We start from the raw sequence: 111314 nt of genomic DNA, 5'->3' as shown, positions 1-111314 counted from the left end.
AGCCCGGGGGGCCGGCCGGCCCGCTACGCCGGCGGGCGGGCGGCGCGGAGGCCGGGCAGGGAGAGGAATGCGGCGGCCGCGGGGGACGGCGTGGTACGGCGCCGGACGAGGTGTTCCACCCGTACCGGCCCGTCGGTGATGGCCACGCGGTGCAGCCCGTGCAGTTGGGTCGTGAACGCCGCGGGCAGCAGGGCGATGCCCAGCCCGTGGCGGACCATCCGGATCATCAGCTCGACGCCGGACACCTCGTAGGTGACCTCACGGCGCAGACCTGCCGCAGCGAAGGCCTGGTCCGACTGGGCACGGGCGGCGCTGCCCTCGGCGAAGTCCACGAACTCCTCGTCGGCGAGGTGGCGGAGGTCCACCTCGTCCTTCGCCGCCAGCGGGTGGTCCGGTGCCACCACGGCGACGTGCCGGCCGTGGGCGAGTTCCTCGTCGTGGACGCCCTCCAGCCGGAACCCCGGCTGCACACCGAGGAAGGCCGCGTCGAGTGTGCCCTCGCGGACCTGCTCGACGAGGCGCTCGCTGGAGCCCGCGCGGAGGGTGATCCTCACCTGGGGGTAGCGCCGGCGGTAGTCGTGGAGCAGTGCCGGGAGATCGACGGCGGCGACCGTGGGGATCGAGCCGACGGTGAGTCTGCCCCGTATCTCGCCGGTGGCCGCCGCCACCTCCGCCCTGGCCCGCTCCGCCGCCTCCAGGGCCTCGCGGGCGGCCGGCAGGAACGCCTCTCCCGCGGCGGTCAGCCGCACCCGGCGGCTGGTCCGCTCGAACAGCCGGGCGCCCAGTTCCTTCTCCAGCCGGGCGATCTGGTGGCTGAGCGCGGACTGGACGATGTGACACCGTTCGGCGGCACGGGTGAAGCCGGCGGTCTCCGCGACCGCGAGGACGTAGCGCATCTGCTGGAGATCCATGCGTGGATCGTGAAGCACGATGGATCGGATGACAAACATGCGTTGGACCGCTGGATCGGTGCTCGGCCATGCTGGAACCCGGCCGGGAGCGACCCCGGATCGCCCCCCTCGGCGCCCCCGGGCGCCTTCACCTGCGGAGACACCCATGCGCGTGATCGCCTTCGACCACCTCGTCCTGAACGTCGCCGACGTCGAGCGTTCGCTCGCCTTCTACACCGGCCCGCTGGGGCTCGAGCCCGTACGGGTCGAGGAGTGGCGGGCCGGCCGGGCACCCTTCCCTTCGGTGCGGGTGAGCCCCGGCACCATCATCGACCTCGTCGAGGCGCAGGGCCCCGCCGAGGGCCCGCAGGGCTCGAACGTCGACCACATCTGCCTGGTGGTCGAGCCCCTCGACTGGCGGCAGGTCGTCGATTCCGGCGTGTTCACCGTCCTGGACGGCCCCGGCGAGCGCTTCGGTGCCCGGGGCACAGCCGTCTCGCTGTACGTGGCGGACCCCGACGGCAACACCGTGGAACTGCGCTGGTATCCGCAGGACGCCTGAGGACCCGGCCGCGCGGAAATAGGGAATGACAGCCCGTCACCGGGGTGGTTACGATGCCCGCGATGATGAACTTCTTCTCGTACGGATGGGGGGAATCGTTCGCCTCGGGTGAGTGCTGATGGCACATCACCTCGCGAACGGCCTTCCGGACCACCTGCCGATGTGGCAGCGCGTGCGCGCGTACGCCGTGCCACCGTCCATGATCGAGACCGCGACCGCACGGCGTGCGGTCGGTGACTGGGCGGGGGCCTGTGCCGCCGCCCGCATCGACGCCGACCTCGATCTGCGCGCCGTGCGCGACCGCCACGGCACCGACCTCGCCCAGCGCCTCCGGGCGGACCTGCGCCGGCTGGCGCCGGATCTGCTGCGCTGGCACATGCCCCGGATCGCCCCCGACGGGCGGCTGCGACCCGGCCTCACGCTCACTCTCGCCCGCTACCGCGCCGCCGGTCCCACGACGCTCCACCTGGTGGTACGGACACCGCCCGCCCGGGCGGACGCCGGACAGCGCATGTCCCTGACCCTGTGGGACGGCTCCGGCGGTGACACCCGCGGACGTCACCCGCATCCGCATCCCGACCGGCGTTTCCGGCTCGACCTGCACCGGCACCTCTGGGACGCCGGGCGGAGCGGCGAGCTGGCCCGGCGGTGCGGCGCGGCCCGGGAGCCGTCGGGTGGTGGCGGGGACACCTCCGTCCTCGACCTGCCCGACGGATCGTGGGCCGTGGGGCGTTGGGCCGACGAGGCGGAGCGTCTGCTGCGGGCCGAGGGGCGCTCGCGGGGCGCCTTCGCCGTACGGCTCGCGCGCCGGAATCGCGCCGTGTTCCGGCTCGTCGCTCCCGACGACAGTCACGCCCCGACGCTCCGGCCCCTGTCCGGGACGCTGCCGCCGCAGGAGGCCGCGGCGTTCCCGGTGCTGCCGGAGGCCGCGGCACGGGTCCTGCCGGACCTGGAGCTGCTGCGGGCGGGTCTCGTCGCGGCCGGACAGCTGCACCCGCTCGTCGCCGCGGCGCTGACGGGGGTGGGATCACCGTCCACGGCTTCCGTCACGCGGGCCGGCCTCGTCCGCGAGTCCGGTGATCCGCACCGGGTGGAATGCCGGGGCGAGGTCCACCGGATCGGCCTGCGGGACGGGGTGCTGACGGCGATCGACCACGACGCGGAACAGGTGCGGCGGGAGGAGCTGCTGGTGGCGCTCGGCGGGCCGCCGCTGCCCTGTCTGCGCGCCATCGACGCGGTGCACCGCAGCCCCGAGGCGCTGCCCGCGGTCCGGGAACGTCTCACCCACGGTGACGCCGTCGGGGCGCTGGCCGTGGTCGAGGCGCTGCTCGGCCCGGAAGCGGTCCTGCGCGACGGGCCGCTCCGTGACGTACTGGAGTCGGCCGCGGACCGTCGTGTCGATCACGGCCTCTTCCGCTCGGGACTGGTCGCCGTGCACCCGGCCGCCGGGAAGGCGCACCCGGGGCGCCGTCCCCGGGTGGACCGGCGCATGCCGCTCGCGATGCGCCGCAAGCGCGACAGCCGGGTCCGGCCCCGGACCGGCCTCTTCTCCTGACCGGCCCTCCCCTCGCCCTCTTCCCTTCGGCTCCGGCCCCCGTGCCGCGCCCTCTCGCACACCCAGGTGATGCCCATGACGCCCCGTACCTCCCTGCCCGGTCCCGCCGCGACCACCGACTGCGAACTCGTCGTGGCCGACGCCCTGTTGTCCCTTCTGCGGACGACGACCACGGAGCCGCGTCCCGACGACGGCCTCGAGGCCCTCACCCTGGCCGTCGCCGCCGACCTGCCCGTCCTGCTCTGGGGCGAGCCGGGCATCGGCAAGACCGCCGCCCTGACCCAGCTCGCCGGCTCCCTCGGCCTGCCGCTGACCACCGTGATCGCCAGCGTCCACGAGCCGTCCGACTTCTCCGGGCTGCCCATCGTGGGTGACGACCCCGCCGTGCAGGGCGTGCCGATGGCGCCACCGCAGTGGGCCGTGGAACTGGTGCGGGCCGGGCGCGGCCTGCTCTTCCTGGACGAGCTCTCCACCGCCACGCCGGCCGTCCAGGCCGCGCTGCTCCGGGTCGTCCTGGAACGGAGGGTCGGTGCGCTGCAGCTGCCGCCGGGCGTACGGATCGTGGCCGCCGCCAATCCACGGGCCTCGGCGGCGGACGGGTGGGAGCTGAGCCCTCCGCTGGCCAACCGGTTCGTCCACCTGTACTGGGCGCACGACCCGGAGGTGGTGGTGCGCGGACTGGGCGGGGTCTGGCCACGGGCGGAGCTGCCCCGGCCGGCGGCGGAGCGGCTCCCGGAGGCGGTGGCCTTCGCCCGGCGCGCGGTCTGCGGGTTCCTGAAGGCCCGGCCGACGCTGATCCACCGGCTGCCCCGCAGCGACGCACGGCGCGGCGGTGCCTGGCCCTCGCCGCGCAGCTGGGACGCCACCTTGACGCTGCTGGCCTTCGCGACGGCCGCCTCCGTCTCCCGGGACGTGCTGGCGCTGCTGGTGCGGGGCGCGGTGGGGGACGGGCCGGGCCTGGAGTTCCTCGCCCATCTGGACCGGATGGACCTGCCTGACCCGGAGTCACTGCTCGCGGACCCGGCCGCCGCCGAGTTGCCCGAGCGCGGTGACCTGCGGCAGGCGACGCTGGAGGCGGTGGTCGCCGCCGTCGGGGCCCGGCCACGGCGGGAGCGGTGGGAGGCCGGCTGGGCGGTGCTGGTGCGGGCGCTGGAGACCGGCGCACCGGATCTGCTGGTCGCCCCGGCGACGGCGCTGGCGGCGCTGCGGCGCGACGACTGGGAGGTACCGGAGGCGGTGGAGCGGCTGGCCGGCGTGATCGGCCTGGCCCGGCGGGCGGACCGGTCGGTGGAGCGGGTCACCGGGGCGTCCGGCACCGCGGTCGCGGCGGAAGCACGCCGGTGACGGGGGCCGTGCGGCGACCGGAGCCGCGTCCGCTGCCGCCGGTGGCCGCCGGGGGGAAACGGCCGGTGCCGTATCCGATGTCGCCGGTCGCACCACCGCGCCCGGTGCGGACCACGCTGCCGGACACCTGGCCCGGGACCGGCACCGGGGCCGGCGTCAGGACCGGCACCGGGACCGGTGCGGAGCCCGAGCGGCCGGGGCTCCGGCTGGACACGGAGAAGCTGCTGGCCGCCCGGCTGCACGCCGTCAAGGTCCGTCCCTACCTGGCCGACGCGCTCTTCGCGCTGCACGTGGTGGAGGACCGGTCGGTACCGACGATGGCGGTGGACGCGCACTGGCGCTGCTACGTCTCCCCCGCCTTCGTGGCGCGCCTGCCCGTGGAGGAACTGGCGGGTGTATGGGTCCACGAGGTCTCCCACCTGCTGCGGGACCACCACGGGCGCAGCGAGCGGTATGCGCGCCGGCACGAGGAGAACGGGCCGGGCGAGCCGCGGCGCCGCAACATCGCCGCCGACTTCGAGATCAACGACGACATCTACGGAGACGGCCTGCCCCGGCCGAGGGGCGTGGTGGTGCCGTCGCTGCTGCGGCTGCCCTCCGGCCTGCTGATGGAGGAGTATCTGCGGACCGCGTCGATGGCCGGGCTCTCCGGGGACCTGGCCTGGCTGGACTGCGGCAGTGGCGCGGACGGGCAGGAGCGGCCGTGGGAGCTGGGGCCCGAGGGCGCTCACGGGCTGAGCAGACAGCAGCGGGACGCGGTCCGTTTCCGGGTCGCGGAAGGGATCAGGGGACGGCCCGGTGAGGCGCCGGAGGGGTGGCGTCGCTGGGCGGACGAGGCCTTCCATCCGCCGCAGCCGTGGCGGGAGTTGCTCGGGGCGGCGGTCCGCTCGGCGGCCGGCGGGCCGGGGGTGGGCGAGAACCACAGCTACCGGCGCCCGTCCCGGCGCTCGGCGAGTCTGCCCGGGGTGCTGCTGCCGAGCCTGCGCCGGACGCCGCCCCGGGTCTGTGTCGTGATCGACACCTCCGGATCGGTGAGCGACGCGGAGCTGGGCAGTGCGCTGCTGGAGGTCGCGGCGATCGCGCAGGCTGTGGGAGGGCGGCGCGACCTGGTCTCGGTGATCTCCTGCGACGCGGCGGCCGGTGTCGCCGTCCAGCTCTGCCGCGCCGGGAACATGGAGCTGATCGGTGGTGGCGGAACGGATCTGCGTTCCGGGTTCGCGCGGGCGCTGCGCTCCCGTCCCCGCCCGGACGTGATCGTCGCGCTGACGGACGGTCAGACGCCGTGGCCGTCGGAGCAGCCTCCGTGCCGGACGGTGGTGGGGCTCTTCCCCCGTCCGGCCGACGGCCACGACGAGAACGACCCCGACTACGTCCCGGACACGCCCCCGGCCTGGGCACGGGTCGTCACCATCGGCTGACCGGCCGGGGGGCCGCACGCTGTTGCGGGCGCCGGGACCGCGGCGGAGACTGGCCGCGCGAGGACAGCCGTCCGGAGAAGGGCCGGGACACGATGGGTGACTACGCGGACCTTCCTGGGGTCAGGACCTGGTACGAGACCGAGGGGAGCGGCGATCCGCTGGTCCTGCTGCACGGCGGCTTCTGCACCAATGACACCTGGGGTGCGCAGCGCGCCGACCTCGCCGCCGCGTACCGTCTCTTCCTGCCCGAGCGGCGGGCGCACGGGCGCACCCCTGACGTACCGGGGCCGCTCACCTATCAGGACATGGCCGCCGACACGGTGGACTTCCTGGAGACGGTCGTCGGGGGCGCGGCCCACCTCGTCGGCTGGAGCGACGGGGCCGTCGTCGCGCTGCTGGTCGCCGCCGCACGACCCGACCTGGTCCGCAGAGTCGTGCTGATCGGCGCCAGCTTCCGCCCCGGACCCGAGTCCTTCGTGGAGCCGGCGATGCTCGACGCGATGACGCCGGACAGCGCCGAGCTCGCGTTCTTCCGCGAGCTGTACGCGGCCGTCGCTCCGGACGGCGCGGACCACTGGCCGGTCGTCGCCGCGAAGCTCACCGACATGTGGCGCACCCAGCCGACGCTCTCCGTCGAGGACCTGGCCCGCGTCCGGGCGCCCGCCCTCGTCCTCGTCGGCGACGACGACATGATGACGCTGGAGCACACGAACGCCCTGTACCGCGCGCTCCCCGACGCGCGGCTGGCCGTCGTCCCCGGAGCGTCCCACCTGGTCCCGCTGGAGAAGCCGGCCCTGGTCAACCGGTTGGTCCTGGAGCACCTGGCGCAGGGCCCGGTCGAGACGATGATGCCGATCCGGCGTGCGCCGGCTCCGGTGCCCTGACGCGCCGCCGCCGCGACGCACGCAGGGCGCGTGGGACGACGTCGTCACCGGGACGCCGCCGGGTACCCGCCGTCCGTGCCGAGTTCAGGAGAGTGGGAGGACATGGCTCGAAGCGTCGATTCGGTCCGGCGGGTGACGCTGGGCGTCCTCGGCGCGGTGCTGGTGCTCGTCGGTGCGGCGCTGCTGGTGCTGCCCGGGCCGGGGCTGCTGCTCGTGTTCGCCGGGGTGGTGCTGCTGTCCCGCGCCGTACCGGCGGTGGACCGGTTCGTCGCCCCCGCCCGCAGGCAGGCGATGCGTGCGGCCGAGGAGAGCGTGTCCTCGCCGTGGCGGGTCGCCGGCTCGGTCCTGGCGGGACTGTGCCTCATCGGCGCGGGCCTGGTGTGGGGGCTGGTGCCCGAGGTCCCGTTCGCCGGGTGGGCCACGGGGGCGAGCCTGATCCTCTCGGGCCTCGTCCTCCTCACCCTGCTCGTCTGGAGCCACCGCCGCGTCCACGCCGGCCGTCGGTGAAGCCGCCTCGCCCCGCCGTGCGCGGCGTCAGGTCCGGCGGGCCAGCAGGTCGTCCAGTTCCGCCTCGAAGAGCAGGGCGGGGTCGAAGCCCATGGCGGCGAAGTGACCCGCGAGTTCCAGGGAGAGGACTCCGTGCAGACGGGTCCAGAAGGCCAGGGCCTCGTGGAGGACCGGGGGGCCGGCTGGGTGGCCGCGGACCCAGTCCCGGTGGGTCTCCAGGTGCGTGTCGAAGGGCCCCTGCGGGCTGTTGCCCGGCAGGGCCATGAAGGCGTCGAGCAGGATCGACATCATCTCCGAGGTGATGGTGACGGTCTCCTCCGGCGCGTGATAGCCGGGCACGGGGGTGCCGTAGATGAGGAAGTACCGCTGGGGGTGCTGGAGAGCCCAGCCGCGCAGGGCGTGCGCCAGACCGGCCGGGCCGGCGCCGGCCCGTCGGGCCTCGCCCCAGGCCTCGGCGAGGCCGCGGTAGGCGTCGGTGACGAGCTCGGTGATCAGGTCGTCGCGTCCCGCGTAGTAACGGTAGAGCGCGGGCCCGCTCATGCCGATCTGCTTGGCGATCGCGTTGAGGGAGAGCGCGGACGCTCCCGCCGTGGCGATCTGCTCCCAGGCACGTTCCTTGATCTCCGCCCGCACCTCGGCGCGGTAGCGCTCCCGCGGTGTCCTCGCCTGCGCCTTCTCCATGGCCCGCACCCTCTCTCGACCGGATGGATATATGCGCGAAGTTTCGTTAGAAGGTATCACGCAATCCGTGGGTCGCAGCCGGCACCCTGTCGCGGCCGTGAACCTCGCCGCCGGCCTCGAAGCACCGCCGCGCGACCTGAAGGCCACTGCCGAGAACTCCAGCCATTTGCCTAAAGACATTAGGCAGATACACAATGGGTCTCGGTGGAAAAGGGGAGGCGGATGATGGTGCGAGCAGGGCTGACGCCGGAGCGTCTGACGCGGGCCGGTGCGGAACTGGCCGACGAGGTCGGCTTCGACCGGGTGACCGTCTCGGCGCTCGCCCGGCGGTTCGACGTCAAGGTCGCGAGCCTGTACTCGCACCTGAGGAACTCTCAGGACCTGAGGACGAGGATCGCCCTGTTCGCCCTGGAGGAACTCGCCGACCGGGTCGCCGCCGCGCTGGCCGGGCGGGCGGGGCGGGACGCGCTGGCCGCCTTCGCGGACGCCTACCGGGGCTACGCCCGGGAGCACCCCGGCCGCTACGACGCCGCCCGGCTCCGGCTCGACCCCGAGACGGCGGCCGCGAGCGCGGGTGTCCGGCACGCGCAGATGACCCGGGCGATCCTGCGCGGCTACGACCTGACGGAGCCGGACCAGACACATGCGGTCCGGATGCTGGGCAGCGTCTTCCACGGCTACGTCAGCCTGGAGATGGCCGGCGGCTTCAGCCACACCGCGGTCGACTCGCAGGAGTCCTGGACCTGGGTCCTCGACTCGCTCGACGCACTTCTACGGAACCGAGGCCATGAGCACTGACCACGACACCGGCCACGACCGGGTCACCACGCCCGTGACCGCGGACCTTCTGCGCGGCGCCCTCGACGTCGAGCCGACCGCGCACGGCCTGCTGCCGCACCGGCTGCCCGCCCGGGCCCGCCGCCAGATCCCCGACGACCAGCTGGCCGTGGCGGAGAGCCAGCCCTCCGGCGTACGGCTGGTCTTCCGCACCCGGGCCACCACCGTCGAACTGGTCACCCTGCCCACCAAGCGCGCCTACCGAGGGCTTCCGGCCCCGGCGGACGGTGTCTACGACCTGTTGGTGGACGGCCGCCTCGCCGCCCAGGCGACCGTGGCCGGCGGCAACGTCCGCACGGTCGTCGACCTGGTCACCCAGCGCGCCGAACTGCGCGAAGGGCCTCCAGGCACCGCCCGGTTCACCGGTCTGCCGGCACGGGACAAGGACGTCGAGATCTGGCTCCCGCACACGGAGACCACCGAGCTGATCGCGCTGCACACCGACGCCCCGGTCGAGGCGGCGGCGGACCGCGGGCGCCGCGTGTGGCTGCACCACGGCAGTTCCATCAGCCACGGCTCGAACGCCGCCCACCCCACCGCCACCTGGCCGGCCCTGGCCGCGAGCCGGGGCGAGGTGGAGCTGGTCAACCTGGGCTTCGGCGGCAGCGCGCTGCTGGATCCGTTCACCGCCCGCGCCGTCCGGGACACCCCCGCGGACCTGATCAGCCTCAAGATCGGCATCAACGTCGTCAACGCCGACGTGATGCGCCTGCGCGCCTTCGTCCCCGCGGTGCACGGCTTCCTCGACACCGTCCGCGAGGGGCATCCGGCCACGCCGCTGCTGGTCGTGTCGCCCCTGCTGTGCCCGGTCCAGGAGGACACCCCCGGGCCGCTCGCCCCCGACTTCGACGGCGGGACACTGCGGTTCAGGGCCACGGGCGACCCCGCCGAACGCGCCGCCGGACGCCTGACGCTCAACGTCGTCCGAGACGCCCTCGCCCGGATCGTCGCGCAGCGGGCCGCCGAGGACCCGCACCTGCACCACCTCGACGGGCGCGAGCTGTACGGCGAGAAGGACTACGCGGAGTGCCCGCTGCCGGACGAGGTCCACCCCGACCCCGCCGGGCACCGCCGCATCGGCGAGAACTTCGCGCGGATCGCCTTCGCGGACGGCGGCCCCTTCGCCACCACGCCCGCCTGACCACGTCACGCGGCCCCCGGGCCGTCCCGTCCGCGGACGGGTCTGCGATCATCCTGGGCGTGCCGCGCGCGTGGCGCGGCAAGGGCGGGAAGGGCTGGAGGGCCGCGCATGTCCCAACTGACGGGGATGACCGTCTTCATCTTCGTGCTCGCGGCGCTGCTGCTCCTGATGGCCTGCGCCAAGGCGGACCGGGTCCGCTCCTGGCGCGCGTCGCTGAACCCCTCGGCCCCGGACCTGCCGGACGCCGCCTTCACGGCGGCACGCGTCGTCCTGGTCGTCGTGGCCGTGGTCGCCGTCGTCATCGGAATCCAGGGCATCGCCGTGCAGGACGACACCGGCTGGAGCGAGGACGAGCTGACGAGCGCGGTCGAGGGAGCCACCCGTGCGCTGGACGGCAGTTCCGTCCACGGCGGCCCGCTCGACGGCGACACACCCGCCGACTTCGACGGCGAGTACGCCACCACGGTCGAGCAGGAGGTGGTCGAGCACGGCGGCGGCGACGCCCCGCAGCTCGGCGTCCACGCCACCCTCACGGGGTCGACGACCTCCGACGAGGCCCACTACCGCATCACGGCCGACGGAACCGGCGCCTCCTTCTGCATGCACGTCGAGCGCACGCTCACCGGATGGGCGGACACGGTGGCCCCCGGGCTCTCCGGCGACGCGGCGGCCGTGAAGCTGCCCGAGTTCACCTTCGCGGTGTCGAGCCGCACGGGGGACTGCTGACCCCGCCGCCGGCGCACACGCGCCGGAGCGTGTGACGACGACCCGAAGTGGGGACTGTTCAGAGCGATGTGTTCCTCCTCGGGGGCGCGGGTGCCCCACCGCCGATGCCCTGTCCGCGTGTCCACGGGCCTCCCCTCATGACGTCCACCGAGACGCCGTACCCGGCGTGCGACGCCGTCTCGTACTGGGAGCCCGCCTGGCGGCGGGGCCGGCGCTACCGCACCATCGACGACGCCGAGTCCGAGGCGATGCGCCGGCATCTCGGTGCCGGCCGCGGCCGGCCGGCGCTCGACATCGGCTGCGGAGACGGGGAACTCACGGGACACCTGGACCGGCTCGGCTACCGGGCCACCGGCATCGACTGCTCCCCCACCGCCGTGGCCGCCGCCCGCCGGCGGAACCCGGAACTCGATCTGCGGGTCCTGGACTTCGACGCCGTCACCCCCGACCGGCTGCCGCGTTCCGCCTTCGCAGTCGTCGCGTGCCGGCTCGTCTACCGCTGGGCCGCCGACAAGCCCGATTTCCTGTCCCGGGTGCGCCGCCTCCTCGCGCCCGGAGGCGTCTTCTGGGTGGTGACCTCCGTGCACACCGCGGGACAGGGGCCGCCGAGGTCCTGGGACGCGGGAGCGGCCGATGTGGAACTTCTCACGGCAGGGTGGTCGAGGGTGCGGGTCAGCGAGCTCGATCCGTGCTTCCGCTGCTACGCCCTCCGGCCCTGACAGCGCCTGCGTGCCCGAACCTCGAGAAGGAGCCGCCCGTGACGACGCACCCCGCCGACGAGCAGAGCTGGACGGTCTACGGTCAGCGGCAGCTGGACCGCGGCTGGTCGCCTCCCGTGCCGGACCGCATCGACTGGGGGTTCTGGCCCGGCGTGGGTCCCGGGGCGGAGGTGCTCGGCGACATCCGGGGCAAGCGGGTCCTCGACGTCGGATCGGGGCCCGGCCACCACGCCGTCCACCTGGCCCGCGCGTACGGCGCCCGCGTGGACGGTGTCGACCTGTCCCCCACCCAGCACCGGCGTGCGCTGAACGATCACGGCTCGGAGCCCGGCGTCCGGTTCGTCCTCGCGGACGTCGCCGAGCACCTGCGGCGGGTGCGGCCGTACGACGCGGCGTACGGTCTGCGCACGTTCGCCTGCATCGATCCCCGCCATCTGCTGCCGGCGCTGCGGGACGGGCTGGTCGACGGCGCTCCCCTCGTCTTCTCCGCTCTGCACACCGACTCCGACGGGCTGGGCCCGTCCGATGAGGTGGTGTCGCGCACGGAGCTCATCCGGCTGCGGCGGGAGGAGCCGATTCCCACCCTGATGTGGGTGCTCGAGCCCCGCTTGTGGGAAGAGCTGCTGCGCGAGCACGGCTTCAGGGTGGAGGGAACCGAGCTCCTTCACGCACCGGACGAGGACAACCCGGGGGTTCTTCAGCTGATCCGGGCCCGCCGGCACCGCACCGCCTCCCCGTCCGCCCCCGCTCTGTCCAGCCGGCCGCGGACCGGCCGGCCGCCCGTGCCCCACGCCGCGATCGGCGTCGGCGCCGTCGTGCTCGGGCCGCGCGGTCTGCTGCTGGGCCGGCACCGGCACGGCACCTGGGAGCTGCCCGGTGGCACCGTCGAGCCCGGGGAGTCCCTGCCGGAGACGGTCGTGCGCGAGCTGGCCGAGGAGACCGGGCTGCTCGCCCGCCCCGAGGACGTGACGCTGCTGGGCACGCTCGTCGACCACGTCGGTGCCGTGGTGCGCGTCACCGTGGGCGCCGTCGTCACGGCCTGGCAGGGCGATCCCCACGACCGGCCGGGCGAGAGCGTGGGCGGCTGGCGCTGGTGGCCGCTGGACGGGCTGCCGCCGGGACTGTTCGAATGCAGCGCCCAGATCCTGACCTCATGGCGCACCGATCTGCCTCCCATCGACCACCCGCCCGCCCACTTCACGCCGTTCGCGGACGCGGCGGCGTCGCCCGGACGGCCGGGCGGGGCCGGCTGAGCCGGGTCCCGGACCGGGTGCCTCGGCGGTGTGGCCGGCGCGTCGGCGAAGATGGTCGGCGTCAACCGTCCATGCCCAGCGAGGAGTCTTCGCGCAGATGGCTACTTCCGCCCCCGGCCCCAAGCCGCCGACCATCGCCGACGTCGCCCGCGTCGCCGGGGTGTCGCGCACGACCGTGTCGCACGCCCTGAACGGGCTCGGCAAGGTCGACCCCCGGACCCGGGAGCGCGTCAGGCAGGCCGCGGCGGACCTGGGGTACCGCCCCAACCTGCGGGCGCAGCGGCTGCGGCGCGGGCAGGCGAAGGCCATCGCGCTGGCCTCCTCGATGCCCTTCGCGGTGGCCGGCGGGCCGTCCCGCCTCGGGTTCTACATGGAGGTCGCGGCGGCCGCCGCGGAGAGCGCGCTGCTCCACGACTACGCCCTCGTCCTCGTGCCGCCCGTCCAGTCGGGCTCCGCGCTGTACTCCGTCGACATCGACGGGGCCATCGTGGTGGAGCCGGAGGTGGGTGACGCCGCCGTCGCCCAGCTGCGCGAACGCGGGCTGCCGTACGTGGCGCTCGGCAGGCCCGTGTCGCCGGACGAGGACGCGCCCCACGTCGACCTGCGCGGCGATCTGGTGGCGGATCTGCTGCTCACACACCTTCACGAGCAGGGCGCCGAACGGCCGGCGCTGATCGTCGGCTCCGGCACCCGGCACTCGTCCGTCGACGCGCTCGCCGCCTACGAGCGGGTCGCCGAGCGGTACGGCTGGACGCCGGTCGTGGCGAAGGTGCCGGAGGCGGGCGGTGAGGAGGCGGGGTACGAACGCTGCCTCGCCCTGCTCGCCGAGCATCCGGAGGTCGACGCGGTGTGCGCCCTGGTCGACGCGTTCGCGGTGGGCGCGGTCCGGGCGATCCGGGACAGCGGGCGCGGGGTGCCGGACGACGTCATGGTCGTCACCCGCTACGACGGTCTGCGGGCCCGTACCTGCGAGCCGCCCCTGACGGCGGTGGACCTGCACCTGGACCGGGCGGCGTGCGACGCCGTGGAGCTGCTGCTGGGGCGGCTGCGCGGGGACACCGCCGCCGAGTCGGTGGTGGTGTCCCCGCCGCCGCGGGTGATCGCCCGGGCCTCGTCGGTACGGGCTGTGCGCACCTGAGCCGGCGAAGCACGGCCGGCCCCGAGCGGATGTCAGGCGCCCGACATCAGGACCAGGCCGGAGACCAGCGCGAAGACCAGGACGAACAGACGCATCCTGCGCGCGTCCAGGCGGTGGTGGACCAGGCGGCTGAGCCAGGCGCCCACGGCGATGGCCGGCAGCAGCAGGGTCGCCCGGCCCAGTTCCGCGGCCTGTGCCTTGCCCGTCGCGAACAGCAGGAGCAGGGAGGCCACTTCCCCGACGAGGAAGCACGCGGCGACGGTGGAGCGCAGTTCGGCGGGCGGCCGGTGCTGGTAGACCAGGGCGAGCGGCGGTCCGCCGACTCCGGTCGCGGTCTCCGTCAGGCCGGTGACGGCGCCCGCGCCGACGTACGCGACCCGGCCGGGCGCGAACGCGGGAGCGGTCAGGCTGACGACGGCCGCGAGCACCGTGGCCACGCCCACGAAGAGGCCGAGGCTGCGTTCCGGGATCAGCCAGAGCAGGGCCAGCCCGGCCGGGGTGGCGGCGAGCCGCGCCCCGGTGATCCAGCCGGCGCCGCGCAGGTCGAGCGACGCGCGTTCGCGCCAGGCGACGTAGGCGTTGAGCGGGATCATCGAGGCCAGGACGAAGACCGGGACGAGTCCGGGGTCGACGATCCCGGCCACGGGCGCGACGATCAGTGCGAAGCCCAGGCCGCTGCTGCCCTGGACGAACGCGGCGACGGCCACCGTCACTGCGAGGACCGCCAGCATCTCCGTACTCACTGTGCCGTGCTCCGCTCCTGGGACGTGCTCAGCGCCCGTGACGCCGTGGACGTCGGGTGCACCCGGGTGACACCGGCCCGGGCGACGGTGGCGCGGGCCAGTTCGGTGGCCCGTCGCACCAGCGCGGGGCCGTCCCAGTCGACCGGGCTGCCGTGCCACATGCGCAGGCGTCCGGCGACGAAGACGGCACTGATCTGGTCCCGGTTGCCGCGTCGGACGAGTTCCCACGGCAGGTCCCAGGAGAGCGCCGTCTCCGGGGTGCCGGTGTCGACGAGGAGGAAGTCGGCCGCCGCGCCCGGCGCGACGGTGCCGGTGCGGGTGCCGAGTCCGACGGCGTCCGCTCCCCCGCGGGTGGCCCGGTCCAGCCACGTCCAGCCGGCCCCGCACGACGAGTCGCCGGTCGCCAGTCCGTAGGCCAGCCGCTGGGCGAACTCGGCTGCGTCCGCGAGCCGGAAGCCGTCGCCGCGGGTACCGTCGGTGCCGAGCCCGAAGCGGACGCCGCGCTCGGCCATCGCCGTCGCGGGGGCGACCGCGTTGCCCTTCCACGCGCTGGCGACGGGGTTGTAGCTGACGGCGGTGCCCGTGTCGGCGAGCAGGGTCAGTTCGCGCGGGGTGAGCAACGTGGCGTGGGCGGCGAGCAGTTGGGGGCCGAGCGCGCCGATGCGGTGCAGGTGCTCGAGGGGGCGCAATCCGTGCCGGACCAGGGAGCGTTCCACGCCTGCGAGGTGCTCGTTGACGTGGATCTGCACGACGGTGCCGGCCTCGGCGGCCAGGCGCGCGGTGGCCTTCAGGGTGCCTTCGGTGGCGGCCTCGGGGATCGAGACGGCCAGCGAGGGGTGGATCAGGGCGTCGCCGGTGTAGCGGGCGAGGTGCTTCCCGGCGTTCTCGAGCACGGCCTGGCCGGTGCCGTCCGCGTCGTCCGCGTCGTTGCAGATCAGGCCGAGTACGCAGCGGATCCCGGCGTCGCGTGCGGCCGACGCGACGACGTCCACGTCGACGTCGGCGCGGGTGCCGGCGTCGGCGACGGTGGTGAAACCGCCGCGCAGCGCCTCGAGCGCGGCCAGTTTGGCCGCCGTGTAGGCGGACTCCTCGTCCAGCGCGCCCTCCAGCGGTACCCAGACCCGGCGGAAGATCTCGGAGGGCTCTCCGAAGGCGAGTGCGGAGCCGAAGCTCTGGGTGAGGTGGTGGTGGGCGTCCACGAAGCCGGGCATCAGCAGGTGGCCGGGCAGCCGCACCGTCCGTGACTGCGGGTGCGTACGCTCCAGTTCGGCGGCCGGTCCGACGGCCTCGAAGCGGCCGCCGTCGACCAGGACCGCCCAGTCGTCGGCGGGGCCTTCCGGCAGCAGGACCGCGCCGGGCAGGAGGAGGAGCGGGCCGGGGTGGGCGAGGGCGTCACGGTCGGGATGGTTCATCGGTCGCTTCCTGTGCGTGCGGAGGTCAGACGGGCGGCGACGCCGGGCCTGACGTGGTGGAAAAGGATGTTGAGGACGGCGGCGGCGAACGTGCCGACGGCGACGCCGCTTTCGAGGAGGATGCGGACATTGGCCGGGAAGCCGCCGTACACGCCCGGGACGAGGATGGGCAGCAGTCCCAGCGCGAGGGCGACGGCGCAGACGAAGGTGCTGGTGTGCCGGTCGAGGTCGGAGCGGCCGAGCATCTGGACGCCGAGCACGGTGATGACGCCGAAGACGACCATGGCGGTGCCGCCGACGACCGCGGTCGGGATCACGCTGATCGCCCGGGTGACCGGGGCGAGGAATCCGATGACGATGAGGACGACGCCCGCGGCGGCGGTGACGAAGCGGCTGCGGACCCCGGTGACGCGGACGATCCCGATGTTCTCACCGCTGGTGACCATGAGCGGCAGGCCGAGGAATCCGCCGAAGAGCGAGGTGAGCGCGTCACCGCGGACGGTCTTCGGCACATCGGTCCGCTGGTCGATCTCCTTGCCGACGGCCTCGGCGTTGATGACGGTCTGGCCGGTCGCCTCGGCCATGGAGGCCAGGCTGTAGAGCATCAGCGGCAGCGCGGCGACGAGGTTGAACTGAGGAGAGCCGAAGGGCATCAGCTGGGGCAGGTTCACCAGGCCGCCGCCCGCCAGGCCTCCCCCGTCGAGCGCGCCGGTCGCCGCGGCGAGCGCGGTTCCGGCGAGCAGGCCCAGCATCACGGCGAGTTGGCGCAGGACGCCGCTGAAGAGCAGGTAGAAGGCGACGGTGAACCCGATCGTCGCCATGCCGAGACCGAGGTTCGCGGGGTCGGCGAAACCCGGCGAGCCGGGCTGGCCGGTGACCAGGACCGCGCCGACCTTCACGAGGTTCACGCCGACGATGACGATCATGGTGCCGATGACGAGGGCGGGGAAGTACCTGAGCAGCCGGGAGAAGACCGGCAGGACGACGAAGGTGAACACCGCCGTCAGGACCACCGCGCCGGTGGCGGTGCGCAGGCCGTGCTGTTCGGCGATGGCGAGGAACAGGATGAGCGGCGCCCCGCCCGGCAGCATCACGAACGGCAGCCGCGGTCCGAACTTCCGCAGGCCGAGCGACTGGAGCAGCGAGCCCGCGCCGGAGAGCACGAAGGCGGCCGAGAGCAGGTCGACGGTGAGGCCGGCGTCGAGCCGGAGGGTGGCGCTCATCAGGAAGATCGCCGAGATGGGGGTGGCGGCCATGACGAGGACGTGCTGGATGCCGAAGAGCAGGATCCGGCCCAGGGGGCGGGCCTCGTCCACGGGGTGCACGGCGGGCCGGCCGGCCGTGTCGGCGGTCACGGGGACTGAGTCGTCCGGGCGCTCTGGGGCCGCTTCGCGGCCCGGGGCCGGTGGGGCTCCGGCAGGGGGGCGGGTCTGGCGGGGACTGGACACGTTCGGGCTCCGTTCGGGCATACGGGCACGCTCGGATTTCAGCCGCGATCCGGCCCTGGACGGAGAGCCATAGCGATGAGGCCAAATCGATTTGGCCGTCAGTATGTGACCCCTCGGAACCGATCGTCAAGGTCCCCGGCGCCCTCTACGGCGCGCCGGGGACATGGCATCCGGGGTGTCCCTCCGTCACACCCGCCGGGCGTGCTCCCCTGCCCAGGCTTCCGTGCCCGGGGATTTCGCACCCACGGGCTCCGCGGCGAGGCCCCCCGTCACGATGCGGGAGCGGCTGTGCAGACGCAGCGAGACGGCCACGAGGCCGATCGCGACAGCGGTCATCGCCGCACCCGCCCAGGCCGTGGCGGCGAAGCCGAGGCCCACGTCGATCACCGTGCCCCCGAGCCAGGGGCCGCCGGTGTTGCCGAGGTTGAACGCGGCGGTCGTCGTCGCGCCGGCGAGCGTGGGAGCGGCGCCCGCCACGTTGAACATGCGGGCGTTGAGCGCCGGGGCGGTGTAGAAGGCGGAGACGCCCAGCAGGAACGACAGGGCGACCGCGACGGCGGGACTGGCGGCGAACAGCGCCAGCGCGGTCAGCAGCACGGTCGAGGCGGTGACGCCCGAGAGCAGCACGCCGAAGAGATGGGCGTCGGCGACGCGTCCGCCGATCGTCGTGCCGGCCAGCGCGCCGATGCCGAACAGGGCCAGCACGGTCGGCACCCAGCCGTCGGCCAGGCCGGCCACGTCGGTGAGCAGCGGTGCGAGGTAGGAGAAGGCGCAGAACACGCCGCCCGCCGCGAGCGCGGTCACCACGACGGAGAGCCACACCTGGCGGTCGCGGTAGATCGCCAGCTCGCCCCTGAGCCTCGGCCGGCGCTCGGGCAGCGGGATGCGGGGGATCCTCGTCGCCACTCCGACGAGGGCGATCGCGGACGCCGCGCCCACGGCCCAGAACGCGGAGCGCCATCCCAGGTGCTCACCGAGGAAGGCGCCCGCGGGGACGCCGAGGACGTTCGCGATCGACAGTCCGCCGATCATCACCGCCATCGCTCGGGCCCGCGCCGTCTGCGGCACCATCGCGATGGCGACGGCCGCGCCCACCGCCCAGAATCCCGCGCACGCCAGGGCGCTGACGACGCGTGAGACGAAGAGGACCTCGTACGTCGGCGCCAGTGCGCCCGCGACCTGGCCGAGCCCGAAGACCGTGATCAGGGAGACGAGGGTGATCTTCCGCGGCAGCCGCAGCGTCGCGACCGCGAGCAGGGGCGCGCCGATCACCATGCCGATCGCGAACGCCGATATCAGCAGTCCGGCCTGCGGAATGGACACGTCCATGTCGTCGGCGATCGGCGGGAGCAGCCCGGAGAGCATGAACTCACTGGTGCCGAGGGCGAATACGGAGAGGCCGAGAATGTAGACGGCGAGGGGCATGCGGGGTACCGCGAGCCGTGGGGAAGAGTCGGGCATGACACGTGCCAACGACGGTTTTCCTCCTGACATTCCCCCACGGCCACCGGTCTCACGATGCGGTCGGGCCGGCCCACTCGTCGCTAGGCACCCGGGTCGTCCGATCGGATGACCCCGGTGTCCCCCCTCCGTGCGCCGCCGGCGGCCGAAGCGACGACGCCGGCCGCCGGGAGCGGGGGCGAGGATGGATGCCGAGCGGGGCGGTGACGGACCGGCCCGGGACGAGGGCCGCCGCCGTGGCGCACCGCGGGGCCGCCTCGCTCCCGTCCCACGGAACACGAGGAGTGTCACGATGAACGATCCCGACCGCGCCCTCCTGGACGCCGCCGAGCGCGGTGACGCCGGAGCCGTCAGGGCCGCCCTGGAGGCCGGTGCGGCGGTGGAGGCACGCGACGGGCACCGCCGCACCCCGCTGCTGCTGGCCGCGCTCGGCGACCATGTGGCCGCCGCCGGGGTGCTGGTCGCCGCGGGCGCCGACCCCGACGCCCAGGACGACCGTCTCGACAGTCCCTGGCTTGTCACCGGCGTCACCGGCAGCGTCGCCATGATGCGGGCCCTGCTGCCGGCCGGCCCCGACCTGACGGTGGTGAACCGTTTCGGCGGCGTCTCCCTCATCCCGGCGAGCGAGCGGGGGCACGTGGACTACGTCCGTGCCGTGCTCCGCGAGACGGACATCGACGTCGACCATGTCAACCGGCTCGGCTGGACCGCCCTGCTGGAGGCCGTGATCCTCGGCGACGGCGGCACGGCGCACCAGGAGATCGTGGAACTGCTGATCACCGCCGGCGCCACCCCGGGTCTGCCGGACGGTGACGGGGTGACCCCGCTCGAGCACGCCGAGCGGCGCGGCTTCACGGAGATCGCCGCCCTGCTCAGGGCGGTCCGGTGAGGCGGGCCGCCGTACTGGCGACGCTCGCCACGGCCGTCGCGCTGGGCGCCGGGTGTGCGGCTCCGGCTCCCCGGCACGACACGACCGGGGCGTCCTCCCCCGCCGCCTCCCGGACGGACGCCTCGGCGCCGGCTACCGCCGAGGGCCCGGCGCCCGCCCGGACACCGGCCGGTTCGCTGATCGTCGCCGACTTCGGCTCCGACACCGTGACGTTCGTCGACCCGGCGCGGGGTGCGTTCGCCTCCACGGAGGTCGGCACCGCACCGTACGGACTCGTCGTCGGTGCCGACGGACGGGCCTGGGTCGCCACCGCCGAGGGCGTCGCCGTCGTGGACACCGGCACCCGGCGGCGGCTCGCCCGCGTCCCCTACACGTCGCACGGCCTCGGGGAACCGGCGTACGGCGAATACCGCGGCGGCGGCATGGGCATCGCCCTCTCCCCCGACGGCCGGCACGTGTACGTCGGCGTCAACCGGCCCGACGGGAACGGCGCCCTGGAGGTGATCGACACCCGCGCCCTCCGGGTCACGGGCTCCGCCCAGGTGGGCCGCCGCCCCTTCGACGTCGACGTCTCGCGCGACGGCGGCGAGGTGTACGTGACGAACCACGACTCCTTCGACGTCACCGTGGTGACGGCCCGCTCCCTGGCGACCCGGCGCATCGAGGTCGCTCCGTACGGCACCGAGGGCGGCCTGGGTTCCTGGCTCAAGCCGCACTACGCCGCCGTACGCCCCTCGGACGGGAGGCTGCTGCTGCCGTTCGAGGGCGAGCGTCTGGTCGTCGTCGACCCTGCGACGGGCGCGTCGCGCGTCGAGCGGATGACCGCCGACACGCACCAGCACGGCGTGACCGTCACCGCCGACGGCACCCTGCTCGTCGTGGGCACGGGGCCGGTCGACCCCGCGCGGGACGAAGGGCCCTCGCTGACGGTGCGCACCGCGGACGGGCGGGAGAGGGTGATCCCGCTCGACGGCCCCCACGAAGGGGTCACCGTGTCGCGCGACGGCCGCAGCGCCTTCGTCACGGGCGGCTTCACCCGCGACGGCTACTGGAACGGCGTCACCGTGGTGGACCTCGGCGCCGGCACGGCCCGGCGCATCGCGGCGGGCGAGCGGCCGCTGGGCGTCGCGGTCCTGTGAGCGTCGTCTCCGGCATCGGTGCGGGCGCGCGGCCCCGACCGCCCGCGCGCATCATGGGAGGAGGACATGCCGGCTCGGCGGCGCCCGGACGCCTCGGGACGGGGCGCACCGATGCGAGGCGACCTGCCGGGAGGCATCGATGGAGCACTCCGGGGGCCGACGCGGCGACCCCTCCGCGGGAGACGACGGACGCGCTGCCGCACATGTGGCTCTCGCCGTCAACGGCATGGGCAGCTTCACCTGGGACGTGCCCAGCGGGGTGATGCACTACGACGACGCCGCGCAGGCCGTCATGGGCTTTCGGCCGGGCGAGTTCGACGGCCGGCTCGGCTCGCTCGGCGAACGGATGCTCCCGGTGGAGCTGCCCGCGGTCCAGGCGCGTGTGGACCGGGCCCTGAAGGACCGGTCCGGGTTCAGCCTGTACTTCCGTGTCCGCCACCCCGGCGGCTGGCTGCGCTGGACGCACACCCAGGGTCACGTCGTGTGCGACCCGGAGGGGCGGCCCCTGAAGGTCATCGGCATCGTGCGGGACGCCAGCCAGGAGCTGCGGGCCATCGACCAGACCGAGCAGTTGCGGCAGGCCCGGCAGGACCGGCGCCGGCAGGCCGACATCGTCGCTCACATCAGTGACGCGCTCATGCCGACGGTCACGGTGGACGACCTCGCGGAGGCGCTCACCTCGGTCCGGCTGCTGGAGCGGCTGGGCGCCTCGAGCATCGTCCTGGGGCTGGTCGACGACGGCCGGATGGAGCTGATCGGCTCGAACGGTCTGAGCCGGCAGCTCGTCCGGGACTTCCACCTGTCCCGGCTGGACCAGCCGCTGCCGCTCACCGAGGCGGTGCGCACCCGCGAGCCGGTCTTCATCACCGACCGTGACGAGTTCACCGCCCGGTACCCGGCGCTCCTGCCGTATCTGAACATGTTCTCCCGGGCGACGGCCGCCGTGTACCAGCCGCTGATCGCGCACGACACGCCGATCGGTGCCCTCGGCCTCACCTTCGACGGCAAGGGCTCGTTCACGCACGACGAGCGGACGGTGCTCAACGCGCTGGGAAAGGTGGTGGCCCAGTCGCTGCAACGGGCCCTGCTGTACGACCGGGAACACGAGCTGGCCGCGGGTCTGCAGACGGCCATGCTTCCCGGGCACATGCCGCCGACGCCGGGACTGGTCTTCGCCACCCGGTACCGTCCGGCGAGCGCCCGGGGCGGGATCGGCGGCGACTGGTACGACGTGCTCACGCTGCCGGACGGCCGGGTCGTCGCCGTCGTCGGCGACGTGCAGGGGCACGATGTGACGGCCGCCGCCGTGATGGGCCAGCTGCGGATCGCCCTGCGGGCCTACGCGGCCGAGGGGCATCCTCCGACGACGGTCGTGGCGCGGGCGTCCGCGTTCCTGACCGAGCTGGACACCGACCGTTTCGCCACCTGTCTGCTCGTGGAGATCGACCCGCGCACCGGGCGCACCGTGATCGTCCGTGCCGGTCATCTGGGGCCGGTGCTGCGGCGCCCGGACGGCACCTGTACGTGGCTGGAGACCCCCGGCGGTCTGCCGCTGGGTCTGTCGTCCCCGGGGTCGCAGCCCGGTCACCCCGCCGCCGAGACGGTGCTGGGCGCCGGTTCCACGCTCCTGCTGTGCACGGACGGCCTCGTCGAGTCGCGCGCCGCCGACATCGACGAGGGCCGCGCGAGGCTGCTCGGCGCGCTGGCCACCGGGCCGGTGGACCCGGACGGCCTCGCCGACCACCTGCTGAGCACCATGGGCGCCTACACGGGGGAGGACGACGACGTCGCGCTGCTGGTCATGCGGCGCAACCGCCGCGCCTCCGACGTCACCGAGCGACTGGAGGTCGACATCAGGCTGGTCGACCCCGACACTCTGCACGCGGCCCGGCTGGCCCTGCGGACGGCGCTGGACGACTGGTCGCTGGGCCGGCTCTCGGAGACGGCGGAGCTGCTCGCCAGCGAGCTGGCGACCAACGCCCTGCTGCACGCCCGGGGCGACGCGATCCTCACGGTCTCGCCGATGCCCGGACGGGGCCCCACCGTGCGGCTGGCCGTCACCGACACGTCGCCGGTCTCACCGCGGCGCCGGGCGGCGACCGAGGGGTCGACGTCCGGCCGCGGCATGATGCTCATCGAGGAACTGGCCGCCGCGTGGGGCGTCGAGTCGCGGGGCAACGGCAAGACGGTGTGGTGCGAGGTGACCCTGCCGCCGCCCTGACCGGGGCCCGGGCGGGCCGGCCCCGGCGGGCGGCGGTGCGGGTCAGGGCGCGGCGTGGGCGGCCATGACGTGCTTGACCCGGGTGTAGTCGTCGAGGCCGTAGCGGCTTAGGGCGCGGCCGATGCCCGACTGCTTGTAGCCGCCGTGCGGCATCTCGGCGGGGATGACCTGGTGGCAGTTGAGCCAGACGCACCCGAAGTCGAGTGCGGCGCTGACCCGCATGGCGCGGCCCAGGTCGGCGGTCCAGACGCTGGAGGCGAGCCCGAGGTCGACGCCGTTCGCGAGTGCGACCGCCTCGTCCTCGGTGCCGAAGGGCTGGACGGTGACGACGGGCCCGAAGATCTCGCCCTGGACGATGTCGTCGTCCTGCCGGACGCCGGAGACGACGGTGGCCGGGAAGAAGTAGCCGGGCCGGCCGAGACGGGCGCCGCCGGTGTCGATCCGGGCGTGCGCGGGCAGCCCGTCCAGGACGGAGGCGACGCGGGCGGCGTGCGCGGCGCTGTTGAGCGGGCCGTGGAAGACGCCGTCCTCGTCGGGTGCCCCGGCACGGGTGGACCGGGCCGCCTCCACCAGCGCGGCCAGCAGCGCGTCGTGGGCCTCGCGCTGGACCAGTACCCGGGTCAGGGCGGTGCAGTCCTGGCCGGCGTTGAAGAACGCCGCGTCGGCGAGCGCGCGGGCCGTGCGGACGGGGTCGACGTCGGCGAAGACGAGGGCCGGTGCCTTGCCGCCCAGTTCCAGGTGGACGTTCTTCACCTCGCGGGCGGCCTCGGCCATGACCTCGGAGCCGGCCCGGGTGCTGCCGGTGATGGCCACCATGTCGACGCCACCGTGGGCGACGAGGGCGCGGCCGGTGTCGCGGTCGCCGCAGACGATGTTGACGACGCCGGGCGGGAAGGCCTCCTGGGCCAGCTCGCCGAGCAGGACCGTCGACCAGGGTGTGGTGTCCGACGGTTTGAGGACGACGGTGTTCCCGGCGGCGAGAGCGGGGCCGAGCTTCCACACGGCCATCATGAACGGGTAGTTCCAGGGGGTGACCTGGGCGACGACACCGACCGGCTCGCGGCGGAGATAGGAGGTGTGGCCCTGCGCGTACTCCCCCGCGGCGACGCCCTCCAGGACGCGTGCCGCGCCCGCGAAGAAGCGCAACTGGTCGGCGCCGCGCAGGATTTCGAGGGTGCGGGTGGTCTCGCGGGGTTTGCCGGTGGAGCGCACCTCCGCCTCGAGCAGCCGGTCGGCGTGGGCCGCGACGAGGTCGGCGAGGCGGAGGAGCGCCGCCTGGCGCACGGCCGGGGTGCTGCGGCGCCAGGCGGGCAGGGCGCGGCGGGCGGCGGCGACGGCTTCGTCGACCTCGGCGGCCGAGGAGCGGGGTGCGGTGCCGTAGACCTCCTCGGTGGCCGGGTCGGTCAGCTCCATGCGGTCCGCGGTCCGGGTCGTGCGGCCGTCGACGATGTTGTGGAGGATGAGGTCAGACATGGAGGGCGCTCTCCTTGCGCAGGGAGTCGACGGTGACTCCGGGGGCGAGCCGGCCGTCGGTCACCACCAGCTCGATCAGGGCGGCCCGGCCGCAGGCCAGGGCGCGTTCGAGGGCGGGGGCGAACTCCTCGGTGGCGGTGACGGTCTCGCCGTGGGCCCCGAAGGCGCGGGCGTAGGCGGCGAAGTCGGGGTTGCCGAGGGCGGTGCCGCTGACGCGGCCGGGGTAGGTCTGCTCCTGGTGCTGGCGGATGGTGCCGTAGGCGGAGTTGTTGAGCACGAGGATCAGCGGTGCGGCGCCCTCGGTGACGGCGGTGGCGAGTTCCTGGCCGTTCATCAGGAAGCAGCCGTCGCCGGCGACGGAGACGACGCGGCGGCCGGGGTGCTCGAGGGCTGCGGCGACGGCGGCCGGGATGCCGTAGCCCATGGAGCCGTTGCGCGGGGCGAGCTGGCGGCCGCCCTCCCGGTGGACCAGGAAGCGCTGGGCCCAGATGGCGTGGTTGCCGGCGCCGAAGGTGACGACGGTGTCGGCGGGCAGGCGGGCGTCGAGCGCGGCGAACACGGCGCCGAGGTCGAGGGGGTCGTCGTCCCGGACCGGCGCACGGAAGGCCAGGTGTGCGGCGCGGTCCTGCTTGGTGAGGACCGCCCACGGCACCGGTGCGGCGGGCCGCAGGCCGCCGACCGCCTCGCCGAAGGCCTCCGGGGCGGCGAGCAGCGTCAGGGCGGCCGGATACAGGGCGCCCGGGGCTGTCGGCTCGGGCAGCACCTGGACCAGGCGCGGGCCCGTGCCGTCGTGCGGCAGCAGGGTGTAGCCGTCGGTCGCCACGTCGCCGGGTGCCGTGCCGACGCAGATCAGCAGGTCGGCCGTGCGGACCCGTTCGGCCAGCGCGTCGTCGCGGCCGTAGCCGAGGTGCCCGACGTAGCCCTCCGCCTCGTTGTCGATCAGGTCCTGGCAGCGGAAGTCGACGGCGACGGGCAGCGACCAGGCCTCGGCCCACGCGCGCACGCCGGCGCGCGCCCGAGGTGTCCAGCGGCTGCCGCCGAGAAGGACGAGGGGGCGTTCGGCGGCGGTCAGCAGCTCCTGGAGCCGGTCCCGGTCGGCGGGGGCCACCCCGCCGCCGGGTATCGGCAGCGGGGTGGCGTCGGCGACGCGGACGGTGTCGGTGAGCATGTCCTCGGGCAGGCCGAGGACGACGGGGCCGGGGCGGCCGCTGCTCGCGACGGCGTAGGCGCGGGCGACGTATTCGGGGATCCTGGCCGCGTCGTCGATGGTCTCGACGAGCTTGGCGCTGGCCCCGAAGGTGCCGCGCAGGTCCAGTTCCTGGAAGGCGGCCCGGTCGGTGTGGGCGCGGGGCACCAGGCCGATGAAGAGGATCAGCGGGGTGGCGTCCTGGTGGGCGGTGTGCAGGGCGACCAGCGCGTTGGTGGCGCCTGGCCCGCGGGTCGTGAAGCAGATCCCGGGGCGCCCGGTGAGCTTGCCGTGCGCCTCCGCCATGTAGGCGGCGCCGCCCTCGTGCCGGCACACCACCATGCGCACGGGTGCGTCGTGCAGGGCGTCGAGCGCGGCGAGGTAGCTCTCGCCGGGCACGCCGTACGCGGTGTCGGTGCCGTGGACGGCGAGCTGGTCGATCAGGACCTGTCCGCCGGTGCGGGCAGGGTGGTGCGCTGTCATGCGGGGACCTCGACGTTCTGGGCGGGGTGGGAGAGGGCGGCGTGGCGGCGCAGGACCGTGCCGGCCGCGAGGGAGCCGGCGACGGTGCAGGCGGCGATGGCGATGAGCAGCAGGGCGGCGCCCCAGGAGGCGCCGTCGGCGGCGCCGGTGAGGGAGGTGGCCATGAGCGGGACGAATCCGGACAGGACGCCCGCGAGGTTGTACGACATGGCGACGGCGCTGTAGCGGAACTCCTCGGGGAACATTCCGGAGACGACGGCGCCGATGGGCGCGTACGGGATGGAGAGCGCGCCGATGCCGAGGGAGACGCCGAGGTAGACCAGGCCGGTCTCCCTGGTGTCGACGAGCCAGAAGGCGGGGAAGGCGACGGCCATGGTGACGACGGCTCCCAGCGCGCAGACCCGCCAGGCGCCGATGCGGTCGGCGAGGCGTCCGGCGAGGACGAGCACGACGATCTCGACGACGGACCCGATGACGGTGGCGTTGAGCATCGTCTGTTTGCCGATGCCCAGCTCGTCGGTGCCGTAGGAGATGATGAAGGTGCTCATCAGGAAGAAGCCGCCGACGCCGAGGAACGCGGCGCCGACCCCGATGATCATGCGGCCCCAGGTGCGGCGGAACGCCTCGACGACGGGGGCCGGCTTGGGTCCGTTGCGCTCGGCGTCCTGCAGCATGGCGCGGAAGGCCGGGGACTCCTCGATGTGCATGCGCAGGTAGAGCGCGAAGCCGAGGAGGGGGAAGGCGACGAGGAACGGCAGGCGCCAGCCCCAGGAGTAGAAGGCGTCGTCGGGCAGCAGACCGACGAGGGCGAAGGCGCCGCTGGAGAGCAGGGTGCCGACGGGCGAGCCGAGCTGCGGGATGGACGCGTAGCTGCCGTGCTTCTCCTTCGGGGTGTGTTCCAGGGTGAGCAGCATGGCCCCGGACCATTCACCGCCGACGGATATGCCCTGGAGGAAGCGGAGCAGGGACAGCAGTGCCGGTGCCCAGACACCGATGGTGTCGTAGGTGGGCAGCAGGCCGATGCAGCCGGTGGTGGCGCCCATCATCACGACGGTGATGACCAGCGAGACCTTGCGTCCGTAGCGGTCGCCGATGTGTCCGAAGACGGCGGCGCCGATGGGCCGGGCGACGAAGCCGACGGCGAAGGTGACGAAGGAGGCCAGGGTGCCGACCGTCGGGTCGAGCTCGGGGAAGAAGAGCTTGTTGAAGACGAGCGCGGCGGCGGTGCCGTAGAGGAAGTAGTCGTACCACTCGAGGGCGGTGCCGCTGAAGGCGGCGGTGAGCAGTCTTCTGATGTCCTTCAGGTCGGGCTTGGACGGTGTGCTCACGCGTTCTCCTGGGGAGCAGCGGCCTGGGCGGCCGGAGGGGACGGGGGACCGGAGCGTGCGGGGGTGCGGGTGAGGTGGTGCGGGTCGTGGGCGGGGTCGCCGCCGACGACGGTGGCGAGGACGCCGATCGCGCCGATGCGGTCGGCGTCCGTGCGGACGGGGTCGCCGTCCAGGACGGTCAGGTCGGCGAGCTGCCCGGGGACGAGCCGTCCCTTGCGCCCGCCGGAGCCGGTGGTCCGGGCCGAGCCCTCGGTCCAGGCGCGCAGCGCGGCCAGGACCGGAACGCGTTCCTCCGGACCATACGGCACGCCCGTCTCGGTCAGCCGGGTGACCATCGACTGGATCGCGGGCAGTGGCGCGCCGGGCGCCACGGGGCGGTCGGAGCTGCCGGGCACGGGCAGCCCGAGGTCGGTGAAGGAGCGCATGCGGTAGGACCAGGCGGTGCGCTCGGGGCCCAGGGCCGCGGCCATGGCGTCGCCGAAGGTGTGCAGGAAGTTGTGCTGGGGCACGGGCACGACGTCCAGCTCGGCGAAGCGGGCGAGCTGGTCGGGGCGGACCACGCCGGCGTGCTCGATGCGGTGGCGCACGCCGGGGCGGGGGCGCTCCCGGTGGGCGCGGGCGAAGGCATCGAGCGCGAGGTCGACGGCCCGGTCGCCGATGGCGTGCGCGGCCACGGTCCAGCCGGCCCGGTGGGCGGCGACGACCAGGTCCGTCATGGCGTCGGCGTCGCCCTGGAAGTAGCCGGTGGGCCGTTCCTCGTTGTGCGGGCAGCCGCAGAACGGCTCGGTCACGGCGGCGGTGCGTCCCAGCAGCGACCCGTCGAGGAAGATCTTGACGGGGCCGAGGGAGAGCCGGTCGTCGCCGAAGCCGGTGCGCAGGCCGAGGTCGAGGCCGACCGTGATGCCGTCGTCGGTGTGCGCGGTCAGCGGGTGCAGCACGTCGGAGGCGGCCATGAGCTGGGCGCGGGCGTGCAGCCGCCCGGTGTCGCGGGCCAGCTGGTAGGCGGCGAGCTCGACCGGGGTGTGGCCGATCCAGCCGCCGCCGATTCCGGCCTCGGTGAAGCTGGTGACGCCCTCGGTCAGATAGTGCCGGGTGGCCGCGTCCACGGCGTCGGCGACGGTCTCCACCGGGTACGGCAGCACCTGGCGCTGGACGAGGCGCTGCGCGGTCTCCTCCAGCAGGCCGTCGGGGCGGCCGTCGGCGCCGCGGGAGACGACCCCGCCGTCCGGGTCCCGGAAGCCGGCGTCGAGCGCGCCGGCCGCGTCCAGCACAGGGGTGTTGACGACGCAGGCGTGTCCGGAGGTGTGCTTGAGCCAGACCGGCCGCCCGCCCGCCGCCCGGTCCAGGGCGTCGCGGTGCGGGTAGTGGCCGCCCAGCCGGTGGTGGTCGAGGCCGGCGCCGGTCACCCAGGCGTCGGGGGCGAGTGTGGCGGCGTACGCGGCGACGGCGGCGTACACCTCGTCGACGGAGCGGGCGGCGGAGACGTCGAGCTGGGTGAGGGTGAGGCCGAACCAGGCGGTGTGGCAGTGGGCGTCGTTGAAGCCGGGCAGGACGGTGGCGCCGCCGGCGTCGAGGACGCGCCGGGCGGGCAGGTGGGCCACGTCCTCGTCGAGGCCGACGACGGTGCCGTGCAGCACGCCGAGCGCGCGGGCGGTGGGCCGCTCGGGGTCGAGGGTGCGGATGCGGGCGTTGCGGACGAGGAGGTCCAGTCGCATGGGCGGGTGCGCCTCTCGGGTCTCAGGCGAGGTGGTGCAGTTGCGCGAGCGGCACCTCGGTGGCGGCCTCGGTGCCGGTCGGCACGCCGTCGACTAGGACCGGCGCGGGTTCGCGGGGGACGATCACGCGCGGCGTGGCCGTGTTGTGCAGCATGTCGGCGCGGGTCAGTCCACGGCTGCCGCGGATCGGCGCGTAGGTGAGGCCGGCGGGCAGGGCGGCGCGGGCCGTGCGGTCGGTGAGGGCGGCCTCGGCGACGAAGACCTTGGCGAGCCGGGCGGGGGCCGCGCCGAGCGCGCCGAAGTAGGGCCGGTAGACGCGGGGCTGGGTGAGCCGGGTCGACCCGGAGCCCGAACCGGTGTTGCCCCACGCCACGAAGCCGGCCTTGATGACCAGCTCGGGCTTGCTGCCGAACCACTTGGGGTCCCACAGCACAAGGTCGGCCATCCGTCCGGCCTGCACGGTGCCGACCTCGTGGGCGAGGCCGTGCGCGATCGCCGGGTTGAGCGTGATCTTCGCGAGGTAGCGCAGGACCCGGGCGTTGTCGGGACGCTCCACTCCCCCGCCGCCGTTCGCGAGGGCCTGGAGGTGGGCGAGCTGCCAAGTCCTGCGCACGGTCTCGGCGATGCGGCCCATGCCCATGGAGTCGGAGTTGACGATCGAGATGGCGCCGAGGTCGTGCAGGGCGTTCTCGGCGGCGATGGCGTGCTCGCGGATCCGGCCGCGGGAGATGGCCACGTCGCTCGCGGAGTGGTGGTTCTGCCGGTGCACGGTCATCGTCATCGGGAAGAGCTCGCCGACCGTGTTCGGGGTGTAGGGGATGGTGGGTGTCGTCGAGGACGGCAGGATGTTGGGCTCGGAGAGGATCTCCAGGAGGTCGGGGTGCCCGCCGCCGCCCTCCACGTGGTAGGCGTGCACGGTGCGGCCCCGTGTCGCGCCGAGGGTGTCGCGCAGGTAGCCGGACTCGTTCATGGAGTCGGTGTGCAGCGCGACCGGCAGGTCCGCCTGGTCGGCGGTGTCGAGGCAGGTGTCGATGATGCGCGGGGTCGCCCCGAAGTCCTCGTGGATCTTGAAGCCGCCGGCCCCGGCGAGGGTGATCTCGTCCAGCAGGGCGCGCGAGCTGGAGGAACCGCGGGCCAGGAAGGCGATGTTGAGCGGCGTGCCCTGCCAGGCGCTCATCAGGGTGTGCAGATTGTGCGCGGGGTTGCAGCCGATCTCCCAGACGCCGCCCAGGCCCATGCCGACGAGCGTGGTGACGCCGGCGGACAGCGCGGCCGGCGCGACCTCGGGCGAGGAGAGGTGGACGTGGCTGTCGACGACGCCGGGGGTGGCGATGAGCCCCTCGCCCGGGACGACGGAGGTGTGCGAGTCGATGGCGTACTCGACGTCCATGACGTCCGGGTTGCCGACCCCGCCGACGGCCACGATCCGGCCGTCCTTGATGCCGATGTCGGTCTTGCGCACGCCGAGCACCGGATCCATGAGCACCACGCCTGCGACGACCATGTCCAGGGCCGAGTCCCGGTCGGAGCGCGGTGAGGCGAGCAGTCCGTCGCGGACCGTCTTGCCGCAGCCGCCCAGGAGTTCGTCACCGGGCGTGCCGTCGTCGTTCTCCACCTCGACCCACAGGCAGGTGTCGCCGAGCCGGATGCGGTCGCCGGTCGTGGGCCCGTACAGGGCCTGGTAGGTACGTCGGTCGACGCTGGTCATGCGCGCTCCTCGGAGGTACGGGGGTGACGGGCGGGGACGAGGACGACCTCGCGTTCCTCACCGGGCGCGAAGGCGAGGGCGGTGCCGGCGGCGATGTCGAGCCTGAGGCCCCGGGCGGCCTCCCGGTCGAGTTCGAGAGCCTGGTTGACCTCGTGCAGGGGGTAGTGCGAGGAGACGTAGACGACCCGGTCGCCGGCGTTGCGCACGGTGAGCGTGGTGCGCGGACGTCCCACGTTGATCTCGACGGGGGCGGCGTCGGCCGTGCGCACGGCGCCCGGGGATTCGGCACCGCCCGGTCCGATGGGCCGGTCGACGGCGACCAGGGACGTGCCGCTCGGGAACAGCGCCTCGACCTGCACGGTCGTGACCATGTCGGCCACCCCGTCCATGACGTCGTCCGCGGTGAGCACCCGGCCGGCGGCGTCGACGACCTCGTCCAGGCTCAGTCCGTCCCAGGCGGCCTCCAGGATCTCGTCGCAGATCAGCGCGATCGCCTCGGGCGCGTTGAGGCGGCGGCCCCGGGCGCGGCGGCGGCGCGCGAGTTCGGCCACGGTGAACAGCTGGAGCCGTTCCTGTTCACGAGGGGTCAGGTGCACGGTCGAGTCGCCCTCCTGGTCGGCGGGACCCGGGCGGTTCGCCCCGGGACCGCCCCAGCTTCCGGGGCGCGGGGCACAGAACCAACGTTGAAATATCGCCGGTACGGCGTCCAGGATTGGGCACATGCACAATGCCAGGGGTCAGGACCCCGCACTGCCCCCGCCCTCGCCCCGGATCGCCGAGCTCGCCGGGCAGTGCCTCGACAACATCGACGGCCTCATCGGCGACTGGCTGGAAATGGTCCGCCCCGTGCGGACGTCGTACGCGGACCGGGTGCCGGACTCCCAGTTCCGCGACTCGGCGTGGCAGGCGTTCGAGCTGCTGCTGCGGACGGTCGCGCAGCTTCCAGTGCCCCCGCACGTCGCGGGCGTCTCACAGCGGGTGGGCGAGGAGCGGGCCCGGCAGGGCGTGCCGCTGGACTCCCTGCTGGACGCGGCACGGCTGGACTTCCGGGTGGTCTGGTCGGCGCTCGTGCGCCGGGCGGACGCGGCGGACATGGCCGAGCTGGTGGGCTCCGCGTACCACGTGTGGGAGGCGGTCGAGGGTCATGTCACCGGCATCATGACGGCGTACCAGCGCACCGTCCTGGAGATGGGCCGGCGCGAGGAGGACGAGCGGCGGATGTGGTTCGCGCGGCTGCTGGAGAGCGAGGGCCGCAATCCGACCGTGGTGCGGGACGCGGGGCTCGCCCTGGACTTCGCCGTGGACGGCCGTTTCCTGTGCGCTGCGTCGTCCGCGGCGGCCGTGCCGGGGCTGCGCCGGGCGGCGGTGACGCTGCGGGCGGCGGGCACGGCGGTGCAGCAGCAGATGGTGGGCAAGGACGCCGTCCTGGTGGTGCAGTTGGGCAGCCGGACCACCCGTCGGAATGTGCTGGACCAGCTCGGGGACTCGCCGTGCGGTGTCGCCCCGCCGGCGGCCGGGCTCGCCGCGGTGCCGCGCGCCGTGGTCCTCGCCGTGGCGACGGCGCAGGTGCTGCCGGGGAACGCCGCGGCACCCCGGCTGCTGGAGGACAGCTGGCTGGACGTCCTGGCCCACCGGGCCGGCGACTTCGCCGGGGACCTGGCGAGCGACGTGCTGGGCGGGCTGGACCGTCCGGGCGTCTCGCGCACGGAGGCGGACCGTCTCCTGGAGACGGTCCGCACGCATCTGTCGGGCAGCGGCTCCGTCGCGGAGACGGCCGAGGCGCTCTACTGCCATCGCAACACGGTCCAGCACCGCTTCGCCCGCTTCCACGAACTGACCGGCCGCGACGTGCGCCGGCCGGACGACGCGGCGCTGGTGGCGGTGGCGTTGCGAGCGGCCCGGCGGCACACGCGGACCGAGGCGCGTTCCTGACCCGCCGGGGGCGTCCGGCGGGTCGGCTGCCGTCAGGGCAGGGTGGCTCCGGGGCCGGAGACCGCGCGGCGGTAGACCTGCCGGGAGCCGCCCTCCGGGCCGGGGGCGGCGGCCTCGGCCGGGGTGAAGCCGAGACGCTCGTAGAAGACCCGTGCCCCGCTCGTCACGGCTCCGGGGTGGTCGGCGCCGAAGGTCACCAGCTCCAGGGTGCCCGGCCCCCGGACGAACCGCCGTACGGCTTCGGTCATCAGCGCGCGTCCGGCTCCCGACCCGCGCGCGCGTTCCGAGACGACGAGCCAGTGGACGTGGTGGACAGGCGCCCGCACTCCGAACAGCAGCCCTCCGACGACCTGCCCCGACGGCTCGGGCTCGGCGGCGATCAGCGCCATGGACCGGTGGATGTGGTCCTCGACGGCGCTGTGGAAGCCCGGCTCGTTCACCATCGGGCCGAACCAGTGCTCCACCTGGGCGGCGAGGCCCAGGAAGGAGGGAAGGTCGTGTTCCCCCGCGAGTCTGACGATCATCCCGCGAGTGTGGCAGAGCCAGGGCTCCCCGTCAGTTCGCCCCGGGTCGTTCGCAGTCCCCGGGGCCTCGGCGGTCAGGAGGCCGTGGCCTCCCAGACGAACCCGTCCGGGTCGGTGAACGGGCCGGTGGCGCAGGAGAGCGTCAGCCGGTGCGATCCCGTGCCCTCGGGAGACACGCCCGCGACCTTGGCCAGTGCCCGGCGCTTGTACAGGGAGAGCTTGACGGTGCCCGGCCCGGCGGTGAACTCGACGTACTTGCCGCCGAAGCTCTTGCCCACGGCGAAGCCCTGGCCGGCGTAGAACCGCTTGGAGGCCTTCACGTCCTCGACCCCCAGCAGGAGCACGATCTCGTCGATCTCCCGGGTGGCCGGCCCGGTGTCCTTCTTCGCCGAGGTGGCGAGCTGCCAGATCGTGCCGTCCGGGGCCTGGACCACGGCGCCGTAGCCCCACAGCGACTTGGCGGCGGGCTTGAGGACGGTGGCGCCGGCGTCTTGGGCGGCGGTGAGGAGCGCGTCGACGTCGGCCGGCTGGGACACCACGAGCGACAGGGTGAACCCGCGGAAGCCGGTCGTCGGGGCCTGCGAGCCGCGCGGCCGCACCCGTGACGGGTCCAGGGCGAAGGCGGCTTCGTAGAAGCGGGCGGCGGCCGCGGGGTCGGCCGCTTCCAGGGTGACGGTGTCGATGGCGTTCATGTCTCGACGGTAGGCGGGGCCGCGTGCTGCGCGCTTCTCGAAAACTGACGGGCCCGGCTCGGGCCGTGTGCGCTGTCGGCGGACAGGGGCACCCTCGCGGCTCGCGGGACGTTTCAGGTGGTGAGAAGGTCGGATGCCGGTCGATGCGGTCCGGCAGCGGAGAGGAAGTCCTGCGATGAAGCACCTGAGGGTGGGCGACGTGATGAGCGACGCCGTGGTCCGTGTACAGCGCGGCACGCCGTTCAAGGAGATCGCCCATCTGCTGCAGGACTACGACATCACCGCGGTGCCCGTGGTGGACGCGGCGGAGCGTCCCGTGGGGGTCGTGTCGGAGGCGGACCTCCTGGAGAAGATGTGGGGCGTGGAGCCGGACGGGTCCGCCGGGCGCGGGGCGTCGGCCGGGGCCAAGGCCTCCGCCACCGACGCGGCGGGGCTGATGACGTCGCCCGCCGTGTGTGCGCGGACGGACTGGAGCGTCGTGGAGGCCGCCCGTGTGATGGCGCGGCACGGCATCAAGCGGCTGCTGGTGGTGGACGAGGGCGAGCGGCTGATCGGGGTGGTCAGCCGGAGCGACCTGCTGCGGGTCTTCCTGCGCAAGGACCGGGCGATCCGCACCGAGATCCTCGAGGAGGCGCTGGTGAAGACGCTCCGCCTGCCGCCCTCCTCCGTGCAGGTGGACGTGACGCACGGCCACGTCGTCCTCAGCGGCCGGCTGCCCCGGCACGTGCCCGCCCCGGTGCTGGAGGAGCTCTGCCGGCGGGTCGACGGTGTCGTGGCCGTGGAGTTCCGGCCGGCGGGCGAGGGCGACGGCGGCCCGGGGCCCGGCGGTCACTGAATCCGGTTCTCCCCGCGTCCCGCGGAGCGCGCGAGGCAGGAGGTGACGGCCACGAAGGGCCACAGGGACTGCGCGAACGTCACCACGCGCTCGGCGAGACCGGCCGCACCGTGCCGCGTCATCTCGAACAGGAACCAGGCGCCGCCGACGCCCATCAGGACGGTCACCGCGATCGCCGGCCCGGGCCTCAGGGCCCAGGGGGCGCCCCCGTCGCCGTCGATGGCCAGGACCGGCCACACCGCCAGCAGCGTGAAGCCGACCACCGCCACGGCGCCGTGGCGCAGCGACCCCCCGCTGCTCGGCGCCGGCAGCAGCACCACCGCGAAGGCGGCCAGTCCTCCCCCGCCGAGCGCCAGCCGGCCGGCGGCCGATGCGGCCCGCAGTCCCCAGGCGGTCAGCAGATGACAGAGTCCCAGCGCGAGGAACGCCCCGTTCATCACCCAGAAGCCCGAGGCTCCGTAGGAACCGAGGACGCTGATCGTCTGGGTGAAGGGGTCGTAGGCGGGCCCGGTCAACAGCGCCGCGATCGCCCACCCGCCGATCAGCAGGAGGGGCGCGCACCCCGACGTGAAGAGGGCCCACCTGGGAACGGTTCGCATCGAACCACCCTAAAACGGTCACCGGTGCCGTCAGGACACCGCGCCCCCTACGCGCCGGGCCGGCCGGTGGCGGTGATGCGGGTGACGGCCTCGAGGGTCAGCGCCCGGTCGTGCGGCTCGCGGGCCAGGGCGCGATGGAGCGTCAGGCCCTCGATGAGGGCGTCGAGCTGACGGGCGGTGTCCGGGTCGAAGTGCTTCTCGAGGTGGGTGCGGCTGCGGCGCATCCACTCGTGGGTGAGTTCCCGGTAGGCGGGCCGGCGCGCCGCGAGGGTGTAGAGCTCCTGGGTGAGCACGAGGTCGCGGCGGCTTCCCCCGGAGAGGGCGTGCACGAGGTCGGTGACCGCGCGCCGGGCCTGGTCGCGGTCGGCCGGGGCGGCGAGGTGGGCGTCGAACACGGCCACGATGTGGTCGGTGAAGCGGCCGAACGCTTCGCGGAGCACGTGGTCCATCCCGTCGAAGTGGTACGTCATCGACCCCAGGGGGACGCCGGCGCGTGTGGCGATCTTCCGGTGGGAGACCTGGGCGAGGCCTTCCTCGGCGATGAGGTCCAGGGTGGCGTCGAGAATGCGTTCGCGGCGCTGGGGGTCCGCGTGTCCGGTGGCCATGGCGGAAGGATCTCAGAGCGCGCGGACGACGCGTGCGGGGTTGCCCACGGCGACGACACCCGCGGGGACGTCCTTGGTGACGACCGCGCCGGCGCCGATGACGGAGTCGTCGCCGATGGTGACGCCGGGCAGGACGAGGGCGCCGCCGCCGATCCAGACGTTGTCCCCGACGGTGATCGGGCGGGCGGCCTCCAGCTTGTCGCGCCGCGGCCGCGGCTCCAGCGGGTGGGTAGGCGTGAGCAGTTGCACGCCGGGGCCGATCTGGCAGTCCTCGCCGATGGTGATCGCCGCGACGTCGAGTGCGGTCAGGTTGTAGTTGACGAAGGTGCGGGCACCGATGGTGATGTTGCTCCCGTAGTCCACGTACAGCGGCGGCCGGACGTGCGCCTCCTCGCCCAGGGAGCCGAGCAGTTCGGCGAGGACCGGCCGGGCGGCGTCTGCGTCCTCGGCGTAGGCGGCCTGGTAGCGGGCGGCCAGCCGCACGGCCTGCTGCTGACGGCGGGCGATCTCGGGGTCGTCGGCGATGTAGAGGTCTCCCGCCAGCATGCGTTCGAGGTTGGTGCGGGGGTCCTGTGCGAAGTGGTCCGTCGACATGCGTACGACCGTACACCTCGGGCGCGTGGCCGTCCGGCGCCTCGCCCGTGGGCCGTGGAGCCGCGGTCAGCGCTGCCGGGACCGCAGCACTCCGGCGGTGAGGAGCACGACGACTCCGGCGAGGGGCACCACCAGCAGGCCCGCCCGGAGGCCGGCCGCGTCGGCGACGAGTCCGACGACGGGGGGCGACAGCAGGAAGCCCAGGCGCATGAGCCAGGAGACGACGGTCAGCCCCGAGCCGGGCTTCAGACCGGGCAGTTCGTCGGCCTCGTGCATCGCGGCGGGCACCAGTGTGGCCACGCCGAACCCTGCCGCCGCGAAGCCGAGCACCGTCCCGGGCACCGTGGGCACGGTCAGCGCCAGGCCCATGCCGAGGGCGACGACGAGGCCGCCGGCGCGGGCCACGGCGCGCTGCCCGAAGCGGTCGACGAGCCGGTCGCCGGCGAGACGGCCGACGAACTGGGCCCCGACCAGGGCGATGTAACCGGACGCGGCGAGGGTCACCGACGCGTGCAGCGGCCCCGCGAGATAGAGCGCGGCCCAGGAGTTGCCCGCGTCCTCGACCAGGGTGCCGGCCGTGGCGATCAGGACGAGCGCCGCCAGCACCTGGACGGTACGCCGCGACGGCCGCGACGGCCCGCGCCCCGCGGCGTGGGCCTCGGACGCCGCCTCCGGTCCGGTGTCGGGGCCGGGCAGGCAGTACCGCAGGGCGCCGCAGGCGACGACCGCGAACAGCACGGCCGAGATCGCCAGGTGCTGCCCCAGCGAGAGCCCCAGAGCGATCGCCCCGGCCGCCATGCAGCCGCCGGTGACGGCGCCGACGGACCAGACGGCGTGCAGGGAGTTGATGATGGAGCGTCCGTAGCGGCGCTGGACCCGCAGCCCGTGGGCGTTCTGCGCCACGTCGGTGACGGCGTCCATGGCCCCGGCCAGGAACAGCGCGGCCGCGAGCGTCACCACGGAGCCGGCCAGGCCGGCGGCGAGGACGCCCGCGCCGGTCAGCAGGGTGCCGGCCACCGCCGCGCGGGCGGAGCCGAGGCGGCGGATCACCAGGCCCGCCGCCAGTCCGGCGCCGATGGCGCCCGCCGGGAAGGCCGCGACGGCCAGCCCGTAGGCGGTGTTGCCGATGCCGAGGTCCGCCTTGATCTGCGGATACCGGGGCAGCAGATTGGCGAACAGGGCGCCGTTGGTGAAGAACAGCGCGGCAACGGCTGCGCGGGCCCGCTTCTCGACCCGGCCGGGCGGGCGCAGGACATCAACAGTCATGCAGGGACCCTATATGTTGAACGTACGAACGTACACTCCCTTCTCCCGGCCCGCATCACAGCTCGCGCCCCCATGCGATGCATGAACGGCCGTACAGGGAGAGAACCTTGGGACGTAGGTTGTGAGGGAACAGTTCACGCCTCGGCCGAGAGACGGACCTTCCTCATGAGCGACCCCGCAGCGACGCCCGGACCCGCGCACCAGAAGATCGACACATCGGTGCCGCACTCGGCCCGGATCTGGAACTACTGGCTGGGCGGCAAGGACAACTACCCCGTCGACGAGCGGGCCGGTGACGCCTACACCGCCGTGTTCCCCGGCATCGTCACCATCGCCCGCAGCAGCCGCGCCTTCCTGCGCCGCAACATCACCTATCTGGTCGCCGAGGCCGGCATCCGGCAGTTCCTGGACGTCGGGACCGGTCTGCCCACCGCGGACAACACCCACGAGGTCGCCCAGCGGATCGCTCCGGAGACCCGGATCGTGTACGTCGACAACGACCCCATGGTCCTGGCGCACGCCCGGGCGCTGCTCACCTCGGCCCCCGAGGGGGCGACAGCCTACATCGACGCGGACGTGCTCGATCCGGACCGCATCCTGGCGGCGGCCGCCGGCACTCTCGACCTCGAGCGTCCTGTCGCGCTCGTCCTGAGCAACATCCTGGGCCACATCCCCGACCTCGACGTGGCGCGCTCCGTCGTGACCCGGCTGATGGACGCGCTGCCCTCGGGCAGCCATCTCTCCGTCAACGACGGTTCGCGGGGCGTCGACCCGGACTTCGAGCAGGCGCAGGACGCCTACAACGAGAGCGGCGCCGCGCCTTACGTGCTGCGCACCGTGGAGGAGATCACGTCGTTCTTCGACGGTCTGGAACTCGTGGAGCCCGGGGTCGTGTCGGTCCCCCTGTGGCGCCCGGAGGTCACCTCCCCCGCTCCCGCGCCCGTCGGTGAGCACGGCGGCCTCGCCCGTAAGCCGTGACCGCCCCGAACGGCCGCCGCCCGCCCTACGCCGTCACGGACACGGCGGCGTGGACGGGGGGCCGGGTGGTGGCCGCGGCCGCGGTGCTGACGGCGGCGCTGCTGGCCTTCCCGGGGCTGGTGCCCAACTCGGTGGGACGGATGGGCAGTCTGCTGGAGACGTTCCTGCCGTGGCTCGGGCTGGTGGCCGTGGTGCTGCTCGGCCTGGCGCTGCTGCGCCGTTCGGCCGTCGCGCTGGTGGCCGTGCTGCTGCCGGTCGCCGCCTGGACGCACCACTTCGGCCCGCTGCTGCTGCCCGCGGCGCGGTCCGCCGGCGACGACCTGGTCGTGGTGCAGCACAACGTCAGCGACGAGAACGCCGATCCGGCCGGAACCGCCCGCGCCCTGGCCGCCGCCGGGCCGGACCTGATCGCGCTGGAGGAACTGGTTCCAGCGGCGCTGCCGGTGTACGAGGGGACCCTCGCCGCCCGGTACCCGTACCACGCGGTCCAGGGCACGGTCGGGCTCTGGTCGAGGCATCCGCTGTCCGAGACGCGGCCGGTGGACATCCGGCCGCGCGGCATCACGGAGGACTGGGACCGCGGGCTGCGGGCGGTGGTCCACACGCCGCACGGCGAGATCGCCGCGTACGTGGCCCACCTGCCGTCGGTGCGCGTGAGGGCGACCGGACTCGCGTCGTCGTGGCGCGACGAGAGCGCCCGCCTGCTGGGCGCGGCCGTCGGCGCCGAGGAACGGGAGAGGGTGCTGGTGCTGGGCGACCTCAACGGCACGGTGGACGACCGTGGACTCGCCCCGCTGACCACCCGTCTGGGCACGGCGGAACGCGGCCTCGCCCTCTCCTTCCCGGCGGGTTTCCCGGTCGCCCGGATCGACCAGGTCATGGCCCGTTCGGCGACGGTCCGTCACCTCCGCACCCTGCCCGCCACCGGAAGCGACCACCTGCCGGTCGCGGCGGGGATCGCCCTCTGACCGGACGACGCGCGCGAGAACGCGAGAACCCCCGCCCCTGGTACCCAGGGACGGGGGTTCACTGTGGAGCGCCGGGCAGGCCTTGCACCTGCATTTCCCCGCAGGAAGCGGGACGTCTTGCCTTAGACGACCAACGCACGGACATCCACCGGGTGGTGACTGGACGACCTGGGAAGACTCTAGCGCAGCCGCCCCGGGGACGCACATCGGGGCTTGCGCACAGACCGCTTTTGCTTTTCTTTTACGATCCGGGAACCGCCGTCGGCGCCGGAGCGTTCAACCTGACGGACCGCGATGTGACGCGACCGCAGACACGACGGATACGCAGCAGAAGCCGAGGTGGCACGAGTGGCGATGTGGGACCGGATCAAGGACCAGGCCAGGACGCTCCAGCAGTCCCAGTCCCAGGGCGCGCGGGGCACGGGCGGGCACGCACCGGGGCAGCAGGCGTCCGGCCGGCCGGGCTCGTCGTCCTCCGGTGGCTCCAAGGCCCAGCTGATCGGGCTGTTCAAGTCCCAGCTCGCGTCGGTGAAGACGGAGCTCAAGAGCGGTGCCTACCGGGACGCGAGCATGGCCATGTGCGCGCTGGTGGCGGCGGCCGACGGCCGGGTCGAGCCGGCCGAGCGGCAGCGCGTGGAGGAGCTCATCGTCACCAACGAGGTCCTGCAGAACTTCCCCGCGGACCAGCTCCGGCAGCGGTTCAACCAGCACGTGGACCGCCTCCTGGGCAACTTCGAGGCGGGCCGGGCCGAGGCGCTGCAGGTGATCGCCAAGGCCGCCAAGAAGCCCGCGGAGGCCCGGGCGGTCGTCCAGACCGGCATGGTCGTCGCCGGCGCGGACGGCGTGTTCGAGCCGGCCGAACAGCAGGCGGTGCGTGAGGCGTGCACCGCACTGGGCCTGTCCCCCACGGAGTTCGGCGTCTGAGCGCCTTCCCGGGCCGCCGGACGGGAAAGCGTTTGACGCGCGTCGGCCGCCGACGGTCGGATGACACCCATGAGTTCAGGGCAGCCGCGTCCCGGCACGCATCCCGTCGACGACGATCTCGTACGGCGGCTCGTCGCCGGCCGGTTCCCCCGATGGGCCCGCCTGCCGGTCCGGCGGTTTCCGTCCGGCGGCACGGTCAACGCCATGTACCGGCTGGGCGAGGGGATGGTCGTACGGCTGCCGCTGACGGAGGGCGGGGCCGCGGACGTGGAGGCGGAGCGTCGCTGGCTGCCCCGTCTCGCGCCGCTGCTGCCGGTGCCCGTTCCCGAGGTCGTGGGGGCGGGGGGACCCGCCGAGGGATATCCGTGGCCCTGGTCGGTGTACCGGTGGCTGCCCGGGGAGATCCCGGAGGAGGGGGCGCTGGGCGAACCGGTGCGCCTGGCCGGGGATCTGGCCGGGTTCGTGGCGGCGATGCGGAGCATCACCCTGCCGGGGGCGCCGCCGGCCTACCGCGGGGGTCCGCTCACCTCGCTCGACGCGCCGACCCGTGCGGCGATCGAGGAGCTGCGCCGGATTCCCGAGGAGGGCGTCGACGGTGACGCCGTGACCGCCGTGTGGGACGACGCGCTGCGCGCACCGGTGTGGGACGGGCCGCCGGTGTGGCTGCACGCCGACCTGATGCCGGGCAATCTGCTGGTCGAGGCCGGCGGGCTCTCCTCCGTCATCGACTTCGGCTGCGCGGGCGTGGGCGACCCGGCCTGCGATCTGTTCCCGGCGTGGAATCTGCTGCCGGCCGGTGCCCGGGAGGTCTTCCGCGAGGCGCTCGGTGCGGACGAGGCGACCTGGCGGCGGGGCCGGGGGCGGACGCTCTCCCAGGCACTGATCGCGCTGCCGTACTACCGGGAGAGCAACCCCGCCATGGCCCGCAACGCCCGGCACGTGATCCGGGCGGTGCTGGAGGAGACCGGTCTGCTGGGCGCCGTGACGCCGGGTCAGCTGTCGTAGTCGACGGCCAGGGTGTCGGACGCCGGGTACGACTGGCAGGTCAGGACGTAGCCGGCGTCCACCTCGGAGGGTTCGAGAGCGTAGTTGCGCCGCATGTCGGCCTTGCCGTCGGTCACCAGGGCCCGGCAGGTGCCGCAGACGCCGCCCTTGCAGGCGAACGGCAGGTCGGGGCGGGTCTGCTGGGCGCCGTCGAGGACGGTCCGCTCCCGGGACAGTGAGGCCGTCGTCGACCGGCCGTCCAGGGTGACGGTGACCTCGCTGACCGGCCCCTCGGGTCCGGCGTCCTCGTGGCGCGTCTCGCGCACCGGCTCGTCGTCGGCGAAGAACAGTTCCCGGTGGACGCGGTCCGCCGGCACGCCGAGGCCGGTCAGGACCTGCTGGGCGTCGAGGACCATGCCGTGCGGGCCGCACAGCCACCAGTGGTCGGCGTTCTCCACGTCGACCAGGGCGTCGACGAGCGCCGAGAGCCGTTCGGCGTCCAGGCGCCCGGAGAGCACCTCGGCCTCCCGGGGCTCGCGGGACAGCACGTGGGCGAGCTGGAAGCGGGCCGGGTACAGGTCCTTCAGGTCGGCCAGTTCGTCGGCGAACATCACGGTGTCGGTGCGGCGGTTGCCGTAGAACAGGGTGACGGTGGAGCGGTCGTCGGCGGCCAGCGCCGACTCGGCGATGGACAGCATGGGCGTGATGCCGGAGCCCGCCGCGACGAGCACATGGTGGCCGGGGGTGGTGAGGTCGGGGGTGAACAGGCCGGTGGGGGCCATCACCTCGACCGTGTCGCCGGGCCGTACGTCGTTGACCAGCCACGACGAGAACACGCCGCCCGGCACCACGCGCACGCCGATGCGCGGCGCGGAGCCGGCCGGTGAGCAGATCGAGTAGGAGCGGCGCTCGTCACGGCCCTCGATCTCGCGCCGCAGCGTGAGCGACTGTCCCGGCGCGAAGGCGAACTCCCCGGCCAGTTCCTCCGGGATGTCGAAGCCGACGGCCACCGCGTCCGCGCACAGCCGCTGGACGGCGGCGACGCGCAGACGGTGGAAGGCCGGACGGCGGCGGACGCGTGCCGGGACGGCCGAGGCGGGGGCGGTCGGGGCCATCAGATCTCCTTGACGTACTCGAACGGTTCGCGGCAGGCCCGGCAGCGCCACAGCGCCTTGCAGGACGTGGCGGCGAAACGGGAGGTCTCCTCGGTGTCCGCCGACCCGCACCGCGGGCAGGGCACCGTGCGCCGGGTCGGCGACAGCACGAGGGGTACGGGACCGCGGGGCGCGGCGCCGGGCGGGGCGATGCCGTGCTCGGCGAGCTTGCGGCGACCGGACTCGGTGATCCAGTCGCTGGTCCAGGGCGGGCTGAGCACCGTGCGGATCTCCACCCGTGCGTACCCCGCCTCCCGCAGGCGCGCGGCGACGTCCGCCCGCATCTCGGCCATGGCGGGGCAGCCGGAGTAGGTGGGGGTCAGGCTCGCGACCACGGTGCCGTCGTCGGTCGTCTCGACGTCGCGCAGCACGCCGAGGTCGGCGAGGGTCAGCATGGGCAGCTCCGGGTCCGGAACGCACTCGGCGATGCGACGGGCGAGCCGGGCGTCCGGCCGGGTGGTCACCATGTCGCCTCCGGGTGGGCGCGGGCCACGCTCTGCAACTCGGCGAGCAGCGGGGCGAGGTGCTCGGTGTGCTCGCCGTCGCGGCCGGAGCCGGGCAGCGGCCGGTACACCGGCATCGGCAGTCCTGCGGCCTCGGTGACCTGACGCAGCACGTCGGTGAGTTCCTCGCGCACGTCGTACGCGGCGTGCAGCTCCCCGAGGTACGGGGCGGCCTGCTCCAGCGCGGCACGCATGCGGCGGTGGGACTCGTCCGTGCCGTCGCCCAGGCGCACCGCCCACTCGGCGGCGTACTGCCGGTGGTAGGTCAGTTCCTTGACGCCCTTGGCCGCGACCGCCGCGAGGACCGGGTCGGGGTGGGACACGAGCCGCTCGAAGTGCGCGAGCCGCCAGGCGGAGAGGACCAGGAGCCGGACGACGGCGAACGCGAAGTCACCGCGCGGCAGTTCGGCCAGGCGCACGTTGCGGAAGTCGTCCGCGTCGCGGAAGTAGGCGTAGGCGTCCTCGTCGCGGCCGGTGCCGTCGGTCTGGCCGGCGCGGGAGTAGAGCAGGCGGGCCTGGCCGAGGAGGTCGAGGCCGATGTTGGCCAGCGCCACCTCCTCCTCCAGCTCGGGGGCGCGGGTGACCCACTCGGCGAGCCGCTGGGCCGTGACCAGGGCGTCGTCGGCGAGCGCCACGCACTGGGCGGCCAGTTCACCGGTGTCGACGCCCTCGGGCACGGTGGTGTCCACGCCGTGCAGCGGGTCCTCGAAGCCGGTGCCGTAGGCCCAGCGGGTGTCGTCCTCGTGTCCCTCGGCGAGGGTCATGTAGACGTGGTCGTCACTCATGCCCTGCTCCTAGATGTGGGGGACGTCGTCGGGGATGTCGTAGAAGGTCGGGTGGCGGTAGACCTTGTCGGCGCTGGGGGCGAAGAAGGGGTCCTTCTCGTCGCGGGTGGAGGCGGCGATGTGCTCGGAGCGCACCACCCAGATGCTCACTCCCTCGTTGCGCCGGGTGTAGAGATCGCGGGCGTGGGTGAGGGCCATCGTGTCGTCGGCGGCGTGCAGCGAGCCGACGTGGACGTGGTTGAGGCCGCGCTTGCCGCGCACGAAGACCTCGTAGAGCGGCCAGTCCTGCTTCGCGGAGGTCATGCCGCCGCTCCCTTCTGCGTACGGGCGGCCTGCTTGGCCGCGTGGGCGGTGGCCGCCTCGCGGACCCAGGCGCCTTCCTCGTGGGCGGAGCGCCGGCGTTCCATCCGCCGGGCGTTGCACGGGCCGTCGCCCTTGATGACCCGCATCAGCTCGTCCCAGTCGGGGGTGCCGAAGTCGTGGTGTCCGGTCTCCTCGTTCCACCGCAGCTCGGGGTCGGGGAGGGTGACGCCGAGCTTCTCGGCCTGGGGGACGGTCATGTCGACGAAGCGCCGGCGCAGTTCGTCGTTGCTGTGCCGCTTGATCTTCCAGGCCATCGACTGGGCCGAGTTGGGCGAGGCGTCGTCGGGCGGGCCGAACATCATCAGGGACGGCCACCACCAGCGGTTCACCGCGTCCTGCACCATCTCGCGCTGGGCCTCGGTGCCGCGCATCATCGTCATCAGCAGCTCGTAGCCCTGGCGCTGGTGGAAGGACTCCTCCTTGCAGATCCGCACCATGGCGCGCGCGTAGGGGCCGTAGGAACTGCGGCACAGCGGGACCTGGTTGCAGATCGCGGCGCCGTCGACGAACCAGCCGATCACGCCGACGTCGGCGAAGCTGAGGGTCGGGTAGTTGAAGATCGAGGAGTACTTCTGGCGGCCCTCGATCAGCCGCTCGGTGAGGTCGGCGCGGTCGGCGCCGAGGGTCTCGGCCGCCGAGTACAGGTAGAGCCCGTGGCCGGCCTCGTCCTGGACCTTGGCGAAGAGGATCGCCTTGCGGCGCAGCGACGGGGCGCGGGTGATCCACTCCCCCTCCGGCTGCATGCCGATGATCTCCGAGTGCGCGTGCTGCGCGACCTGCCGGATCAGCGTCCTGCGGTATCCGTCCGGCATCCAGTCGCGCGGCTCGATCCGCTGGTCGTGCGCGATCGTCGCGTCGAAGTGCTCCTGCAGCCCCGCGGGGGGCGGCGCCTCGGCGGCGTGTGTCGTGGTCATCGATACCAGCTTCCCCTACCGACCATTCGTTCGGTATCAGTCTGACGCGTTTCCCCGGACCGGGCAAGACCCGGACGCGGCCGCCTCCCCGGCCGAGCGGGCGGGGCGGCTGTCCGGGCTCTTGACAGGCCACGACGTGGCTGGATTACTAGGCCGTGCCGCACGGTAACCGAATGTTCGGTCGGGAAACAAGGTGGTGGAAGGCGTGGCGCAGGCCGTGGAGACGACGACGTCGGCGGAGGTGATGTTCGCCGCGGACGAGGCGTCCCGTCGCCTCGGGATCGAGCTGCTCGAGCGGGGCACGGGGACGGCCGTGGTCCGCATGACCGTGACCCCCGCGATGGTGAACGGCCACGGGATCGCCCACGGCGGCTACGTTTTCCTCCTCGCGGACACCGCCTTCGCCTGCGCCTGCAACAGCCACGGGCCCGTGACCGTCGCCGCCGGCGCGGACATCGTGTTCGTGGCCCCGGCCCACGAGGGCGACGTGCTGGTGGCCACCGCCGAGGAACGCACCCGGTACGGCCGCAGCGGCGTCTACGACGTCAGCGTGCGGCGCGGCGAGGAAGTGGTCGCGGAGTTCCGCGGGCGCAGCCGCAGCGTCCGGGGCTCGACGACAGACACGACGGCGGACCCGGCTGCGGACGGGACGCCGGGCACGACGAAGGAGTCGCGATGAGCAGCGCACCGACGGCCGGCCGGCCGGCGTCCCCCGCCTCCCGCCCGGGCGAGCCCCTCCCCCGGGACCTGTGGGACGACGGCGAGCTGCTCACCGGCGAGCAGCTGCGCGAACTCCAGCTCGACCGGTTGCGCGCGACCCTGCGGCACGCCTACGAGAACGTGGAGCTGTACCGGAGGAAGTTCGACGCGGCCGGGGTGAAGCCCGACGACTGCCGGAGCCTCGCGGACCTGTCCCGGTTCCCGTTCACCACCAAGGCCGACCTGCGGGACACCTACCCCTTCGGCATGTTCGCCGTCCCGATGTCCGAGGTACGGCGCGTCCACGCCTCCAGCGGCACCACCGGCCGCCCCACCGTGGTCGGTTACACGGACAACGACCTGTCCGTGTGGGCGGACGTCATCGCCCGCTCGATCCGCGCCGCCGGCGGCCGGCCCGGTCACAAGGTCCACATCTCGTACGGCTACGGCCTGTTCACCGGCGGCCTGGGCGCGCACTACGGCGCCGAGCGCGCGGGTTGCACCGTGATCCCCGCCTCCGGCGGCATGACGGCCCGGCAGGTGCAGATCATCCAGGACTTCCGGCCCGAGATCATCATGGTGACCCCGTCCTACATGCTCACCCTGCTCGACGAGTTCGAGCGGCAGGGCGTCGATCCGCGCACCAGCTCCCTGCGGATCGGCATCTTCGGTGCCGAGCCCTGGACGGAGGAGATGCGCCGCGAGATCGAGGAGCGCATGGACATCCACGCCGTCGACATATACGGCCTGTCCGAGGTGATCGGACCGGGCGTGGCGCAGGAGTGCGTGGAGACGAAGGACGGGCTGCACGTGTGGGAGGACCACTTCTACCCCGAGGTGGTCGACCCGGTCACGGACGAGGTGCTGGGCGAGACCGAGGAGGGCGAGGTCGTCTTCACCTCGCTCACCAAGGAGGCGCTCCCCGTCATCCGCTACCGCACCCGCGATCTGTCCCGGCTGCTGCCGGGGACCGCCCGGCCGGCCTTCCGCCGGATGCAGAAGGTCACCGGCCGCTGCGACGACATGATCATCCTGCGCGGGGTGAACGTCTTCCCGACCCAGATCGAGGAGATCGTGCTGCGCACCCCCGGCGTGGCACCGCACTTCCAGATCCAGCTCACCGAGCGCGGGCGCATGGACCACATGGTCGTCCGGGTCGAGGCGCGCCCGGACGCCGGTCCGGAGCAGCGCGAGGCCGCCGCGAGGTCGATCGGCCAGGGCGTGAAGGACGGGGTCGGCATCACCGTGGAGGTGGCCGTCGTCGACCCCGAGACGCTGGAGCGCTCGGTCGGCAAGATCCGCCGGGTCAAGGACCTCCGGCGGGCGTGACCGCGCGGCCGGCACGGGTGGGGCGAAACGTGAGCACGGACACAGCAGTTCGCCAGGTGAACCGGTGTGCGGGAAGACACGGACGGGCAGTGAATGCATGATCGGGGGAGGTTTGTGTCCGTCCTGAGGGGAAAACCCGTGCGAGTGTGTGTGATCGGTGCCGGTCTGTCGGGGCTGGCCGTGGCCCGTGCCCTGAACGACCGTGGTATCGAGTTCGTCTGCCTGGAGAAGGCTCCCGACGTCGGGGGGATCTGGCGTCAGCCGCAGGCGGGTGAGCGCGGGCCGGGGTACCTGTCCCTGCACCTCAACACCGCCAAGCAGCTGACCTGTTACGCCGGCTTCCCGATGCCGTCGTCGTACCCCCTCTATCCGCGGCACAGTCAGGTCGCCGCCTACCTGCGGTCGTTCGCGGAGTGGGCCGGGGTGCTCGACCGCGTCGAGCTGCGCACCGAGGTGGTCTCGGTGCGCCAGGACGCGGACGGCCTGTGGACTGTCGTCAGCCGGGACGCGGGCGGTGAGGTGACGTCGCGGCGGTTCGAGCAGGTGGTCGTCGCCTCGGGGCACCACAGCGAACCCGCTCTGCCCGATCCCCTCCCGCCGGGCGCCGCCTCCTTCGGCGGAACGATCCTGCACTCCCTCGACTACCGCGACGGCAGCGACTTCGCGGGCCGGCGCACCGTCGTGGTCGGCCTGGGCGCGTCCGCGGTGGACATCGCGGCGGACCTGTCACGGCACGCCGCGCAGACCGTGCTGTCCGTGCGCCGGGGGCTGCACATCGTGCCCAAGCAGCTCTTCGGGATGTCCGTCGACGAGATCGCCGACGCGCCCTGGTGGTCCGCCATGTCCTTCGACGAGCAGCGCCGCTTCGTGGAGCAGGCGCTGCTCGTCGCGCGGGGCCGGCTCGGCGACTACGGGCTGCCCGAGCCCGACCACCCGGTCTTCTCCTCGGCGGTGACCCTCTCGGACGAGATCCTCAGCCGGATCCGGCACGGCGCGGTGACCCCGAAGCCCGCGATCGACTCCTTCGACCGCGACCGGGTCGTCTTCACCGACGGCAGCTCGGTCCAGGCGGACACGGTCGTCTACTGCACCGGCTTCCACATGACGTTCCCCTTCCTGCCCGCGGGCTGCCCGCTGGGCCCGGACGGCGCTGTGGAGCTGTACCGGCGGATCGTCCCTGCCGAGCGGCCGGGTCTGTACTTCGTCGGCCTGGTGCGGCCCGTGGGCGCGATCACCCGGCTCGTGGAGGCCCAGGCGCAGTGGGTGACGCGGATCATCGCCGGCGAGGCCGCGCTGCCGGGGGCGGACGAGATGCGCGCGGAGATCGACACGTATCTCGAGGGGATCGCGAAGCGCTACGGCAGGACCCAGGGCGCCTCGATCCAGGTCGACGTGGGCCCGTACCTGAGCGAGTTCCGCGAGACGCTCGGCGTGTAGCCGCCCCGCACGCCCCCGCCACGCCGAGGGGCCCCGGTGGAGGTCACCGGGGCCCCTCGGCGTGGACGTGCGCCGGGCTCAGCGCACCGCCACCGGGTCCCGGACCTCGCGGGCGACGGGCGGCCTGACCGCGTACGCCTCCGAGGAGAGGTACGCCGTCACCCGTGGCGCGCGGTCCCGCTGGTGAGCCAGCGCCAGATAGGCGATCAGGCCCACGCCGTCCTCCGGCCGGCGCCCGGTCACGGCGGCCAGGGCCCGGCCGAGCACGGGGCTCTCCACGCCGTACCGGCGCAGCACGCTCACGCCCCGCGCGAGGGCCTCCCCGTCGTGCCGGGCGTAGTCCCGGACGGGGACGTGCAGGGTGAAGCCGCTCGGCCGTGCCGTGCCGGTGTCGGTGAAGGAGTGGCACGTCAGGCCGGGCCGCCCGTCGAGCCGCGCCACCCGGGTGGCGGCACCCGCGGCCGTGAGGAAGAAGTCCTCGATCCCGGCGGGGTGGGGGCCCGGGTCCATGCGGGACAGCCGCCCCGCCCGCCCGGCCGTGAGGCCGTCGTGCCGCAGGTAGACCTTCACCCGGGGCTGCTCCCAGTCCCCGAGGTCCAGCGCGACGAACGGGTACCCGTCGGCGGCGGGCAGCGTGGCGAACGCCTTCCGGTGCCCCAGCCGGTGCAGGGCCTCGCGCACCGTCTCGACGGTGCGCTCCGGTCCGGAGGCGGCCGGGTTCAGGTACACCTTGACCTTGGGCACACCGCCGGGCCGCAGTTCCAGCGCGCACCACAGGGCCAGCGGGCCCTGCGGGGAGCGCGGCAGGAACAGGTCCCGGACCGCGTCGAGCGGGCCGGTGGTGAAGTTCCAGCGTTTCGCCATCGCCCGCACCGTCTCGAGTCCGGCGCGGCCGTTGTGAGCCAGGCTGTCTGCGCCGCAGCCGGGTTCCAGGAGCACCCGCAGGGCGGGGGCCGCGCCCGGCTGGAAGGAGAGGGAGAACTCCACCGGTGTGTGGTCGTCGGACAGGAAGGTGCGGTTGGGCGGCGGCAAGGTCAGCGAACGGTCGCTCTGCGGTCCCAGAGTCTCCGTCAGGAGGTCCGCGTAGGTGTCGATGTCGGCCTCGGACAGGCCCGCGACCACGCCGAGTCTTCGCAACTGGCCGCTCGTGTGGGCGCCGAGAGTCGTCGCTCCCGGCAGCCCGCCGCCCATGGACGCCCCCGTCACCGGCCTGCACCTCGTCGCAGGCGCACAAGACGATACCCGCCCGGTGGGGCGGGTATCGGGGAGATCGGCGGCGGGAAAGCGGCGTGCGTGGATATGTGGTCCACGACACCTCCTTTTACTCGTGAGCAACTTGAGCCGCGTGCTCACTACCCGTGCCGTTGAACGTTTATGCGAAAACGCCAGGTTGGACGGCTGTTGCGGATATCACCGCGTGAGCCAGTTGAGGAACTGGCTCCACATACCTCCTCGTTCGGGCGTGCGCGCCGGGCCGGCCGTGGCTTCCCGGGCGGCTGTCGCGGGACCGCTCGGGGCGTCGGAGCGTCCGCCCGGCCGCACCGGGGTGAAGCGGGCCGGGAGGGTGGCGAGCGCACGGTTGAAGGGGCCCGGCCGCCACGTCAGGCTGTCCTCGGGGACGGCGAGGCCGACGTCGGGCAGCTCGTTGAACAGGTTCTCGATGGCGGTGACGGTGATGTGCCGGGCCGGGTCCTTGGAGGGACAGGCGTGCGGGCCCGCGCTCCACGCCAGGTGGGCGCGGTTGCTGCCGGCCTGCCGGGCGGCCTGGAGTGCCGGACCGGTGTTGGCCGCGGCGAAGCTGACCAGCACCAGATCGCCCGACTGCAGCTGCTGCCCCGCGAGTTCCACGTCGGCCGCCGGGTAGTGCGGCGCGTAGTTCGACATGGGAGGGTTCTCCCAGAGCGTGTCGTCGAGCGCCTCGTCGATCAGTCCGCCCTCACGGGCGTACCGGTCGTGGGTGAGCAGCCGGTGCAGGGTGTTCCCGATGAGGTTGCGCAGCGGTTCCGCGCCGGCGCCCAGCAGCAGCGCCAGCTGGTGGACCATCTCCTCGTCGCCGAGACCCGCCTGATGCTGCATCAGCCACGAGGTGACGTCGTCCCCGGGCTTGCGGCGCTTGAGCGCCACCAGCTCGCCCGCGGCCTGGAACAGCACCTCGGTCGCCTTCTCCGCGTTGACCCCGTCGAACATGCCGGAGATGCCGAACAGCACCCGGTCCCCGATGTCTGCGGGGCAGCCGAAGAGTTCGTTGAACACGAACAGCGGCAGCTGCTTGGCGTAGTCGCCGAGCAGGTCGGCCGAGCCGCGGGCGGCGAACTGGGAGATGAGGTAGCCGGAGATCTGCTCGGTGCTCCGGGTCAGCCGCCGGGTGTCCACGCGCGCCATGCTGTCGGTGACGGCCTGGCGCAGCCGCAGGTGGTCGGCGCCGTCGGAGAACATGCAGTTGTGCCGGTAGGCGAGCAGCGGGACGACCGGGCTGTCGGGGCTGACCTTGCCCTCGTTGAAGGCCCGCCAGCGGCGCGCGTCCTTGCGGAAGGTCCCGGAGTCCTGGAGCAGTTGCAGGGCGGCCGCGTAGTCGGTGACCAGCGTCGCCTCCACGCCCGGGGCGAGCTCGACGGGCGCGGCGGGCCCGTAGTGGCGCAGGTAGTCGTAGTACGCCTGGGGGGCGGCGGCGAACTCCGGCCCGTACAGCGGCACCCGGCCGCCGGAGCCGTGCGCAGGGCACCCGGGCGGGGGCACCGGGGTGTCGTGAGCGTCCATGTTGCTCTCAGTTCCTAGCGGGTGTGGTCCAGCAAGTAGCGGACCAGAGTGGTCAGTGCGGCGGCCGAGGACCTCTCGTCACGGGCGTCGCAGGTGACGACGGGGGTGTCGTCGAGCAGGTCCAGGGCCTCGCGCAGCGCCGCCTCGTCGCGCAGCGGGGCGCCGTCGAAGTGGTTGACGGCGATGGCGTACTCGAGTCCGTACTGCTCGATGAGGTCGATCACGGGGAACGAGTCCGCGAGCCGTTCGGGGTCGACCAGCACCAGGGCGCCGAGCGCGCCGCGGGCCATGTCCTCCCACATCTGCACGAAGCGCTGCTGGCCGGGCGTGCCGAAGAGGTAGAGCACGACGCGGTCGCTGATGGTCAGACGGCCGAAGTCCATGGCGACCGTGGTGGTGGTCTTGCCCTGGACGCCCTTGAGGTCGTCGACCGCCTCGGCGGCCTGCGTCATCGTCTCCTCGGTGGACAGGGGCTCGATCTCCGAGATGGACCCGATGAGGGTGGTCTTGCCCACCGCGAAGTGCCCGACGACGAGGATCTTGACCGCGGTCTGGGTCGCCCCGGCGCGGACATAGGCCTGCTCATCCAAACTTGGCGCGGAGACCATTGAGCACCTCCTCCAGGATCTCCTTGTCCGCCAGGCGGGCACGGGCCACCGGCGGGCGGGTCATGAGGTAGCCGCCCTCCTTGAGGGAGGCCAGCAGGATCCGCACCACGCCCAGGGGAAGATGGGTGTGCCCGGCGATCTCGGCGACCGAGAGATAGCCGGCGGAACAGAGGTCCAGCAGGCTCTTCTCCTCGGGAGACAGCCGGGTCGGCCGCTGCGCGTGGTCGGCGGCGGCGGTGACCAGGGTGATGAGGGAGAGCTGCTCGTCGTCGGGCAGGCCGCGGCCCCTGGTGATGACGTACGGCCGTACTAATCCCGCGGACTCCGGCTCCCAGCCGTCGTGGCCGGTCATGAGCGGGTGCCGAGGTTCTCGCGCGGCGGTGTCGTCAGGCGCTTGCCGAGCTGGGCGACGAGCTGCTGCATACGGAAGGTGATGTCCGCCATGTCGACCTCCGGCGAGGCGGAGACACCGAGGTAGGCGCCCTCGCCCGCGGAGATCAGGAACACCCAGCCGCCGTCGAACTCGACCAGGGTCTGCCGCCACGCCTGGTGCGGGTCCTCACAGAAGAAGGCGAGCGTCCGGCTGAGCGACTGGACGCCGCTCATCGCGGCGGCGACCCGGTCCGCGTCGTCCTTGTCGAAGTCCTGCGTCCGGGCCATCAGCAGACCGTCGGCGGATATCAGGACCGCGTGCAGGGCCCCGGGAATCTCCAGGGCGCTGTCGAGCATCCATGACAGATCGTCGTTCACGAGTCTCCATGTCCTTCGCTGCTTGCACCAGGTGTTCTGCCCGTCCGGTCCGCGTCCTGCGGCCCGCCGGCGCGACCGGACCGCGTGCCCCGCTGGAAGGCACCCATGATCTGTGCCTGTTCGGACTCGGAGCGGCCCGCGGACCGCGGGGACGGGGTGTTGCCGGGCACGATGGCCATCGGCCGCTTGCGGCGGCGCCGCGGCAGACCGTCGCCGGTCTGGGACGAGGGGAGCGCGGCCTCCGGCCCGCCGTCCAGGACCGGCCGGGCCGTGTCCGGGGCGACGGCCGGGGCCGGTGCCTTCTTCTCCGGCATGGCGGTGAGCAGTTCGTGCGGCAGCAGGACGACCGCGCGCACCCCGCCGTAGGGGGAGGAGGAGTCCACGGACACCTCGAAGCCGAAGCGCTCGCACAGCAGGCCGATGACCGCGAAGCCGAACTGCGGAGGGTTGCCGAGGCCGGCCACGCCCGAGGCTCGCTCGCTGGAGAGCAGCTTCTCGGCGCGGGTGCGCTCCTCGTCGCTCATGCCGACACCGGCGTCGTCGACGACGACGCAGATGCCCTTCGGCACGGTGCGGATGTTGATCTCGACGACGGTGTCCGGGCTGGAGTAGCTGGTGGCGTTGTCGAGGAGCTCCGCGAGGGCCAGAGCGACGGGTTCGACGGCGCGGCTGGTGATGCCGAAGTCGACCTGGGAGAGGATCTCCACCCGCCGGAAGTGCCGGATCCGGCCCTGGGCGCTGCGGACGACGTCGTACACGGAGGCGGTGTCGCGCCGGCCGCCCAGCCAGCCGTCGCACAGCACGGCGATGGACTGCGCGCGCCGGCCGAACTGCGAGTTGGTGTGGTCGATCTCCAGCAGGTCCTGCAACAGCGCCGAGTCTCCGTACTTGGTCTGGAGCCGGGTGAGAACCAGCTGCTGTTCGGCGGCCAGGCCCTGGAGGGTGCGCATGGCGGACTTCAGAACGGTCTTGGTCTCGTCCTCGGCCCGTTCCTGTGCCGCCTGCACGGACTTTCCGTAGTCGTTCTCCAGCTCCGTGTAGTGGTCCTTCAAGCCTCGTACTTCCTGCCGCAGCGCTCGGGCCGCCCTGCGCTGACGGCTGACGAGCACGGCGGCGGCGACGAGGGCGACGAGGAGGACCCACACCAGTGGGTTCCCTGTGTATTCCGTCATAAGACTCTCTTCAGGCGACCGACGGCTTGCTGAATTCCCGTCCGTGCGGGCGGCCCGGCGGACCGCCCGTACCGGGTCGCTGCCCGGTCCGTCGGCCGTCCCTGAAGTCGGGGATGCCGTCTTTCACCCATCCGCCCGCTCCGCAAACGCGGTGATCGTATCACCGTCGGATCTTGTGAATTCACGTCAAGAACTGTGCTCTCAGGATCGGTTGAGACCTGAACGGGACCATCTCGCCCACGGTGGGTACAGTCGACCGCGTGACAGATGCACGGGGCACCTTCCGGCGGAGCGACCGCGACCGGCCGGGCCGGAGTGGTACGGAGTGACGCCGGAGGCCATGGCGGCGGTGTTCGCCGCGGGTGCCGGGGCCGGCGCGGTCAACAGCGTCGTCGGCTCGGGAACGCTGATCACCTTCCCCGTCCTGCTGGCCGCGGGACTGCCGCCCGTCACCGCGACGGTGTCCAACGCCCTCGGCCTCATCCCCGGTTCCGTCAGCGGCGCCGTCGGCTACCGCCGCGAACTGCGCGGCCAGCGACGGCGCGTCCTGAAGCTGGGTGCCGGTGCCCTGCTCGGAGGGCTCGCGGGGGCGACGCTGCTGCTGTCCCTGCCCGCCCGCGCGTTCGAGACGATCGTGCCGGTCCTGGTCGGGCTCGCCCTCGTGCTGGTCGCGTTCCAGCCCCGGCTGGCCGCCCTGGTGCGCCGGCGCCGCGAGCGGACGGGACAGATCGCCCACCGGGACGGCGGCCCGCTGCTGTCCGTCGGGCTGACGCTGGCCAGCGTCTACGGCGGCTACTTCGCCGCCGCGCAGGGGATCATCTACCTGTCCCTGATGGGCATGCTCCTCGACGAGCCCCTGCAGCGCCTGAACGCCGTGAAGAACGTCCTGGCGGCCGTCGTCAACTCCGTCGCCGCGCTCTTCTTCCTCTTCGCGGCCGACTTCGACTGGACGGCCGTCGTGCTCATCGCGGCCGGCTCCGGGCTCGGCGGGTACGCCGGTGCCCGGGTGGGCCGCCGTTTCAGCCCCGTGCTGCTGCGGGCCCTCGTCGTGGCGATCGGCACGGTCGCGCTCGTCCAACTGCTGCTGCGCTGACCGGCGTCGGGGGACGGCCGCGCCGGCGTCCGCGGCATAACGGCGCGTTATGGCAAGCCGGTAGTGGTGGTGCGGGCCTCCCGGCGGAAATGCTGGACCGCCCCCACACACCTCACGCGCCGCGGCGCGTGTCGTCGGAATCGAGGAGCCTTGCGAATAACCAGACTCGTCCCCGCCGTCCTGGCCGCCCTGCTGTCCGTCCTCGCCCTCGCGCCGGGCGCCTCCGCCGCCGAGCAGCGGCCCGGCACCGGCGGCCCCCAGCCGATCATCGGCGGCGGATACGCGCAGAACGCCCCCTGGGCGGCCCGGCTGTTCTCGGGCGGCGCGGAGACCTGCACCTCGACCATCATCGCCCCCACCTGGATCCTGACCGCCAAGCACTGCGTAGGCGGCGGCGGACTCGCCTTCCGCATCGGCAGCCTCGACCAGCACAGCGGCGGCACGGTGGCGAACGGCGTCCAGACCACCACGCACCCCTCGGCCGACCTGGCGCTGGTCCGGCTGGACCGTTCCGTCTCCGCCTCCTACGCGCGGCTCGGACAGCCCGGCACCGTGCGGGTGGGCCAGACCGTGCAGGTCTACGGCTGGGGCGCCACCTCCCGGTGCGGCTCGGAGATCAACTGCCAGTCCCCGTACCTGAAGGTCGCCAACGTCAGCGTGACCAACGGCTGTTACGACGCCTACTACGGGTCGGCGATCTGTGCGCGCCCGGTCGACGGCATCACCGCGGGCGGTGACTCCGGCGGCCCGATGATGGCCGGCGGCGTCCAGGTCGGCGTGGCCTCGACCAGCGACCGGCAGACCACGACGGCGTACACGAACGTCACCGCCTACCGCTCGTGGATCCAGTCCGTGGCGGGCGTCTGACCTCTCCCCCGCCCCTGTCCGCTCCGCGCCCGCCCCTGTCACGCCGGGGCGGGCGCGGCCCGCGTCCAGGAACCGGACGATCCGGCGGGAACATGGCTGATGCATCTACCGTGCCCGGTGCAGGACCGTGTCGCGAGTGGAGGAGTTCCCGTATGGCCGGGCAGACAGCGCAGTCCCAGGTGAACGCCGCCGAGGCGGCCGTGCTCCTCCTCGAGGACGTCAGCGTGCGCCGCCACACGACGGACCAGCTGATCCTCGACGGCGTCGACTGGACGGTCCGGCCCGGCGAGCACTGGGCGCTGCTGGGCGCCAACGGGGCCGGGAAGACGACCCTGCTGCGGCTGCTCGGTGCCCTGATGCACCCCACGAGCGGCAGCGTGGAGGTGCTGGGCAGCCGGCTCGGCCGGGTGGACGTGCGGGAGCTGAGGGCCCGCATCGGCCATGTCACCTCGGCCCAGCGGGTGCCGCAGGAGCTCAGCACCCACACCGTCGTGCTCACCGGCCACAGCGGCACGGTGCAGCCGCTGTGGCGGACGTACGACGACGAGGTCCGGCTCCGCGCCCACGGCCTGCTGACCGAGCTGGGCATCAAGGAGCTGGCGGACCGGCCGTACGGCGTCTGCTCCGGCGGACAGCGGGCGCGCGTCCTGATCGCCCGGGCACTGATGGCCGATCCGGCGCTGCTGCTCCTGGACGAGCCGTTCAACGCCCTGGACCTGCCCTCCCGCGAGGACCTGGTGGAGGCCATGCACCAGCTGGCCGAGGGGCGCCCGCACCTGGCCACCGTGACCGTCACCCACCATCTGGAGGAGCTGTCCCCGGCCGTCAGCCACGCCCTGCTGCTGCGGGAGGGCCGGATCCTGTCCCGGGGATCCGTGGACGAGGTGCTGACCGACTCCCTGCTGACCTCCTGCTTCGGCCGCGACATCACGGTGACCCGGCGCGACGGCCGCTGGTCGGCCTACTCGGGCCGGCGAACCTCGCCTCCCGTGTGAAGCCGCCGGCCACCGCGAGCGGCAAGGACGTCTCGGCGAGGCGATCCCGGCCAAGGTGTCCCGCGACTCCGTCTTCACGGACGGCCTGCCACGCCCCGCGGCACGTCCCGACGGGGCTGCTAGGTTCATCCGTCATGCATCCTCAGGTGTTCGACACGCGGTTCCGTGAACGGTGCCGCCTCATCAGGACGTGGGGCCTCGGCCTGCTGACCCTGGCGGCCGCGCTGTGGGTGTGGTGCGCCGTGCTGCTCGTCACCGACTACGAGGCCGAGTCCGCGCGCGAGAGCCGCACCGTGGAGTGCGAGTCCCGTCTCTTCACCGACGGCGGGACCGCCAACGAGGGGCGTTTCAAGGACCCTTGTGGTGACGAGCGGGACTGGCCCGAGGCACTGGCCGTGCTGGGCCTCTCGGTTCCCCTGGCCCTCGCGGGCGCGGTGCTCCTCACCTACGGTCTGGTCTGCGTGCGGGTGAGCGAGCACGCGGCCGACCTGGCCCGCTGGGAGGAACTCGCCGCCCGTGAGAACGGCGCGGCCGACGTGTAGGCCGCCCACGGTGCGATGAGGGCGGCCCCGGACGTATCGGCGTACTGCACGTCCGGGACCGCCCGTCGGCTCCCCCGCAAGTGACTGCCCGTGCCCCGGCGGAGGGAAACGGCGCGTGACCGTCCGGTCGCCGTGCGCCGCGTGCCGAGGCCGTCGCGTCCGCGCCGCACGGCCCCGGTCCGCCGGTGTGTCACGCCGCGCCGCGGGACGGGGCCATCGCCCAGCGGATGCCGGCGGTGACGGCCGTGCCCAGCGGCCGTACGCAGACGGCCTCGGCCGGCGGCACCCTCGGCAGCCACAGGGCGCGCGAGGCCCACCGCGGCAGCAGCGAGACCGCGTTGGCGGCGATCACGCCGTACGGGAGGCGGGCGAGGAGGGGGACGGGCGGGTTCAGCAGCAGGAACCGGGCGGTGCTGCGGGCCTCGGCGGTGGCGCGCAGTTCGCCGCGGTAGGCGGCCAGCCGCTCGTCGAGGCCGGCGCGGTCGACGGGCGGGTCGGGCACCCCGAGCGCCGTGGCGACGCGTGCCATGTCGGCCACGTAGGCGTCGCAGCCCTCGTCGTCCAGGGGCCGGGCGCCGTAGCGCTGGTGGGCGCGCAGGAAGCTGTCGACCTCCGCGATGTGCACCCAGCACAGCAGGTGCGGATCGGCCGCGGAGTACGCCTGGCCCCGGGCGGTGGTGCCGCGCACCCGGTCGTGGACGGCCCGCACCCGGTCGCAGGCCTCCTGGGCGCTGTCGGCCGTGCCGAAGGTGGTGACGGCCAGGAAGGTACTGGTCCGCTGCAGCCGGCCCCAGGGGTCCCCGCGGAACCCGGAGTGCGCCGAAACGGCCGCCATGGCCAGGGGGTGGAGCGACTGGAGCAGCAGCGCGGACAGACCCCCGATGAACATCGAGGCGTCGCCGTGCACCCGTCGGACGGGCCGGTCGGGGCCGAACCAGCGGGGACCGGGCGTGCCGTGGATGCGGGCGCGGTTGTCGCGGCCCTCGGGTCCCGCCACCTTGGAGAAGATCATGTCGCCGAGCCGTGCGCGCGGATCGGTGAGGAGGTCTGCGGGGGGACGTCTCATGGCTGCCGGGTCCTCCTTCGGCCGGGACCGGACGGGTCTCATGAGTAGTCTGCCCGGGTTCCGTGCCGAGGAGGCATGCGCGGTGCCGGTCGGATCAGGCGCAGGCCCAGGCCGACATCCCCTGCATGCGGGCCAGGCGCTCGGCCACCTTGATCTGCTCCTTGCGGGTGGCCAGGTCCGCGCGGGGTGCGTACTTGAGGCCGCCGGCCGCCTCCCAGCTCGACTGCTTGAACTGCAATCCGCCGTAGTGGCCGTTCCCCGTGTTCGCGTGCCAGTTGCCGCTGGACTCGCACTGGGCGATGGCGTCCCAGTCCGTCGCCCGCAGGTGCGCCGGCGCGGCGGCCGCCTGCGTGGCCGTTCCGAGGACGGTGGCGGCGACGAGGGCCACCAGGACGGAGGAGAGGCCGCGGCCGTGCGAGACGGTCCGCGCGCTCGTATGAGCATGTCGTCTACACATCATACGAAGACTGTTACACCAGGTGACCGCCGACCGCCGCGCCGGCCGCGTCCCCGTTGCGCCGGACGGAGCATCCGATCGCCCCTACGGCCACAGCTCGTCGCTGTCGCACACCCGGGCGCCCATGTTGCGCCGCATCATCCGCAGCGCGGCGTCCGCGAGGTCGGCGTGGATGTGCGCCACGGCGTCCCGCGGCACGACGACGTCGAGGTGACGGATGTGCGCGTCGAGCGCCGAGTAGAGCACGCACTGTTCGGTCACCTGTCCGCACAGCACGAGCCGGTCGATGCCCTGCTCGTGAAGCAGGTACGTCAGCGGGGTCTCGAAGAAGATCGAGTGGCGGGCCTTGACCACGAAGAGGGAGGACTCGTCGGGCCGCAGCGGCTCGACGAGGCGGGCGTGCGGCCCGGACAGGGCCTGGTCGAGGATCTCCCCGTGGTGCGAGCGCCACTCGCCGAAGTTGTCGTTGACGTAGATCACGGGGACGCCCCGGCGGCGCGCCCGGCTCAGCAGGCCGGCCACCACCGGCACCACGGTCTCCACGGACGGGATCAGCTGATCGGCGTCCTTGTGGTCATAGGTGTTGATCATGTCGATGACGATCAGCGCGGTCTGGCCCATGCCGTCCAGGGTGCCACCGGGGAGCGGGCCGGCGGCTCCGCCGGGCCGACGGCGCGGCGGGAGCGCGTCGCACGTCACCGCGACGGGTCCCACGGCCCGGGCCGCGCGCCCTCGCTCCACTCGCGCAGGCGTCGCCCGTCGACGCAGACTATGCCGCACTGCTCGGCGTAGTCGGCGGCCGGTGCGGTGAAGTCGCTGCTGGTGACGAGGACCGCCACGTCGGCCTCGTGGACGGTGAAGCAGGTGCCGCCGAAGCGCTGCAGCTCCTCGGAGCCGACCTTGTGGTCCTCGCCGTAGCGCTTGCACTGGACGACCAGGCGCCTGCCGTCCGGGGTCACCGCCAGCACGTCGGCGCCGAGGTCTCCGGCCCCGCCCACGACCTCGACCTCGGCGCATCCGTCCCGGGTGCAGAGGTCGGCTATCGCCTGCTCGAACTCGTCGGGGCTCAGGGCGTCGTGGTCGGGGACCACGGCCGTGGGGGCCTCCACGCGGGGGACCTCCACCGTGGCGGCCGCCGCCTCCGCGGGGCGCTCCGCGTCCAGTGCGTCGAGGGCCGTGGCCGTGGCCTGTTCCAGGGCGCGCGTGGTGCGGCGGGCCAGCCTCGCGGCGGAGAGACCGGACCGCCGGCGCAGGCCGACGACGAGGACCGGCACCACGCCGAGCAACAGGATCACGGCCCATGCCGGGCGGCGCTCCGCGACACCGAGCGCCATGCGCACCACGAGGCCGAGGAGGCCGAGGCCGAGGGCGGCGAGGCCGAAGAACATCGCGGTCGCGCGCAGGTCGAATCGGCGTCCGACGGGCAGCCGGCGTGTCGGTTGCTCGGGCGAGGTCACGGGTGGGGTCCTCCTCGGGGAGACGACGTGAAGATCACCTGCCGTCTGCCCCCGGACGGCACCGCCAGTCGCGGGTGAACACCCCGTGCGCGCCGCTCACATGACACGCCGTCGGATGGACCATCGTCCGTCGCCTCTGCACCCTTCGGACATAACGTACGGAATATGAATAAATGCCATGTCGTGTACCTGGTGTGCACCGCTGCGATGGTCGGAACGGGTCTTGGCGCGGCTCCGGCAGGCGCCTTCCCCGACGTCCCCCACATCCCGTCGGTCCACGTGGTCCACCCCGGAGAATCGATCCAGAAGGCCGTGGACGCCGCCGAGTCCGGCGACACCGTCCTCGTCGGCGTCGGCACCTACCGCGAGAGCGTCACCGTGAGCACCCCCGGTCTGACCCTGCGCGGCATGGGCCGGCACACGGTCATCAAGCCGAGCACGAAGCGGGCCACCGGCACCTGCGCCGAGAACGGCAACGGCATCTGCGTGGTCGGGACGAAGGACAAGAAGGTCGAGGACGTCACCGTCGCCTCCCTCAAGGTGACCGGGTTCGCCCGCGCGGGCGTGTTCTCGATGGCCACCGACGGGCTGACCGTGCGCAACGTGACGGCCGACAAGAACGACGTCTGGGGCATCGCCCAGGAGCGCTCGGTGCGCGGCGTTTTCCGGGACAACACCGCCCGGGACAACGGCGACGCCGGCATCTTCCTCGCCAACACCATCAAGGCCGAGGAGGGCGCGCAGGACACCCGCGGCACGCTCGTCGAGGACAACCGGCTCGAGGGCAACCGGATCGGCGTCACCGTGCGGCGGCTGCGCAACCTCGCCGTGGCGGACAACCACATCACCGGCAACTGCGCGGGCGTCTTCGTGGTCGGCGACGAGAACAGCCCCAAGGCCGGCGACCTCGCGGTGCGCGGCAACCACCTCGTCCGCAACAACAAGTCGTGCCCGAAGACCGAGCGGCTGCCGGCCCTGCAGGGCTCCGGCATCGTCCTGACCGGCACCGAGAAGGTCCGGGTCACGGCCAACACGGTCGAGGGCCACTCCGGCACCTCACCCCTGTCCGGCGGCATCGTCCTGTTCAAGAGCCTCGTGGGCGTCAGCGGCGAGAAGAACGAGGTCAGCCGCAACACCCTGCGCGACAACACGCCGGCCGACCTGGTCAGCACCGAGACCGGCACGACCAACACGTTCAGCGGCAACGCGTGCCGGGCCTCCAGGCCAGCGGGGCTGTGCTGACCGCCGCCCGGACCTGACCACCCGTGGACCGAAGAAGGAAGGACAGCGGCACATGACGACCGTACAGACCGCCCCTCCCCCGCCGATGCGGCTGAGGGAGCTCGTGTTCGGGGCGGCGTGTGCCGCCGCCCTGCGCGCCGCCGCACGGCTCGGCGTCGCCGACGCCCTCGGCGAGACACCCATGACCGTGGAGGACCTCGCGGCCGCGGTGAAGACCGAGCCGAGGCCGCTGCGCCGGCTGCTGCGCGCCCTGACCTGCTACGGCGTCTTCGCCGAGCACAAGGACGGGACGTTCGCCCACACCGACATGTCCCTGCTGCTGCGCGAGGACGACCCGCACAGCCTGCGCTACATCACCCTGTGGTGCACCGAGCCGTGGACCTGGGACGCGTGGCCCCGCCTGGACGAGGCGGTGCGGACCGGCCGGAACGTCGTCGAGGACCTGTACGGCAAGGAGTTCTTCACCTACCTCAACGAGGACGCCCCCGAGTCGGCCGAGGTCTTCAACCGCGCCATGACGACGTCCAGCCGGCAGTCCGCCGAGGACGTCGCGGCCCTCCTCGACCTGTCGGGAAGCAGGTCCGTGGCGGACATCGGCGGCGGGCAGGGGCACGTGGTGGCCGGCCTGCTGGAGAAGTACCCGTCGATGCGGGGCGTCCTGCTCGACCTGCCGCGCGTCGTCGAGAACGCCGACCCACGACTGCGCGAGGGCGGTGCGCTCGCGGACCGCGTGCGCATCGTGCCGGGCGACTGCCGCGAGGCCATTCCCGTCCAGGCCGATGTGTACATCATCAAGAACATCCTGGAGTGGGACGACGACAGCACTGCCCGCGCCCTGCGCAACGTGATGGCGGCGGGCGGCCCCGGTGCGCGCGTCGTGGTCATCGAGAACCTCGTCGACGACACGCCCTCGATGCGCTTCAGCACCGCCATGGACCTGCTGCTGCTGCTCAACGTCGGAGGTGCCAAGCACACCACCGACAGCATGGTCGCCCGGCTGACCGACGCGGGGCTCGTCATCGACGACATCCGCCCGGTCAACCCCTACCTGCACGCGTTCGACTGCACCGTGCCGCCCAGGTAGGCGATCGCCGGGCCCCGCACGAGACGACCGCCGGACCGCGCATGTCGCGGTCCGGCGGCCGTCCGGTGTCACCGCCCCGGACGCGGTCAGGCGCCGGGGGAACGGCGGTCGGTGACGGGGGCCATACGGGCACCGCGGAGCGCCCGCGCCAGGTCGTCGCCGCCCTCGCCGGCGGCGTGCGCGGCGGCCGGGTCGTCCAGGAGCGTCGTGAGCTCGTCGGCCTGGCCGGCGTCGGGCAGGCCCAGGGCGACCGCCGGGTCGCAGGCGTCGAGACCCCCGCGCACGTCGATCAGCCGGACCACGACGTCGTCGCGCTGGAAGATGGTGCTGCACAGCACCGGGGAGCGGGGGTCGTCCGCCGCCGCCTCGTCCCGCTGGGCGAGCAGCCGGGCAAGCCGCGTGCCGCACCCCGGGCGGGCCGGGTACGACAGCGCGTGCCGCTCCGCCGCCGGCTCCTCCTGGCCCGCCGTCACATGGTGGACGGCGGGCAGCGCCGCCCGGGTGTAGAAGACCCGCGCCGACTCGGGGTCGCTCAGGTCCCGGTCCTGCTCCAGATACGGGTTGATGGCCTCCTCGACGGCCCTGACCTCCGGCTGCTGGGCCACGTGCCGCAGCGCCGCGAGCAGGTCGCCCCGCACCTCGATGGCCCGCACCACACGGTTGCCGTGCATGAACAGGGAGGTGCGCAGCAGCCGGGTGTTGGCGTCGACCTGCGGCTCGGGCGCGGCGTAGTCGGCGAGGAGCTTGGCGACCGCCTCCTCGCTGCCCGGCTCGACCGTGAAGGTGAGCGCGTGGCGGATCACTCCGTCACCCACCCGGGGCGCCGTCTGGAGGCTGCCCCTGCCCGACGCGGCACCGGCCGCGGGGACGCCGGTCTCGCGGACGACGTGGAAGCGGAGCGACCTGGTGTCCCGCACACAGCTGTGCAGCGGCTTCACCATCCGCACGTGCTCCTCGCTGCTCACCCAGTCGAGGAACGGCGGGGCGCTCTCCCACTCGCTGGTGATGAGCCACTGGGACGGATTCTCGATGGACTGGCACAGCTGCTCGCTGACGTGTCCGGGGACGGACTCGACGTGGCTGCGCAGCTGTTCGTACGTCTCGAGGAACTGCTGCTGGGCGCCGTCGTTGACGTCCACCAGCAGGACGACGCGGAGCCTTGAGCCGTCGAACACGGACTGGGAGACACGGTGCGACACCTGTCGCGTCAGCGGTTCCGGAGCAGGGGTGGACATGGTGGTCATCCTGCGCACATCTCCTTCGCGGGGGCGGTACTGGAACGTCGGCCGCGGTGATGCGACGCCAGCGTGCCTCGATCCTGTGCCCGCCCCCGGGAGCGCGCGACTCGTATGCACTGCGCGGGTGACCGGCGCGGACGGGCTCATGTCAGGTGCGCGAAGACCACCAGGTTGTCCGTGTAGTCCTTGACCGTGCGGTCGTAGTCGCCCGCACAGGTGATGAGCCGTACCTCCGGCCGGTCCGCGTCCCCGTACACGCGGCTGCTGGGGAAGGCGTCCTTGGCGAAGGTCTCCAGGCTGTCGACGACGAAGGACGCCGTGCGTCCGTCGGCCCGTTCGACGTGGAAGACGTCGCCCTCCTCCAGCTGGTCCAGGCGTGCGAAGACGGCGGCGGACGTCTTGGTGTCGACGTGCCCGGCGATGATCGAGGTGCCGGTCTCGCCGGGGGAGACTCCCTTGGCGTACCAGCCGACGAGGTTGGTGTCGTCCGCGGGCGGGGGCTGGAGCTGCTTGTTCTCACCGATGGCGAGGTCGGTGAAGGGGGCGTCGACGGAGATCTCCGGGATCACCAGGCGCACGGGTCGCGACCGGGGCAGCTCCGGCGTGGTGCTCGGGGCGGCGGTCGGCGCGTCGGCCGCGGGCGGGTCGTCGCCGGGCGGGTCCCCGGCGGCCACCGGGGCCGATGCCCCCGCCCCCGGGGCGTAGGGCGGACGGGAGGAGTCGGCCGACGTGTCGTGCCCGCCGAGCAGGCTCATCGCGACGAGCAGGAGGGCGACGGCGCACAGCACCGTCCAGCCTCCGCGGGAACCGGAGGGCGCCGGGGCGTCACCGGCGGGTGGAGAGGGGGGTACTGCCATCGGGAAACACCTCACTAGGCACGGCGGCGGGGCGGAGGGCGGGCGGCGGCCGGGCCGCCACGCGGTGCGCGGGTGGCGGCCCGACCGCTATCGCGCCCGGCATGGCTCAGGCCGCTCCGTGAGCCGACTTCCTGCGACGCGCGGCGTAGAGACCGGTGGCGGCCACGCCCAGGACGGCCAGCCCGCCCGCGGTCGCGCCGGGCTCGGCCAGCCCGCCGCCGCCGGTGTGCATGCCGCCGTGGGGCTTCTCCTGCTCGTCGCCGCCCCAGGACTTCTCGCCGCCGCCGCTGTCACCGGAACGGCCGCTCTCGCCGGAGCCGCCCCAGTCGCCCTCGTTCGCCGCGGTCAGCGCACCGCCACCCGTGTGCATCCCGCCGTGGGGCTTCTCCTGCTCGCCGCCCCAGGACTTCTCGCCGCCGCTCTCGCGGGAGCCGCCGCTGTCCGAGCCGCCCCAGTCGCCCTCGTTCACCGAGGTCAGCGCACCGCCACCCGTGTGCATCCCGCCTCGCGGCTCGTCGTGCTTGCTTCCGTTGTCCTGCTCCTTGCTGTAGGAAGAGTCGTCGTGGTCCCAGTCGCCGCCGGCCGCGTAGGCGCCGGGTGCGCCGAGGACGAGGACGGCCGAAGCCGCCGCTGTGGCCAGGAGAGTGCGAGCAGTTCGCATCCGAGATTCCTTCCGCCACGACCGGGCAGCTGGTGCTTCGTCAGCTGATCTGACCCGGCCCTGACGTGATTTACCGTCAGCCAGGGGTCTGTCTTCCACCACTCAAGGCGCTCACCCGGGTGAACCCCGGCGGCCCGTGCCGCGCGGCCGGCGGACCCGGGGCCTGCCCCGCCACCGCCGTCCACCGCTCGGTGGACGGCGGGTTCAGCCGGACCCCTCGGTCCGTCAACTGCCCTCCCCCGCGAGGCTTTCGGGCATGAAATCGGTGACTGCACATGGCGCGGCGGGGAGGACACCGCCCGGGAGCAGCTAGCCGACGCGATCCGCGGGGCGGCGCGGGGCGAGACCGTGCCGGCGCGCCGGGTGACCGAGAGCTGATCGCGCGCATGCGGCGCCCGGTGCAGGACCCCTCACCGCCCGGGAGACGGATGTGCCCGGGGCCGTGGCCGACGGCTGGCCGACGCGGAGACCGGCAGACGTCCAGTGATCTCGGAGGTGACGGTTTGGAGAGCCATCTGCTGCGTCTGTTCGCCAAGCTCGACGTTGAGCGACCGCACGCGTGCGGTGGTGGTGGCCATGGAGCGCGGGCTGCCGCGGGGGCCGTAGGACCGGCCCGCCTTCCGTGGCCGGGGTCCCGGCCGGCCCGCTACTCCTCCGGGTCGTCGTGCGTCGGGTCCGCGACCTCGGGGTGCTCGAGGCGGGAGCCGGGGGCGGCGCGGTCGGGTGCGGCCTCGCTGTGCGGGGACTGGGTCGGCGGGGGCGGTGCCGTGTCACCGGCGGCACCGACGCCCGCGGCGGGCAGGCGCAGCGCGAGCAGGGCCACGTCGTCACCGCGGGGCGCGATGCGGGCCAGCAGTTCGTCGCAGAAGTCGTCGACGGTCCGCTCCCCCAGCCGGCGGGCCAGGACGCCGGCGTGGTGGCGGAGCTCGGCCATGCCGACGTCGATCGGGCGCTCGCGGCTCTCGACCAGGCCGTCGGTGTAGAGCAGGAGGATGCTCTCCGGCGGGAGTTCCTCGCGGGCGTCGGGCCATTCCAGGCCGAGGCGCAGGGCCTCGCTCATGCCGATCAGCGGACCGTGGCCGCCCTCCAGGTAGCGTGTCCCGCCGTCCGCCGTGATCAGCAGGGGCGGCGGATGACCGGCGTTGACCCAGTGGAGCTGCCAGGGCCCGCCCTCGGGGCCCACGACCCGGGCGAAGACGACCGTGGCCATGGGCGCATCGCTGGTGTGGGTGACGGCCTCGTCGAGACGGTGCATGATCACGCTGGGCGGTTCCTGGTGGTCCCAGGCCAGGGCGCGGAGCATGTTGCGGACCTCCGCCATGTGTGCCGCGGCCCGCAGGTCGTGCCCGACGACGTCCCCGATGACCAGGGCCATCACCCCGTCGGCGAGCAGGAACGCGTCGTACCAGTCGCCGCCGATCTCCATGGCGCTCTCGGCGGGCCAGTAGCGGGCGGCCATGCGGACGTGATCGACCTGCGGGAGCGGGGTGAGCAGCTGGCGTTGCATGGTCTCGGCGACGTTCTGCTGCTCGTGGTAGAGCCGGGCGTTGTCCATGACCAGCCCGACGCGGCGGCCGATGTCGGCGAGCAGGGCGACCTCGGCTTCGGTCTGGGCGGGCGCCTTCCCGGCGCGGGCCACGGTCAGGATGCCGTAGGAGCGCTGACGGGTGCGGAGCGGGACGACGACGGCGGTGTGGCCGCCGAGCTGCTCGAACAGCGCCCGGTGGGTGGCGCCCAGCGGGGCCTTCGGGTCGTGGAGCAGGTCCTCGGCGGTCAGTACGACGGGTCGGTCGCCGTTGACCAGCCGCGCCAGTGCCGCGCGCGACGGGTCCGGCAGCGGGGCCAGCGGTCTTCGCAGGCGCCGGGCCCGGTGCGGGTGGGCGCTGCTGCGCACTCCGACGCGTTCCAGCGTGTCCTGCTGTCCCTGGTGGACGTCGACGGCGGCCCACTGTCCCAGTTCCGGCACGAGCAGCCCGAGGAGGCGGCGGATGGTGGCGGAGGTGGGCTCGGTGGGGACCAGCACCGTCGAAATCTCGGCCACCAGGTGCAGCTGGGAGGTGAGGGTCTCCAGCGCCTCCGTGCGTGCCTGTGCCTCCTCGGCTGTGCTGCGGTGCAGGCTGAAGTCGTGGAAGACGATCACCACGCCTTCCCGGCGGCCCTTCACGACCAGGGGGGTGGCGGCCCAGATGATCGGAATCGTGCTGCCGTCGGCCCGCTGGAAGTACTCCTCGCTGCCCTCCTCGGCGGGCACGCCGTACAGGGGATCGCGGAGCGCGCACAGCTCCCGGGGGACGGCGCTGCCGTCGGCGTACCGGTGCAGCAGGTCGTGCGCGTCGTGCCCGGCCATCTCCGCCGCCGACCGCCCCAGCATCTGCTCGGCCCACGGGTTCACCGACGTGATGCGGGCGGACCGGTCGAGGGTGAGGACGCCGGCGCCGAGGTCGTGGAGGACTGCGCGCGCGAAGCCGGGGTCCGCGACACCGTCCGCCCCGTCGTGTCCGGGGCCGTCGCCCTCCTGGTGGCCCGCCCAGCGTGACGTCACGACCCTCACAGCCTTCCGATGCCGTCCACCCCGCCAGGTTCCCCCAGAGGACGCGGACGAACCGCTCGGAAGCGACTGATGGGGCGAATACGGACCCCGGGCTCCCGGGCCGGACCCGGCCCGTGGGCATCCCGGTTCCGGGCACACCGATATCCGGTCGCCCCGGCGTGCGCGGCCCTCCTAGGCTGGCGCGATGTCCGAGCTGCGTACCGATCGTCTCGTCCTGCGCGAGTGGCGTGAGTCCGACCTGGCCCCGTGGGCGGCCCTGAACGCCGACCCTGTGGTCCGCGCGTACTTCCCCGGGCTGCTCACCCGGGAGCAGAGCGACGCGTCCGCGGCGGACTTCCAGGCCGGTCTCGAGCAGCGGGGCTGGGGGTGGTGGGCGGTGGAGGCCGTGGCCACCGGTGAGTTCATCGGGTTCACGGGGCTCGATCCGGTCGAGGACGGCCTGCCGTTCGCCGGGATCGAGGCCGGATGGCGACTGGCCCGTACGGCCTGGGGGCACGGCTACGCGACCGAGGCCGCCCGTGCCGTGACGGCCTTCGCCTTCGAGGAGCTCCGGCTGGAGGAGGTCCTCGCGGTCACGGCGGCCGGCAATCACCGTTCGCGGGCCGTGATGCGCCGCCTGGGCATGACCCGTGATCCGGCGGACGACTTCGACGACCCGGGCGTGCCCGAGGGGCCGCTGCGCCGGAGCGTGCTGTACCGGCTCCCGCGCACCGCCGGCGGGTGACGGAAGGCCGATGCGGGGACCGGCCCTCGCCGGGCCGGCGCGTCGCGGGAGCCCGGCCGTCGGTTCACGGCCGTCCCCTCACGCGTCGGCGAGGCGCACCGCGGCCGTCGTGCGCTTGCCGACCGGTTCTCTGTGCACCTCGAACCTCTGGCACACGGCCATGACGATCTCCAGCCCGTGCCGGCCGATCCGGCCGGGATCGGAGGCCGCGGGCACGGGCAGCACCGGATCGCTGTCCCACACGCTGACCTCCACCCGGTCGTCGGCCAGCTCCAGGTCGACCAGGGACGGGCCGGGCGCGTACTTGCAGGCGTTCGTCAGCAGCTCACTGACCACGAGCTGCACCACGTCCACGGCCCGGTCGGACACCGCGACGCCCCGGGCCGCGCGCAGGCGTTCCAGGAAGCCCCGGGCCAGCTCGCGGCCCCGGGCGATGTCACCGGGACTGCCCTCGTACTCCGCCGAAACCCTGACCGGCGGCTTTCCCAGCCGGTCCCCCTGTCGGGCAGCCCCGTTCATCCGATCCGCCCTCTTCCTGAGCCTTGACCGTTACGCCAGCCCGTCTACCCCGGAATTCCCGGAAACATCAGCCTCCGTCGCCATCGAGGGGGTGGCCTGCGGCCCGGCGTGTGTCCGATCCTGTGACCACGACCGTGGCGCCGGGGGGTCGGCAGGGCCGCCCGGCAAGGGACTTGGGGGTGTCCGCCGGTGCAGGACGGGACGGGATCCGCGCGCAGGGCCGACCGGGGCAGGGAGCGTCCGGCGTGCCCGGTCAGCCGCGCCGACGACGGGACATGGCGGGTGCACGACTACGCCGTGGCGCGTGCGCTGCTGCGCGGGCCGGGGACCGTGCAGGCCGGCCTCGGTATCGAGACGGTGGAGAAGCTGCCGCCCCGCATCCGCCGGCCCGTGCTCTACCGGGACGGGCCCGAGCACCGGGAGCACCGTCGGCAGACCGCGCGCTTCTTCACGCCCCGCCGGGTGGACGAGCACTACCGCGGGCTGATGGTGCGCATCGCCGAGGAGCAGCTGGCAGCCCTGCGCACGGCCGGTGAGGCGCAGTTGTCCGACCTCGCCTTCGAGCTGGCCATCGGCGTGGTGAGCGAGGTCGTCGGTCTGCGGTACGGCAGGCCCGGCATCCGCCGCAGGCTGGAGCGGTTCTTCCCGGACGAGTTCGGCGAGCCGGGCCTGACCAGTGTGCGGGGCCTCTACTGGTTCCTGCGGCAGAACACCAACTGGCTGCGCATCCATCTCGCCGACGTCCGCCCCGCGATCCGCGCGCACCGCCGCCGGGAGCACGACGACCTCATCTCGCACCTGATCGCGGAGGGCTGCTCGGACGCGGAGATCCTCGGCGAGTGCCTGACGTTCGCCGCGGCCGGCATGGTCACGACGCGCGAGTTCGTGTCGCTGGCCGCCTGGCACCTGTTCACGGACGCCGGGCTGCTGGAGCACTACCGCTCGGCGGACGAGGACGGGCGGCTGGCCGTGCTGCGGGAGCTGCTGCGGCTGGAGCCGGTGGTGGGGCAGCTGCGCCGCCGGGCCACCGAGGAGCTGGTGCTGGAGGCGTCGGACGGGCCGGTGACGGTGTGTCCGGGCGAGCACGTCGAGATCCTGCTGGACCACGCCAACGCCGACCCGGCGGCCGTGGGCGACGATCCGTTGCTGGTCCGGCCCGGCAGGGAGCCGGAGATCGGTGCGGGCCTCTCCTTCGGCGACGGTCCGCACCGGTGTCCCGGGGCGCACATCGCCCTCCTGGAGACCGATGTGTTCCTCAGCCGCCTGTTCGCGCTCGACGGCCTGCGGATGACCGGCCGGCCGCGTGCCGGCTTCCAGGAGGCGATCGGCGGTTACGAGATCCGCGGGCTGACCGTGGCGCTCCCGAGGGCCGGCCGTCCCTGACCGGCCCTCGGGAGCACGGGGTCAGTCGCCCAGGGCGCCGAGGACGACGAGCTTGGCCTCGTCCTGTACCCGCCGGAGGTGGTCGGGGCCGAGAAACGACTCACCGTAGATCTTGTAGACGTCCTCGGTGCCCGAGGGGCGCGCCGCGAACCAGGCGTTCTCCGTGGTCACCTTGATGCCGCCGATCGACGCGCCGTTCCCCGGTGCCTCGGTGAGCACGGCGGTGACCGGCTCGCCCGCGAGGGTGTCGGCGGTGACCTGGGCCGGGGAGAGCTTCGCCAGGCGGGCCTTCTCCTCGCGGGTCGCCGGGGCGTCGATGCGGGCGTAGGCGGGCTCGCCGAAGCGGGCGGTGAGGGCGGCGTAGTGCTCGGAGGGCGTCCTGCCGGTGACGGCGGTGATCTCCGAGGCGAGCAGGGCCAGGATGATGCCGTCCTTGTCCGTGGTCCACACGGAGCCGTCCCGGCGCAGGAAGGAGGCGCCGGCGGACTCCTCACCGCCGAAGCCGAGCGTGCCGTCGACCAGGCCGTCGACGAACCACTTGAACCCGACGGGCACTTCGACCAGCCGCCGGCCGAGGTCTGCGGCGACCCGGTCGATCATGCCGGAGGACACCAGCGTCTTGCCCACGCCCGCGTCGGCGGGCCACTCGGTGCGGTGGGCGTAGAGGTAGTGGATGGCGGTGGCCAGGTAGTGGTTGGGGTTCATCAGGCCGGCGTCGGGGGTGACGATGCCGTGCCGGTCGGCGTCGGCGTCGTTGCCGGTCGCGATGTCGAAGCGGTCGCGCCGCTCGATCAGCGAGGCCATCGCGTGCGGCGACGAGCAGTCCATGCGGATCTTGCCGTCCCAGTCCAGCGTCATGAAGCGCCAGGTGGGATCGGTCAGCGGATTGACCACGGTGAGGTCGAGGCGGTGCTGCTCGGCGATCCGGCCCCAGTACGCGACGGAGGCGCCGCCCAGCGGGTCGGCGCCGATGCGCACGCCGGCCGCCCGGATCGCGTCGAGGTCGAGGACGCTCGGCAGGTCGCGGACGTAGCGGTCGAGGAAGTCGTAGCGGCCGGTGCCGGGGGCGGCGAGGGCCTGCGTGCAGGGGACGCGCCGGACGTCCTTCAGGCCGGCCGCGATGATCTCGTTGGCCCGGTCCTGGATCCAGGAGGTGGCTTCCGAGCCCGCGGGGCCGCCGTTCGGCGGGTTGTACTTGAAGCCGCCGTCGGCCGGCGGATTGTGCGAGGGGGTGACGACCACGCCGTCGGCGAGGCCGGAGGTGCGGCCCCGGTTGTGGGTGAGGATGGCGTGGGAGACGGCCGGGGTGGGGGTGTAGCCGTCCGCGGTGTCGATGAGCACGGTCACGTCGTTCGCGGCGAACACCTCCAGCGCCGTGATCCTCGCCGGCTCGGACAGCGCATGGGTGTCGGCGCCGAGGAAGAGCGGGCCGGTCGTGCCCTGGGCCTTGCGGTACTCGCAGATCGCCTGGCTGGTCGCGGCGATGTGGTCCTCGTTGAACGCCGCCGCCAGGGACGATCCGCGGTGTCCCGACGTGCCGAAGGCCACGCGCTGCCCGGGCTCGGCGGGGTCCGGGTGCAGGGCGTAGTAGGACGTCACCAGCCTGGCGACGTCGATCAGGTCCTCGGGGGCGGCCGGCCTGCCGGCCCGGTCGTGCTGCATGCGCCCACTCCTCCGCATCGGTCATGCATTCGCTCGCCGTCCCATCTTCTCCTGTCCGGGGAGCGGTGGCGGACCTTCCCGCCCGTGTGCGGGGCGGACACGGCGCCAGGAGCGTGACCGCGGCGGCTGCCGGGACCGGCCGGGCCGGTCCCGGCAGTCCGGGCGGCGGACATCAGATGCGGCCGCCGGTGAGCCGGGTGAGGGGACCGTGCGTGTGGCGTCCCGCGCGACGGCCCATGGCGTACGAGGCGGCGCTCAGGGCGGTCAGGCCGGCGCCCACGCCCGCGGCGACGAGCCTGCGCTGGGCGATGACGGTCCACGCCGTCCTCGCCGTGGTGGCGACGTGCCCGGACGTGGTGATGACCGCCTGGCGCCCGGCCTCGACGCCCTTGGCCGCCGTCTGCACCGCCCCGGACGCGGCCTGGGCCGAGCGGTCGGCGCCCGCCTTGACTGCCGACTGGGCGTCAGCCGCCTTGTCCGTGGCGGTCTTCGCGGCCCGGGAGGCGGGGGCGGTCGCACGGTCCGCGGCCCCGCGGGCCTTGGACTCGGCCGTCCGGACGGTGTCGGGCTTCTGGTTCGTGTCCTTGTTCGGATCGCTCATGGACACCGCCTTGCCTGTCACCCCGGCGGCAAACACACGGCGCCTGCTTCAGCGCCGGCGACCGGGCAGCGCGCGCGGCTCGATCCGTTCCTCCACCGCCGTTTCGCCGTCGCGTACGACCACGTAGGCGCCCTTGCCCGGGATCTCCGTGACCGCCTCGGCCAGTTCGGTGCCGCGGTAGACGAGGCCGACGCCGTCGTCCGTGCAGTGGGCCGCCGGCAGGGTGCCGTCGGCGACGAGGCGGTGGATCATCGGGCGGCGCAGCGGGTCGACGTCGTAGTGCACGCCGTTGCCGTAGGGCAGGAAGCCCAAGGCGTCGGTGATCGGGCGCAGTTCGGGGCCGAAGGAGTCGGTCGCGCCGCCCCGGAACCAGCACAGGGAGCCCGCGCTCACGCCGCTGAGCACCACGCCCGCCTCCCAGGCCTTGCGCATGATCCGGTCCAGGCCGTGCACGCGCCACACGGCCAGCAGGTTGGCCACCGATCCGCCCATGACCCAGACGACGTCCTGGGCGAGCACGGTCTCCTCGACGTCCTCGACGTTGGGCATGGGGAACAGGTGCAGCGGCGTCAGGTCGAACCCGGCGACGCGGGCGGCCTCCGTCATGCGCGCGGTGAAGTGCTCCGCGTCGCCTATGGCGGTGCCCACGTACAGGACGCGGGGGCGCCGGCCGTGGGCTCCCGACAGGTCCACCGCGTGGTGGACCAGGGCGTCGAAGGCCACCATGGTGCGGCCGCCCGCGCGGTGTCCGCCGGAGGTGGCGAGGATGGTCGGTTCCGGAGCCGTCATGACGGTGATTCTAACGACGGCCACTCGCCGTGATGGTGACGGACCGTCAGCCCGCCGCGGTCGGCGGCAGCTGGGCCGGGCTGACCTGTTCGCCCAGCACCTGGGCGAGGAACTGCACCAGCCACCGCTGGGCCGGACTGCGCGAGGACTCGTGGCGCGCGTACAGGGCGATCTCGATCGGCTCGGTCTCGAAGGGCAGCCGGACCAGGCGCACCCGGTGGGAGGCGGTGAAGACCTCCCCGACGTACTCGGGGACGATGGCGATCAGGTCGGTCTGCTCCAGCAGATAGGGCAGCATCGAGAAGCGGGTGGCGTCCACGGCGACCCGTTCCAGCAGCCCGTGCGCGGCCAGCACGGCCCGGGGTGCGACATGTCCGCTCGGTCCGAAGACCGTCGCGTGGTGCTCGGCCGCGAGGTCGGCCAGCGTGACCTCGTCGCCCCGCACCCGCGGGTGGTCGGCGGCGACCATCAGGACGTAGCGCTCCCGGAAGAGCGGAACGCGCACGGTCAGATGCGAGGTGATCACCGGGGTGGCCACGAACGCGTCGAGGTCGCCTCGGCGCAGTTGCCCCTCGGCCTCCTCCACGTCGAACGGGCGGACCGTGAAGGACACCCCCGGCGCCCGCTCGCGCGCCGCGGCGACGAGCCTCGGCAGAAGGGTGGCCTCGCCGAGGTCGGAGAGGGCGATCGTGAAGCGCCCCGCCATGGTGCCGGGGTCGAAGGCGTCGCCCTGCCGGACCGTCCCGTCGATCTCCGCGAGGGCCCGCTGAAGCGGTTCGTACAGCCGCCGGGCGCCCGCCGTCGGCGTCAGGCCGCGCCCGTTGCGGCGGAAGAGCTCGTCGTCGAAGTGCCGGCGGAGCTTGCCCAGGCTGTAGCTGACGGTGGGCTGGGTGACGTGGAGCGTCTCCGCGGCGGCCGTGACGCTGCCGGTCTCGTACAGCAGGACGAAGACGCGGGCCAGGTTGAGATCGAAGGTGCCCATATCGATCGACTCTATATCGGGCCCCCGAAACATCTATTGGTGCCCATGTCGCGGGGTGCCTAGCGTGTCCGACGTCACTTCGAAAGGAACCGTCCGTGCCATCCGTGCGCCGTGTCTCCCACGAGTTCCTGGAGCGCCAGGGCCTCACCACCGTCTTCGGCAATCCCGGCTCCAACGAGCTGCCCTTCCTCGCCGGTCTGCCCGAGGGCTTCCGCTACGTCCTCGGTCTGCACGAGGGTGCCGTCGTCGGCATGGCCGACGGGTACGCCCAGGCGACCGGCCGCCCGGCGCTGGTCAACCTGCACGCCGCCTCGGGCTCCGGCAACGCGATGGGCGCCCTGACGAACGCCGTGGCCTCGCGCACCCCGCTCGTGGTCGTCGCCGGCCAGCAGGTGCGGCCCGCCGTCGGACCCGAGGCCAATCTGGCCAGCGTCGACGCCCCGGCCCTGATGAAGCCGCTGGTCGGCTGGGCGGCGGAGCCGGCCTGCGCCGAGGACGTGCCGAGGGCGCTCGCCCAGGCCGTCTTCGAGGCGCGGCTCCAGCGGCGGCCGACGTATCTGTCCGTCCCCTACGACGACTGGGCCGCCGAGGCCGGCGACAACAGCCTGGCCGTCCTCGACCGTCAGGTGCGGCGGGCCGCCGTGCCCGACGCGGAGCAGAGCCGCTGGCTGGCCGAGCGGGTCTCCGCAGCCCGGCGCCCCGCGCTGGTGCTGGGCGGGGACATCGACTCGGCGGGCCTGTTCGACGACGCCGTCCGGCTGGCGGAGCGGCTGGGCGGGCCGGTGTGGGCGGCCCCGTCGCAGTTCCGGCTGCCGTTCCCCAACCGGCACCCGTTGTTCCGGGGAGTGCTGCCCGCCGGCATCGCGCCGATCTCTCAGGCGTTCGAGGGCCACGACCTGGTGCTCGTGCTGGGTGCTCCGGTCTTCCGCTACCACGAGTACCTGCCCGGCCGGTATCTGCCTCAGGGCACGCGGCTCGTCCAGGTGACCGAGGACGCCTCGGCCGCCGCGCGGGCCCCGATGGGCGAGGCGCTGGTGGCCTCCCCGGGGGCGGTGATCGACCTGCTCCTGAAGACCCTCGACGCCCCCGCCGAGCCGGCCGGTGCGTACACGCCGGTGCCCGAGCCGGTCACCGCCGAGGGGCCGGGCCTGCACCCGGAGCAGGTCTTCGCCGCGCTGCGCGACGAACTGCCCGAGGACACCGCGTACGTCGTCGAGTCCACGTCGACCAACGCCGCCTGGTGGCGCCAGATGGACCTGCGCCGCCCCGGCTCGTACTACTTCCCGGCGGCCGGCGGGCTCGGCTTCGGGCTGCCCGGCGCGGTCGGCGTGGCGATGGGGCAGCCCGGCCGCCCGGTCGTCGGCGTCGTCGGCGACGGCTCGGCCAACTACGGCATCACCGCGCTGTGGACGGCCGCCCAGCACCGGGTCCCGCTGACCGTCGTCCTGCTGCGCAACGGCACGTACGGGGCGCTGCGCTGGTTCGGCGGCCTGCTCGGCGTGCCGGACGCTCCCGGACTGGACATCCCGGGGCTCGACTTCACGCGCATCGCGGAGGGCTACGGCGTCCGCGCCCGGCACGCCGGGGGCGTCGAGGAACTGCGGGCCGCGCTCGCGGAGCCGGCCGACGGTCCGCGGCTGATCCAGGTGGACACGGCGCTCACCACGCCGTCCTGACCCGCACCGCACGCAACGACCCGCCGGACGCGCGGAGCCGCCGAGGCGCCCGGCACCGAAGATCCCGATGAAGGGGAAGACGATGACATTCCTGGACAGCGACGTCTGGGGCGGGAAGTTCTTCAGCGACGGCTGGCAGGACGCCCCCGCCGAGCAGCCGGTCGTCGAACCGGCCACCGGCGACCGGCTGGGCACGGTGGGCCTGACCACGGCCGAGGACGTGGGGCGCGCCGCCGCCCGGGCCGCGCAGGCCCAGCGCGCGTGGGCGGCGACCTCCCCGCAGCAGCGGGCCGCTGTCCTGCGCCGGGCGGGCGAGCTGTTCACCGAGCACGCCGCCGAGGTGGAGGACTGGCTGGTGCGCGAGGCCGGCTCGGTCCGGTCCAAGGCCGGCTTCGAGGTGGGGCTCGCGATCGGCGAGTGCTTCGAGTGCGCGGGCCTGCCGACGCATCCGCAGGGCGAGGTGCTCACCTCCGAGGAGGCCCGCTGGTCCTTCGCGCGCCGCCGTCCGGCAGGTGTCGTCAGCGTGATCGCGCCCTTCAACTTCCCGCTCATCCTCGGCCTGCGCTCGGTGGCCCCCGCTCTCGCCCTCGGCAACGCGGTGCTGCTCAAGCCGGATCCGCGCACCGCGGTGAGCGGCGGTGTCGTCATCGCCCGGATCTTCGAGGAGGCCGGCCTCCCGGCCGGCCTCCTGCATCTGCTGCCGGGTGACGGCGCGGTCGGCCAGGCCGTGGTCGAGGCCCCCGAGGTGCGGGTCGTCTCCTTCACCGGCTCCACGCCGGTGGGACGGGCGATCGGCGAGCGGGCCGGCCGGCTGCTGAAGCGGGCCCATCTGGAGCTGGGTGGCAACAACGCGCTGGTCGTACTGCCGGGCGCGGACGTGCGGAAGGCGGCCTCGGCGGGCGCGTTCGGCTCCTATCTGCACCAGGGCCAGATCTGCATGACGACCGGCCGGCACATCGTCCACGAGTCGCTGGTGGAGGAGTACACCGCCGCGCTCGCCGCGAAGGCGGAGGCGCTGCCCGTCGGCGACCCCGCGCGCGAGGACGTGGCGCTCGGCCCGATCATCGACCGCCGTCAGCTGGAGCGGGTGCACGGCATCGTCACCGACAGCGTGGCGGCGGGCGCGAAGGCCGTCGCGGGCGGCGAGATCGACGGCGCCTGCTACCGCGCCACCGTGCTGAGCGGCGTCACCACCGACATGCCGGCCTGGCGCGAGGAGATATTCGGCCCCGTCGCCCCCGTCCTCTCCTTCGCCACGCTGGAGGAGGCCGCGCGGATCGTGGACGACTGCGAGTACGGGCTGTCCGTCGGCATCCTGGGCGACGTCGGTACGGCGATGAAGCTCGCCGACCGGATCGACTCCGGCAAGATCCACATCAACGAGCAGACCGTGGGCGACGAGCCCAACGCCCCCTTCGGCGGGGTCAAGGCCTCCGGCACCGGCTCCCGGTTCGGGGGCGCCGCGGCCAACGTCGAGGCGTTCACCGAGACCCAGTGGGTCACGGTCCGCCCGGACATCGCCGACTACCCGTTCTGAGCTCCCTCCCCGCTCCTCCCCGTCCGCTCGCCCACCCACGTCCCCTGGGGGCAATGTCACCATGGCTTCCGCCACCACGTCCGGCGCGCCGGCCCGCACCGGCGCCACCGGAAACAGCAGATGGACCGTGGTCCTGTGCTGGATCACCGTCCTGCTCGAGGGCTACGACCTCGTCGTCCTCGGCGCGATCATCCCCACCCTCCTCAAGACCCGTCACCTCGGCATGACCGCGGCCGACGCGACCACCGTCGCGACGCTCTCCCTCGTGGGCGTGGCCATCGGCGCGGTCTGCGTCGGGCCGCTGGCCGACCGGCTGGGGCGCCGCCGCCTGCTCATCGGCTCGGTGGTGGTGTTCTCGGTCTTCACCATCGTGGTGCCCCTGGCCGGCTCGGTGGCCGTGTTCGCCGCGCTGCGCCTCGCCGCCGGTCTGGGTCTCGGCGCCTGCATGCCCGTCTCGCTGACGATGATGGCCGAGCACATGCCGGCCGCCCGCCGGGCGCGGGCCAGCACCCTGACGATGACCGGCTACCACACCGGTGCCGTCATCACCTCGCTGCTGGCCCTCCAGGTCACCGACGACTGGGAGGTCCTGTTCTACGTGCTCGGCGTGGTCGGCCTGGTCGTCGCCGCGATCCAGTGGTTCAAGCTGCCGGAGTCCGAGGCCTTCGTGCGGGCCAGGCGGGACGGTGCCGCGCGGGTGCCGTTCACGGCACTGCTGAAGCCCGCGTACCTGCGCGCGGGCATCGGCATCTGGGTCGCCTCGTTCATGGGTCTGCTGCTGGTGTACGGGCTCAACACCTGGCTGCCGAAGCTGATGAACGACGCCGGCTACCCCGTCCCCACGGCCGTCACCCAGCTCCTCGTGCTCAACGTCGGCGGCGTCGTCGGCCTGGTCGTCGGCGGGTGGGTCGCCGACCGGCGGGGCATCAAGGGCACCACGATGGGCTGGTTCGCGGTGTCGGTGCTCATGCTGGCCTGTCTGAGCGTCAAGATGGAGAGCGACCTGCTGCTCAACGCGGTCGTCTTCCTCACCGGCGTGTTCGTCTTCTCCGCGCAGGTGCTCGTGTACGCCTACGTGACGCACTTCTACCCGGCCTCCGTGCGCGGCACGGCGCTCGGCTCGGCGTCCGGCATCGGCCGGATCGGTTCGATCGTCGGCCCGTCGATCACCGGTGCCCTGGTGTCCTCGGGGATCGGTCACCCGTGGGGTTTCTACTTCTTCGCCGCGGTCGCGGTCTGCGGCTTCCTGGCCGTCCTGACACTGCCGGCCCGGCGGAGGGACGAGGGTGCGGAGGCCGTCGAGGCCGCCGTCTGACACCGAGCGGCACGGGAAACGGGAGCAGTCGGGCGTGTGGCCCGCTGCTCCCGACGTGCCGGCCGGACCGGCGCTCAGTCGGAGTCGACGTCCTGGCTGAGGACCTTGCCGTTCGTGGCGTCGACGCCGACGGTCGTCTTGTTCCAGTTGTCGGTGTTCACGACGTCGACGGCCCATACGACCTGCTGTTGGTCGTTCTCGTCGAGTTCGACGCCGGTGACGGTGCCCTTCGCCTCGCCGGTGGCGGCCTTCACCGCCTGCTGCGGGGTCTGGGTGGCCTTGCCCAGCCGGTCGGCGATCTCCTTCTTGTCGTCGGCGTCCTGGCCGGGCTCGACCTGGGTGCGGAAGACCTTGCCGCTGACCGCGTCGATGTCGACGCGGGTCACGGTGCCGTCGGAGGCGGCGACCTTGGCCTCCCACTCGGGGGAGCCGGCGCTGGGCGCGGGGTTCGGGGTGCTCGGCATCGGCGAGCCCGTGGGGGACGCGGTCGCCTCGGCCGTGGTCTTCTTCAGTTCCAGGTCGACGAGCTTGCCGCCGGAGACCTCCTTGACTGCGGTGTCGGCGGCCTTGTCCCAGGTGACCTTGGCCATCGGGACCAGTGCCTTGCGCTCGGCCTTGTCCTCGTTCATCGAGGGAGAGGGCGAGGCCGTCCCGGTCGGGGAAGCGGTGCCGGTGGGAGATCCGGTGGGCGAACCGGTGCCGGTCGGGGAGGCCGTACCGGTGGGGGAATCGGTCGGCGCCGCCTCGGCGACGCTCGAGCGTGTCGTATCGGCATTGGTACAGGCCGTCATCAGCAGTACGGAACTGCCCAGGGCACACAGCACGGCCATCGAACGCATGGGGGGAAGTCGTCGCGCAGAGCTCATGCCCCTCTCCGTAACCGTACGGCCCTGTTGTCATACCGGTTATGGGGTGAGAGCACCTGAATGGCCGGACGGTCCGCTTCAGCGGGCGGGAACGAACTCCGTCCGGTCGGTCCCCGCTGTGCCGGCCGGCGAGCACGGCGTCACGGCCGGCGGGCGGGGGCCTTCCAGCCACTCGCGGTAGGCGGGGGACTCGCGGGCCACCTCCCAGTAGGCCTCCTCGAGCGCGGGGTAGACCGCGTCCAGTTCGGCCCGGGTGCGCGCGGCCAGCAGCAGGCGTACGCCCAGGGGGTCGCCGTACAGGCGGCGTACCGCCGTGTCGGGGCGGGACTGGGAGCTGGGCTGGCAGACGGTGACGACCTCGCCGGTGGCGACGAGGGACGCGGCGGTGTGGTAGTCGCCGTGCAGGACGCGCGGGTCGAGGCCGACGGCGCGGAGCATGCGGTGCACGCCGTCCCACTCGCCGTCGACGGTGGGGTCGACCATCCAGCGGTCGTCCGCGAGGTCGGTGAGGTGGACGACGGGGCGGGCCGCCGCCGGGTGGTCGGCGGGCAGCATGACGAACTGCGGTTCGCGCTCGATCAGGACCCGCAGCCGCAGGCCCTCGGGGACGTTGAGCGGGCAGCCCTCCACCTCGTGCACGAAGGCGACGTCGAGCTGGCCGTCGCCGACCCTGCGCAGCAGCGCGTTGGCGGAGACGTCCATCTGGAGCGTGGGTTCCAGGCCGGGGCGTCTGAGCCGGCGCAGCCAGCCCGCGAGGGCCCGGCTCGCGGTGGAGCCGACGCGCAGCCGGCTGTCGCCGCCGGCCGCCGCGGCGCGGGCCTCTCGGACGAGGGTCCGCATGTCGGCCAGCAGGGGGCGGGCCCGGCCGAGGACGGTGCGGCCGAGCGGGGTGGGGCGGCAGCCGCTGCGTTCCCGGACGAACAGCTGCCCGCCCAGGGCCTGTTCGATACGGCTCAACTGGGTGCTCAACGTGGGCTGGGCGACGCCCAGTTGGCGTGCCGCACGGTGCAGGCTGCCCGCGTCGGCTATGGCGCACAGCGCGCGAAGATGCCTCACCTCGAGCTCCATGCAGGGAGCGTAGAGCGGAACGGGCTGGTTGCGCCAGGTGAACAAAAGACGGCGGAACAGGGCGAGTTCTGCACTCCGGTGGAAGCCGGGTGATAGCCCGGCCCTATCGCCTGTTGCCATCATCACAGCGGGCTCACGGGCCCCTCACACTCACCGGTGACGACTTCTCCCCACTCCCCCACACAAGGAGTCATCGATGCGCATCACCCTGCCCCTGCTGTCCACCGCGGTCGGTCTCGGCCTGACCGCCGCCGTGCTCGGCACCGGCCCGGCCGCGACGGCCGCCGCTCCCCAGTCCCAGGCCCCCGCGGCGGTGCAGGCCGGTTACGAGCCCTCGGCCGGCTCGGCCGAAGACGCCCGCGCCAACCAGGAGTTCTTCGAGGCGGTCGTCAAGTCCGTCGCCGAGAAGCGGGCGGCCAGCCCGTCCTCGACCGCGGCCGTCACCGTCTACTACAGCACCAGGAACGCGCCGAGCTTCCGCACCCAGATATCCCGCAGCGCCCAGATCTGGAACAGCTCGGTGTCCAACGTGCGTCTCCAGGAGAGCAGCTCCGGCGCCGACTTCGCGTACTACGAGGGCAACGACTCGCGCGGCTCGTACGCGTCCACGGACGGGCACGGCAGCGGCTACATCTTCCTCGACTACGCGCAGAACCAGCAGTACGACTCGACCCGCGTGACCGCCCACGAGACCGGGCACGTGCTCGGTCTGCCGGACCACTACTCGGGCCCGTGCAGCGAGTTGATGTCGGGCGGCGGCCCCGGCCCGTCCTGCACCAACCCGTACCCCAACTCCACGGAGCGCAGCCGGGTGAACCAGCTGTGGGCGAACGGCTTCGCGGCCGCCCTGGACAAGGCGCTGGAGAAGAGCGGACAGCGCTGACCCGTACGTGAGCCCGTGTGCGGGGACGGCCGGAGCGGGCCGCCCCCGCACACGTGTGTCCGGACCGCTCAGTGCCGTGGTGCGGCGGGCAGCGCGTCGAGCACGGCGCGGTGGACGGACCGTGCCAGCCGGGCGCCCCACTCGGAGCGGGGGCCGGCGAACGCGTGGACCTCGGTGCCGGGCCGCGGCGCGCGGGCGGCGACGCACACGGCGTCGGTCGGGGTGCCGGAGCAGTCGAGGCCCGCCTCGACGAGGGCCTGCACCTTGGCCTCGGTCGCCGTGATGACCGCGTTGACCAGGGCCGCGTCACTGAGGGCCACCGGCAGGGCGGCGAGGATGTTGATGGTGCCCGGGCCGAGGGGTGCCCCCGTGTCGCTCCGCTGCGGTGCGGCCGCCCAGCCGCGCACGGACACGCCCGCCGTGACGACGGCTTCCGTACCGCCGTCCCGCGCGCATCCGGGGGCGCGCACGTCGGCGGCGGTCATCAGGCCCATGCCCCGGCCCTCGGCGCCGGCGGCGAGCGCCAGGTCGGCGAGGTGCCGGGCGGGGTCGGTGCGCCGATAGCCGTGCGCCACCTGGGCGTTGAGGAACCACGCGCAGTCGGCGATGCCGCCGCCGAGCACGGCGCTGCCGGCCATCCGCCAGCCCGGTCCGGGCCGCCACAACAGGGCGTGCAGCCGTTCGCCGTCCTCCACGCGGGTCAGGCGCTCCAGGCCGATCAGACGGGGCCCGGTTCGGGGCGTGGGCAGGAGGGCGGGCACCGGTCGGGGCTCCTTGCCGGTTCGGAGGGAGGGAACCGGACGATCGTACGCGGCGGTGGTGCGGGGGCCGGCGGCGCCCTGCGGCGGCACGGTGCCGTCCGCCGTCCGGTCGGTCGGGCACCCGGTGCCGCGTGCCGCGCATTGCGGACCGGGGCCGGGGCACTTTCACTGAAGGCACTTCGCCGTCAGGCGTCAGATCGGAGGCCACCACGATGCTGTCCCACACCCTGGAGCACGGAGTCCTCGTCATCACGGTGGATCAGGATCCGGGAATCGACGGGCGGGCCGCGCTGTCCACGCAGATCACCCATCTCGTCGACGCGCATCAGCCGGCTCCGGTCGTCATCGTCCTGACCGAGGAGGCCTCCAGCGGCGCCGCGGTCAGTGCCGTGCTGCGGGCCCACCAGTGGTGCGGTCGCCTCGGTGTCCTGATGAGCGTGGTCACCCACAGCGCGCCGGTCCGGCGGCTGCTGGAGGACAACGCCGACACGACCGGTCCCCGGCTGGTCGTGCACGCCCGGGTCGACACCGCCGTCTCCACGGCCTTCACCGCAGCGGCCTAACGCGCTGCGCAAGGTGCGCGGTGGCGGGGAGGCCGGCCGGCGGCACCGGGTGCCGCCGGCCGGCCTCCCCGTCACCCGGCGGTGCTACTGCTGTCCGAGCCAGAGGTCCGGCCCGAAGACCTCGTAGTGGACGGCCTCTGCGGGCACCCCGCGGCGCAGCAGTTCGCCGCGGACGGCGCGCATGAAGGCCACCGGGCCGCACAGGTAGACCGTGACCCCGTCGGGCAGGTCCAGGCCCGCCACGTCGACCAGTCCGGCCGACGCCTGCGGTGCCTGGTCGCCGGGCTCCTCGTACCAGAGGTGGAGCCGGGCGTCCGGGAGCGCGGCCACGAGGTCGAGCTGCTCCTGCCGGTGGGCGTGGTCGGCGGGGGTGCGGTCGCCGTGGACGACGGTGACCGGGCGGCCGGCGCCGGTGGCCGCCAGGTGGTCCAGCATGGACAGCATGGGGGTGACGCCGATGCCGGCGGAGACCAGCAGCAGCGGGCCGTCGCCGTCGGCCAGCGCGAGGTCGCCGAACGGCTCGGAGACGGTGAGCACATCGCCCTTCCGCGCGGTGGCGTGGAGCCAGTTCGAGACCTCGCCGTCCGGCCGGCCGCCGCCCTGGACGCGCTTGACGGTGATCCGCCGCTCGGAACGGCCGGGTGCGGCGGACAGGCTGTACTGGCGGATCTGCCGCGAGCCGTCGGGCAGTTCGGACTGGACGCTGACGTACTGACCGGGGCTGAACGGGCGCGCGGGGCGGTCGTCGGCCGGCCGCAGCACGAAGGAGACGGCGTCGGGGGTCTCCTCACGCCGCTCGACGATCTCCATGCGGCGCCAGACCTGCCCCTCTGCGGCCCCGGCCTCCTGGTAGAGGCGGGCCTCGACGGCGATGAGCGCGTTGGCCATCAGCCAGTAGACCTCGTCCCAGGCCGCGGCGACCTCCGGGGTGACCGCGTCGCCGAGGACCTCCGCGATGGCCGCGAACAGGTGACGGTGGACGATCTTGTACTGGTCGGAGGTGATGCCGAGGGAGGCGTGCTTGTGCGCGATCCGGGAGAGCATCGCGTCGGGGCGGGCGTCGGGGCGCTCCAGCAGCATGCCGGCGAACGCGGCTATGGAACCGGCCAGTGCCTTCTGCTGCTCCCCGCTGGCCTGGTTGCCCCGGTTGAACAGGTCCCGCAGCAGTTCGGGGTGGGCGTCGAAGAGCTTCCGGTAGAACAGCTCGGTGATGTCACCGATCGCCGCTCCGACCGCCGGAAGGGTGGCCCGGACCACGGGGACTGACTGTTCGGAGAGCACAGCGACTCCTTTTAATTGGTAGATGGTATTCGTGTTTTGAGTCGCGGGCCGGCGCGGGCCGCCCCGCACGTGCCGTCAGCCGGACGGGCGAACCGTCAGCCCGATCAGTACCGGGCCGGTCGGCGAGGCCACCAGGTCGGCGACGGTCAGCGGGTCGAGCGTGCTGTAGAACGCCTCCTGGGCGGCGCGCAGGGCACCGCGCAGCCGGCAGGCCCCGCGCAGCGGACACGGCGCCTCGCCCTCGCAGGCGACGACCTCGCCGTCCCCCTCCAGCTCCCGGACCAGCCAGCCGACCGAGGCGTTCCGCCCGAGGTCGGTCAGGGTCAGTCCGCCGCCCCGGCCGCGCCGTGCCTCCACCACACCGAGGTGCTGGAGACGGGTGATGGCCTTCGCGGCGTGCGTGTACGGCACGCCGATGACCTCGGCCACCTCGCGGGTCGCCAGGGGGTCGTCACCGTCCTTCAGGACCGCCAGGCGCATCACGGAACGCAGCGCCAGGTCGGTGAACTTCGTCAGCCGCACACTCCGGACCCTAACAAATACGCATGTTAGATTCCCCTTTAACCGCGGCTGGAGCCCTGTGGAGTGCGTCACTTGGCGGGCCGTGCCGGGACGGCCGCCCAACGGGGCGGCGGGCGGCCGCGGTTGGACACGGCGGACGGTGACATCCGATGACAGCGGAAGACGACGGCTCCCTCACTCCGGCCGGCTCCCCAGCCCCGCCCGGCTCCCCTGCCGAGCCGGATGCTCTCCCCCGGGTGCTGTGCGACACGGCGGAGCTTCTGGCACGCGCCGGCGACGCGGGGGCCGGCGCCCTGTGGCGGCTCGCGGAGACGGGGCGGCAACTGGACGCCAACGTCGTGCGCCTGCCCGCGTCCGGACGGGTCGGCACGCACACCGAGCCCGACCTCGACGTCCTGCTGCTCGTCCTCGACGGGGCGGCCACCCTCGTCTGCGCCGACGGCGACCGCCCGCTGCGGCCGGGGCTGCTGACCTGGCTGCCGCACGGTTCCACGCGCGCCGTGCAGGCCGGGCCCGACGGGGTCACGTACCTGACGGTCCACCGGCGCCGGCCCGGCCTGCGGATCCAGCCGCCCGGTGCCGCCGGCCGGCCCGGTCCCGGCCGCCCCTGAGCGGCGCTCCGGTCAGCGGGCCGGCGCCGGCTCGCCCAGGCGCCCGTCCCGTACCTCGGTGACCCGGTCGGCGGCGGTCAGATGGGCGTGGTCGTGGGTGACCAGCACGGTGGCGGTGCCCCGCTCACGGGTGAGGCGGGTGAGCAGGCGGACGACGGCGGCGCCCCGCTCGTGGTCGAGGGCGCTGGTGGGCTCGTCGACCAGCAGCACCCCGGGCTCGTTCATCAGGGCACGGGCGATGTTGACGCGCTGGCGCTGGCCGCCGGAGAGCTGGTGGGGGCGGCGGCCGGCCCGGTCCGCGAGACCGACGGCGTCGAGGAGGTCCAGCGCCCTGGCCCGGGCGGCGCGGGGGCTGCGGCCGTCGATGTGGGCCATGACCTGGAGCTGTTCGGCCGCCGTGAGCGACGGCAGCAGGTTGGGCTGCTGGAAGACGATCCCGATGCGGCGCCGGCGCAGGCCGGCCAGCTCGCCGCGGCTCATCCCGGCGGTGTCGGCGCCGTCGACGGTGACCGTGCCGGCGTCGGGGGTGACGAGGGTGGCGGCGACGGCCAGCAGGCTGGACTTGCCTGATCCGGAGGGTCCGACGACGGCTGTGAGGCTGCCGCGCGGGACGTGCAGGGTGACCCGGTCGAGGGCGGTGAGCCGCCCGTCGCCGTCGGGGTAGGTCAGGGTGACGTCGGTCAGGTGCAGGCTCATCGGGCGCTCCCCAGGGCGGTCAGCGGGTCGACGGAGGTGATGCGGCGGACGGCGAGTGCCGCCCCGAGAGCGCCGAGCAGGATCATCACGGCGGCCGGGACGAGGACGGTGGCGGGTGCCAGGTCGAACGGCACCGCGCCGGAGAGCGCCGTACCGGTCGCGACGGCGGCGGCGGTCCCGACGAGGGTCCCGCCGGCCAGCAGGATCACGGCCTGCCCGAGCGCGTCGCGCAGCAGCCCGGCGGTGGTGGCGCCGAGGGCCTTCAGGACGGCGATGTCACCGCTGCGCTGGATGGTCCAGACGGTGAAGAAGGCGCCGACGACCAGGGCGGAGATGGCGAACAGGAAGCCGCGCATCAGTTGCAGGGAGCCGTTCTCCGAGGGGTAGGAGCCGATCGCGGACAGCGAGCCGTCCTTGGTGACGGTCTCGGTGCCGGCCGCCCGGTCCGTGGCCGCGAGGTCGGCGTCGGGGCCGGTGTCCAGGGCGATCACCGTCGCGGTGGGGCCGTCGGCGGCGCCGGTGGGCGGGGCGATCGCCTGCCAGGTGCGCAGGCTCGTCCACACCACCGGGGTGTGGCTGAAGGAGGCGTCGCCCTCGGCCGCGGCCACGGTGAGCCGCCGGCCGGCGAGGGTGACGGTGCCGCCCGCGCCGACACCCAGCTCCTCGGCGGCGGCGGTGGACAGCACCGCCGTACGGTCGTCGAGGCGCTCGCCGGCGGGGGCGAGCGGAGAGCCCGGCCGGACGCCGAAGACGGACACGCCGGTGCTGCGGTCGCCGGCGCCGGCGCGAGTGGTGGTGATGCCGAGGGGTTCGGCGCTGCGGACGCCGGGGGCGGCGGCCCATCGGCGCCACTGGGTCTCGGTGACGGTGGAGTCGGCGTACGACAGGTCCTGGCCGGCGCCCGGCGCGGCGAAGGCGATCCGGTCGGCGGGCAGGGACATGACGGCGGAGACGTTCTCCCGGGCCAGGCCCGCGGTCAGTCCGGACAGCAGCCCGACCAGCAGGGTGATCAGTACGACGACGGTGCCCATCAGGGCGAACCGGCCCTTGGCGAACGTCAGGTCTCTCAAGGCGACAAACACGTCTGCGCCCGGCCTTTCGAAGCGGCGTGGTGGAGGGGATGTCGCCGTGGTGCCGGCGACGTCCCCAGCGTCGTCGTCCGGCTGCCGGCCGGGCATCGGTCCTGAGCGGGCACTTCGCGGACCGGAGGGTGGAGGCCGGTCTCTCACTTTCGGCAGATGCCCGGCCAGCCGGGAGGTCCGTAGGCTGGAACGATCGTGAACGCGCTGACTCCCACCCCCCGCTCCCTGGCCTGGGCCATGCATCTGCTCATGGCCGGTCTGCTCGCCCTGGTGGCGCTGCGCGCGGTGGCGGACGGCCGGCCGCACGCGCCCGCCGTCGTCGCCGTCGCCGTGGTGCTGGGCGCGGTGTACGCCGTGGGTCCCGCGCTCCCCGCGGTCAGTGCCACCCGCCGGGCGGCGGCCCTGTGGCTGACGGCCGTCGGCGTGGTGTGGCTCCTGCTGCTGGCCCTGTCCGCCGAGGCGGTGTGGCTGGCGTTCCCGCTCTACTTCGTCCAGCTCCATCTGCTGCCGCGCCGGGCCGGACCGGCCGCGGTGCTCGGCACGGCGGTCGCGGCGATCACCGCCTTCGCCGTCCACGAGGACGCGTTCACCGCCGCCACCGCGATCGGCCCGGCCCTCGGTGCCGCCGTCGCCGTGGCGGTGGTGTGGGGCTACCAGGCGCTGTACCGGGAGAGCGAGCGGCGGCGCCGGCTGATCGAGGAGCTGACCGCCGCCCGCGCCGACCTGGCCGACGCCCAGCGTGCCGCGGGCGTCCTCGAGGAGCGCGAGCGGCTGGCGCGGGAGATCCACGACACCCTCGCCCAGGGGCTGTCGAGCATCCAGCTGCTGCTGCGGGCCGCCGAACGCGCCCTGCCCGACCGGCCGGAGCCCGCGGTCACCTACGTGGGCCAGGCCCGGCAGGCCGCGCTGGACAATCTCGCCGAGGCCCGCCGCTTCGTCGCCGCCCTCGCCCCGCCCGCGCTGGACGGCACTCCGCTGGCCGGAGCGCTGGAGCGGCTGTGCGCCACCACCGCCGACCGGCACGGACTCGACGTGCGGTTCCGCCTCGCCGGCCCGCCCCGCCCGCTGCCGACGGCGCGGGAGGTCGCCCTGCTGCGCGTCGCCCAGTCGGCCCTGGCCAACACCGTGGGGCACGCCCGGGCCGGCACGGCCGAGGTGACCCTGGGCTATCCCGGCGACGCCGTCGTCCTCGGTGTCGTGGACGACGGCGTGGGCTTCGACCCGGCCGCCGTGCGGGTGCCCGGCGTGGACGGCGGCGGGTTCGGGCTGGCCGCCATGCGGGCCCGCGTGCACGCCGTCGGCGGCACGCTCACCGTCGAGTCCGCACCCGGGCGGGGCACCGCGCTGTCCGCCCGGCTGCCCCTCGCCCCCACCGACGACGCCCCGGAGGACCGGCCGTGAACGAGACCGCCCCGACGCCCATCCGGCTGCTGCTCGCCGACGACCACCCCGTCGTCCGGGCGGGGCTGCGCGCGGTGCTGGAGACCGAGGAGGGCATCACCGTGGTCGCGGAGGCGGCGACCGCGGAGGAGGCCGTCGTCCGGGCCGGACGCGGTGACGTGGACGTCGTCCTGATGGACCTGCAGTTCGGCAGGGGCATGAACGGGGCCGAGGCCACGGCCGCCATCACCGCGCGCCCCGGTGCGCCGCGCGTCCTGGTCGTCACGACGTACGACACCGACGCCGACACGCTGCCCGCCATCGAGGCCGGTGCCACCGGGTACCTTCTCAAGGACGCGCCCCCGGAGGAGCTGGCCGCCGCCGTGCGCACCGCGGCGGCGGGGCGGACCACGCTCGCTCCCGCCGTCGCCGACCGGCTCATGATGCGGCTACGCGAGCCGCACACCTCGCTGACCCGCCGGGAGACCGAGGTCCTCGCGCTGGTCGCCGAGGGGCTGTCCAACCAGCACATCGCGGGCCGGCTGCATCTGACCGAGGGCACGGTGAAGTCCCATCTGGCCCGGGTCTACACCAAGCTGGGCGTCGACTCCCGCACGGCCGCGGTCGCCGCCGCCACCGGCCTCGGTCTCATCCGGCGCTGAGGCGGACTCAGCCCGCCTCGCCGCGCAGGCCCGCCAGTGCGGCGGCGGTGAGGGGCAGCGGGGCGTCGTCCGGGTCGACGAGGACGACGGCGCAGCCGGCCGCGTGCGTGAGCGCGCTGGTGAAGCTGCCGTCGGCGAACTGCGCGACGGGGCCGCGCGGGGAACGGCCGACGGCGACCGTGCGGGCGCGCACCTCGGCGGCGTGCCGGGCCAGCGCCCGGCCGGCCGCGGCGTGGTCGCCGACGCTGGTGAGGATCTGGCCGGTGGCCGCGACGCCGAGACCGGTCAGCCGCTCGAGGTGCGCGGTGACCGCCCTGGCGGCCTCGGTGTCGGTCTCCGTGTCGGCGGCCTGCTCCTCGACCACGGCGGTCTGCCGGACGTGGACCACTTCCAGGGGGCTTCCGGTGTCCCGGGCGAGGCGTGCCGCGGTGTCCACGATGCAGGCGGCCCGCTCGTGGGCGCCCACGGCGACGACGACGGGCGGTGTGCCGGTCGTGGCCGGGGTACCGACGGCGGTGAACACCGGCGCCGTGGGCTCGCCGCCCTCGGTGCCGGTCTCGGCGCGGCGCAGCAGGCTGTGGCCGCCGGCCAGCACGGGGACGGCGAGCAGGAAGGTGGCGGCGCCGAGGTAGAAGGGGACGCTCAGGTCGGTGGCGTCGGCGAGCTTTCCGGCGGCGTAGGGGGCGAGGCCGCCGCCGATGAAGCGCAGGAAGCCGTAGGCGGAGGACGCCACGGGGCGCTCGACGGGCGCCACGAGCATGACGGCCTGCGTGGTCAGGGTGTTGTTGATGCCGATGAAGGCGCCGCTGACGATGACCGCGACGATGACGGTGGTGGGGTCGGCGACGCCGGCCGCGATGACCGCCATGACGATGCCGAGGCCGAGCAGATTGGCGTACAGGACCGGGGCGGTGCCGAAGCGGGCCTGGAGGCGCGGGGCGAAGAAGACGCTGAAGGCGGCGACCAGCAGGCCCCAGCCGGTGAAGACGAGGCCGAGCTCGTGGGCGTCGAGCTCCATCGGGTACGGGGCGTAGCCCAGCATGGTGAAGAAGCCCCAGTTGTACAGCAGGGCCATGACGCCCATGGTGAGCAGGCCGCGGTGGCGCAGGGCCCGTAGCGGGGCGAGCGGTGAGGTGCGCTGCTTCGGCCTGGGCAGGTCGGGGACGAAGGCGAGCGTGGCGATCAGCGCGACGGCCATGAGGGCGGCGACGCCGTAGAAGGGGCCGCGCCAGCTGATGCCGCCCAGTTCCCCGCCGAGCAGCGGACCGACGGCGATGCCGAGGCCGAGGGCGGTCTCGTAGAGGATGATCGCGCCGCCGAAGCCACCGCTCGCGGAGGCCACGATGACGGCGAGTGAGGTGGCGATGAACAGGGCGTTGCCCAGTCCCCAGCCGGCGCGGAAGCCGACGATGCCGTCGATGGAGTCGGTGGCGCCCGCGAGGGCGGAGAAGACGACGATGATCGCGAGGCCGGCGACCAGGGTGCGCTTGGCACCGATGCGGCTGGATATCCAGCCGACGATCAGCATGGCCACGGCGGTGACGATCAGATAGCTGCTGAACAGCAGGGAGACCTGGCTGGGCGTCGCGTGGAGGCTCTCGGCCAGGGCGGGCAGGATCGGGTCGACCAGCCCGATGCCCATGAACGAGATCACGCAGGCGAACGCGACGGCCCAGACGGCCTTGGGCTGCCGGAACGGACTCGCTGCCTTGCCGTGCGGTGCACTCATGTGCGGTTCTCTTTCGGTGAGGACGGGAGGACAGGGAGGGAGGAGGCGGGAGGGGGAGGAGGGAACGGAAGGGGACGGCATTCGGTCAGGTGGTGTCGTGGTGGTCGCGGAGTACGCGGGCCAGGGCCAGGAGCGCGGTCGTGGTGGCCCGCTGTTCCGGTTCGGTCAGTTCGCCGACGAGCCGTCCGAGGGCCCGGGCGCGTTCGGCGCGGCGCCGGGTGAGGACTTCCTGGCCGGCGGCCGTGATCTCCACCAGCACACCCCGGCCGTCGCTGCGGTCCGCGACCCGGCGGACCAGGCCCGCGCGTTCCATCCGGGTGACGAGCTGGGTCATGTTGGGCTGGGTGACGCCCTCGCCCCGGGCGAGTTCGGTCAGCCGCCGGGGGCCTTCGCGGCTCAGCCGGGCCAGCGCCGAGGAGGCCGCGGTGCTCAGGCCGCCGGCCCGCGCGCTGCGGCGCACGTACCGGACGAGTTGCTCGACGGCGACGATCAGCTCCTCCGAGGAGGCGTCGGGCGCGCCGGGGCCCGAGACGGGCATGTCCATAAGCACATGATGCATTTAGATGTAGTGTGAAACAAGATTTCGGGGCGCACTCCGCCCCTCCCCCGGGTGGCGCCCGGCGCTTTTGCCTCACCTCGTCTCCGGGCACTCCTACGGGGTCGGGCGGAACAGGAGAGGGTGCGATGGACTGGCGGACGTTCGCCGAGGAGATGGCCGCGCTGGCGCGGGACCTGCTGGCCCAGGAGTCCGTGCGCGACACGCTGGAGCGGATCACCTCCTCGGCCACGGAGCTGGTCGAGGGCTGTGACGCCGCCGGCATCCTGCTGCTGCGCGGCAAGCGGGTGCAGTCGCTGGCACCCACCGAGCAGTTGGTGATCGACAGCGACCGGCTCCAGGAACGCGTCGGCGAGGGGCCCTGCTTCGACGCCGCGCGCACCTCGGTGGGCGAGCGGCATTTCCGCATCGCCGATTTCACCGACCCGGCGGAGCGCTGGCCCGCGTACGTGCCCGAGGCCCGCAAACTGGGCCTGGGCAGCATGATGGGGATCCTGCTGTTCACCGAGGACGAGGACCTCGGCGCGCTGAACTTCTACTCCCGCAGGCCCGGCGCCTTCACCGAGGCCAGCGAGACCGCAGGCTGGCTGCTGGCCTCGCACGCCGCGGTCGCCTTCTCCAGCGCCCGCACCCAGGCCCAGCTGGAGGAGGCCATCGGCACCCGGCACACCATCGGCGAGGCCATGGGCATCCTGATGGGCAGTCACCGTTTGACCGAGGACCAGGCCTTCGCGGCGTTGCGCCGCTACTCCCAGGACCACAACGTGAAGCTCCGCGACGTCGCCCGTCAGGTCTGCGAACGGGGCGGCCTTCCCTGATTCCGGCCCCTTCCGGCGATCACCCGACCCTGGCCGCCGAGGACGGCGACCGCCCGACGGACGAGGAGATCGTCTCCACCCTCCGGCTGATGGTCGCCGCGGGTCACGAGACGGTGATCCCACCGATCGTCGACGCCGTCGTGAACCTGTCCGCGCACCCCGGGCAGCGCGCCTGGTGCTGTCCGGCGAGGCGGACTGGTGGGCGGTGGCCGAGGGGACCATGCGGTACTCGGCCCCGGCCTCGCACGTCCTGATCCGCTTCGCGACCGAGGACGGGACGAGGCGGCGCCCGGACCGACGGCGGGCGCCTTCGACATCAGCCGCGTCTCGCAGAACCGGCACATCGCCTTCGGGCACGGCCCGCACGTGCGCCCCGGCGCGGCCTCGTCCCGCCTGGGGGCCGCGGCGGCGCTCCCCGCCCCCTGCGCACGCCACCCGGACCCGGACCCGGCGGTACCGTCTCCGAGCTCCGCCACAAGCCGGTGGCCACGCAGAACGACCACTTCGGGCTGCCGGTCCGGCTGGCCTGGACGGACCTGCGAGCCGGGGCCGCGTTTGTGCCGTTCCGTCCGGGTAACTCCGGAATTCCGGACGCCGGCCCGACGCGGCCTACGGCGTCGACGCTGCTGGACGGTGATTCCAGGAGGCGCGATGTGGAACCGTAAGCGCAGGAAGGGCCGCCGCCGGAACGCGCGGGCCGTTCCCATGGAGCTGTGCGATCTGTGCGCCCGGGTGTTCCCGGAGGAGGAGGCCGTGCGCGGCTATGTGCCGGACTCCTCCTCCGCGCCCCCCGCCCAGGAACGGTTCGACGGGCTCCGGCTCATCACCGCGTGCTGTGACGACCACTTCGACGTGGTCAAGGACGGCTATCAGGACCGGCCCTTCGTGGAGGAGGAACTCTGGGCGGCGAAGCTGACGCGGGCGCTGACCACGGGGCCGCCGGCGCTCTCCATGGACCAGCTCGCCTGCCGGACGGGCCTGCACGAGCCGCAGATCCGCCGCGCGATCGCCTGGCACAACGAGCAGATGCGCCAGCGGCAGCGCATGGACCCGTAGAACGGGCCGGCCCCGGGCGGCCGGGGCCGGGCGACGCGGCCTCGTCCTGCATTCGGCGGCTCCTGGCGGCGCGGACGGGTGCGCGTTCCGGGCGTCACGTTTGTCTCCGCCGTCCCCGGGTCACTCAGTTCCGCAACGGCGAGCCAGTCGAGGACCGCCCGAGGAGCACCCGTGAACCGGTACTGGCGCCCCTTCCTCCGCCTGTGGGACCGGTTGGCCGCGTCCGCTCTGGTCCGGCGCGGCCGGGAACTGGAGCTGATGCACCGGGCCATGGGCTTCGCCACGCTGGCCCTGGTCACCCTGGCACCGCTGCTGATCGTGGTGGCCGCCGCCGACCCCCTGGGGCGCGGCGGCTTCGCCTCCTGGCTGGCCGACGGCATGGGACTGTCCGGCCGGTCGGCCAAGGTGCTGACCGACATCATCAGCCCGCCGACCAAGGTGGTCGGCACCACGAGCCTGTGGGGTGGTATCGCCCTCGCGGTCTTCGGTGTGTCCTTCGCGGCCAGCGTGCAGAACGGCTACGAACGCATCTGGGGCCTGCCGTCCGGCCCCTGGCACCGCGTGTGGCGCCAGCTGACCTGGGTGATCGCCCTGACCGCGTACCTCTACCAGGAGGTGCAGACCCGGACCGCGTTGCACGGCTCGGCCCGGATCGCGCTGTCGACGGCGACCGGCATGCTGTTCTTCTGGTGGGGCCAGCACTTCCTGCTGGGCAGCCAGGTCCGCTGGCGGGACCTGCTGCCGGGCGCGCTGGCCACCATCGTGGGCCTGATCGGCCTGCGCGGCTTCTCCTTCCTCGTCTTCACCCCGCTGATCCTCGACAACGCGATCAGCTACGGCGCGGTCGGCATCGTGCTGGTGGTGGAGTCCTGGCTCATCGGGGTGGGGTTCGTCGTCTTCGGGGGCGCGATGGTCGGGCACTGGTTCTGCGAGCACCACTGGTGGACGCGGAACATCGACCGGGAGCGGTGACCGGGGTCTCCCGTCGCCCACGCCCGCCGGCCGGCGCCGCGGTGACGGCTCCCGCGACCGCCGCGGCCGGCGCGAGCGATCGGCGGTGGCGGGCGAGCCGGAACGGGAGGCTGCGGGGGGGGTGCGCCTCGTCCTCGAAGCGGCCGTGGGCGCCGTGGTCGGTGGACGGGGCGGCGTCGGCCGGCTCGCCGGGATGCCTTCTGTCCCGGCGGCGGACGCCGGGCCGCCCGGGCGCCCTCCGCCGGCCGGGAACCCGTGCTCAGCGTCCGCGCGCCGGGGGCGGGGCGGTGCTCCTGCGGGTCACCAGCCGGGTGGGCACGAGCGTCGTCCCCCGCTCCGGGCCCTCCTGGCGCATCTTGCGCAGCACGGCCTGCACGCAGAGCCGTCCCACCTCGGCGAAGTCCTGGTGGACGGTGGTCAGCGGCGGCAGGAAGGAGCCGGCCTCCGGGATGTCGTCGAACCCGATGACGCTGACGTCCTCGGGCACGCGCCGGCCGCTTTCGTGCAGGGCGCGCAGCAGGCCGAGGGCCATCTGGTCGTTGGCCGCGAAGACGGCCGTGCAGTCCTCGCGCGCGGCGAGTCCGAGGCCGGCCCGGTAGCCGGACTCCGCGGACCAGTCGCCCCGGGTGAGCGGCGGCGGTGTGCGGCCCGCCTCGGTGAGCGTCCGGCGCCAGGCGTCCGTGCGGCGCTGGGCGGCGAAGGAGTCCTCGGGACCGGCCAGGTGCCACACGGTGTCGTGCCCGAGGTCGAGCAGGTGCCGGACGGCCGCGCGGGTGCCGCCGGCCTGGTCGGTGTCGACGACCGTGTAGTGGTCGCCGGCGTCGGAGTCGACGACCACGACCTGGACGTGGGGCGGCAGCTTGACGGTGGCCGCGTCCAGCAGGTGGACCTCCATGATGACGATCACCGCGTCGACGGCGAGCTCCTCCAGCCGTGAGAACGCGCCCCGTACCTCGTCCTGGGTGGGCACGGCGACGGGCAGCAGCGTCACCGCGTACCCCTCGCTCGCCGCGGATGTCGCGATGGCCTCCAGGGTGCGCACGTTTCCCGTGGTGGACAGGGAGAAGGTGATGACGCCGATGGTGCGGAACTCGCCGCGCTTGAGCGCGCGGGCGGCGCTGTTGGGGCGGTACCCGAGCTCCTTCATGGCCGCCAGGACCTGCTGCCGGGTCTCCTCGGTCACCCCGGCGTAGCCGTTGGAGACCCGGGAGACGGTCTGCGAGGAGACTCCGGCCAGCCGGGCCACGTCCGCCATGGAGGCCGTGCGGTCCCGGCCGCGCCGGGCACGCGCGGGTGCGCTCGTCGGGGCTTCCTCAGCCGTGCTCACTCGCCGTCAGCCGCCTCTCTGTCGCTGCCGGGCCCGGTGCGAAAGGACCCTTGACCGTCGTCATCGGGGCAGTGTAGACATGCCGCCATCAGATGTTTACGTAAACATAACAGCCCGAGCGACTTTTCGCGGTGTGCGATGTTTACGCAAACATCGGCGAAGTTCCAGGACGTGGACGAGCGAGGAACGACATGACGACGCTGCACCCGCCGGCCGCCGCCGAGCCGCGGCCAGCACCGCCACCGACGAGGCGGGACCGCCGGTCCTGGACGGGGTGGGGCTTCCTCGGCCCGTTCGTGGCCGTCTTCGCCCTGGTCTTCCTCGCGCCGATCGCGTACTCGGTCTACCTCAGCCTCTTCCGCGACCAGCTCATCGGCGGGACGACCTTCGTCGGCCTGGACAACTACACCCAGGCCCTCCAGGACGACCGCTTCTGGGCCTCGCTCGGCCGGGTCGCGCTCTTCCTCGCCGTCCAGGTGCCCGTCATGCTCGGCATCGCGCTGCTGGTGGCGCTCGCCCTGGACAGCGGCCGCCTCTACGGCCGGGACTTCTTCCGCATCTCGGTCTTCCTGCCGTACGCCGTGCCCGCCGTGGTGGCCACCCTGATGTGGGGCTTCATGTACGGCACCCGCTTCGGACTCGTCGGCGACCTCGAGGACGCGCTGGGCGTCGGGCTGCCCGACCCGCTCTCCCCCGGCCTGGTGCTGGCCTCCATCGGCAACATCGTGACCTGGGAGTTCATCGGATACAACATGCTGATCTTCTACGCGGCCCTGCGGGTGATCCCGCACTCGCTGTACGAGGCCGCCGAGATCGACGGGGCCGGACAGATCCGCGTGATCACCGCCGTCAAGCTGCCGGCGATCCGCGGGGCGCTGGTCATCGCGACGATCTTCTCGATCATCGGCAGCTTCCAGCTCTTCAACGAACCGAACATCCTCCAGCCGCTGGCGCCCAACGCCATCTCCACCGACTACACGCCGAACTTCTACACGTACTCGCTGTCCTTCAACGGGCAGCAGCACAACTACTCCGCGACGGTCGCCATCGTCATGGGGCTGATCACCATGGCCATCGCCTACGTCGTCCAGCTGCGCGGCATGCGCAAGGGAGTGTGAAGCAGCGATGACCAGTCCTGCCGTCACCGTCTCCGACCGTCCCGCGCCCCCGCGGCCCGGCGCCCACCGAGCCGCGCCGAAGCTGCGCGCCGCCCGCCGCCGGTACTCCCCCGGCAGGCCCCGGCGCAGTGTTCTGCTGACCCTCCTCACCGGGCTGGTGGTGCTCTACAGCCTGGTGCCGTTGGTCTGGCTGGTCATCAGCGCCACCAAGACGCAGGAGGGCCTGTCGGACTCCTTCGGCCTGTGGTTCGACGGGGACTTCGCCCTGTGGGACAACATCACGCAGACGTTCACGTACGACGACGGCGTGTTCACCCGCTGGCTGCTGAACACCCTGCTGTACGTCGGGCTGGGCGCGGGCGGAGCCACCTTCCTCGCCGTCCTCGGCGGTTACGCGCTCGCCAAGTTCGAGTTCCCCGGCCGGCGCGGCGTCTTCGCCGTCGTCATCGGCGCGGTGGCGGTGCCGGGTACGGCGCTGGCGGTGCCGACCTTCCTGATGTTCAGCAAGATGGGGCTCACCGACACGCCCTGGGCGGTGATCGTCCCGTCGCTGATCTCGCCGTTCGGCCTGTATCTGATGTGGGTGTTCGCGAGCGAGGCCATCCCGGCCGAGCTGCTGGAGGCCGCCCGCATCGACGGCGCCGGCGAGGTGCGCACCTTCTTCCGGGTCGCCCTGCCGCTGCTCGCGCCCGGCATCGTCACCGTCCTGCTGTTCACCATGGTGGCGACCTGGAACAACTACTTCCTGCCGCTGATCATGCTCAAGGACCCGGACTGGTATCCGCTGACCCTGGGCCTGAACAGCTGGAACCAGCAGGCCCAGACCGCTGGCGGCGAGGCCGTCTTCAACCTGGTCGTCACCGGTTCCCTCATCACGATCCTGCCGCTGATCGCCGCGTTCCTGCTGCTGCAGAAGTACTGGCAGTCCGGACTGGCCGCCGGAAGCGTCAAGGAATAGCCCGGACGCCGCCTCCCCCGCGCTCCGTCTCCCCCACGTTCCGCTCCGTCTCCCCGACCCTCGACTGCGCCGGTCCCCGGCCACGAAGAAGTGGAAGCTCGCCCATGCACAAGCACTCGCGCCGCCTGCTGCGCGGCATCGGTCTCGTCTGCGCCCTCGCCCTCGGGGCGACCGCCTGCGGCGACGACGACGGCGGATCCAGCGGGAAGCCGGTCTCCCAGGAGGACGTCCAGGCGGCCCTGAAGAAGGGCGGCACCATCACCGTCTGGGCGTGGGAGCCCACACTGAAGCAGGTGGCCGCCGGCTTCGAGAAGGAGCACCCCGGCGTCAAGGTGAACCTGGTCAACGCGGGCACCAACAACGACCAGTACACGGCCCTGCAGAACGCCATGTCGGCGAAGAAGGGCGTGCCCGACGTCGCCCAGATCGAGTACTACGCGATGGGCCAGTTCGCCCTGACGGAGCAGCTCACCGACCTCAAGGGCTTCGGCGCCGAGAAGCTCGCCACCCGCTACTCGCCCGGTCCGTGGAACGGCGTGAAGGCAGGCGGCGACGGCGTCTACGCCCTGCCGATGGACTCGGGCCCGATGGCGCTCTTCTACAACAAGAAGGTCTTCGACACGTACGGCATCGACGTGCCCACCACCTGGGACGAGTACCTGACCGCCGCCCGCGACCTGCACAAGAAGAACCCGAAGGCCTACATCACCGCCGACACCGGGGACGCCGGCTTCGCCACCAGCATGCTCTGGCAGGCCGGTTCGCACCCCTACACGGTGAACGGCACCAAGGTCGGAATCGACTTCTCCGACGCGGGCGCCGCCAAGTTCACCGGCGTCTGGCAGAAGCTCATCGACGAGAAGCTGCTCGCCCCCGTCACCAGCTGGAGCGACGAGTGGTACAAGGGGCTCGGCGACGGCACCATCGCGACCCTCGCCATCGGCGCCTGGATGCCCGCCAACCTGGAGTCGGGCGTGAAGAACGCCTCCGGTGACTGGCGCGCCGCCCCGCTCCCGCAGTGGACGGCGGGTGACAAGTCCGCCGCCGAGAACGGCGGCAGCGCGCTCGCCCTGCCCGAGCTCGGCAAGAACGAGGCGCTGGCCTACGCCTTCGTCGAGTACGCGAACGCGGGCAAGGGCGTGCAGATCCGACTGGAGAACGGCGCCTTCCCGGCGACCACCGCCGATCTGCAGTCCACCGCCTTCCAGGACACGAAGTTCCCGTACTTCGGCGGCCAGCAGGCCAACAAGATCTTCGCCGAGGCGGCCGCGAACGTCGCCGACGACTGGTCGTACCTGCCGTACCAGGTGTACGCGAACTCGGTCTTCAACGACACCGTCGGCAAGGCCTACGTCTCCGGCACCACGCTCGCCGAGGGCCTCAAGGCCTGGCAGGACGCCTCGGTCAAGTACGGCAACGAGCAGGGCTTCACCGTCGAGCAGTAGCACCAGCACGCGATGCGGCGGCCCGCACGGGGCGGCGCGGCACCCGCGCCGCCCCCGCACCGCACGCACCACACCGGAAGGACCGCCATGATCTCCACCCTCCTGTCCCGCCTCCAGGGCGGACCGGACGGAGTGCCCGCCCCCCGTCTCGCCTTCGGCGCCGACTACAACCCCGAGCAGTGGCCCCGGGAGGTGTGGGAGGAGGACGTACGGCTGATGCGCGAGGCCGGCGTCAACGTCGTCTCCGTCGGCATCTTCTCCTGGGCCCGGATCCAGCCCGGCCCGGACACCTGGGACTTCGCCTGGCTCGACGAGGTCATGGACCTGCTGCACGAGAACGGCGTCGGCGTCGACCTGGCCACCGCCACCGCGTCCCCGCCGCCCTGGCTGACCACCGCGCACCCGGAGATCCTCCCGGTCACCGGCCGCGGGGAGACGCTGTGGCCGGGGGCGCGCCAGCACTGGCGCCCGACCTCCCCCGTCTTCCGGGAGCACGCCCTGCGCCTGGTCCGGGAGCTCGCGTCGCGCTACTGCGGCCATCCCGCGCTGGTGGCGTGGCACGTCAGCAACGAGCTCGGGTGCCACAACGTCTACGACTACTCGGACGACGCGGCCCGCGCCTTCCGGGACTGGCTGCGCGCCCGGTACACCACCCTGGACGCCCTCAACCACGCCTGGGGGACCGCCTTCTGGTCGCAGCGCTACAGCGACTGGGAGCAGATTCTCCCGCCGCGGCTGGCCGCCTCCCACCCGAACCCGACGCAGCAGCTGGACTTCAAGCGCTTCTCCTCGGACGCGCTGAAGGACCATCTGCGCGCCGAGCGGGCGGTGCTGCGGGAGCTGACGCCCGACGTCCCCGTCACCACCAACTTCATGGTGATGCCCGGCATCACGGGCATGAACTACGCGGACTGGGCGGGCGAGGTGGACTTCGTCGCCAACGACCACTACGTCGTCCCGCACCCGCAGGCCCGCGACGAGCTGTCCTTCTCGGCGAACCTGACCAGCGGCATCGCGGGCGGCCGGCCCTGGTTCCTGATGGAGCACTCCACCAGCGCCGTGAACTGGCAGCCCGTCAACCAGGCGAAGCTGCCCGGCGACATGGCCCGGGACTCGCTGACGCACGTGGCGCACGGCGCGGACGCGGTCTGCTTCTTCCAGTGGCGCCAGTCGGCGGCCGGCGCCGAGAAGTACCACTCGGCGATGGTGCCGCACGCCGGCGCGGACAGCGAGCTGTTCCGCGCGGTCACCGCGCTCGGCGCCACGCTGAGGACGCTCGCGCCGGTCGCCGGGAGCGAGCGGGAACCCGCCGAGGTCGGCATCCTCTTCGACTGGGAGTCGCGGTGGGCGAGCGAGCAGGACTCGCACCCGACCTCGATGCTCGACTACCACCAGGAGGCGCTCGACTGGTACTCCGCGCTGCTCTCCCTCGGCGTCCGCGCCGACGTGGTCACCACCGGCGCCGACCTGACCCGCCACCGGGTGCTGATCGCGCCCGTGCTGCACATGGTCCCCGCCGACCTCGCCAAGGAGCTCACCCGGTACGCCGAGCAGGGCGGTCATCTGGTCACCACGTACTTCTCCGGCATCGTGGACGAGAACGACCACGTCTGGCTCGGCGGTTACCCGGGCGCCCTGCGGGAGCTGCTGGGCATCCGCGTCGAGGAGTTCGGTCCGCTGCCCGCCGGGCAGACCGTCGAACTGGACGACGCGACCACCGGCTCCCTGTGGACCGACCACATCTCCTTCACCGCGCCCGGGACCGAGGTCCTCGCCCGCTACCGCACGGGCGCGCACGCGGGCCGCCCGGCCGTCACCCGCCGTCCGGCGGGCAGCGGTTCGGCCGCCTACGTCTCCACGCGGCTCGGCGCGGAGGGCCTCGCCTCGCTGCTGCCGCGGCTGCTGGCACCGGCCGGCGTGGCGAGCGACCTGCCCGCCGAGGTGCGCGGGCTGGTCGAGGCCACCGTGCGCCGCGGCCCCGGCGGGCGCTTCCTGTTCCTGGTCAACCGGACCGACGAGACCGTGACCGTCCCGGGGGTCACCGGGGAGGTCCTGGTGGGCGGCGCCGGTGACGGGGGCGCCGTGGTCCTGAGGCCGAGGGACGTCGCCGTCGTGCGCACGGACGCCGGCTGAGGCACGTCCCCGCCGGCCCCCCGCCCTGCAACACCCCTTGTCTCCCCGGAGCGGCACCCGTCCGCTCCGGGGCCGTCCCCTCCTGCCCGGAAACGGGCGGGAGGGGCCACCGCAGCGTCCACACCTTCCCGTTGGGAGCACTCGATGGCACGCCGTACCCGCAGCAGACGGCTTCTCACAGCCGCCGCGCTCACCGCCCTGGCCACCGGGGCCGCGCTGATCAGCGTCCCCGCACAGGCCGAGAACGCCACCGCCGCCTCCTCCGTCACCGTGCGGCCGGACCCGTCGTACCAGCAGGAGGAGTTCGAGGGCTGGGGCACCAGTCTGGTCTGGTTCGCCAACGCCACCGGCGCCTACCCGCCCGAGATCCGCGAGAAGCTGGCCCGGCTCCTCTTCGACGACGACGGCCTCGGGCTGAACATCGCCCGCTACAACATCGGCGGCGGCAACGCGCCGGACGTCGAGGACTACCTGCGCGCCGGCGGCGCCGTCGAGGGCTGGTGGAAGGCGCCCGCGGGCACCACCCGCGAGGACACCGGCTGGTGGAGCGCCGACGACCCGGCCGACTGGAAGGCGGACGCCGACGCCACCCAGCGCTGGTGGGTCGAGCGCATCAAGGGCGACATCGACCACTGGGAGACGTTCAGCAACTCGCCGCCCTGGTTCATGACCATCAGCGGCTACGTCTCCGGCGGCTTCGACTCCTCCGCCGACCAGCTGAGGACCGACTCGGTCGACGACTTCGCCGCCTATCTGGCCGGGGCGACCCGCAGACTTGAGCGGGCGGAGGGCATCGAGGTCGACACGGTCGACCCGTTCAACGAGCCCAACACCTCCTACTGGGGCACACAACTGGGCGCCGACGGCGAGCCCGTCGGCGGCCGGCAGGAAGGGGCCCACATCGGCCCCGAGCTCCAGCGCAAGGTCATCCAGGCCCTCGCCCCGGCGTTGAAGAAGGCGAAGGTGGGGGCGGACATCTCCGCGATGGACGAGACCAACCCGGGCACCTTCGCGAAGAACTGGAGCGCGTACTCGGCGGCCGACCGCGCCCTCGTCGGCCAGATGAACGTCCACACCTACGGCACCGGCCAGCGCACCACCGTGCGCGACCTCGCCAAGGCCGCCGGCAAGCCGCTGTGGATGAGCGAGGTCGGCGGCGACTGGGGCGACGGGCAGGACTTCGAGGACATGCGGCCCGGCCTCGGCCTCGCCCAGCAGATCGTCGACGACCTGCGTGAACTGGAGCCCCGCGCCTGGGTGTTCTGGCAGCCGGTCGAGGACTACGACAACATGAAGCCGGGCGGCGAGTCGGCGAGGGGCGGCAACTGGGGCAGCATCCAGATCCCGTTCGGCTGCACCGCGCGGGACACCCTGGAGACCTGCCCGATCCGGACGAACACGAAGTTCGACACGGCGCGCAACTTCACCCACTTCATCAAGCCCGGCGACCGGCTGATCAGGACGGACGACACCTCCAGTGCCGCCGCCGTCACCCGCGACGGCAAGGGCGCCTCGCTCGTCCACGTCAACCACACCACCGCGCCGCGCACGGTCACCATCGACCTGTCGAAGTTCCGTCACATCGGCCGCGGAGCCACCGTCACCCCCGTCGTGACCAGCGCCGACGGCAGGCTCGCCGAGCAGGCGCCGATCAAGGTCGCCGGTGGCACGGCCACCTTCACCGTTCCCGCGCAGTCCGTGACCTCCTTCGGGATCGAGGGCGTCTCCGGGGTCGCGAAGGACGCCCCGGCGCTGCGCAAGGGCCACTCCTACACCCTGACCGGCGTGCAGAGCGGCAAGTCCGTCACCGTCGCGGCGGACGGCACGAGCCTGGTCCTCGGTTCCGGTACCGCCGCGGACGCACAGCGGTGGCGGCTGAGCGCGGTGCGCCCCGGCAGCGGCGTCCGCGACCGCTACGTCTTCACCGACCCGGCGAGCGGCACGCGGCTGGCCGTCCGCGACGACGTCCCGATGGCCGAACCCGACACGGGCGGGCGGGACGCGGCCGCCGAATGGCTCCTGTCCACCACCGGCGACGGCACCTGGACGTTGGTCAACGCCGGCACGGGACGGCTGCTGGAGGTCGGCGGCCAGGCGACGCACGCGGGCGCGGCCGTCACGACCTGGCCGCCCAACTCCGGCGCCAACCAGCGCTGGACGGTGACGGACGTGTCGGCCGCCTGATCCGCCGTCCGAACGGTCCCGTCCGCCCGGCCGGCGGCGGTGCGGACGGGGCCGCCGCCGGATCGGCGGCCACGAGCAGCCGGAACGTCAACTCCTCTCCTATGTAACGCATATGACACGCCCTCAAGCCCGTACGATGATCGGGAACAGCGGCGAAGCCTCTTCCACCCGGACGACGGAGCGTGCCATGACGACGGACCATTCCCAGTCCCCGCACATCGACACCGGCCGGGCCCACCCCGCGCGGGTCTACGACTGGCTGCTGGGCGGCAAGGACAACTACCCCGTCGACGAGGCGGTGGGCGCGACGCTGCCGCCCGAGGCGCGCATCGGGGCGCTGCAGAACCGCGCGTTCATGAACCGCGCGGTGGCGCACCTCGCCGCGCAGGGCGTCGACCAGTTCCTGGACATCGGCACGGGAATCCCCACCGAACCCAACCTCCACCAGATCGTGCAGCGGACGGTACCCTCGGCCCGGGTCGTCTACGCCGACAACGACCCGATCGTGCTGCGCCACGCGGAGGCCCTGCTGGTCAGCACCCCGGAGGGTGCCACGGACTACATCCAGGCCGATGTGCGCGAGCCGGAGGAGATCGTGCGGCGCGCCCGTGAGGTGCTGGACTTCGACCGGCCCGTCGCGCTGTCCCTGATCGCCCTGCTGCACTTCATACCGGACGACAAGGAGGCGTACGGCATCGTCCGCGGCCTGGTCGCCACGCTCCCGCCGGGCAGCCGTCTGATCCTCTCGCACGCCTCGAGCGACCTGTTCCCCGAGCTGGCGCGGCAGGTGCGCGACCAGTACGCCAGGGGCGGCATCCAGCTCGCCTTCCGCACCCGGGCGGAGGTGGCCCGCTTCTTCGAGGGGCTGGAGACGCAGCCGCCGGGGCTGGTCACCGCCACCGAGTGGTACGGCGCGGAGCAGGAGCCGCCCGCGGCGGAGGAGAGCGGCATCTACGCGGGCGTGGCGCGCCTGCCCTGAGCCGGGGCGCTGACCGGCGGCGCCGGCTCGGCGACGGCGCCCGTACAGTGGAGGGACCGGGACCGTCCGCGGCACACCAGGGCCGGGGGACGGTCCGTCCCGGCACGCACAGCACCGGAGCCCTCATGCACGACCCGTCCCCCGCACCGGACGACGGCTCCGGCACCCTGTTCGGCCTGGACGCCCTGCCGCCCGCGTCCCCGGCCGGCGCACCCGGCACCGGGCCCGCCGACCCTGACCCCGCTCCCCCTCCCGGTCCGCTGTTCCGGGACTCGGCCGCGGCCCGCCGGCTGCTGCCGGTGCGCGAGATCCACGCCGAGCCGGCCGCCGCGGCGTCCCCGCGCGGCCGACAGGTCCTCGCCCGGTACCCCGGGGCCCGGGTGGTCGAGGTCGACTCCCACTGGCGCATCCCCGGCCTGCACGGCAACGAGGGCAACGTCGAGCGCTGGGTGCGCGTCAAGGGCGAGACGCTCGTGCTGGGCGAGAGGAAGACGCCGGCCACGCGTCCCAACGGCCGCTCCGCGGACTGGATCGCGCCGGGCGCCTCCAACGGCTGTGCGATGGCCTGCGCCTACTGCTACGTGCCCCGGCGCAAGGGGTACGCGAACCCCGTCACCGTCTTCACCAACATCGACCGGATCATCGCCCACCTCGGCCGGCACATCGCCCGGCAGGGGCGGAAGACCGAGCCGAACCAGTGCGACCCCGAGGCCTGGGTGTACGACATCGGCGAGAACGGCGACTGCTCGGTGGACGCCCTGATCTGCGACAACACCGCGGATCTGGTGCACGCCTTCCGGCAGTGGCCGACGGCCAAGGCGTCCTTCGCCACCAAGTTCGTCAACCCGGACCTGCTCGCTCTCGACCCGCGGGGCCGGACCCGGATCCGCTTCTCGCTGATGCCGCCGGACGACTCACGGCTGCTGGACGTGCGCGCCTCCCCGGTCGCCGAGCGCATCGCCGCGGCGGGCGACTTCCTGGACGCCGGGTACGAGGTGCACTTCAACCTGTCCCCCGTGGTCGTGCGGCCCGGCTGGGAGGAGGCCTGGGCGGAGCTGCTGGGGCACCTCGACGACGTGCTCCCGGACCGGGTGAAGCGGCAGGCCGCGGCCGAGGTGATCATGCTGACGCACAACCGGGAACTGCACGGGGTCAACCTGGGCTGGCATCCGCGGGCGGAGGACGTGCTGTGGCGGCCGGACCTCCAGCAGGCCAAGCGCTCCGAGAACGGGGCGATCAACGTGCGCTACCGGGGCGGCGTCAAGGCCGACGCGGTCGCCCGGCTCCGGACCCTGGTCGCCGCGCACACGCCCTGGCTGCGCATCCGGTACGCGTTCTGACATCGACGACCGGTTAGGTAAGGCGATCCTAACCTCGGCTAGTGTGCTGTGTGCACCTGTCCACCCGGACGCACACCCCGTGGGAGTCGGCCTTGCCACACGCGATCGACACGACCGGAGAGCGGCCCGGCGCCGCCGTCGGCCAGGACTGGACCGAGGTCGGCTCCCGCGCCGAACTGCGCGAGCTGCTGGGCGAACCCTGGCCCGTCGTGATCGACAAGGTCCACGACCGGCTCACGGACGACGACCGGGACCTGCTGGCCCGCTCCCCCTTCTGCCTGGTCGCCACCTCCGACGCGGACGGCAACTGCGACGTCTCGCCGCGCGGCGACGCCCCGGGCTTCACGCACGTCCTGGACGCCGGGACCATCGCCCTGCCGGACCGGCCGGGGAACCGGCGGGGGGACACCTTCCACAACATCCTCGGGAATCCGCACGCCGGGCTGCTCTATCTGATCCCCGGCGGCAAGGAGGTGCTGCGGGTCAACGGCCGGGCCCGCACCCTGACCGACGCGCCGTTCTTCGACGCCATGGCCCGGGACGGGCAGCGCCCGGACCTGGCGCTGCTCTTGGAGATCGACGAGGTCTATCTCCACTGCCCGGCCTCTCTGAACCGGGCAGGGCTGTGGAAGTCCCGCCCGTCGAAGGCGACTTGAGAGGCTCCCCCAAGGGCTCGCCCGGACCCGGCCGACTCGGCCGGGAACAGCCTTGCACCCGGCGCTACCAGCACTCCTTAGGTTAGGCTAACCTTCACTGCGTGAGAACTGGTGAAGACGCAGCCGGCACCCCTCGTCTGCGGGGCCATGAGCTGTCGGCCACAGGCGTGACCGTGTCGTACGACGGGGTCGATGTCGTGCACGACGCGGCGGTCGGGCTCCGGCCCGGTGAAGTGACCGTCCTGGTGGGCCCGAACGGCAGCGGGAAGTCGACACTCCTGCGGACGATCGCCCGGCTGCAGCGCGCCCGCCGCGCCACGCTCAGCATCGACGGCACCACCGACGGTCTGGCGCTGACGGCCCGTGAGTTCTCCCGGCACGTCGCGTTGCTGACGCAGGGCCGGCCGACGCCCGGCGGGCTGACCGTGCGGGACGTGGTCGAGTTCGGCCGCTACCCGTACCGGGGACGCTGGGGGCGGCCGGATCCGGACGGTCCGGCCGCCGTCGACCGGGCGCTCGCGCTCACCGGCGTCGACGGCCTCGCCGACCGGGGCGCGGACCACCTGTCCGGCGGGCAGTTGCAGCGGGTGTGGCTCGCGAGCTGTCTCGCCCAGGAGACCGGCGTCCTGCTCCTCGACGAGCCGACGACCTACCTCGACCTGCGCTACCAGATCGAACTCCTCGACCTCGTCCGCGACCTGGCGGACATCCACGGCATCGCCGTCGGCGTCGTCCTGCACGACCTCGACCAGGCGGCGGCCGTCGCCGACCGGATCACGCTGCTCGAAGCGGGCCGGATCGTCGCCGACGGCCCGCCCGAGGACGTCCTGACACCGGAACGGCTCAGTGCCGTCTACGGCATCAGGATCGACGTCGACACCGACCCTCTCACCGGCCGGCTGCGCACCCGCCCGATCGGCCGCCACCACATACGCACCGAAAGGCTCGGCACCACCTCATGAGACGCCTCCTGCTCACCGCGGCCGCCACCACCGCCGCGGCGCTCACCCTCGCCGCCTGCGGCACCACCGAACCCGCCGCCGACAAGTCCGAGGACAAGGCCTCCGAGGCCATCACGCTCAAGGACGGCAAGGGCACCGAGGTGAAGCTCGACGGCCCGGCCACCAAGGTGGTCGCCACCGAGTGGAACGTCGTGGAGAGCCTCGTCTCGCTGGGTGTCGACCCGGTCGGCGTCGCGGACGTCAAGGGCTACCGGACCTGGGACTCCGCGGTCCCGCTGAAGAACGACCCCAAGGACATCGGCACGCGCGGCGAGCCGAGCATGGACACCATCGCCTCGCTCGCCCCCGACCTCATCGTCACCACCACGGACCTGCCGCCGGCCGCCGTGAAGCAGCTGCGCGAGGTCGCCCCGGTGCTCGAGGTGGTGTCCGCCGACGGCACCGGCCAGATCGACCGGATGCTGGAGAACGTCGACCTCATCGCCAAGGCCACCGGCACCACGGCCGAGGCCAAGACGCTCCGTGAGGGCTTCGAGGCGAAGGTCGCCGAGGGCAAGAAGGCTCTGGCCGATGCCGGGCTGGCCGGCAAGGACATCGCCTTCGCCGACGGGTACGAGGCCTCCAACCAGGTCTCGATCCGCCCCTACACGGCGACCTCGCTGCTCGGTGAGGTCAACGAGGCCGTCGGCCTGAACAACGCCTGGAAGGTGAAGGGCGACGAGGCCTACGGTCTCGGCGCCACCGACGTCGAGGGCCTGACCGCCCTGCCCGAGGACGTCCGGTTCGCCTACATCGGCAACGACGACGACCCAGCCGCCACCCCGTTCACCGGCACCCTGGCCGAGAACGCCGTGTGGAAGAACCTGCCGTTCGTGAAGGCCGGCGACGTGCACCGGCTGGACGACGGCATCTGGATGTTCGGTGGCCCCGGGTCGATGGAGGCGTACATCGACGCCCTCGTCGGCGCGCTGACGAAGTAGCGAGGCCATGGCCGTCACCGCAACCAAGACCGCCGCACGGCCGTCGGCGGCTCCCACGTCCCGGTCGGGCGCGGCCGCGGTGACGGCGGGGATCGTCCTGCTGGTCGCCGTGCTGGCCGTCGTCGACATCACCCAGGGCACGGCCTCCGTCGGACCGGGCGAGGTGTTCAAGGCCCTGACCGGACGGGCCGATCCGGGCGACGCGTCCGTGGTGATCTCCTCCCGGCTGCCGCGCATGACCGCCGGGCTCCTGGTCGGCGCCGTCCTGGGCATGGCCGGTGCCGTGCTCCAGGCGGTCAGCCGCAATGTGCTCGCCTCGCCCGACACCCTCGCGGTGAACGCCGGTTCGTACCTGGCGCTCGGGCTGGTCGCCGCCACCGGCGTGTCGCTGCCGGTGATCGCCTCCTCCGGCGTCGCCTTCGCGGGCGGCCTGGCGGCGGCGGCCGTCGTGCTCGGGCTGTCCGGCCTCGGCACGGGCACCGTCCGGCTGGTCCTCGCCGGCACGGCGCTGATGCTGGGCCTCAACTCCGTCACCGAGGGGCTGCTCCTGCTGTTCCCGCGGGAGACGGAGGGCCTGTACGCCTGGAACCAGGGCAGCATCGCCCAGAGCGGCTTCGACGGCGTCCTGCAGATGCTGCCGGTCGCCCTCGTCGGTCTTGCGGGACTGATGCTGACCGCCCGTCGGGTGGACGCGCTCGCCCTCGGCGACGACGCCGCCCGCGGCGTGGGCGTCCCGGTGCGGGCCACCCGCGTCACGGTCGTCGTCCTGGCCGCGCTGCTGTCGACCGCGGCGGTCACGCTCGCGGGGCCGATCGGCTTCGTCGGCCTGGCGGCGCCCGCCCTGGTGCGTCCGCTGGCCCGCCGGTTCCGCGGGTTCGCGCGCTCCCGTACGACACTGCCCGCGGCCGCGCTCACCGGCGCGGCCCTGGTGCTCGGATCGGACGTGCTGCTGCGGGCCCTGGTGCCGGACGACCTGTCGGTGGCCGTGCCCACGGGCGTCGTCACGAGTCTGGTCGGCGCCGTGTTCCTGGTCGTGATGGCACTGCGGCTGCGGGACACCGCGGGCTCCGGCCCGCCGGACCGGCTGCGCGTCCCGAGCCGGGCGGTTTTCCTGGCCACGGTCGCCGTCCTCGTGGCCGTCCTGGCCGACCTGGTCGTCGCCGCCGTGCTCGTGGGCGACAGCAAGCTGCTGCTCGGCGACGTCGTCAACTGGGCCCGGGGGAACGCCGGGCGGACCGTCTCCTTCGTCCTGGACACCCGGGTGCCGCGGGTGCTCGCCGCGCTCTGCGCGGGTGCGGCGCTCGCCCTGTCCGGCACGCTGGTGCAGGCGGTCACCCGCAACCCGCTGGCCGAACCGAGCGTGCTGGGCGTCTCCGGCGGGGCCGCGCTGGGCGCCGTGCTCCTGGTGACGACGGCGCCCCTGGCCGGCGGATGGGGCATCGCCGGAGCCGCGTTCGCAGGGGCCGCCGTCACCGCGGTCCTCGTCTTCGGGCTCGCCGCGCGGGGCGGCTTCCAGCAGAACCGGCTGGTCCTCGTCGGCATCGGCGTCGCCGCCGCCACGACGGCCCTGATCAGCCTGCTGATCGTGCTGACCGACCCGTTCAACGCCACCAAGGCGCTGACCTGGCTGTCGGGTTCCACCTACGGACGCCGCATGCCGGACGTGCTGCCGGTCGCGGTGGTGCTGGCCGTGGGCACGGTCGTGGCCGTGGTCCGGCGCACCGAGCTGGACCTGCTCTCCCTGGACGAGGACACGCCGCGTCTGCTCGGCCTGCCCCTGGGTCCGGGCCGCCTCGGCTTCCTGGTGCTGAGCGTGCTGCTCAGCGCGACCGCCGTGGCCTGCGCGGGCACCATCGGCTTCGTCGGCCTGGTGGCGCCGCACGCGGCACGTGCCCTGGTGGGCCGGCGGCATGTGCGGGTCGTCCCGGTGGCGATGCTGCTGGGTGCCGCACTGGTGTGCGCGGCCGATCTCCTGGGCCGCACGGTGATCGCCCCGGCCCAGCTCGGCGCGGGCCTCATGACGGCGGTCATCGGGACGCCGTACTTCCTGTACCTGCTGGTGCGCAGCAGGCGGTAGCCGCGGCGGAGGCCGTGGGCGGTCCACCGAACGACGCCGGGGAGCAGAAGGCCCGGTGGCGACGTTGACCGCCGCGTTGATGTCCCGGTCCAGGACGGCCCCGCACGCCCCGCACGTC

General features: G+C 73.5%; 106 protein-coding genes and 2 pseudogenes. 56 read left to right on the top strand and 52 right to left on the bottom strand.

Going from position 1 to position 111314, the window contains the following annotated elements; translation table 11 throughout:
- Positions 1 to 23: 23 nt before the first annotated feature.
- Complete coding sequence (locus tag AB0E77_RS16670) at positions 24 to 911, bottom strand: LysR family transcriptional regulator (protein ID WP_361570651.1); 888 nt, start codon at positions 909 to 911, stop codon at positions 24 to 26.
- 145 nt (positions 912 to 1056) lie between these two features.
- On the opposite strand from AB0E77_RS16670, the gene AB0E77_RS16665 reads away from it, so the two are divergent.
- From AB0E77_RS16665 to AB0E77_RS16640, 6 genes are all read left to right on the top strand, one after another.
- Positions 1057 to 1452 carry a VOC family protein gene (locus AB0E77_RS16665; protein WP_361570649.1) on the top strand — a complete coding sequence of 132 codons (396 nt, stop codon included), beginning with the start codon at positions 1057 to 1059 and terminating at the stop codon, positions 1450 to 1452.
- Positions 1453 to 1570: 118 nt separating this feature from the next.
- Complete coding sequence (locus AB0E77_RS16660; RefSeq protein WP_361570647.1) at positions 1571 to 3007, top strand: hypothetical protein; 1437 nt, start codon at positions 1571 to 1573, stop codon at positions 3005 to 3007.
- Positions 3008 to 3082: 75 nt separating this feature from the next.
- Positions 3083 to 4351 (top strand): AAA family ATPase, encoded by a 1269-nt coding sequence (locus AB0E77_RS16655; RefSeq protein ID WP_361570644.1) that lies wholly within the window; start codon positions 3083 to 3085, stop codon positions 4349 to 4351.
- Positions 4352 to 4428: 77 nt separating this feature from the next.
- Entirely contained in the window at positions 4429 to 5769 is a 1341-nt protein-coding gene (locus tag AB0E77_RS16650) for a VWA-like domain-containing protein (protein ID WP_361570884.1), read from the top strand.
- 92 nt (positions 5770 to 5861) lie between these two features.
- Positions 5862 to 6653, top strand: coding sequence for an alpha/beta hydrolase (locus AB0E77_RS16645; RefSeq protein ID WP_361570641.1), 792 nt, complete (start codon positions 5862 to 5864; stop codon positions 6651 to 6653).
- Between the two features lie 102 nt (positions 6654 to 6755).
- Positions 6756 to 7160: a PGPGW domain-containing protein gene (locus AB0E77_RS16640; RefSeq protein ID WP_361570638.1), complete on the top strand. Its 405-nt coding sequence runs from the start codon at positions 6756 to 6758 to the stop codon at positions 7158 to 7160.
- Positions 7161 to 7187: 27 nt separating this feature from the next.
- On the opposite strand, the gene AB0E77_RS16635 is transcribed toward AB0E77_RS16640, so the two are convergent.
- Positions 7188 to 7841 (bottom strand): TetR/AcrR family transcriptional regulator, encoded by a 654-nt coding sequence (locus AB0E77_RS16635; RefSeq protein ID WP_361570636.1) that lies wholly within the window; start codon positions 7839 to 7841, stop codon positions 7188 to 7190.
- A 225-nt stretch (positions 7842 to 8066) separates the two neighbouring features.
- Between AB0E77_RS16635 and AB0E77_RS16630 the strand changes: the two genes are divergently transcribed.
- The 6 genes from AB0E77_RS16630 to AB0E77_RS16605 all read left to right on the top strand — a co-directional run bounded on the left by AB0E77_RS16630 (position 8067) and on the right by AB0E77_RS16605 (position 13655).
- A complete protein-coding gene (locus AB0E77_RS16630) occupies positions 8067 to 8639 on the top strand; it encodes a TetR/AcrR family transcriptional regulator (RefSeq protein WP_361570881.1) in 573 nt (190 codons plus the stop codon).
- Entirely contained in the window at positions 8629 to 9819 is a 1191-nt protein-coding gene (locus AB0E77_RS16625) for a GDSL-type esterase/lipase family protein (RefSeq protein WP_361570633.1), read from the top strand. The genes AB0E77_RS16630 and AB0E77_RS16625 overlap by 11 nt, the downstream gene beginning before the upstream one ends.
- Positions 9820 to 9927: 108 nt before the next feature.
- The gene (locus AB0E77_RS16620; protein WP_361570630.1) at positions 9928 to 10545 is read left to right on the top strand and encodes a hypothetical protein; all 618 of its coding nucleotides are present in this window, start codon (positions 9928 to 9930) and stop codon (positions 10543 to 10545) included.
- A 137-nt stretch (positions 10546 to 10682) separates the two neighbouring features.
- A complete protein-coding gene (locus AB0E77_RS16615; protein WP_361570628.1) occupies positions 10683 to 11264 on the top strand; it encodes a class I SAM-dependent methyltransferase in 582 nt (193 codons plus the stop codon).
- A 38-nt stretch (positions 11265 to 11302) separates the two neighbouring features.
- Positions 11303 to 12517, top strand: coding sequence for an NUDIX domain-containing protein (locus AB0E77_RS16610; protein WP_361570625.1), 1215 nt, complete (start codon positions 11303 to 11305; stop codon positions 12515 to 12517).
- 97 nt (positions 12518 to 12614) lie between these two features.
- Positions 12615 to 13655, top strand: a complete 1041-nt coding sequence (locus AB0E77_RS16605; RefSeq protein WP_361570622.1) for a substrate-binding domain-containing protein — start codon at positions 12615 to 12617, stop codon at positions 13653 to 13655.
- A gap of 32 nt (positions 13656 to 13687) precedes the next feature.
- On the opposite strand, the gene AB0E77_RS16600 is transcribed toward AB0E77_RS16605, so the two are convergent.
- The 4 genes from AB0E77_RS16600 to AB0E77_RS16585 form a co-directional block, all read right to left on the bottom strand.
- Complete coding sequence (locus tag AB0E77_RS16600; RefSeq protein ID WP_361570619.1) at positions 13688 to 14398, bottom strand: sulfite exporter TauE/SafE family protein; 711 nt, start codon at positions 14396 to 14398, stop codon at positions 13688 to 13690.
- The gene (locus AB0E77_RS16595; RefSeq protein ID WP_361570616.1) at positions 14395 to 15810 is read right to left on the bottom strand and encodes an amidohydrolase family protein; all 1416 of its coding nucleotides are present in this window, start codon (positions 15808 to 15810) and stop codon (positions 14395 to 14397) included. The genes AB0E77_RS16600 and AB0E77_RS16595 overlap by 4 nt, the downstream gene beginning before the upstream one ends.
- Complete coding sequence (locus AB0E77_RS16590; RefSeq protein ID WP_361570613.1) at positions 15807 to 17165, bottom strand: solute carrier family 23 protein; 1359 nt, start codon at positions 17163 to 17165, stop codon at positions 15807 to 15809. Before AB0E77_RS16590 ends, AB0E77_RS16595 begins: the two co-directional genes overlap by 4 nt.
- Positions 17166 to 17444: 279 nt before the next feature.
- Entirely contained in the window at positions 17445 to 18683 is a 1239-nt protein-coding gene (locus tag AB0E77_RS16585) for a Cmx/CmrA family chloramphenicol efflux MFS transporter (RefSeq protein WP_361570878.1), read from the bottom strand.
- A 328-nt stretch (positions 18684 to 19011) separates the two neighbouring features.
- Between AB0E77_RS16585 and AB0E77_RS16580 the strand changes: the two genes are divergently transcribed.
- The 3 genes from AB0E77_RS16580 to AB0E77_RS16570 all read left to right on the top strand — a co-directional run bounded on the left by AB0E77_RS16580 (position 19012) and on the right by AB0E77_RS16570 (position 22968).
- Positions 19012 to 19608 carry an ankyrin repeat domain-containing protein gene (locus tag AB0E77_RS16580; RefSeq protein ID WP_361570610.1) on the top strand — a complete coding sequence of 199 codons (597 nt, stop codon included), beginning with the start codon at positions 19012 to 19014 and terminating at the stop codon, positions 19606 to 19608.
- Positions 19605 to 20747: a hypothetical protein gene (locus AB0E77_RS16575; protein ID WP_361570607.1), complete on the top strand. Its 1143-nt coding sequence runs from the start codon at positions 19605 to 19607 to the stop codon at positions 20745 to 20747. Before AB0E77_RS16580 ends, AB0E77_RS16575 begins: the two co-directional genes overlap by 4 nt.
- 139 nt (positions 20748 to 20886) lie before the next feature.
- Positions 20887 to 22968 (top strand): SpoIIE family protein phosphatase, encoded by a 2082-nt coding sequence (locus tag AB0E77_RS16570; RefSeq protein ID WP_361570605.1) that lies wholly within the window; start codon positions 20887 to 20889, stop codon positions 22966 to 22968.
- A 42-nt stretch (positions 22969 to 23010) separates the two neighbouring features.
- On the opposite strand, the gene AB0E77_RS16565 is transcribed toward AB0E77_RS16570, so the two are convergent.
- From AB0E77_RS16565 to AB0E77_RS16540, 6 genes are read right to left on the bottom strand one after another with little or no spacing between them, the layout of a single operon-like run.
- Entirely contained in the window at positions 23011 to 24441 is a 1431-nt protein-coding gene (locus AB0E77_RS16565; RefSeq protein ID WP_361570601.1) for an aminobutyraldehyde dehydrogenase, read from the bottom strand.
- Positions 24434 to 26110, bottom strand: a complete 1677-nt coding sequence (locus tag AB0E77_RS16560) for a thiamine pyrophosphate-dependent enzyme (RefSeq protein WP_361570598.1) — start codon at positions 26108 to 26110, stop codon at positions 24434 to 24436. The genes AB0E77_RS16565 and AB0E77_RS16560 overlap by 8 nt, the downstream gene beginning before the upstream one ends.
- Positions 26107 to 27438, bottom strand: coding sequence for an MFS transporter (locus tag AB0E77_RS16555; RefSeq protein ID WP_361570596.1), 1332 nt, complete (start codon positions 27436 to 27438; stop codon positions 26107 to 26109). The genes AB0E77_RS16560 and AB0E77_RS16555 overlap by 4 nt, the downstream gene beginning before the upstream one ends.
- Positions 27435 to 29153, bottom strand: a complete 1719-nt coding sequence (locus AB0E77_RS16550) for an amidohydrolase (RefSeq protein ID WP_361570593.1) — start codon at positions 29151 to 29153, stop codon at positions 27435 to 27437. The genes AB0E77_RS16555 and AB0E77_RS16550 overlap by 4 nt, the downstream gene beginning before the upstream one ends.
- A 22-nt stretch (positions 29154 to 29175) precedes the next feature.
- A complete protein-coding gene (locus AB0E77_RS16545; protein ID WP_361570590.1) occupies positions 29176 to 30861 on the bottom strand; it encodes an urease subunit alpha in 1686 nt (561 codons plus the stop codon).
- Complete coding sequence (locus tag AB0E77_RS16540; protein WP_361570587.1) at positions 30858 to 31457, bottom strand: urease subunit gamma; 600 nt, start codon at positions 31455 to 31457, stop codon at positions 30858 to 30860. The genes AB0E77_RS16545 and AB0E77_RS16540 overlap by 4 nt, the downstream gene beginning before the upstream one ends.
- 124 nt (positions 31458 to 31581) lie before the next feature.
- On the opposite strand from AB0E77_RS16540, the gene AB0E77_RS16535 reads away from it, so the two are divergent.
- On the top strand, positions 31582 to 32793 hold the full coding sequence (locus AB0E77_RS16535; protein WP_361570585.1) for a helix-turn-helix domain-containing protein: 1212 nt from the start codon (positions 31582 to 31584) through the stop codon (positions 32791 to 32793).
- 32 nt (positions 32794 to 32825) lie between these two features.
- On the opposite strand, the gene AB0E77_RS16530 is transcribed toward AB0E77_RS16535, so the two are convergent.
- Positions 32826 to 33317 (bottom strand): GNAT family N-acetyltransferase, encoded by a 492-nt coding sequence (locus tag AB0E77_RS16530; RefSeq protein WP_361570582.1) that lies wholly within the window; start codon positions 33315 to 33317, stop codon positions 32826 to 32828.
- A 74-nt stretch (positions 33318 to 33391) separates the two neighbouring features.
- The gene (locus AB0E77_RS16525; protein ID WP_361570580.1) at positions 33392 to 34009 is read right to left on the bottom strand and encodes a glyoxalase; all 618 of its coding nucleotides are present in this window, start codon (positions 34007 to 34009) and stop codon (positions 33392 to 33394) included.
- Positions 34010 to 34184: 175 nt separating this feature from the next.
- On the opposite strand from AB0E77_RS16525, the gene AB0E77_RS16520 reads away from it, so the two are divergent.
- Positions 34185 to 34844: a CBS domain-containing protein gene (locus AB0E77_RS16520; protein WP_361570577.1), complete on the top strand. Its 660-nt coding sequence runs from the start codon at positions 34185 to 34187 to the stop codon at positions 34842 to 34844.
- Here AB0E77_RS16520 and AB0E77_RS16515 read toward each other — a convergent pair.
- From AB0E77_RS16515 to AB0E77_RS16500, 4 genes are all read right to left on the bottom strand, one after another.
- Positions 34838 to 35443, bottom strand: coding sequence for a DUF998 domain-containing protein (locus tag AB0E77_RS16515; protein WP_361570574.1), 606 nt, complete (start codon positions 35441 to 35443; stop codon positions 34838 to 34840). The two genes, AB0E77_RS16520 and AB0E77_RS16515, sit on opposite strands and share 7 nt — an antisense overlap.
- 47 nt (positions 35444 to 35490) lie before the next feature.
- Positions 35491 to 36048 carry a TetR family transcriptional regulator gene (locus tag AB0E77_RS16510; RefSeq protein ID WP_361570572.1) on the bottom strand — a complete coding sequence of 186 codons (558 nt, stop codon included), beginning with the start codon at positions 36046 to 36048 and terminating at the stop codon, positions 35491 to 35493.
- Positions 36049 to 36060: 12 nt separating this feature from the next.
- Positions 36061 to 36642 carry a sugar O-acetyltransferase gene (locus AB0E77_RS16505; RefSeq protein WP_361570569.1) on the bottom strand — a complete coding sequence of 194 codons (582 nt, stop codon included), beginning with the start codon at positions 36640 to 36642 and terminating at the stop codon, positions 36061 to 36063.
- Positions 36643 to 36708: 66 nt separating this feature from the next.
- Positions 36709 to 37908, bottom strand: a complete 1200-nt coding sequence (locus AB0E77_RS16500; RefSeq protein WP_361570567.1) for an MFS transporter — start codon at positions 37906 to 37908, stop codon at positions 36709 to 36711.
- 165 nt (positions 37909 to 38073) lie between these two features.
- Between AB0E77_RS16500 and AB0E77_RS16495 the strand changes: the two genes are divergently transcribed.
- The 4 genes from AB0E77_RS16495 to AB0E77_RS16480 all read left to right on the top strand — a co-directional run bounded on the left by AB0E77_RS16495 (position 38074) and on the right by AB0E77_RS16480 (position 41783).
- Positions 38074 to 38886 carry an SAM-dependent methyltransferase gene (locus AB0E77_RS16495; protein ID WP_361570564.1) on the top strand — a complete coding sequence of 271 codons (813 nt, stop codon included), beginning with the start codon at positions 38074 to 38076 and terminating at the stop codon, positions 38884 to 38886.
- A 65-nt stretch (positions 38887 to 38951) separates the two neighbouring features.
- Positions 38952 to 39854, top strand: a complete 903-nt coding sequence (locus AB0E77_RS16490; RefSeq protein ID WP_361570875.1) for an endonuclease/exonuclease/phosphatase family protein — start codon at positions 38952 to 38954, stop codon at positions 39852 to 39854.
- A gap of 348 nt (positions 39855 to 40202) precedes the next feature.
- Entirely contained in the window at positions 40203 to 40778 is a 576-nt protein-coding gene (locus AB0E77_RS16485) for a TerB family tellurite resistance protein (protein WP_361570872.1), read from the top strand.
- A gap of 69 nt (positions 40779 to 40847) precedes the next feature.
- A complete protein-coding gene (locus AB0E77_RS16480; protein WP_361570562.1) occupies positions 40848 to 41783 on the top strand; it encodes an aminoglycoside phosphotransferase family protein in 936 nt (311 codons plus the stop codon).
- Here AB0E77_RS16480 and paaE read toward each other — a convergent pair.
- The 5 genes from paaE to paaA are packed head-to-tail and all read right to left on the bottom strand — an operon-like array spanning position 41771 to position 45481.
- Positions 41771 to 42877 carry a 1,2-phenylacetyl-CoA epoxidase subunit PaaE gene (gene paaE / locus AB0E77_RS16475; RefSeq protein ID WP_361570559.1) on the bottom strand — a complete coding sequence of 369 codons (1107 nt, stop codon included), beginning with the start codon at positions 42875 to 42877 and terminating at the stop codon, positions 41771 to 41773. The two genes, AB0E77_RS16480 and paaE, sit on opposite strands and share 13 nt — an antisense overlap.
- Positions 42877 to 43383 carry a 1,2-phenylacetyl-CoA epoxidase subunit PaaD gene (paaD, locus tag AB0E77_RS16470; protein WP_361570557.1) on the bottom strand — a complete coding sequence of 169 codons (507 nt, stop codon included), beginning with the start codon at positions 43381 to 43383 and terminating at the stop codon, positions 42877 to 42879. The genes paaE and paaD overlap by 1 nt, the downstream gene beginning before the upstream one ends.
- Entirely contained in the window at positions 43377 to 44204 is an 828-nt protein-coding gene (gene paaC, locus AB0E77_RS16465) for a 1,2-phenylacetyl-CoA epoxidase subunit PaaC (RefSeq protein WP_361570554.1), read from the bottom strand. The genes paaD and paaC overlap by 7 nt, the downstream gene beginning before the upstream one ends.
- A gap of 9 nt (positions 44205 to 44213) precedes the next feature.
- Positions 44214 to 44507, bottom strand: coding sequence for a 1,2-phenylacetyl-CoA epoxidase subunit PaaB (paaB, locus tag AB0E77_RS16460; RefSeq protein ID WP_359406601.1), 294 nt, complete (start codon positions 44505 to 44507; stop codon positions 44214 to 44216).
- Positions 44504 to 45481, bottom strand: coding sequence for a 1,2-phenylacetyl-CoA epoxidase subunit PaaA (gene paaA / locus AB0E77_RS16455; RefSeq protein WP_361570550.1), 978 nt, complete (start codon positions 45479 to 45481; stop codon positions 44504 to 44506). Before paaA ends, paaB begins: the two co-directional genes overlap by 4 nt.
- A 244-nt stretch (positions 45482 to 45725) precedes the next feature.
- On the opposite strand from paaA, the gene paaI reads away from it, so the two are divergent.
- The 3 genes from paaI (at position 45726) to AB0E77_RS16440 (ending at position 48946) form a co-directional block, all read left to right on the top strand.
- Complete coding sequence (paaI, locus tag AB0E77_RS16450) at positions 45726 to 46160, top strand: hydroxyphenylacetyl-CoA thioesterase PaaI (protein ID WP_361570869.1); 435 nt, start codon at positions 45726 to 45728, stop codon at positions 46158 to 46160.
- Positions 46157 to 47509 (top strand): phenylacetate--CoA ligase PaaK, encoded by a 1353-nt coding sequence (paaK, locus tag AB0E77_RS16445; protein WP_361570548.1) that lies wholly within the window; start codon positions 46157 to 46159, stop codon positions 47507 to 47509. The genes paaI and paaK overlap by 4 nt, the downstream gene beginning before the upstream one ends.
- A 138-nt stretch (positions 47510 to 47647) precedes the next feature.
- Positions 47648 to 48946 (top strand): NAD(P)-binding domain-containing protein, encoded by a 1299-nt coding sequence (locus tag AB0E77_RS16440; RefSeq protein WP_361570546.1) that lies wholly within the window; start codon positions 47648 to 47650, stop codon positions 48944 to 48946.
- 78 nt (positions 48947 to 49024) lie between these two features.
- On the opposite strand, the gene AB0E77_RS16435 is transcribed toward AB0E77_RS16440, so the two are convergent.
- The 6 genes from AB0E77_RS16435 to AB0E77_RS16410 all read right to left on the bottom strand — a co-directional run bounded on the left by AB0E77_RS16435 (position 49025) and on the right by AB0E77_RS16410 (position 54233).
- Positions 49025 to 50152, bottom strand: a complete 1128-nt coding sequence (locus tag AB0E77_RS16435) for a tryptophan dimethylallyltransferase family protein (RefSeq protein WP_361570543.1) — start codon at positions 50150 to 50152, stop codon at positions 49025 to 49027.
- Between the two features lie 204 nt (positions 50153 to 50356).
- A complete protein-coding gene (locus tag AB0E77_RS16430) occupies positions 50357 to 51703 on the bottom strand; it encodes a cytochrome P450 (RefSeq protein ID WP_361570540.1) in 1347 nt (448 codons plus the stop codon).
- 14 nt (positions 51704 to 51717) lie between these two features.
- Positions 51718 to 52311: an ATP/GTP-binding protein gene (locus AB0E77_RS16425; protein ID WP_361570537.1), complete on the bottom strand. Its 594-nt coding sequence runs from the start codon at positions 52309 to 52311 to the stop codon at positions 51718 to 51720.
- Positions 52286 to 52663, bottom strand: coding sequence for a DUF742 domain-containing protein (locus AB0E77_RS16420; RefSeq protein ID WP_361570535.1), 378 nt, complete (start codon positions 52661 to 52663; stop codon positions 52286 to 52288). The genes AB0E77_RS16425 and AB0E77_RS16420 overlap by 26 nt, the downstream gene beginning before the upstream one ends.
- On the bottom strand, positions 52660 to 53061 hold the full coding sequence (locus tag AB0E77_RS16415; RefSeq protein ID WP_053126708.1) for a roadblock/LC7 domain-containing protein: 402 nt from the start codon (positions 53059 to 53061) through the stop codon (positions 52660 to 52662). The genes AB0E77_RS16420 and AB0E77_RS16415 overlap by 4 nt, the downstream gene beginning before the upstream one ends.
- Positions 53058 to 54233: an ATP-binding protein gene (locus tag AB0E77_RS16410; protein ID WP_361570532.1), complete on the bottom strand. Its 1176-nt coding sequence runs from the start codon at positions 54231 to 54233 to the stop codon at positions 53058 to 53060. The genes AB0E77_RS16415 and AB0E77_RS16410 overlap by 4 nt, the downstream gene beginning before the upstream one ends.
- Positions 54234 to 54573: 340 nt before the next feature.
- Between AB0E77_RS16410 and AB0E77_RS16405 the strand changes: the two genes are divergently transcribed.
- From AB0E77_RS16405 to AB0E77_RS16390, 4 genes are all read left to right on the top strand, one after another.
- A complete protein-coding gene (locus AB0E77_RS16405; protein ID WP_361570866.1) occupies positions 54574 to 55326 on the top strand; it encodes a sulfite exporter TauE/SafE family protein in 753 nt (250 codons plus the stop codon).
- A gap of 150 nt (positions 55327 to 55476) precedes the next feature.
- The gene (locus AB0E77_RS16400) at positions 55477 to 56193 is read left to right on the top strand and encodes a trypsin-like serine protease (protein WP_361570529.1); all 717 of its coding nucleotides are present in this window, start codon (positions 55477 to 55479) and stop codon (positions 56191 to 56193) included.
- Between the two features lie 152 nt (positions 56194 to 56345).
- Positions 56346 to 57188 carry an ATP-binding cassette domain-containing protein gene (locus AB0E77_RS16395; RefSeq protein ID WP_361570526.1) on the top strand — a complete coding sequence of 281 codons (843 nt, stop codon included), beginning with the start codon at positions 56346 to 56348 and terminating at the stop codon, positions 57186 to 57188.
- 134 nt (positions 57189 to 57322) lie between these two features.
- Positions 57323 to 57730, top strand: a complete 408-nt coding sequence (locus AB0E77_RS16390; RefSeq protein ID WP_361570523.1) for a hypothetical protein — start codon at positions 57323 to 57325, stop codon at positions 57728 to 57730.
- 190 nt (positions 57731 to 57920) lie between these two features.
- Here AB0E77_RS16390 and AB0E77_RS16385 read toward each other — a convergent pair whose 3' ends face one another.
- The 4 genes from AB0E77_RS16385 to AB0E77_RS16370 form a co-directional block, all read right to left on the bottom strand.
- Positions 57921 to 58796: an oxygenase MpaB family protein gene (locus tag AB0E77_RS16385; RefSeq protein WP_361570520.1), complete on the bottom strand. Its 876-nt coding sequence runs from the start codon at positions 58794 to 58796 to the stop codon at positions 57921 to 57923.
- 94 nt (positions 58797 to 58890) lie between these two features.
- Complete coding sequence (locus AB0E77_RS16380; protein WP_361570518.1) at positions 58891 to 59256, bottom strand: transglycosylase family protein; 366 nt, start codon at positions 59254 to 59256, stop codon at positions 58891 to 58893.
- An 81-nt stretch (positions 59257 to 59337) separates the two neighbouring features.
- A complete protein-coding gene (locus AB0E77_RS16375; RefSeq protein WP_361570515.1) occupies positions 59338 to 59874 on the bottom strand; it encodes an isochorismatase family cysteine hydrolase in 537 nt (178 codons plus the stop codon).
- A gap of 74 nt (positions 59875 to 59948) precedes the next feature.
- A complete protein-coding gene (locus AB0E77_RS16370; RefSeq protein WP_361570512.1) occupies positions 59949 to 60710 on the bottom strand; it encodes a restriction endonuclease in 762 nt (253 codons plus the stop codon).
- Between the two features lie 165 nt (positions 60711 to 60875).
- On the opposite strand from AB0E77_RS16370, the gene AB0E77_RS16365 reads away from it, so the two are divergent.
- Together AB0E77_RS16365 and AB0E77_RS16360 are read left to right on the top strand one after the other, a co-directional pair.
- Positions 60876 to 61952 carry a right-handed parallel beta-helix repeat-containing protein gene (locus AB0E77_RS16365; RefSeq protein ID WP_361570509.1) on the top strand — a complete coding sequence of 359 codons (1077 nt, stop codon included), beginning with the start codon at positions 60876 to 60878 and terminating at the stop codon, positions 61950 to 61952.
- A 52-nt stretch (positions 61953 to 62004) separates the two neighbouring features.
- The gene (locus AB0E77_RS16360; RefSeq protein ID WP_361570506.1) at positions 62005 to 63036 is read left to right on the top strand and encodes a methyltransferase; all 1032 of its coding nucleotides are present in this window, start codon (positions 62005 to 62007) and stop codon (positions 63034 to 63036) included.
- 86 nt (positions 63037 to 63122) lie between these two features.
- On the opposite strand, the gene AB0E77_RS16355 is transcribed toward AB0E77_RS16360, so the two are convergent.
- From AB0E77_RS16355 to AB0E77_RS16345, 3 genes are all read right to left on the bottom strand, one after another.
- Positions 63123 to 64280 (bottom strand): SchA/CurD-like domain-containing protein, encoded by a 1158-nt coding sequence (locus tag AB0E77_RS16355; protein WP_361570503.1) that lies wholly within the window; start codon positions 64278 to 64280, stop codon positions 63123 to 63125.
- A 137-nt stretch (positions 64281 to 64417) separates the two neighbouring features.
- On the bottom strand, positions 64418 to 65131 hold the full coding sequence (locus AB0E77_RS16350) for a class F sortase (protein ID WP_361570500.1): 714 nt from the start codon (positions 65129 to 65131) through the stop codon (positions 64418 to 64420).
- 106 nt (positions 65132 to 65237) lie between these two features.
- Positions 65238 to 65792: a hypothetical protein gene (locus AB0E77_RS16345; protein WP_361570497.1), complete on the bottom strand. Its 555-nt coding sequence runs from the start codon at positions 65790 to 65792 to the stop codon at positions 65238 to 65240.
- 288 nt (positions 65793 to 66080) lie between these two features.
- On the opposite strand from AB0E77_RS16345, the pseudogene AB0E77_RS16340 reads away from it, so the two are divergent.
- Positions 66081 to 66398, top strand: a pseudogene (locus tag AB0E77_RS16340) (LuxR C-terminal-related transcriptional regulator); the annotation flags it as partial.
- A 40-nt stretch (positions 66399 to 66438) separates the two neighbouring features.
- Here the strand turns inward: AB0E77_RS16340 and AB0E77_RS16335 are convergent.
- Positions 66439 to 68334 (bottom strand): SpoIIE family protein phosphatase, encoded by a 1896-nt coding sequence (locus AB0E77_RS16335; RefSeq protein ID WP_361570494.1) that lies wholly within the window; start codon positions 68332 to 68334, stop codon positions 66439 to 66441.
- A 193-nt stretch (positions 68335 to 68527) separates the two neighbouring features.
- Between AB0E77_RS16335 and AB0E77_RS16330 the strand changes: the two genes are divergently transcribed.
- On the top strand, positions 68528 to 69067 hold the full coding sequence (locus AB0E77_RS16330) for a GNAT family N-acetyltransferase (protein ID WP_361570491.1): 540 nt from the start codon (positions 68528 to 68530) through the stop codon (positions 69065 to 69067).
- A 78-nt stretch (positions 69068 to 69145) separates the two neighbouring features.
- Here AB0E77_RS16330 and AB0E77_RS16325 read toward each other — a convergent pair whose 3' ends face one another.
- Positions 69146 to 69586: an ATP-binding protein gene (locus AB0E77_RS16325; RefSeq protein WP_361570488.1), complete on the bottom strand. Its 441-nt coding sequence runs from the start codon at positions 69584 to 69586 to the stop codon at positions 69146 to 69148.
- A gap of 189 nt (positions 69587 to 69775) precedes the next feature.
- Between AB0E77_RS16325 and AB0E77_RS16320 the strand changes: the two genes are divergently transcribed.
- Positions 69776 to 70969: a cytochrome P450 gene (locus AB0E77_RS16320; RefSeq protein WP_361570486.1), complete on the top strand. Its 1194-nt coding sequence runs from the start codon at positions 69776 to 69778 to the stop codon at positions 70967 to 70969.
- 21 nt (positions 70970 to 70990) lie between these two features.
- Here the strand turns inward: AB0E77_RS16320 and pgm are convergent, their stop codons facing one another.
- The 4 genes from pgm to AB0E77_RS16300 all read right to left on the bottom strand — a co-directional run bounded on the left by pgm (position 70991) and on the right by AB0E77_RS16300 (position 75003).
- Complete coding sequence (gene pgm / locus AB0E77_RS16315; protein WP_361570483.1) at positions 70991 to 72631, bottom strand: phosphoglucomutase (alpha-D-glucose-1,6-bisphosphate-dependent); 1641 nt, start codon at positions 72629 to 72631, stop codon at positions 70991 to 70993.
- Positions 72632 to 72803: 172 nt separating this feature from the next.
- The gene (locus tag AB0E77_RS16310) at positions 72804 to 73232 is read right to left on the bottom strand and encodes a hypothetical protein (protein ID WP_361570480.1); all 429 of its coding nucleotides are present in this window, start codon (positions 73230 to 73232) and stop codon (positions 72804 to 72806) included.
- A gap of 48 nt (positions 73233 to 73280) precedes the next feature.
- Positions 73281 to 74021 carry a peptidase E gene (locus tag AB0E77_RS16305; protein ID WP_361570477.1) on the bottom strand — a complete coding sequence of 247 codons (741 nt, stop codon included), beginning with the start codon at positions 74019 to 74021 and terminating at the stop codon, positions 73281 to 73283.
- A 46-nt stretch (positions 74022 to 74067) separates the two neighbouring features.
- The gene (locus tag AB0E77_RS16300) at positions 74068 to 75003 is read right to left on the bottom strand and encodes a LysR family transcriptional regulator (protein ID WP_361570474.1); all 936 of its coding nucleotides are present in this window, start codon (positions 75001 to 75003) and stop codon (positions 74068 to 74070) included.
- Positions 75004 to 75098: 95 nt separating this feature from the next.
- Between AB0E77_RS16300 and mdlC the strand changes: the two genes are divergently transcribed.
- The 3 genes from mdlC to AB0E77_RS16285 all read left to right on the top strand — a co-directional run bounded on the left by mdlC (position 75099) and on the right by AB0E77_RS16285 (position 79531).
- The gene (mdlC, locus tag AB0E77_RS16295; RefSeq protein WP_361570472.1) at positions 75099 to 76679 is read left to right on the top strand and encodes a benzoylformate decarboxylase; all 1581 of its coding nucleotides are present in this window, start codon (positions 75099 to 75101) and stop codon (positions 76677 to 76679) included.
- An 82-nt stretch (positions 76680 to 76761) separates the two neighbouring features.
- Positions 76762 to 78216, top strand: a complete 1455-nt coding sequence (locus AB0E77_RS16290; protein ID WP_361570469.1) for a benzaldehyde dehydrogenase — start codon at positions 76762 to 76764, stop codon at positions 78214 to 78216.
- Between the two features lie 61 nt (positions 78217 to 78277).
- On the top strand, positions 78278 to 79531 hold the full coding sequence (locus AB0E77_RS16285; RefSeq protein ID WP_361570466.1) for an aromatic acid/H+ symport family MFS transporter: 1254 nt from the start codon (positions 78278 to 78280) through the stop codon (positions 79529 to 79531).
- A gap of 74 nt (positions 79532 to 79605) precedes the next feature.
- Here AB0E77_RS16285 and AB0E77_RS16280 read toward each other — a convergent pair whose 3' ends face one another.
- A complete protein-coding gene (locus AB0E77_RS16280; RefSeq protein ID WP_361570463.1) occupies positions 79606 to 80160 on the bottom strand; it encodes a PepSY domain-containing protein in 555 nt (184 codons plus the stop codon).
- A gap of 315 nt (positions 80161 to 80475) precedes the next feature.
- Entirely contained in the window at positions 80476 to 81465 is a 990-nt protein-coding gene (locus tag AB0E77_RS16275) for a LysR family transcriptional regulator (protein ID WP_361570460.1), read from the bottom strand.
- Between the two features lie 196 nt (positions 81466 to 81661).
- Here AB0E77_RS16275 and snpA point away from each other — a divergent pair, with 196 nt between their 5' ends.
- Positions 81662 to 82348, top strand: coding sequence for a snapalysin (snpA, locus tag AB0E77_RS16270; RefSeq protein WP_361570457.1), 687 nt, complete (start codon positions 81662 to 81664; stop codon positions 82346 to 82348).
- Between the two features lie 68 nt (positions 82349 to 82416).
- Here snpA and AB0E77_RS16265 read toward each other — a convergent pair whose 3' ends face one another.
- The gene (locus tag AB0E77_RS16265) at positions 82417 to 83109 is read right to left on the bottom strand and encodes an adenosylcobinamide amidohydrolase (RefSeq protein ID WP_361570454.1); all 693 of its coding nucleotides are present in this window, start codon (positions 83107 to 83109) and stop codon (positions 82417 to 82419) included.
- 212 nt (positions 83110 to 83321) lie between these two features.
- On the opposite strand from AB0E77_RS16265, the gene AB0E77_RS16260 reads away from it, so the two are divergent.
- Positions 83322 to 83672, top strand: a complete 351-nt coding sequence (locus AB0E77_RS16260) for a hypothetical protein (protein ID WP_361570451.1) — start codon at positions 83322 to 83324, stop codon at positions 83670 to 83672.
- 84 nt (positions 83673 to 83756) lie between these two features.
- On the opposite strand, the gene AB0E77_RS16255 is transcribed toward AB0E77_RS16260, so the two are convergent.
- Entirely contained in the window at positions 83757 to 84953 is a 1197-nt protein-coding gene (locus AB0E77_RS16255; protein WP_361570448.1) for a globin domain-containing protein, read from the bottom strand.
- Between the two features lie 75 nt (positions 84954 to 85028).
- A complete protein-coding gene (gene nsrR / locus AB0E77_RS16250; protein WP_361570445.1) occupies positions 85029 to 85475 on the bottom strand; it encodes a nitric oxide-sensing transcriptional repressor NsrR in 447 nt (148 codons plus the stop codon).
- A 149-nt stretch (positions 85476 to 85624) separates the two neighbouring features.
- Between nsrR and AB0E77_RS16245 the strand changes: the two genes are divergently transcribed.
- Positions 85625 to 86086: a hypothetical protein gene (locus AB0E77_RS16245; protein WP_361570442.1), complete on the top strand. Its 462-nt coding sequence runs from the start codon at positions 85625 to 85627 to the stop codon at positions 86084 to 86086.
- 12 nt (positions 86087 to 86098) lie between these two features.
- On the opposite strand, the gene AB0E77_RS16240 is transcribed toward AB0E77_RS16245, so the two are convergent.
- Positions 86099 to 86782 (bottom strand): ABC transporter ATP-binding protein, encoded by a 684-nt coding sequence (locus AB0E77_RS16240; RefSeq protein WP_361570439.1) that lies wholly within the window; start codon positions 86780 to 86782, stop codon positions 86099 to 86101.
- Entirely contained in the window at positions 86779 to 87864 is a 1086-nt protein-coding gene (locus tag AB0E77_RS16235) for an ABC transporter permease (RefSeq protein WP_361570437.1), read from the bottom strand. The genes AB0E77_RS16240 and AB0E77_RS16235 overlap by 4 nt, the downstream gene beginning before the upstream one ends.
- 237 nt (positions 87865 to 88101) lie before the next feature.
- On the opposite strand from AB0E77_RS16235, the gene AB0E77_RS16230 reads away from it, so the two are divergent.
- Positions 88102 to 89265, top strand: coding sequence for a sensor histidine kinase (locus AB0E77_RS16230; protein ID WP_361570863.1), 1164 nt, complete (start codon positions 88102 to 88104; stop codon positions 89263 to 89265).
- Positions 89262 to 89906, top strand: a complete 645-nt coding sequence (locus AB0E77_RS16225) for a response regulator transcription factor (protein ID WP_361570434.1) — start codon at positions 89262 to 89264, stop codon at positions 89904 to 89906. The genes AB0E77_RS16230 and AB0E77_RS16225 overlap by 4 nt, the downstream gene beginning before the upstream one ends.
- A gap of 7 nt (positions 89907 to 89913) precedes the next feature.
- Here AB0E77_RS16225 and AB0E77_RS16220 read toward each other — a convergent pair whose 3' ends face one another.
- Together AB0E77_RS16220 and AB0E77_RS16215 are read right to left on the bottom strand one after the other, a co-directional pair.
- Positions 89914 to 91635, bottom strand: a complete 1722-nt coding sequence (locus AB0E77_RS16220) for an MFS transporter (RefSeq protein WP_361570431.1) — start codon at positions 91633 to 91635, stop codon at positions 89914 to 89916.
- 85 nt (positions 91636 to 91720) lie between these two features.
- A complete protein-coding gene (locus tag AB0E77_RS16215) occupies positions 91721 to 92194 on the bottom strand; it encodes a MarR family transcriptional regulator (protein WP_361570429.1) in 474 nt (157 codons plus the stop codon).
- A gap of 125 nt (positions 92195 to 92319) precedes the next feature.
- Here AB0E77_RS16215 and AB0E77_RS16210 point away from each other — a divergent pair, with 125 nt between their 5' ends.
- The 4 genes and pseudogenes from AB0E77_RS16210 to AB0E77_RS16195 all read left to right on the top strand — a co-directional run bounded on the left by AB0E77_RS16210 (position 92320) and on the right by AB0E77_RS16195 (position 95037).
- Positions 92320 to 93009, top strand: coding sequence for a GAF and ANTAR domain-containing protein (locus AB0E77_RS16210; protein ID WP_361570427.1), 690 nt, complete (start codon positions 92320 to 92322; stop codon positions 93007 to 93009).
- 32 nt (positions 93010 to 93041) lie between these two features.
- Positions 93042 to 93533 (top strand): annotated as a pseudogene (locus AB0E77_RS16205) (cytochrome P450); the annotation flags it as partial.
- A gap of 127 nt (positions 93534 to 93660) precedes the next feature.
- On the top strand, positions 93661 to 94065 hold the full coding sequence (locus AB0E77_RS16200) for a hypothetical protein (RefSeq protein ID WP_361570424.1): 405 nt from the start codon (positions 93661 to 93663) through the stop codon (positions 94063 to 94065).
- A 171-nt stretch (positions 94066 to 94236) separates the two neighbouring features.
- Positions 94237 to 95037 carry a ribonuclease BN gene (locus tag AB0E77_RS16195; RefSeq protein WP_361570421.1) on the top strand — a complete coding sequence of 267 codons (801 nt, stop codon included), beginning with the start codon at positions 94237 to 94239 and terminating at the stop codon, positions 95035 to 95037.
- Positions 95038 to 95296: 259 nt separating this feature from the next.
- Here the strand turns inward: AB0E77_RS16195 and AB0E77_RS16190 are convergent, their stop codons facing one another.
- A complete protein-coding gene (locus AB0E77_RS16190) occupies positions 95297 to 96364 on the bottom strand; it encodes a LacI family DNA-binding transcriptional regulator (RefSeq protein ID WP_361570418.1) in 1068 nt (355 codons plus the stop codon).
- 191 nt (positions 96365 to 96555) lie between these two features.
- Here AB0E77_RS16190 and AB0E77_RS16185 point away from each other — a divergent pair, with 191 nt between their 5' ends.
- From AB0E77_RS16185 to AB0E77_RS16135, 11 genes are all read left to right on the top strand, one after another.
- Positions 96556 to 97482, top strand: coding sequence for a sugar ABC transporter permease (locus tag AB0E77_RS16185; RefSeq protein WP_361570415.1), 927 nt, complete (start codon positions 96556 to 96558; stop codon positions 97480 to 97482).
- A gap of 7 nt (positions 97483 to 97489) precedes the next feature.
- On the top strand, positions 97490 to 98440 hold the full coding sequence (locus AB0E77_RS16180; protein WP_361570412.1) for a carbohydrate ABC transporter permease: 951 nt from the start codon (positions 97490 to 97492) through the stop codon (positions 98438 to 98440).
- A 104-nt stretch (positions 98441 to 98544) separates the two neighbouring features.
- A complete protein-coding gene (locus AB0E77_RS16175; protein WP_361570409.1) occupies positions 98545 to 99885 on the top strand; it encodes an extracellular solute-binding protein in 1341 nt (446 codons plus the stop codon).
- An 87-nt stretch (positions 99886 to 99972) separates the two neighbouring features.
- Complete coding sequence (locus AB0E77_RS16170) at positions 99973 to 102018, top strand: beta-galactosidase (RefSeq protein ID WP_361570406.1); 2046 nt, start codon at positions 99973 to 99975, stop codon at positions 102016 to 102018.
- Positions 102019 to 102162: 144 nt separating this feature from the next.
- Positions 102163 to 104202, top strand: coding sequence for a glycoside hydrolase (locus AB0E77_RS16165; RefSeq protein ID WP_361570403.1), 2040 nt, complete (start codon positions 102163 to 102165; stop codon positions 104200 to 104202).
- Between the two features lie 187 nt (positions 104203 to 104389).
- Positions 104390 to 105181: an SAM-dependent methyltransferase gene (locus AB0E77_RS16160; protein WP_361570400.1), complete on the top strand. Its 792-nt coding sequence runs from the start codon at positions 104390 to 104392 to the stop codon at positions 105179 to 105181.
- Positions 105182 to 105306: 125 nt separating this feature from the next.
- The gene (locus tag AB0E77_RS16155) at positions 105307 to 106521 is read left to right on the top strand and encodes a spore photoproduct lyase family protein (RefSeq protein WP_361570397.1); all 1215 of its coding nucleotides are present in this window, start codon (positions 105307 to 105309) and stop codon (positions 106519 to 106521) included.
- Between the two features lie 92 nt (positions 106522 to 106613).
- A complete protein-coding gene (locus tag AB0E77_RS16150; protein ID WP_361570394.1) occupies positions 106614 to 107177 on the top strand; it encodes an MSMEG_1061 family FMN-dependent PPOX-type flavoprotein in 564 nt (187 codons plus the stop codon).
- Positions 107178 to 107278: 101 nt separating this feature from the next.
- Positions 107279 to 108139, top strand: a complete 861-nt coding sequence (locus AB0E77_RS16145) for an ABC transporter ATP-binding protein (RefSeq protein WP_361570392.1) — start codon at positions 107279 to 107281, stop codon at positions 108137 to 108139.
- Positions 108136 to 109119 (top strand): iron-siderophore ABC transporter substrate-binding protein, encoded by a 984-nt coding sequence (locus tag AB0E77_RS16140; RefSeq protein ID WP_361570389.1) that lies wholly within the window; start codon positions 108136 to 108138, stop codon positions 109117 to 109119. The genes AB0E77_RS16145 and AB0E77_RS16140 overlap by 4 nt, the downstream gene beginning before the upstream one ends.
- Before the next feature lie 7 nt (positions 109120 to 109126).
- Positions 109127 to 111196 (top strand): iron ABC transporter permease, encoded by a 2070-nt coding sequence (locus AB0E77_RS16135; RefSeq protein WP_361570386.1) that lies wholly within the window; start codon positions 109127 to 109129, stop codon positions 111194 to 111196.
- The last annotated feature ends 118 nt before the right edge of the window (positions 111197 to 111314 follow it).

The sequence above is a fragment of the Streptomyces sp. NPDC032940 genome (genome assembly GCF_040636935.1).
Lineage (GTDB): Bacteria > Actinomycetota > Actinomycetes > Streptomycetales > Streptomycetaceae > Streptomyces.
This window is presented reverse-complemented; position numbering and strand designations above follow the sequence as displayed.

Excerpts from the sequence above, each read along its gene's own strand:
- AB0E77_RS16670 (WP_361570651.1), bottom strand. The coding sequence starts at position 911 with ATGGATCTCCAGCAGATGCGCTACGTCCTCGCGGTCGCGGAGACCGCC.
- AB0E77_RS16665 (WP_361570649.1), top strand. The coding sequence starts at position 1,057 with ATGCGCGTGATCGCCTTCGACCACCTCGTCCTGAACGTCGCCGACGTC.
- AB0E77_RS16660 (WP_361570647.1), top strand. The coding sequence starts at position 1,571 with ATGGCACATCACCTCGCGAACGGCCTTCCGGACCACCTGCCGATGTGG.
- AB0E77_RS16655 (WP_361570644.1), top strand. The coding sequence starts at position 3,083 with ATGACGCCCCGTACCTCCCTGCCCGGTCCCGCCGCGACCACCGACTGC.
- AB0E77_RS16650 (WP_361570884.1), top strand. The coding sequence starts at position 4,429 with ATGTCGCCGGTCGCACCACCGCGCCCGGTGCGGACCACGCTGCCGGAC.
- AB0E77_RS16645 (WP_361570641.1), top strand. The coding sequence starts at position 5,862 with ATGGGTGACTACGCGGACCTTCCTGGGGTCAGGACCTGGTACGAGACC.
- AB0E77_RS16640 (WP_361570638.1), top strand. The coding sequence starts at position 6,756 with ATGGCTCGAAGCGTCGATTCGGTCCGGCGGGTGACGCTGGGCGTCCTC.
- AB0E77_RS16635 (WP_361570636.1), bottom strand. The coding sequence starts at position 7,841 with ATGGAGAAGGCGCAGGCGAGGACACCGCGGGAGCGCTACCGCGCCGAG.
- AB0E77_RS16630 (WP_361570881.1), top strand. The coding sequence starts at position 8,067 with ATGGTGCGAGCAGGGCTGACGCCGGAGCGTCTGACGCGGGCCGGTGCG.
- AB0E77_RS16625 (WP_361570633.1), top strand. The coding sequence starts at position 8,629 with ATGAGCACTGACCACGACACCGGCCACGACCGGGTCACCACGCCCGTG.
- AB0E77_RS16620 (WP_361570630.1), top strand. The coding sequence starts at position 9,928 with ATGTCCCAACTGACGGGGATGACCGTCTTCATCTTCGTGCTCGCGGCG.
- AB0E77_RS16615 (WP_361570628.1), top strand. The coding sequence starts at position 10,683 with ATGACGTCCACCGAGACGCCGTACCCGGCGTGCGACGCCGTCTCGTAC.
- AB0E77_RS16605 (WP_361570622.1), top strand. The coding sequence starts at position 12,615 with ATGGCTACTTCCGCCCCCGGCCCCAAGCCGCCGACCATCGCCGACGTC.
- AB0E77_RS16595 (WP_361570616.1), bottom strand. The coding sequence starts at position 15,810 with ATGAACCATCCCGACCGTGACGCCCTCGCCCACCCCGGCCCGCTCCTC.
- AB0E77_RS16585 (WP_361570878.1), bottom strand. The coding sequence starts at position 18,683 with ATGCCCCTCGCCGTCTACATTCTCGGCCTCTCCGTATTCGCCCTCGGC.
- AB0E77_RS16580 (WP_361570610.1), top strand. The coding sequence starts at position 19,012 with ATGAACGATCCCGACCGCGCCCTCCTGGACGCCGCCGAGCGCGGTGAC.
- AB0E77_RS16570 (WP_361570605.1), top strand. The coding sequence starts at position 20,887 with ATGGAGCACTCCGGGGGCCGACGCGGCGACCCCTCCGCGGGAGACGAC.
- AB0E77_RS16565 (WP_361570601.1), bottom strand. The coding sequence starts at position 24,441 with ATGTCTGACCTCATCCTCCACAACATCGTCGACGGCCGCACGACCCGG.
- AB0E77_RS16560 (WP_361570598.1), bottom strand. The coding sequence starts at position 26,110 with ATGACAGCGCACCACCCTGCCCGCACCGGCGGACAGGTCCTGATCGAC.
- AB0E77_RS16550 (WP_361570593.1), bottom strand. The coding sequence starts at position 29,153 with ATGCGACTGGACCTCCTCGTCCGCAACGCCCGCATCCGCACCCTCGAC.
- AB0E77_RS16545 (WP_361570590.1), bottom strand. The coding sequence starts at position 30,861 with ATGACCAGCGTCGACCGACGTACCTACCAGGCCCTGTACGGGCCCACG.
- AB0E77_RS16535 (WP_361570585.1), top strand. The coding sequence starts at position 31,582 with ATGCACAATGCCAGGGGTCAGGACCCCGCACTGCCCCCGCCCTCGCCC.
- AB0E77_RS16530 (WP_361570582.1), bottom strand. The coding sequence starts at position 33,317 with ATGATCGTCAGACTCGCGGGGGAACACGACCTTCCCTCCTTCCTGGGC.
- AB0E77_RS16525 (WP_361570580.1), bottom strand. The coding sequence starts at position 34,009 with ATGAACGCCATCGACACCGTCACCCTGGAAGCGGCCGACCCCGCGGCC.
- AB0E77_RS16520 (WP_361570577.1), top strand. The coding sequence starts at position 34,185 with ATGAAGCACCTGAGGGTGGGCGACGTGATGAGCGACGCCGTGGTCCGT.
- AB0E77_RS16515 (WP_361570574.1), bottom strand. The coding sequence starts at position 35,443 with ATGCGAACCGTTCCCAGGTGGGCCCTCTTCACGTCGGGGTGCGCGCCC.
- AB0E77_RS16510 (WP_361570572.1), bottom strand. The coding sequence starts at position 36,048 with ATGGCCACCGGACACGCGGACCCCCAGCGCCGCGAACGCATTCTCGAC.
- AB0E77_RS16505 (WP_361570569.1), bottom strand. The coding sequence starts at position 36,642 with ATGTCGACGGACCACTTCGCACAGGACCCCCGCACCAACCTCGAACGC.
- AB0E77_RS16500 (WP_361570567.1), bottom strand. The coding sequence starts at position 37,908 with ATGACTGTTGATGTCCTGCGCCCGCCCGGCCGGGTCGAGAAGCGGGCC.
- AB0E77_RS16495 (WP_361570564.1), top strand. The coding sequence starts at position 38,074 with ATGAGCGACCCCGCAGCGACGCCCGGACCCGCGCACCAGAAGATCGAC.
- AB0E77_RS16480 (WP_361570562.1), top strand. The coding sequence starts at position 40,848 with ATGAGTTCAGGGCAGCCGCGTCCCGGCACGCATCCCGTCGACGACGAT.
- paaE (WP_361570559.1), bottom strand. The coding sequence starts at position 42,877 with ATGGCCCCGACCGCCCCCGCCTCGGCCGTCCCGGCACGCGTCCGCCGC.
- paaD (WP_361570557.1), bottom strand. The coding sequence starts at position 43,383 with ATGGTGACCACCCGGCCGGACGCCCGGCTCGCCCGTCGCATCGCCGAG.
- paaC (WP_361570554.1), bottom strand. The coding sequence starts at position 44,204 with ATGAGTGACGACCACGTCTACATGACCCTCGCCGAGGGACACGAGGAC.
- paaB (WP_359406601.1), bottom strand. The coding sequence starts at position 44,507 with ATGACCTCCGCGAAGCAGGACTGGCCGCTCTACGAGGTCTTCGTGCGC.
- paaA (WP_361570550.1), bottom strand. The coding sequence starts at position 45,481 with ATGACCACGACACACGCCGCCGAGGCGCCGCCCCCCGCGGGGCTGCAG.
- paaI (WP_361570869.1), top strand. The coding sequence starts at position 45,726 with ATGTTCGCCGCGGACGAGGCGTCCCGTCGCCTCGGGATCGAGCTGCTC.
- paaK (WP_361570548.1), top strand. The coding sequence starts at position 46,157 with ATGAGCAGCGCACCGACGGCCGGCCGGCCGGCGTCCCCCGCCTCCCGC.
- AB0E77_RS16430 (WP_361570540.1), bottom strand. The coding sequence starts at position 51,703 with ATGGACGCTCACGACACCCCGGTGCCCCCGCCCGGGTGCCCTGCGCAC.
- AB0E77_RS16425 (WP_361570537.1), bottom strand. The coding sequence starts at position 52,311 with ATGGTCTCCGCGCCAAGTTTGGATGAGCAGGCCTATGTCCGCGCCGGG.
- AB0E77_RS16420 (WP_361570535.1), bottom strand. The coding sequence starts at position 52,663 with ATGACCGGCCACGACGGCTGGGAGCCGGAGTCCGCGGGATTAGTACGG.
- AB0E77_RS16410 (WP_361570532.1), bottom strand. The coding sequence starts at position 54,233 with ATGACGGAATACACAGGGAACCCACTGGTGTGGGTCCTCCTCGTCGCC.
- AB0E77_RS16405 (WP_361570866.1), top strand. The coding sequence starts at position 54,574 with ATGGCGGCGGTGTTCGCCGCGGGTGCCGGGGCCGGCGCGGTCAACAGC.
- AB0E77_RS16395 (WP_361570526.1), top strand. The coding sequence starts at position 56,346 with ATGGCCGGGCAGACAGCGCAGTCCCAGGTGAACGCCGCCGAGGCGGCC.
- AB0E77_RS16390 (WP_361570523.1), top strand. The coding sequence starts at position 57,323 with ATGCATCCTCAGGTGTTCGACACGCGGTTCCGTGAACGGTGCCGCCTC.
- AB0E77_RS16385 (WP_361570520.1), bottom strand. The coding sequence starts at position 58,796 with ATGAGACGTCCCCCCGCAGACCTCCTCACCGATCCGCGCGCACGGCTC.
- AB0E77_RS16380 (WP_361570518.1), bottom strand. The coding sequence starts at position 59,256 with ATGATGTGTAGACGACATGCTCATACGAGCGCGCGGACCGTCTCGCAC.
- AB0E77_RS16375 (WP_361570515.1), bottom strand. The coding sequence starts at position 59,874 with ATGGGCCAGACCGCGCTGATCGTCATCGACATGATCAACACCTATGAC.
- AB0E77_RS16365 (WP_361570509.1), top strand. The coding sequence starts at position 60,876 with ATGAATAAATGCCATGTCGTGTACCTGGTGTGCACCGCTGCGATGGTC.
- AB0E77_RS16360 (WP_361570506.1), top strand. The coding sequence starts at position 62,005 with ATGACGACCGTACAGACCGCCCCTCCCCCGCCGATGCGGCTGAGGGAG.
- AB0E77_RS16355 (WP_361570503.1), bottom strand. The coding sequence starts at position 64,280 with ATGACCACCATGTCCACCCCTGCTCCGGAACCGCTGACGCGACAGGTG.
- AB0E77_RS16350 (WP_361570500.1), bottom strand. The coding sequence starts at position 65,131 with ATGGCAGTACCCCCCTCTCCACCCGCCGGTGACGCCCCGGCGCCCTCC.
- AB0E77_RS16345 (WP_361570497.1), bottom strand. The coding sequence starts at position 65,792 with ATGCGAACTGCTCGCACTCTCCTGGCCACAGCGGCGGCTTCGGCCGTC.
- AB0E77_RS16330 (WP_361570491.1), top strand. The coding sequence starts at position 68,528 with ATGTCCGAGCTGCGTACCGATCGTCTCGTCCTGCGCGAGTGGCGTGAG.
- AB0E77_RS16325 (WP_361570488.1), bottom strand. The coding sequence starts at position 69,586 with ATGAACGGGGCTGCCCGACAGGGGGACCGGCTGGGAAAGCCGCCGGTC.
- pgm (WP_361570483.1), bottom strand. The coding sequence starts at position 72,631 with ATGCAGCACGACCGGGCCGGCAGGCCGGCCGCCCCCGAGGACCTGATC.
- AB0E77_RS16310 (WP_361570480.1), bottom strand. The coding sequence starts at position 73,232 with ATGAGCGATCCGAACAAGGACACGAACCAGAAGCCCGACACCGTCCGG.
- AB0E77_RS16305 (WP_361570477.1), bottom strand. The coding sequence starts at position 74,021 with ATGACGGCTCCGGAACCGACCATCCTCGCCACCTCCGGCGGACACCGC.
- AB0E77_RS16300 (WP_361570474.1), bottom strand. The coding sequence starts at position 75,003 with ATGGGCACCTTCGATCTCAACCTGGCCCGCGTCTTCGTCCTGCTGTAC.
- AB0E77_RS16290 (WP_361570469.1), top strand. The coding sequence starts at position 76,762 with ATGACATTCCTGGACAGCGACGTCTGGGGCGGGAAGTTCTTCAGCGAC.
- AB0E77_RS16285 (WP_361570466.1), top strand. The coding sequence starts at position 78,278 with ATGGCTTCCGCCACCACGTCCGGCGCGCCGGCCCGCACCGGCGCCACC.
- AB0E77_RS16280 (WP_361570463.1), bottom strand. The coding sequence starts at position 80,160 with ATGAACGAGGACAAGGCCGAGCGCAAGGCACTGGTCCCGATGGCCAAG.
- AB0E77_RS16275 (WP_361570460.1), bottom strand. The coding sequence starts at position 81,465 with ATGGAGCTCGAGGTGAGGCATCTTCGCGCGCTGTGCGCCATAGCCGAC.
- snpA (WP_361570457.1), top strand. The coding sequence starts at position 81,662 with ATGCGCATCACCCTGCCCCTGCTGTCCACCGCGGTCGGTCTCGGCCTG.
- AB0E77_RS16260 (WP_361570451.1), top strand. The coding sequence starts at position 83,322 with ATGCTGTCCCACACCCTGGAGCACGGAGTCCTCGTCATCACGGTGGAT.
- AB0E77_RS16245 (WP_361570442.1), top strand. The coding sequence starts at position 85,625 with ATGACAGCGGAAGACGACGGCTCCCTCACTCCGGCCGGCTCCCCAGCC.
- AB0E77_RS16240 (WP_361570439.1), bottom strand. The coding sequence starts at position 86,782 with ATGAGCCTGCACCTGACCGACGTCACCCTGACCTACCCCGACGGCGAC.
- AB0E77_RS16230 (WP_361570863.1), top strand. The coding sequence starts at position 88,102 with ATGCATCTGCTCATGGCCGGTCTGCTCGCCCTGGTGGCGCTGCGCGCG.
- AB0E77_RS16220 (WP_361570431.1), bottom strand. The coding sequence starts at position 91,635 with ATGAGTGCACCGCACGGCAAGGCAGCGAGTCCGTTCCGGCAGCCCAAG.
- AB0E77_RS16215 (WP_361570429.1), bottom strand. The coding sequence starts at position 92,194 with ATGCATCATGTGCTTATGGACATGCCCGTCTCGGGCCCCGGCGCGCCC.
- AB0E77_RS16210 (WP_361570427.1), top strand. The coding sequence starts at position 92,320 with ATGGACTGGCGGACGTTCGCCGAGGAGATGGCCGCGCTGGCGCGGGAC.
- AB0E77_RS16200 (WP_361570424.1), top strand. The coding sequence starts at position 93,661 with ATGTGGAACCGTAAGCGCAGGAAGGGCCGCCGCCGGAACGCGCGGGCC.
- AB0E77_RS16185 (WP_361570415.1), top strand. The coding sequence starts at position 96,556 with ATGACGACGCTGCACCCGCCGGCCGCCGCCGAGCCGCGGCCAGCACCG.
- AB0E77_RS16180 (WP_361570412.1), top strand. The coding sequence starts at position 97,490 with ATGACCAGTCCTGCCGTCACCGTCTCCGACCGTCCCGCGCCCCCGCGG.
- AB0E77_RS16175 (WP_361570409.1), top strand. The coding sequence starts at position 98,545 with ATGCACAAGCACTCGCGCCGCCTGCTGCGCGGCATCGGTCTCGTCTGC.
- AB0E77_RS16170 (WP_361570406.1), top strand. The coding sequence starts at position 99,973 with ATGATCTCCACCCTCCTGTCCCGCCTCCAGGGCGGACCGGACGGAGTG.
- AB0E77_RS16165 (WP_361570403.1), top strand. The coding sequence starts at position 102,163 with ATGGCACGCCGTACCCGCAGCAGACGGCTTCTCACAGCCGCCGCGCTC.
- AB0E77_RS16160 (WP_361570400.1), top strand. The coding sequence starts at position 104,390 with ATGACGACGGACCATTCCCAGTCCCCGCACATCGACACCGGCCGGGCC.
- AB0E77_RS16155 (WP_361570397.1), top strand. The coding sequence starts at position 105,307 with ATGCACGACCCGTCCCCCGCACCGGACGACGGCTCCGGCACCCTGTTC.
- AB0E77_RS16140 (WP_361570389.1), top strand. The coding sequence starts at position 108,136 with ATGAGACGCCTCCTGCTCACCGCGGCCGCCACCACCGCCGCGGCGCTC.
- AB0E77_RS16135 (WP_361570386.1), top strand. The coding sequence starts at position 109,127 with ATGGCCGTCACCGCAACCAAGACCGCCGCACGGCCGTCGGCGGCTCCC.